This is a genomic window from Nocardioides korecus (assembly GCF_054778395.1).
In genome coordinates this window covers 1-111,052 of sequence record NZ_BAAGZO010000007.1, presented here as the reverse complement: position 1 = coordinate 111,052, position 111,052 = coordinate 1, and the positions used below count along the sequence as shown (strand labels likewise).

At 74.1% G+C, this 111,052-nt stretch carries 114 protein-coding genes and 1 riboswitch (1 of these 115 cut by a window edge); of the genes, 54 read left to right on the top strand and 60 right to left on the bottom strand.

Annotated elements, in window-relative coordinates:
* A protein-coding gene (locus ACYVDA_RS14965; RefSeq protein ID WP_460819211.1) for an FxsA family protein crosses the window boundary here: on the top strand, positions 1 to 276 show its end. The gene continues 285 nt to the left of window position 1, outside the view; 276 of the gene's 561 nt are visible here — the last part of the coding sequence; the start codon falls outside the window, past its left edge; the stop codon is at positions 274 to 276.
* A 10-nt stretch (positions 277 to 286) separates the two neighbouring features.
* Here ACYVDA_RS14965 and ACYVDA_RS14960 read toward each other — a convergent pair whose 3' ends face one another.
* From ACYVDA_RS14960 to ACYVDA_RS14950, 3 genes are all read right to left on the bottom strand, one after another.
* Positions 287 to 673 (bottom strand): RNA polymerase-binding protein RbpA, encoded by a 387-nt coding sequence (locus tag ACYVDA_RS14960; RefSeq protein WP_460819210.1) that lies wholly within the window; start codon positions 671 to 673, stop codon positions 287 to 289.
* A 132-nt stretch (positions 674 to 805) separates the two neighbouring features.
* A complete protein-coding gene (locus ACYVDA_RS14955) occupies positions 806 to 2,335 on the bottom strand; it encodes an MFS transporter (RefSeq protein ID WP_460819208.1) in 1,530 nt (509 codons plus the stop codon).
* Complete coding sequence (locus tag ACYVDA_RS14950) at positions 2,332 to 3,150, bottom strand: glycerophosphodiester phosphodiesterase (protein WP_460819207.1); 819 nt, start codon at positions 3,148 to 3,150, stop codon at positions 2,332 to 2,334. Before ACYVDA_RS14950 ends, ACYVDA_RS14955 begins: the two co-directional genes overlap by 4 nt.
* 135 nt (positions 3,151 to 3,285) lie before the next feature.
* On the opposite strand from ACYVDA_RS14950, the gene ACYVDA_RS14945 reads away from it, so the two are divergent.
* From ACYVDA_RS14945 to ACYVDA_RS14935, 3 genes are all read left to right on the top strand, one after another.
* Positions 3,286 to 4,707, top strand: a complete 1,422-nt coding sequence (locus tag ACYVDA_RS14945; RefSeq protein ID WP_460819206.1) for a hypothetical protein — start codon at positions 3,286 to 3,288, stop codon at positions 4,705 to 4,707.
* A 139-nt stretch (positions 4,708 to 4,846) separates the two neighbouring features.
* Entirely contained in the window at positions 4,847 to 5,629 is a 783-nt protein-coding gene (locus ACYVDA_RS14940) for a DinB family protein (RefSeq protein WP_460819205.1), read from the top strand.
* Between the two features lie 9 nt (positions 5,630 to 5,638).
* Positions 5,639 to 5,929, top strand: a complete 291-nt coding sequence (locus ACYVDA_RS14935) for a putative quinol monooxygenase (protein ID WP_460819204.1) — start codon at positions 5,639 to 5,641, stop codon at positions 5,927 to 5,929.
* Positions 5,930 to 5,959: 30 nt separating this feature from the next.
* Here ACYVDA_RS14935 and ACYVDA_RS14930 read toward each other — a convergent pair whose 3' ends face one another.
* Positions 5,960 to 7,486 (bottom strand): helix-turn-helix domain-containing protein, encoded by a 1,527-nt coding sequence (locus tag ACYVDA_RS14930; RefSeq protein ID WP_460819203.1) that lies wholly within the window; start codon positions 7,484 to 7,486, stop codon positions 5,960 to 5,962.
* 55 nt (positions 7,487 to 7,541) lie between these two features.
* On the opposite strand from ACYVDA_RS14930, the gene ACYVDA_RS14925 reads away from it, so the two are divergent.
* Positions 7,542 to 8,579 carry a zinc-dependent alcohol dehydrogenase family protein gene (locus ACYVDA_RS14925; RefSeq protein ID WP_460819202.1) on the top strand — a complete coding sequence of 346 codons (1,038 nt, stop codon included), beginning with the start codon at positions 7,542 to 7,544 and terminating at the stop codon, positions 8,577 to 8,579.
* Positions 8,572 to 10,305 (top strand): alkaline phosphatase D family protein, encoded by a 1,734-nt coding sequence (locus ACYVDA_RS14920; RefSeq protein ID WP_460819201.1) that lies wholly within the window; start codon positions 8,572 to 8,574, stop codon positions 10,303 to 10,305. The genes ACYVDA_RS14925 and ACYVDA_RS14920 overlap by 8 nt, the downstream gene beginning before the upstream one ends.
* On the opposite strand, the gene ACYVDA_RS14915 is transcribed toward ACYVDA_RS14920, so the two are convergent.
* Positions 10,302 to 10,817 (bottom strand): GNAT family N-acetyltransferase, encoded by a 516-nt coding sequence (locus ACYVDA_RS14915; RefSeq protein WP_460819200.1) that lies wholly within the window; start codon positions 10,815 to 10,817, stop codon positions 10,302 to 10,304. The two genes, ACYVDA_RS14920 and ACYVDA_RS14915, sit on opposite strands and share 4 nt — an antisense overlap.
* Before the next feature lie 100 nt (positions 10,818 to 10,917).
* On the opposite strand from ACYVDA_RS14915, the gene ACYVDA_RS14910 reads away from it, so the two are divergent.
* The 3 genes from ACYVDA_RS14910 (at position 10,918) to ACYVDA_RS14900 (ending at position 12,611) form a co-directional block, all read left to right on the top strand.
* Positions 10,918 to 11,310, top strand: coding sequence for a DUF5709 domain-containing protein (locus ACYVDA_RS14910; RefSeq protein WP_460819199.1), 393 nt, complete (start codon positions 10,918 to 10,920; stop codon positions 11,308 to 11,310).
* A gap of 102 nt (positions 11,311 to 11,412) precedes the next feature.
* The gene (locus ACYVDA_RS14905) at positions 11,413 to 11,700 is read left to right on the top strand and encodes a YiaA/YiaB family inner membrane protein (RefSeq protein ID WP_460819198.1); all 288 of its coding nucleotides are present in this window, start codon (positions 11,413 to 11,415) and stop codon (positions 11,698 to 11,700) included.
* A 29-nt stretch (positions 11,701 to 11,729) separates the two neighbouring features.
* Positions 11,730 to 12,611 carry an aldo/keto reductase gene (locus ACYVDA_RS14900; RefSeq protein WP_460819197.1) on the top strand — a complete coding sequence of 294 codons (882 nt, stop codon included), beginning with the start codon at positions 11,730 to 11,732 and terminating at the stop codon, positions 12,609 to 12,611.
* Between the two features lie 7 nt (positions 12,612 to 12,618).
* Here ACYVDA_RS14900 and ACYVDA_RS14895 read toward each other — a convergent pair whose 3' ends face one another.
* Both ACYVDA_RS14895 and ACYVDA_RS14890 read right to left on the bottom strand, forming a co-directional pair.
* Positions 12,619 to 13,746 (bottom strand): alpha/beta fold hydrolase, encoded by a 1,128-nt coding sequence (locus ACYVDA_RS14895; protein WP_460819196.1) that lies wholly within the window; start codon positions 13,744 to 13,746, stop codon positions 12,619 to 12,621.
* 22 nt (positions 13,747 to 13,768) lie between these two features.
* Positions 13,769 to 14,158, bottom strand: coding sequence for an SRPBCC family protein (locus tag ACYVDA_RS14890; protein WP_460819195.1), 390 nt, complete (start codon positions 14,156 to 14,158; stop codon positions 13,769 to 13,771).
* Between the two features lie 332 nt (positions 14,159 to 14,490).
* Here ACYVDA_RS14890 and ACYVDA_RS14885 point away from each other — a divergent pair, with 332 nt between their 5' ends.
* On the top strand, positions 14,491 to 14,997 hold the full coding sequence (locus ACYVDA_RS14885) for a DUF4145 domain-containing protein (protein WP_460819194.1): 507 nt from the start codon (positions 14,491 to 14,493) through the stop codon (positions 14,995 to 14,997).
* Between the two features lie 139 nt (positions 14,998 to 15,136).
* Here ACYVDA_RS14885 and ACYVDA_RS14880 read toward each other — a convergent pair whose 3' ends face one another.
* The 3 genes from ACYVDA_RS14880 to ACYVDA_RS14870 form a co-directional block, all read right to left on the bottom strand.
* A complete protein-coding gene (locus ACYVDA_RS14880) occupies positions 15,137 to 15,952 on the bottom strand; it encodes a M14 family zinc carboxypeptidase (RefSeq protein ID WP_460819193.1) in 816 nt (271 codons plus the stop codon).
* A gap of 31 nt (positions 15,953 to 15,983) precedes the next feature.
* Positions 15,984 to 17,153, bottom strand: a complete 1,170-nt coding sequence (locus ACYVDA_RS14875) for a GNAT family N-acetyltransferase (RefSeq protein ID WP_460819192.1) — start codon at positions 17,151 to 17,153, stop codon at positions 15,984 to 15,986.
* A gap of 62 nt (positions 17,154 to 17,215) precedes the next feature.
* Entirely contained in the window at positions 17,216 to 18,391 is a 1,176-nt protein-coding gene (locus ACYVDA_RS14870; protein ID WP_460819191.1) for a DUF2695 domain-containing protein, read from the bottom strand.
* Positions 18,392 to 18,494: 103 nt separating this feature from the next.
* Here ACYVDA_RS14870 and ACYVDA_RS14865 point away from each other — a divergent pair, with 103 nt between their 5' ends.
* Genes ACYVDA_RS14865 through ACYVDA_RS14850 form a run of 4 tightly spaced genes read left to right on the top strand, consistent with a single transcriptional unit; the run spans position 18,495 to position 21,950 of the window.
* The gene (locus ACYVDA_RS14865; RefSeq protein ID WP_460819190.1) at positions 18,495 to 19,091 is read left to right on the top strand and encodes a hypothetical protein; all 597 of its coding nucleotides are present in this window, start codon (positions 18,495 to 18,497) and stop codon (positions 19,089 to 19,091) included.
* The gene (locus ACYVDA_RS14860; protein ID WP_460819189.1) at positions 19,088 to 19,543 is read left to right on the top strand and encodes an MOSC domain-containing protein; all 456 of its coding nucleotides are present in this window, start codon (positions 19,088 to 19,090) and stop codon (positions 19,541 to 19,543) included. Before ACYVDA_RS14865 ends, ACYVDA_RS14860 begins: the two co-directional genes overlap by 4 nt.
* Before the next feature lie 24 nt (positions 19,544 to 19,567).
* Positions 19,568 to 20,632, top strand: a complete 1,065-nt coding sequence (locus ACYVDA_RS14855) for a hypothetical protein (protein ID WP_460819188.1) — start codon at positions 19,568 to 19,570, stop codon at positions 20,630 to 20,632.
* Between the two features lie 46 nt (positions 20,633 to 20,678).
* On the top strand, positions 20,679 to 21,950 hold the full coding sequence (locus ACYVDA_RS14850; RefSeq protein ID WP_460819187.1) for a competence/damage-inducible protein A: 1,272 nt from the start codon (positions 20,679 to 20,681) through the stop codon (positions 21,948 to 21,950).
* Between the two features lie 34 nt (positions 21,951 to 21,984).
* On the opposite strand, the gene ACYVDA_RS14845 is transcribed toward ACYVDA_RS14850, so the two are convergent.
* From ACYVDA_RS14845 to ACYVDA_RS14835, 3 genes are all read right to left on the bottom strand, one after another.
* Positions 21,985 to 22,317 carry a TraR/DksA family transcriptional regulator gene (locus ACYVDA_RS14845; protein ID WP_460819186.1) on the bottom strand — a complete coding sequence of 111 codons (333 nt, stop codon included), beginning with the start codon at positions 22,315 to 22,317 and terminating at the stop codon, positions 21,985 to 21,987.
* 216 nt (positions 22,318 to 22,533) lie between these two features.
* Complete coding sequence (gene fdhA / locus ACYVDA_RS14840) at positions 22,534 to 23,745, bottom strand: formaldehyde dehydrogenase, glutathione-independent (RefSeq protein ID WP_460819185.1); 1,212 nt, start codon at positions 23,743 to 23,745, stop codon at positions 22,534 to 22,536.
* Between the two features lie 139 nt (positions 23,746 to 23,884).
* On the bottom strand, positions 23,885 to 24,565 hold the full coding sequence (locus ACYVDA_RS14835) for an ANTAR domain-containing protein (RefSeq protein ID WP_460819184.1): 681 nt from the start codon (positions 24,563 to 24,565) through the stop codon (positions 23,885 to 23,887).
* Between the two features lie 204 nt (positions 24,566 to 24,769).
* Here ACYVDA_RS14835 and ACYVDA_RS14830 point away from each other — a divergent pair, with 204 nt between their 5' ends.
* Positions 24,770 to 25,462, top strand: a complete 693-nt coding sequence (locus ACYVDA_RS14830; RefSeq protein ID WP_460819183.1) for an NADPH-dependent F420 reductase — start codon at positions 24,770 to 24,772, stop codon at positions 25,460 to 25,462.
* A 14-nt stretch (positions 25,463 to 25,476) separates the two neighbouring features.
* Here the strand turns inward: ACYVDA_RS14830 and ACYVDA_RS14825 are convergent, their stop codons facing one another.
* Entirely contained in the window at positions 25,477 to 25,866 is a 390-nt protein-coding gene (locus tag ACYVDA_RS14825; protein ID WP_460819182.1) for a hypothetical protein, read from the bottom strand.
* An 86-nt stretch (positions 25,867 to 25,952) separates the two neighbouring features.
* On the opposite strand from ACYVDA_RS14825, the gene ACYVDA_RS14820 reads away from it, so the two are divergent.
* Entirely contained in the window at positions 25,953 to 26,306 is a 354-nt protein-coding gene (locus ACYVDA_RS14820) for a hypothetical protein (protein WP_460819181.1), read from the top strand.
* Between the two features lie 112 nt (positions 26,307 to 26,418).
* Here ACYVDA_RS14820 and ACYVDA_RS14815 read toward each other — a convergent pair whose 3' ends face one another.
* On the bottom strand, positions 26,419 to 27,345 hold the full coding sequence (locus tag ACYVDA_RS14815; protein WP_460819179.1) for a hypothetical protein: 927 nt from the start codon (positions 27,343 to 27,345) through the stop codon (positions 26,419 to 26,421).
* Between the two features lie 102 nt (positions 27,346 to 27,447).
* Positions 27,448 to 27,804, bottom strand: a complete 357-nt coding sequence (locus ACYVDA_RS14810; RefSeq protein ID WP_460819178.1) for a hypothetical protein — start codon at positions 27,802 to 27,804, stop codon at positions 27,448 to 27,450.
* A gap of 137 nt (positions 27,805 to 27,941) precedes the next feature.
* On the opposite strand from ACYVDA_RS14810, the gene ACYVDA_RS14805 reads away from it, so the two are divergent.
* The 5 genes from ACYVDA_RS14805 (at position 27,942) to ACYVDA_RS14785 (ending at position 32,922) form a co-directional block, all read left to right on the top strand.
* Positions 27,942 to 28,625 (top strand): response regulator transcription factor, encoded by a 684-nt coding sequence (locus ACYVDA_RS14805; protein ID WP_460819177.1) that lies wholly within the window; start codon positions 27,942 to 27,944, stop codon positions 28,623 to 28,625.
* Complete coding sequence (locus tag ACYVDA_RS14800; RefSeq protein ID WP_460819176.1) at positions 28,622 to 30,154, top strand: HAMP domain-containing sensor histidine kinase; 1,533 nt, start codon at positions 28,622 to 28,624, stop codon at positions 30,152 to 30,154. The genes ACYVDA_RS14805 and ACYVDA_RS14800 overlap by 4 nt, the downstream gene beginning before the upstream one ends.
* Positions 30,151 to 31,029, top strand: a complete 879-nt coding sequence (locus ACYVDA_RS14795) for an SDR family oxidoreductase (RefSeq protein ID WP_460819175.1) — start codon at positions 30,151 to 30,153, stop codon at positions 31,027 to 31,029. The genes ACYVDA_RS14800 and ACYVDA_RS14795 overlap by 4 nt, the downstream gene beginning before the upstream one ends.
* A gap of 76 nt (positions 31,030 to 31,105) precedes the next feature.
* On the top strand, positions 31,106 to 31,873 hold the full coding sequence (locus tag ACYVDA_RS14790; RefSeq protein WP_460819174.1) for a peptidylprolyl isomerase: 768 nt from the start codon (positions 31,106 to 31,108) through the stop codon (positions 31,871 to 31,873).
* A gap of 38 nt (positions 31,874 to 31,911) precedes the next feature.
* Entirely contained in the window at positions 31,912 to 32,922 is a 1,011-nt protein-coding gene (locus ACYVDA_RS14785) for an aldo/keto reductase family protein (protein ID WP_460819173.1), read from the top strand.
* 29 nt (positions 32,923 to 32,951) lie between these two features.
* Here the strand turns inward: ACYVDA_RS14785 and ACYVDA_RS14780 are convergent, their stop codons facing one another.
* Positions 32,952 to 33,788, bottom strand: coding sequence for a hypothetical protein (locus ACYVDA_RS14780; protein WP_460819172.1), 837 nt, complete (start codon positions 33,786 to 33,788; stop codon positions 32,952 to 32,954).
* 49 nt (positions 33,789 to 33,837) lie between these two features.
* Here ACYVDA_RS14780 and ACYVDA_RS14775 point away from each other — a divergent pair, with 49 nt between their 5' ends.
* Positions 33,838 to 34,917: a zinc-binding dehydrogenase gene (locus ACYVDA_RS14775; RefSeq protein ID WP_460819171.1), complete on the top strand. Its 1,080-nt coding sequence runs from the start codon at positions 33,838 to 33,840 to the stop codon at positions 34,915 to 34,917.
* A 25-nt stretch (positions 34,918 to 34,942) separates the two neighbouring features.
* Here ACYVDA_RS14775 and ACYVDA_RS14770 read toward each other — a convergent pair whose 3' ends face one another.
* From ACYVDA_RS14770 to ACYVDA_RS14755, 4 genes are all read right to left on the bottom strand, one after another.
* Positions 34,943 to 35,686: a polyprenol monophosphomannose synthase gene (locus ACYVDA_RS14770; protein ID WP_460819170.1), complete on the bottom strand. Its 744-nt coding sequence runs from the start codon at positions 35,684 to 35,686 to the stop codon at positions 34,943 to 34,945.
* A complete protein-coding gene (locus tag ACYVDA_RS14765) occupies positions 35,683 to 37,269 on the bottom strand; it encodes a hypothetical protein (RefSeq protein WP_460819169.1) in 1,587 nt (528 codons plus the stop codon). The genes ACYVDA_RS14770 and ACYVDA_RS14765 overlap by 4 nt, the downstream gene beginning before the upstream one ends.
* Before the next feature lie 120 nt (positions 37,270 to 37,389).
* Positions 37,390 to 38,748 carry a sensor histidine kinase gene (locus ACYVDA_RS14760; protein ID WP_460819168.1) on the bottom strand — a complete coding sequence of 453 codons (1,359 nt, stop codon included), beginning with the start codon at positions 38,746 to 38,748 and terminating at the stop codon, positions 37,390 to 37,392.
* Positions 38,745 to 39,494 carry a response regulator transcription factor gene (locus ACYVDA_RS14755; protein WP_460819167.1) on the bottom strand — a complete coding sequence of 250 codons (750 nt, stop codon included), beginning with the start codon at positions 39,492 to 39,494 and terminating at the stop codon, positions 38,745 to 38,747. The genes ACYVDA_RS14760 and ACYVDA_RS14755 overlap by 4 nt, the downstream gene beginning before the upstream one ends.
* 77 nt (positions 39,495 to 39,571) lie before the next feature.
* Here ACYVDA_RS14755 and ACYVDA_RS14750 point away from each other — a divergent pair, with 77 nt between their 5' ends.
* The 6 genes from ACYVDA_RS14750 (at position 39,572) to ACYVDA_RS14725 (ending at position 48,226) form a co-directional block, all read left to right on the top strand.
* The gene (locus ACYVDA_RS14750; protein ID WP_460819166.1) at positions 39,572 to 40,123 is read left to right on the top strand and encodes a GtrA family protein; all 552 of its coding nucleotides are present in this window, start codon (positions 39,572 to 39,574) and stop codon (positions 40,121 to 40,123) included.
* Positions 40,120 to 40,950 carry a formate dehydrogenase accessory sulfurtransferase FdhD gene (locus ACYVDA_RS14745; protein ID WP_460819165.1) on the top strand — a complete coding sequence of 277 codons (831 nt, stop codon included), beginning with the start codon at positions 40,120 to 40,122 and terminating at the stop codon, positions 40,948 to 40,950. The genes ACYVDA_RS14750 and ACYVDA_RS14745 overlap by 4 nt, the downstream gene beginning before the upstream one ends.
* Positions 40,951 to 41,033: 83 nt before the next feature.
* Entirely contained in the window at positions 41,034 to 42,209 is a 1,176-nt protein-coding gene (locus tag ACYVDA_RS14740) for an exonuclease SbcCD subunit D (RefSeq protein ID WP_460819164.1), read from the top strand.
* Positions 42,206 to 45,292, top strand: coding sequence for an AAA family ATPase (locus tag ACYVDA_RS14735; RefSeq protein WP_460819163.1), 3,087 nt, complete (start codon positions 42,206 to 42,208; stop codon positions 45,290 to 45,292). Before ACYVDA_RS14740 ends, ACYVDA_RS14735 begins: the two co-directional genes overlap by 4 nt.
* Before the next feature lie 34 nt (positions 45,293 to 45,326).
* Positions 45,327 to 46,850: a TldD/PmbA family protein gene (locus ACYVDA_RS14730; protein ID WP_460819162.1), complete on the top strand. Its 1,524-nt coding sequence runs from the start codon at positions 45,327 to 45,329 to the stop codon at positions 46,848 to 46,850.
* Entirely contained in the window at positions 46,850 to 48,226 is a 1,377-nt protein-coding gene (locus ACYVDA_RS14725) for a metallopeptidase TldD-related protein (RefSeq protein ID WP_460819161.1), read from the top strand. Before ACYVDA_RS14730 ends, ACYVDA_RS14725 begins: the two co-directional genes overlap by 1 nt.
* A 168-nt stretch (positions 48,227 to 48,394) precedes the next feature.
* Here the strand turns inward: ACYVDA_RS14725 and ACYVDA_RS14720 are convergent, their stop codons facing one another.
* The 6 genes from ACYVDA_RS14720 to ACYVDA_RS14695 all read right to left on the bottom strand — a co-directional run bounded on the left by ACYVDA_RS14720 (position 48,395) and on the right by ACYVDA_RS14695 (position 55,221).
* Positions 48,395 to 48,850 (bottom strand): DUF3817 domain-containing protein, encoded by a 456-nt coding sequence (locus ACYVDA_RS14720; protein ID WP_460819159.1) that lies wholly within the window; start codon positions 48,848 to 48,850, stop codon positions 48,395 to 48,397.
* Complete coding sequence (locus ACYVDA_RS14715) at positions 48,850 to 50,160, bottom strand: serine hydrolase domain-containing protein (protein ID WP_460819158.1); 1,311 nt, start codon at positions 50,158 to 50,160, stop codon at positions 48,850 to 48,852. The genes ACYVDA_RS14720 and ACYVDA_RS14715 overlap by 1 nt, the downstream gene beginning before the upstream one ends.
* Positions 50,157 to 53,018 (bottom strand): aminomethyl-transferring glycine dehydrogenase, encoded by a 2,862-nt coding sequence (gcvP, locus tag ACYVDA_RS14710; RefSeq protein ID WP_460819157.1) that lies wholly within the window; start codon positions 53,016 to 53,018, stop codon positions 50,157 to 50,159. Before gcvP ends, ACYVDA_RS14715 begins: the two co-directional genes overlap by 4 nt.
* Positions 53,019 to 53,115: 97 nt before the next feature.
* Positions 53,116 to 53,221: riboswitch (glycine riboswitch) on the bottom strand.
* Between the two features lie 91 nt (positions 53,222 to 53,312).
* A complete protein-coding gene (locus ACYVDA_RS14705; protein WP_460819412.1) occupies positions 53,313 to 53,852 on the bottom strand; it encodes a MerR family transcriptional regulator in 540 nt (179 codons plus the stop codon).
* A gap of 295 nt (positions 53,853 to 54,147) precedes the next feature.
* Positions 54,148 to 54,621, bottom strand: a complete 474-nt coding sequence (locus tag ACYVDA_RS14700; RefSeq protein WP_460819156.1) for a bifunctional nuclease family protein — start codon at positions 54,619 to 54,621, stop codon at positions 54,148 to 54,150.
* Positions 54,622 to 54,630: 9 nt separating this feature from the next.
* Positions 54,631 to 55,221: a TetR/AcrR family transcriptional regulator gene (locus ACYVDA_RS14695; RefSeq protein ID WP_460819154.1), complete on the bottom strand. Its 591-nt coding sequence runs from the start codon at positions 55,219 to 55,221 to the stop codon at positions 54,631 to 54,633.
* A gap of 99 nt (positions 55,222 to 55,320) precedes the next feature.
* On the opposite strand from ACYVDA_RS14695, the gene ACYVDA_RS14690 reads away from it, so the two are divergent.
* Positions 55,321 to 55,647 (top strand): DMT family transporter, encoded by a 327-nt coding sequence (locus ACYVDA_RS14690; RefSeq protein ID WP_460819153.1) that lies wholly within the window; start codon positions 55,321 to 55,323, stop codon positions 55,645 to 55,647.
* Positions 55,648 to 55,675: 28 nt separating this feature from the next.
* Here ACYVDA_RS14690 and ftsR read toward each other — a convergent pair whose 3' ends face one another.
* The 10 genes from ftsR to ACYVDA_RS14640 form a co-directional block, all read right to left on the bottom strand.
* Entirely contained in the window at positions 55,676 to 56,410 is a 735-nt protein-coding gene (ftsR, locus tag ACYVDA_RS14685) for a transcriptional regulator FtsR (protein WP_460819152.1), read from the bottom strand.
* 4 nt (positions 56,411 to 56,414) lie between these two features.
* Complete coding sequence (locus ACYVDA_RS14680) at positions 56,415 to 56,975, bottom strand: FHA domain-containing protein (protein WP_460819151.1); 561 nt, start codon at positions 56,973 to 56,975, stop codon at positions 56,415 to 56,417.
* Positions 56,976 to 57,144: 169 nt separating this feature from the next.
* The gene (gene gcvH / locus ACYVDA_RS14675) at positions 57,145 to 57,528 is read right to left on the bottom strand and encodes a glycine cleavage system protein GcvH (RefSeq protein ID WP_460819150.1); all 384 of its coding nucleotides are present in this window, start codon (positions 57,526 to 57,528) and stop codon (positions 57,145 to 57,147) included.
* 75 nt (positions 57,529 to 57,603) lie between these two features.
* On the bottom strand, positions 57,604 to 58,392 hold the full coding sequence (locus tag ACYVDA_RS14670; RefSeq protein WP_460819148.1) for a DUF881 domain-containing protein: 789 nt from the start codon (positions 58,390 to 58,392) through the stop codon (positions 57,604 to 57,606).
* Positions 58,389 to 58,721, bottom strand: a complete 333-nt coding sequence (locus ACYVDA_RS14665) for a small basic family protein (protein WP_460819147.1) — start codon at positions 58,719 to 58,721, stop codon at positions 58,389 to 58,391. Before ACYVDA_RS14665 ends, ACYVDA_RS14670 begins: the two co-directional genes overlap by 4 nt.
* Positions 58,718 to 59,683: a DUF881 domain-containing protein gene (locus tag ACYVDA_RS14660; protein WP_460819146.1), complete on the bottom strand. Its 966-nt coding sequence runs from the start codon at positions 59,681 to 59,683 to the stop codon at positions 58,718 to 58,720. Before ACYVDA_RS14660 ends, ACYVDA_RS14665 begins: the two co-directional genes overlap by 4 nt.
* Positions 59,676 to 60,368, bottom strand: a complete 693-nt coding sequence (locus tag ACYVDA_RS14655) for a CDP-alcohol phosphatidyltransferase family protein (RefSeq protein WP_460819145.1) — start codon at positions 60,366 to 60,368, stop codon at positions 59,676 to 59,678. Before ACYVDA_RS14655 ends, ACYVDA_RS14660 begins: the two co-directional genes overlap by 8 nt.
* 48 nt (positions 60,369 to 60,416) lie before the next feature.
* On the bottom strand, positions 60,417 to 60,581 hold the full coding sequence (locus ACYVDA_RS14650; RefSeq protein ID WP_460819144.1) for a hypothetical protein: 165 nt from the start codon (positions 60,579 to 60,581) through the stop codon (positions 60,417 to 60,419).
* A gap of 204 nt (positions 60,582 to 60,785) precedes the next feature.
* Positions 60,786 to 61,985, bottom strand: coding sequence for a 4-hydroxybenzoate 3-monooxygenase (locus tag ACYVDA_RS14645; RefSeq protein ID WP_460819142.1), 1,200 nt, complete (start codon positions 61,983 to 61,985; stop codon positions 60,786 to 60,788).
* Positions 61,986 to 62,048: 63 nt separating this feature from the next.
* Positions 62,049 to 62,810: an IclR family transcriptional regulator gene (locus ACYVDA_RS14640; RefSeq protein ID WP_460819141.1), complete on the bottom strand. Its 762-nt coding sequence runs from the start codon at positions 62,808 to 62,810 to the stop codon at positions 62,049 to 62,051.
* Between the two features lie 154 nt (positions 62,811 to 62,964).
* Between ACYVDA_RS14640 and ACYVDA_RS14635 the strand changes: the two genes are divergently transcribed.
* From ACYVDA_RS14635 to ACYVDA_RS14600, 8 genes are all read left to right on the top strand, one after another.
* Positions 62,965 to 63,552: an LOG family protein gene (locus tag ACYVDA_RS14635; protein ID WP_460819140.1), complete on the top strand. Its 588-nt coding sequence runs from the start codon at positions 62,965 to 62,967 to the stop codon at positions 63,550 to 63,552.
* An 81-nt stretch (positions 63,553 to 63,633) separates the two neighbouring features.
* The gene (gene pcaH / locus ACYVDA_RS14630; RefSeq protein WP_460819139.1) at positions 63,634 to 64,416 is read left to right on the top strand and encodes a protocatechuate 3,4-dioxygenase subunit beta; all 783 of its coding nucleotides are present in this window, start codon (positions 63,634 to 63,636) and stop codon (positions 64,414 to 64,416) included.
* Positions 64,417 to 64,426: 10 nt separating this feature from the next.
* Positions 64,427 to 64,981 (top strand): protocatechuate 3,4-dioxygenase subunit alpha, encoded by a 555-nt coding sequence (gene pcaG / locus ACYVDA_RS14625; RefSeq protein WP_460819138.1) that lies wholly within the window; start codon positions 64,427 to 64,429, stop codon positions 64,979 to 64,981.
* Between the two features lie 40 nt (positions 64,982 to 65,021).
* Positions 65,022 to 66,284: a lyase family protein gene (locus ACYVDA_RS14620; RefSeq protein WP_460819137.1), complete on the top strand. Its 1,263-nt coding sequence runs from the start codon at positions 65,022 to 65,024 to the stop codon at positions 66,282 to 66,284.
* Complete coding sequence (gene pcaDC, locus ACYVDA_RS14615) at positions 66,281 to 67,513, top strand: bifunctional 3-oxoadipate enol-lactonase/4-carboxymuconolactone decarboxylase PcaDC (protein WP_460819136.1); 1,233 nt, start codon at positions 66,281 to 66,283, stop codon at positions 67,511 to 67,513. Before ACYVDA_RS14620 ends, pcaDC begins: the two co-directional genes overlap by 4 nt.
* A complete protein-coding gene (locus ACYVDA_RS14610) occupies positions 67,510 to 68,700 on the top strand; it encodes a thiolase family protein (protein WP_460819134.1) in 1,191 nt (396 codons plus the stop codon). Before pcaDC ends, ACYVDA_RS14610 begins: the two co-directional genes overlap by 4 nt.
* Positions 68,697 to 69,389 (top strand): 3-oxoacid CoA-transferase subunit A, encoded by a 693-nt coding sequence (locus ACYVDA_RS14605; RefSeq protein ID WP_460819133.1) that lies wholly within the window; start codon positions 68,697 to 68,699, stop codon positions 69,387 to 69,389. Before ACYVDA_RS14610 ends, ACYVDA_RS14605 begins: the two co-directional genes overlap by 4 nt.
* On the top strand, positions 69,386 to 70,021 hold the full coding sequence (locus tag ACYVDA_RS14600) for a 3-oxoacid CoA-transferase subunit B (RefSeq protein WP_460819132.1): 636 nt from the start codon (positions 69,386 to 69,388) through the stop codon (positions 70,019 to 70,021). The genes ACYVDA_RS14605 and ACYVDA_RS14600 overlap by 4 nt, the downstream gene beginning before the upstream one ends.
* Before the next feature lie 35 nt (positions 70,022 to 70,056).
* Here the strand turns inward: ACYVDA_RS14600 and ACYVDA_RS14595 are convergent, their stop codons facing one another.
* Both ACYVDA_RS14595 and ACYVDA_RS14590 read right to left on the bottom strand, forming a co-directional pair.
* Positions 70,057 to 71,211, bottom strand: coding sequence for a glycosyltransferase family 4 protein (locus ACYVDA_RS14595; RefSeq protein ID WP_460819131.1), 1,155 nt, complete (start codon positions 71,209 to 71,211; stop codon positions 70,057 to 70,059).
* Complete coding sequence (locus ACYVDA_RS14590; RefSeq protein WP_460819130.1) at positions 71,208 to 72,320, bottom strand: lysylphosphatidylglycerol synthase transmembrane domain-containing protein; 1,113 nt, start codon at positions 72,318 to 72,320, stop codon at positions 71,208 to 71,210. Before ACYVDA_RS14590 ends, ACYVDA_RS14595 begins: the two co-directional genes overlap by 4 nt.
* Between ACYVDA_RS14590 and ACYVDA_RS14585 the strand changes: the two genes are divergently transcribed.
* Together ACYVDA_RS14585 and ACYVDA_RS14580 are read left to right on the top strand one after the other, a co-directional pair.
* Positions 72,310 to 73,125 (top strand): PIG-L deacetylase family protein, encoded by an 816-nt coding sequence (locus ACYVDA_RS14585; RefSeq protein WP_460819128.1) that lies wholly within the window; start codon positions 72,310 to 72,312, stop codon positions 73,123 to 73,125. The genes ACYVDA_RS14590 and ACYVDA_RS14585 overlap by 11 nt on opposite strands.
* A gap of 199 nt (positions 73,126 to 73,324) precedes the next feature.
* On the top strand, positions 73,325 to 74,455 hold the full coding sequence (locus ACYVDA_RS14580; RefSeq protein WP_460819127.1) for a phosphatase PAP2 family protein: 1,131 nt from the start codon (positions 73,325 to 73,327) through the stop codon (positions 74,453 to 74,455).
* A 37-nt stretch (positions 74,456 to 74,492) separates the two neighbouring features.
* On the opposite strand, the gene ACYVDA_RS14575 is transcribed toward ACYVDA_RS14580, so the two are convergent.
* The 3 genes from ACYVDA_RS14575 to ACYVDA_RS14565 form a co-directional block, all read right to left on the bottom strand.
* The gene (locus ACYVDA_RS14575) at positions 74,493 to 75,371 is read right to left on the bottom strand and encodes an NAD(P)-dependent oxidoreductase (RefSeq protein ID WP_460819126.1); all 879 of its coding nucleotides are present in this window, start codon (positions 75,369 to 75,371) and stop codon (positions 74,493 to 74,495) included.
* The gene (locus ACYVDA_RS14570) at positions 75,364 to 77,484 is read right to left on the bottom strand and encodes a PAS domain-containing sensor histidine kinase (protein ID WP_460819125.1); all 2,121 of its coding nucleotides are present in this window, start codon (positions 77,482 to 77,484) and stop codon (positions 75,364 to 75,366) included. The genes ACYVDA_RS14575 and ACYVDA_RS14570 overlap by 8 nt, the downstream gene beginning before the upstream one ends.
* A 131-nt stretch (positions 77,485 to 77,615) precedes the next feature.
* The gene (locus ACYVDA_RS14565) at positions 77,616 to 79,301 is read right to left on the bottom strand and encodes a phytoene desaturase family protein (RefSeq protein WP_460819124.1); all 1,686 of its coding nucleotides are present in this window, start codon (positions 79,299 to 79,301) and stop codon (positions 77,616 to 77,618) included.
* A gap of 87 nt (positions 79,302 to 79,388) precedes the next feature.
* Here ACYVDA_RS14565 and ACYVDA_RS14560 point away from each other — a divergent pair, with 87 nt between their 5' ends.
* Complete coding sequence (locus ACYVDA_RS14560) at positions 79,389 to 79,679, top strand: DUF1330 domain-containing protein (protein ID WP_460819123.1); 291 nt, start codon at positions 79,389 to 79,391, stop codon at positions 79,677 to 79,679.
* Between the two features lie 6 nt (positions 79,680 to 79,685).
* On the opposite strand, the gene ACYVDA_RS14555 is transcribed toward ACYVDA_RS14560, so the two are convergent.
* Positions 79,686 to 80,699, bottom strand: a complete 1,014-nt coding sequence (locus ACYVDA_RS14555; protein WP_460819122.1) for a LacI family DNA-binding transcriptional regulator — start codon at positions 80,697 to 80,699, stop codon at positions 79,686 to 79,688.
* Positions 80,700 to 80,927: 228 nt separating this feature from the next.
* Here ACYVDA_RS14555 and ACYVDA_RS14550 point away from each other — a divergent pair, with 228 nt between their 5' ends.
* From ACYVDA_RS14550 to ACYVDA_RS14535, 4 genes are all read left to right on the top strand, one after another.
* A complete protein-coding gene (locus tag ACYVDA_RS14550) occupies positions 80,928 to 82,001 on the top strand; it encodes a substrate-binding domain-containing protein (RefSeq protein ID WP_460819121.1) in 1,074 nt (357 codons plus the stop codon).
* Positions 82,002 to 82,107: 106 nt separating this feature from the next.
* A complete protein-coding gene (locus tag ACYVDA_RS14545; protein ID WP_460819120.1) occupies positions 82,108 to 83,163 on the top strand; it encodes an ABC transporter permease in 1,056 nt (351 codons plus the stop codon).
* Positions 83,160 to 83,993: an ATP-binding cassette domain-containing protein gene (locus ACYVDA_RS14540; RefSeq protein WP_460819119.1), complete on the top strand. Its 834-nt coding sequence runs from the start codon at positions 83,160 to 83,162 to the stop codon at positions 83,991 to 83,993. The genes ACYVDA_RS14545 and ACYVDA_RS14540 overlap by 4 nt, the downstream gene beginning before the upstream one ends.
* A 220-nt stretch (positions 83,994 to 84,213) precedes the next feature.
* Positions 84,214 to 86,121, top strand: a complete 1,908-nt coding sequence (locus ACYVDA_RS14535; protein WP_460819118.1) for a 5-oxoprolinase subunit B/C family protein — start codon at positions 84,214 to 84,216, stop codon at positions 86,119 to 86,121.
* On the opposite strand, the gene ACYVDA_RS14530 is transcribed toward ACYVDA_RS14535, so the two are convergent.
* Positions 86,096 to 86,854 carry a LamB/YcsF family protein gene (locus ACYVDA_RS14530; protein WP_460819117.1) on the bottom strand — a complete coding sequence of 253 codons (759 nt, stop codon included), beginning with the start codon at positions 86,852 to 86,854 and terminating at the stop codon, positions 86,096 to 86,098. The genes ACYVDA_RS14535 and ACYVDA_RS14530 overlap by 26 nt on opposite strands.
* Before the next feature lie 179 nt (positions 86,855 to 87,033).
* Between ACYVDA_RS14530 and ACYVDA_RS14525 the strand changes: the two genes are divergently transcribed.
* From ACYVDA_RS14525 to ACYVDA_RS14510, 4 genes are read left to right on the top strand one after another with little or no spacing between them, the layout of a single operon-like run.
* A complete protein-coding gene (locus ACYVDA_RS14525; protein WP_460819116.1) occupies positions 87,034 to 88,446 on the top strand; it encodes a glutamate decarboxylase in 1,413 nt (470 codons plus the stop codon).
* 9 nt (positions 88,447 to 88,455) lie between these two features.
* Complete coding sequence (locus tag ACYVDA_RS14520) at positions 88,456 to 89,169, top strand: rhomboid family intramembrane serine protease (RefSeq protein WP_460819115.1); 714 nt, start codon at positions 88,456 to 88,458, stop codon at positions 89,167 to 89,169.
* A complete protein-coding gene (locus ACYVDA_RS14515) occupies positions 89,132 to 89,665 on the top strand; it encodes a cupin domain-containing protein (protein WP_460819114.1) in 534 nt (177 codons plus the stop codon). The genes ACYVDA_RS14520 and ACYVDA_RS14515 overlap by 38 nt, the downstream gene beginning before the upstream one ends.
* A gap of 4 nt (positions 89,666 to 89,669) precedes the next feature.
* Positions 89,670 to 90,632, top strand: a complete 963-nt coding sequence (locus ACYVDA_RS14510; protein ID WP_460819113.1) for a WcbI family polysaccharide biosynthesis putative acetyltransferase — start codon at positions 89,670 to 89,672, stop codon at positions 90,630 to 90,632.
* Between the two features lie 15 nt (positions 90,633 to 90,647).
* Here ACYVDA_RS14510 and ACYVDA_RS14505 read toward each other — a convergent pair whose 3' ends face one another.
* Positions 90,648 to 91,238 carry a peroxidase-related enzyme gene (locus ACYVDA_RS14505; protein ID WP_460819112.1) on the bottom strand — a complete coding sequence of 197 codons (591 nt, stop codon included), beginning with the start codon at positions 91,236 to 91,238 and terminating at the stop codon, positions 90,648 to 90,650.
* Positions 91,239 to 91,274: 36 nt separating this feature from the next.
* Positions 91,275 to 93,074, bottom strand: a complete 1,800-nt coding sequence (locus ACYVDA_RS14500; RefSeq protein WP_460819111.1) for a sulfatase family protein — start codon at positions 93,072 to 93,074, stop codon at positions 91,275 to 91,277.
* A 158-nt stretch (positions 93,075 to 93,232) separates the two neighbouring features.
* Between ACYVDA_RS14500 and ACYVDA_RS14495 the strand changes: the two genes are divergently transcribed.
* Positions 93,233 to 93,691: a hypothetical protein gene (locus tag ACYVDA_RS14495; protein ID WP_460819110.1), complete on the top strand. Its 459-nt coding sequence runs from the start codon at positions 93,233 to 93,235 to the stop codon at positions 93,689 to 93,691.
* Between the two features lie 73 nt (positions 93,692 to 93,764).
* Positions 93,765 to 94,256, top strand: coding sequence for a nucleoside deaminase (locus ACYVDA_RS14490; protein ID WP_460819109.1), 492 nt, complete (start codon positions 93,765 to 93,767; stop codon positions 94,254 to 94,256).
* A gap of 35 nt (positions 94,257 to 94,291) precedes the next feature.
* Here ACYVDA_RS14490 and ACYVDA_RS14485 read toward each other — a convergent pair whose 3' ends face one another.
* Positions 94,292 to 95,446 carry a DUF3500 domain-containing protein gene (locus tag ACYVDA_RS14485; RefSeq protein ID WP_460819108.1) on the bottom strand — a complete coding sequence of 385 codons (1,155 nt, stop codon included), beginning with the start codon at positions 95,444 to 95,446 and terminating at the stop codon, positions 94,292 to 94,294.
* Between the two features lie 148 nt (positions 95,447 to 95,594).
* Between ACYVDA_RS14485 and ACYVDA_RS14480 the strand changes: the two genes are divergently transcribed.
* A complete protein-coding gene (locus ACYVDA_RS14480; protein WP_460819107.1) occupies positions 95,595 to 95,915 on the top strand; it encodes a putative quinol monooxygenase in 321 nt (106 codons plus the stop codon).
* A gap of 3 nt (positions 95,916 to 95,918) precedes the next feature.
* On the opposite strand, the gene ACYVDA_RS14475 is transcribed toward ACYVDA_RS14480, so the two are convergent.
* From ACYVDA_RS14475 to ACYVDA_RS14460, 4 genes are all read right to left on the bottom strand, one after another.
* On the bottom strand, positions 95,919 to 96,233 hold the full coding sequence (locus ACYVDA_RS14475) for a hypothetical protein (RefSeq protein ID WP_460819106.1): 315 nt from the start codon (positions 96,231 to 96,233) through the stop codon (positions 95,919 to 95,921).
* 83 nt (positions 96,234 to 96,316) lie between these two features.
* Positions 96,317 to 97,303: an NUDIX domain-containing protein gene (locus tag ACYVDA_RS14470; protein WP_460819105.1), complete on the bottom strand. Its 987-nt coding sequence runs from the start codon at positions 97,301 to 97,303 to the stop codon at positions 96,317 to 96,319.
* A gap of 21 nt (positions 97,304 to 97,324) precedes the next feature.
* On the bottom strand, positions 97,325 to 98,005 hold the full coding sequence (locus tag ACYVDA_RS14465; protein WP_460819104.1) for a hypothetical protein: 681 nt from the start codon (positions 98,003 to 98,005) through the stop codon (positions 97,325 to 97,327).
* A gap of 244 nt (positions 98,006 to 98,249) precedes the next feature.
* Positions 98,250 to 100,976: a chorismate-binding protein gene (locus ACYVDA_RS14460; protein ID WP_460819103.1), complete on the bottom strand. Its 2,727-nt coding sequence runs from the start codon at positions 100,974 to 100,976 to the stop codon at positions 98,250 to 98,252.
* Between the two features lie 121 nt (positions 100,977 to 101,097).
* Here ACYVDA_RS14460 and ACYVDA_RS14455 point away from each other — a divergent pair, with 121 nt between their 5' ends.
* Complete coding sequence (locus ACYVDA_RS14455; protein WP_460819102.1) at positions 101,098 to 102,483, top strand: peptidoglycan-binding domain-containing protein; 1,386 nt, start codon at positions 101,098 to 101,100, stop codon at positions 102,481 to 102,483.
* A gap of 43 nt (positions 102,484 to 102,526) precedes the next feature.
* On the opposite strand, the gene ACYVDA_RS14450 is transcribed toward ACYVDA_RS14455, so the two are convergent.
* The 3 genes from ACYVDA_RS14450 to ACYVDA_RS14440 form a co-directional block, all read right to left on the bottom strand.
* Positions 102,527 to 102,721, bottom strand: coding sequence for a hypothetical protein (locus ACYVDA_RS14450; protein WP_460819101.1), 195 nt, complete (start codon positions 102,719 to 102,721; stop codon positions 102,527 to 102,529).
* Complete coding sequence (locus ACYVDA_RS14445; protein WP_460819100.1) at positions 102,718 to 103,089, bottom strand: hypothetical protein; 372 nt, start codon at positions 103,087 to 103,089, stop codon at positions 102,718 to 102,720. Before ACYVDA_RS14445 ends, ACYVDA_RS14450 begins: the two co-directional genes overlap by 4 nt.
* 134 nt (positions 103,090 to 103,223) lie before the next feature.
* On the bottom strand, positions 103,224 to 103,598 hold the full coding sequence (locus tag ACYVDA_RS14440) for a hypothetical protein (protein ID WP_460819099.1): 375 nt from the start codon (positions 103,596 to 103,598) through the stop codon (positions 103,224 to 103,226).
* Positions 103,599 to 103,735: 137 nt separating this feature from the next.
* Between ACYVDA_RS14440 and ACYVDA_RS14435 the strand changes: the two genes are divergently transcribed.
* Positions 103,736 to 104,107, top strand: a complete 372-nt coding sequence (locus ACYVDA_RS14435) for a DoxX family protein (RefSeq protein WP_460819098.1) — start codon at positions 103,736 to 103,738, stop codon at positions 104,105 to 104,107.
* 9 nt (positions 104,108 to 104,116) lie between these two features.
* Here ACYVDA_RS14435 and ACYVDA_RS14430 read toward each other — a convergent pair whose 3' ends face one another.
* The 6 genes from ACYVDA_RS14430 to ACYVDA_RS14405 form a co-directional block, all read right to left on the bottom strand.
* Positions 104,117 to 105,082 carry a cytochrome c oxidase assembly protein gene (locus ACYVDA_RS14430; RefSeq protein ID WP_460819097.1) on the bottom strand — a complete coding sequence of 322 codons (966 nt, stop codon included), beginning with the start codon at positions 105,080 to 105,082 and terminating at the stop codon, positions 104,117 to 104,119.
* Between the two features lie 327 nt (positions 105,083 to 105,409).
* Positions 105,410 to 106,117 (bottom strand): dienelactone hydrolase family protein, encoded by a 708-nt coding sequence (locus tag ACYVDA_RS14425; protein ID WP_460819096.1) that lies wholly within the window; start codon positions 106,115 to 106,117, stop codon positions 105,410 to 105,412.
* Between the two features lie 65 nt (positions 106,118 to 106,182).
* Positions 106,183 to 108,528 (bottom strand): transketolase-like TK C-terminal-containing protein, encoded by a 2,346-nt coding sequence (locus ACYVDA_RS14420; protein ID WP_460819095.1) that lies wholly within the window; start codon positions 108,526 to 108,528, stop codon positions 106,183 to 106,185.
* A gap of 191 nt (positions 108,529 to 108,719) precedes the next feature.
* The gene (locus ACYVDA_RS14415; RefSeq protein ID WP_460819094.1) at positions 108,720 to 109,181 is read right to left on the bottom strand and encodes an arsenate-mycothiol transferase ArsC; all 462 of its coding nucleotides are present in this window, start codon (positions 109,179 to 109,181) and stop codon (positions 108,720 to 108,722) included.
* A complete protein-coding gene (gene arsB / locus ACYVDA_RS14410) occupies positions 109,178 to 110,284 on the bottom strand; it encodes an ACR3 family arsenite efflux transporter (protein WP_460819093.1) in 1,107 nt (368 codons plus the stop codon). The genes ACYVDA_RS14415 and arsB overlap by 4 nt, the downstream gene beginning before the upstream one ends.
* Entirely contained in the window at positions 110,281 to 110,679 is a 399-nt protein-coding gene (locus ACYVDA_RS14405) for a metalloregulator ArsR/SmtB family transcription factor (protein WP_460819092.1), read from the bottom strand. Before ACYVDA_RS14405 ends, arsB begins: the two co-directional genes overlap by 4 nt.
* 135 nt (positions 110,680 to 110,814) lie before the next feature.
* Between ACYVDA_RS14405 and ACYVDA_RS14400 the strand changes: the two genes are divergently transcribed.
* Positions 110,815 to 111,052, top strand: a 238-nt coding sequence (locus ACYVDA_RS14400; RefSeq protein WP_460819091.1) for a permease, incomplete at its 3' end; no start/stop codon positions are given.

The following is a 111,052-nucleotide window of genomic DNA, read 5'->3' as shown; positions in this document are numbered from 1 at the left end:
GTGCTCGACCTGGTCGGCATCCTGTGCATCCTGCCCGTGACCCGGCCCCTGGCGCGTCGCCTGCTGGCCGGCGTGATCGGCCGACGCCTGGCCGGCGCGACGTCCGGCGTGGGCGGACCGGCGGCGTTCGGCGGCGCCGGTCCCTTCGGCGGCTCGGGGCCCTTCGGCGGCCGCGGGAGCGCGGCGTACGACCCCCGGACGCACCGACGCCCCGGCACCGACGCCGATGACGGCGTGGTCCGGGGCGAGGTGGTCGACGAGGGCCGGCAGCCCTAGCGCCAGGGCCTCAGAGAGCGGCCTTCTTCTTGCGGGCGCTGGGACGGTGCAGGTGCGCCGGGCCGATCTCGCCGCCGCGCAGCAGCTCCAGGCGCTCGGTGAGGATGTCCTCGAGCTCCTTCTCCGAGCGACGCTCGAGCAGCATGTCCCAGTGGGTGCGGGCCGGCTTCTCGGCCTTCAGCTCCGGCTCGATGCCGGAGGTGGCGCGGGCCTCGGCGCCGCAGCGCGGGCACTCCCACAACGCCGGGACGTCGGCCTCGACCGACATCGTGATCTCGAACAGGTGGTCCTGCTTGCAGCGGTAGCCGACCTGCTGACGGGCGGCGAACTCGATGCCGCGCTCGTCCTCGAAGCTCTGGCCTCCCAGCCGTGCTCCACGAAGCGTGCGGTCTCCCATGAGCTACCTCCAAACTATGCACACCGCCGCGGGCTCGGGCGGGTGACTGACGTGTTCATGCGTACCGCCCGGGTCGCGGATCGGCAAGTCGGGTGCGTGGGTGGACTTCTCGTGCGGTGCCCACTCGTCCCATCATGACGCGGGACACCTGTCCAACGGCTGACGCCGACGCATCATTCCCCCTGGCACCGTCGTCCCACACCTGGGACGGGGGTGACCTGGGTCCCACCCGGCCCTCACACGGGCGCCGCAGGACCCTCGCGCGCCTCCTGAGGCGGAGGTGGGGACGACGTTGCCCGCCTCGCGGATGCCGCGCTGCGGGTCCAGCCGCAGGAGGAAGAAGGCCCCGAGCACGAAGAAGACGACCAGGGCCGCGATCGCGGGCCGGTAGGAGCCGGTCACCTGGAACACGACGCCGAACAGCAGCGTGCCGAACCACGAGGTGCCGCGCTCGGCGGCGTTGTAGAGGCTGAAGTACTCGCCCTCGCGACCCCGGGGGATCAGCAGGCTGAAGAAGGACCGCGACAGCGCCTGGGTGCCGCCGAGCACGATGCCGATGGCCGTGGCGACCAGGTAGAACAGCAGCGCGTTGCGCTCGGGCAGGAACATCGCCACCAGCACGATCACCATCCAGGCGAAGGTGCCGTACAGGATCGAGCGGTAGGCGCCGAAGCGGCCCGCCAGCCGACCGAAGAGCAGCGCCCCGCCGAAGGCCACGAACTGGATCAGCAGGATCGTGGCGATCAGGACCGTCTTGTCGAACTTGAGCTGCTTCTCGCCGTACGTCGAGGCCGCGTAGATCACCGTCTGGATGCCGTCGTTGTAGAAGAGGTAGGCCAGCAGGAAGGTCGACGTCATGGGGTACTTCCGCAGGTCGCGCAGGGTGGAGAAGAGCTGGCCGAAGCTGCGCTGGAAGAGCGAGCCGTCGTCGGCCACCACGTCGACCGGTGGGTGGTCGCGCAGCCGGACCAGCGGGATGATCGTGAACCCGGCCCACCACACCGCCGCGGAGAGCAGCGAGAACCGCACCGCCATCGACTCGCTGAGACCGATCCCGTCGTGGCCCAGGTACATCCCCAGGTTGATCGCCAGCAGCAGCCCGCCCCCGAGGTACCCGAAGGCCCAGCCACGGGAGGAGGCCGCGTCCCGCTCCTCCTCGGTCGAGATGTCCACGAGGATCGCGTAGTAGGCGACGAGGGAGCAGCCGCCCAGGATGCTCGCGGCCACGACCGCGAAGGCCGCGAGCTGCCAGTGGTCACCCTCGAGGAAGAACAGCAGCGCCGCGAAGAAGGACCCCGCGAACGCGAAGCCGGCCATGTTCCACTTCTTGCTCGCCGAACGGTCCACGAAGGCTCCGACGACCGGGAGCACGAAGGCGCTGGCGATGGTCGCGAAGCTGGTGAGGTAGAAGGGCAGGGAGCCGGCGGCGACGTGCAGTCCGAGCACGCTCACGGTCCTGCTGCACACGTCGGTGGCGTCCGTGCAGCCTGCCGCCTTGCCGGCGACGGTGCTCATGTACGGCGCGAACAGGACGCTCAGCACGGTCGTGTAGAAGGCCGAGTTGGCCCAGTCGTACCAGTTCCAGGCCTTCTGCTGGCGCCGCCGGTCGACGGGGGACAGGTCGGCGACGGGCCGTGGTGCGGTGGGGTCGGTGGCGGTCATGCGGGGTCCTCCCAGGCTCCGCGCCGCACCAGGACGTCGCGCAGGACGTCGGTGCGGTCGGTGATCAGTCCGTCGACCCCGAGGTCGAGCAGCTCCTCCATCTCGGACGGGTCGTCCACGGTCCACACGTGGACGTGCGCGCGGGCGGCGTGGGCCCGGCGCACGAGCTCCCGGGTGACCACGGGCACCGGACCGCGCCGGTGGGGGACCTGGAGCGCCGCGACGCGCCCGCGGGTGAGCAGGCGGGCGAGCCGGCCCGAGGGGGAGGCGACGAAGGCACCGACCTCCTGGGGCGAGGCCGACGTGGCCACGCGGTCGCCGCTGGCCCGGCGGAACGCGTCGAGCCGGCGCTGGGAGAAGGACCCGATGCAGACCCGCGACTCGCTGCCGGTGCTCTCCAGCAGGCGGGCCAGGGGCTCGACCGCCTCGGCGGACTTGAGGTCGATGTTGAACCGGGCCTCGGGGAGCTCCTCGAGGAGGTCGGCCATCAGCGGCACCGGGTGCTCCTCGCGGATGCGCGCCAGGCTCACCTGCTCGGCCGTCAGGTCGCGCACCAGGCCGCGGGTGTCGGTGACGCGGTCGAGGACGTCGTCGTGGAAGGCGACCAGGACCCCGTCACTGGTGGTGTGCACGTCGGTCTCGAGGTAGCGGTAGCCCAGCGAGACCGCGTGCTGGAAGGCGAAGAGGGTGTTCTCGGCCCCGACGAGGTCGGGGTGGCCGGCCCCGCCCCGGTGGGCCATCGCGATCACGGCGTCGCCGCGGCGACCGTCGTCGAGGTAGGGGTGCCCCGTGTGCAGCGACGGCGGGTGGCTCACGCGGCAAGTATGGGTCGGCACGCGTCGATCATCCTCGGCGCAACGCCGCCCGCGCATCCGGCGGCGTACTCAGGTCGCTCGGCCCTCGCCCCGCGGTAGCGTGGTGCCCGGCACACGGGGGACCTGGGGGGATCGATGGCACGAGCACTGCTGGCCGCTGCCGCTCTCGCCGTGGCCGTCGGCGTCCCGGCCTCGCAGCTCGACGCCGTGGCGGCCCCGACGGCCCCGGTGGCCCCGCCTGCCGAGTCGGCTGCGACGCGCTCCTCGTCCGACGTCCCGGCACCACGGTGGCGGGTGGCGGAGTCCGAGGACTTCAGCACCCCGCTGACGGTGGACCGGGCCGCCTGGCGCAAGGACCCGATGACCGCCACCAGCCCGTGGGCCGTCGACCAGTTCGACGACAACGGCAAGGTCTGGCACCGGATCAGCGACCCGGCGATGACCCGTCAGGTGCGGACGCTGACCGTGTTCCGCAAGCGGGTGCGCTTCGGGACCGGCGGCTGGCTGACCGCCGAGATCGCCGCGGTCGACAAGAACCACGACGGCCGCCCCGACTCCCGGCCCGGCCTGGCGACCACGACGCTGCCCGACGGTCAGCGGGCGGCCAAGCTGTCGGAGCCCTCGTGGGACGGCGGGGTGCTGATCCGGCCGACGCGGCCGCTGCCGGCGGCGTACCGCGTGGAGATGACCCTGCGCGGCATCGACTTCGGAGGGATGCGCCACGGCACGCTCAGCTACGACGGCAAGACCAACGGCTACCGCAACGGCAGCTGCAAGACGGCGTACCCGTGGACGTTCCGGGGGGCCCTGCCGGGCCGGTCGCGCTGCCGCTACCCGAGCGTGACCCAGGAGAACGGCTTCTACTTCCTGACCATCCTCGACCACGCCAACCCCGCGCCCCACGGCAACGCCGGCATCCACTACCGCCGCAAGGTCGTCCTGGACGCCTACAACAGCCAGGCGCCGTGGTCCTCGAGCAACGCGATCTGCAACCCCGCCACCGGGCAGCTCTACAGCGTCGAGGACGGCACCTACAACGGCGTCAACGCGGCGTTCGTGCGCGGCGACGAGTTCCGCGCCGAGAACAACAACGCGGGCAACCAGTACTTCTTCCGCACCCCGTGCGGCGACTTCGACGGCGCCGGCACGTGGGGCCCGAGCGGCCGCTACCGGGACCTGGTCTCCAGCGTCGAGCTCCAGCCCGAGCTGCTGCCGAAGGCCAGCTACCGGTTCGCCGTCGAGCGCGACACCAGCGGCTACACGATCGAGCTCCAGGGCCCGTTCCGGCACGTCGGGCAGGCGACGTACCGCCTGCACCACGACTTCGTCGAGGACGGCCGACCGATCTGGCACTACAACCAGACCGCTGCGGAGTACGACGGCCGCTTCGACCGCTCGCTGACCCACACCGGTCCGAGCGGCACGTGGACCACCCGCCACACCTGGCCGCGCGGGTCGGCGTACCCCGACAGCTTCATCATCGGGGACCCCCACCTGAACTTCTACGAGGGCTCGGCCGTCGTCGACGACATCCGGCTGCTGGTCCCGGCGACCTGACCCGACGCGCCCGTCACCGTGCGGCAGGCTCCCAGGTCACCGCGACCTGCTGGAGGTGCAGCTCGACCTCGGGGACCCCGCTGCGCACGGGAGCGGCGCACCCCTGGGAAGTGTCGGCGGTCGCGGTGATGATGGGGCGATGACGACCTTCCACGACACCCGCGAGTTCGAGGGCGCGGCGTTCGTCCGCGCCAGGTTCACCGGCGCCACCTTCCGGTTCTCCGACCTGAGCGGGGCCACGATGCGCGGCGTCGACGTCGACGGTCTCGACATCGACAGCCACGACCTCCTCCTCGGCCGGCTGCTCGTCAACGGGGTCGACGTGGTGCCGCTGGTCGAGGCCGAGCTGGACCGGCGGTTCCCGGGACGCGAGCTGCAGCGGGCCCGGACGCCCGAGGGGCTGCGCGAGGGCTGGGTCGCCGTCCAGGCCGCGTGGCGGGAGACGGTCGAGGCGACGCCGCCGGAGCTGGTCGACGCCCACGTCGAGGACGAGTGGTCCCTGGCCCAGACCCTGCGTCACCTGGTGCTGGCCACCGACGCGTGGCTGGGCGGCGGGATCCTGCGACGGGAGCAGCCGTTCCACGAGGTCGGCATGATCTTCACCGGGGCGCGCGAGATGGGCTTCGACGTGTCGATGTTCCGCACCCACCCCCCGGCGTACGACGAGGTGCTGGCGGTGCGGGCCGAGCGCCAGCAGATGGTGAGCGACTTCCTGGCCACGGCCACCCCGGAGCTGCTCGCCGAGGAGCGCGACAACCCGTGGGGCGGGGGCGACTGGCACCCCACGGTGGGGGACTGCGTGCGCGTGGTCCTGGAGGAGGAGTGGGCGCACCTGCGCTACGTGCGGCGCGACCTCGCGATCATCGACCCCCGCACGGGGTCGAGGACTAGCGTGACGGGGAGCACACCACCCACCCCCTGAGGAGCCCCCGTGACCAACCTCCGAGTCGTCGCCCAGATCCCCGCCCGAGCGGGCTCCGAGGAGGTCCTGCGCGAGGCGCTCACCACCCTCGCCGCGGCCACCCAGTCCCACCGCGGTTGCGTGGACTACGAGCTGTTCGAGTCCGCGGCGGCACCGGGCACGTTCGTGACCATCGAGACCTGGGAGAGCCAGGAGGACCTGGACGCCCACATGCAGACCCCCGACATCGCCACGGCGCTCGCCGCGGCGGAGGGCCACCTGGCCGGCGACATCGCGATCCACCCGCTCCGACCCGTGTGACGGCCCCGGCCCCGGCCGTGCGGCCAGGGCCTAGAGGTCGTGGAAGGTCTCGATCTGGGCGCCCAGCTCGTTGAGCCGGTCGGCGAGGCCCTCGTACCCCCGGTGGATGACGTACGTCGACCGCAGCACCGACGTGCCCTTGGAGGCCAGCATGGCCAGCAGGATCACCACGGCCGGCCGCAGCGCCGGGGGGCACACGACCTCGGTGCCCGACCAGCGGGTGGGGCCCTCGATCATCACGCGGTGCGGGTCCATCAGCGTGACCCGGCCGCCGAGCTTGTTGAGCTCGGTGAGGTAGATCGCGCGGTTCTCGTAGACCCAGTCGTGCAGCATCGTCTTGCCCTCGGCCACTGCGGCGATCACGGCGAAGAACGGCAGGTTGTCGATGTTGAGGCCCGGGAAAGGCATCGGGTGGATCTTGTCGATGGGGGAGTGCAGCGTGGAGTGGTGGGTGGTCAGGTCGGCCAGCCGGGTGTGGCCGTTGGCCGCGAGGTACTCCTCCGAGAGCGAGTAGCGGAAGCCCATCTCCTCCAGCACCGCGAGCTCGATCTCGAGGAACTCGATCGGGGCGCGGGTGATGGTGATCTCGGAGTCGGTGACGATCGCGGCCGCCAGCAGCGACATCGCCTCGATCGGGTCCTCGCTGGGGGAGTAGTCGACGTCGACGTCGATGTGGCTGCGGCCCGTGACGGTCAGGGTCGTGGTGCCGATGCCCTCGACGCCCACGCCGAGCTTCTGGAGGAAGAAGCAGAGGTCCTGGACCATGTAGTTGCTGCTGGCGTTGCGGATCACGGTGGTGGAGTCGCACAGGGCCGCGGCCATGAGGGCGTTCTCGGTGACCGTGTCGCCGCGCTCGGTGAGGATGATCGGCTTGGCGGGGAGGACGTCGGGGGAGACCGTCGCGTGGTAGCTGCCCTCGGTGGCCTTGACCTGCAGGCCGAAGGGGCGCAGGGCGGTCATGTGCGGCTCGACGGTGCGGGTGCCGAGGTCGCAGCCGCCGGCGTACGGCAGCTCGAAGTCGCCCATGCGGTGCATCAGCGGACCCAGGAACATGATGATCGAGCGGGTGCGCCGCGCGGCCACCTGGTCGATCGTGGCGAGGTCGAGGTTCGGCGGCGGGACCAGCTCGAGGTCGTTCTCGGCGTTGAGCCAGCGCGACTTGACCCCGATGCTGTCGAGGACCTCCAGGAGGCGGTTGACCTCCTCGATCCGCGCGACCCGGCGCAGCGTGGTGCGACCGCGGTTGAGCAGGGCCGCGCACAGCAGCGCGACGCCGGCGTTCTTGGAGGTCTTGACCTCGATCGAGCCGCTCAGCGTGGTGGGACCGGTGACGCGCAGGTGCGTCGGGCCGGTGCCGATGCTGACCAGCGGGGAGTCCAGCGCCTCGCCGATGCGGGCCAGCATCTCCAGCGAGAGGTTCTGGTGCCCGCGCTCGATGCGGTTGATGGCGCTCTGGCTGGTGCCGAGCGTCTCCGCGAGCTGCTGCTGGGTCCAGCCGCGGTGCTTGCGGGCGTCACGGATCAGGTTGCCGATGCGGCGCAGGTAGTCCTCGGTCACGTGCGGGACTGTATCTCAGATATGAGATAAATCCGCCTCTGACATGCTGCGTGTCATGCGTGTCACGACGATCCACGGTCCCCGCGACATCCGCCTGGAGGACCGCCCCAGCCCCACCATCGACGCCCCCACCGACGCCCTCGTGGCGGTCACCGCCGGGTGCATCTGCGGCTCGGACCTGTGGCCCTACCGCGGCGAGAACGAGGTGAAGCCGGGGCAGACGATCGGCCACGAGATGATCGGGGTCGTGGCCGAGGTCGGCAGCGCGGTGACCTCCTTCGCCCCCGGCGACTTCGTCGTCGTGCCGTTCTGCCACAGCTGCGGTACCTGCGCGCACTGCCGCGCCGGGATGACCTCGGCCTGCGCGGTCGGCGGCGTGACCACCGGCGGGCAGGGTGAGGTCGCGAAGGTCACCCAGGCCGAGGGCACGCTCTTCAAGCTCCCCGATCTGTCCGGGCGACCCGACCCCGCGATGCTGCCCTCGCTGCTGACGCTCTCCGACGTCTTCCCGACCGGGTGGCACTGCGCCGTCGCGGCCGGTGTGGAGGCCGGGGACACCGTCGTGGTCGTCGGTGACGGCGCCGTCGGCCTGTGCGCGGTGCTCGCGGCCGCGCAGATGGGTGCCGAGCGCGTGGTGGCGATGTCGCGCCACGAGACCCGCCAGGAGATCGCCCGCCGGTTCGGCGCCACCCACGTCGTGGCCGAGCGCGGCGACGAGGGCGTCGCCCGGATCATGGAGCTCACCGACGGGGTCGGCGCCGACGCCGTCCTGGAGTGCGTGGGCACCGGCGCGTCGATGGACCAGGCGTTCGCCTCCGCCCGGCCCGGCTCCACGGTCGGCTTCGTGGGCGTGCCCCACGGCGTCGAGCTGCCGATCCGCCGGATGTTCTCCAAGAACATCGGGCTGGCGGGCGGGGTCGCCCCGGTGCGTCACTACCTGCCCGAGCTGACCGAGCTGGTCACCTCCGGGGCGGTCGACCCGGGGCTGGTCTTCGACCTGACCCTGCCGCTGGACCAGGTGGCCGAGGGCTACCGCGCCATGGACGAGCGGCGCGCGACCAAGGTGTTCCTGGAGGTCGACGCGCATGGGTGAGGACCTGGTGCTCGGCCCGCTGCTGAGGTACGTCGACCGGGACTCGGCCACGATCTGGGTCGAGACGGCCGCGGCCGCGACGGTCACGGTCACGGCCGGGCCGCGGGAGTGGTCGGCGCGGACCTTCCGCGTGCACGGTCACCACTTCGCGCTGGTCGAGGTGACCGGCCTCGAGCCCGGCACCGTCACGCCGTACGCCGTGCACCTCGGCGACCCCGACCACCCGGTCTGGCCGCCGCAGGAGTCCGGGACCGGCGCCGACCCGGTGCTGCCGCCCTCGGTGATCAGCACCTTCAAGCCCGGCAAGCACCCCCGGCTCGCCTTCGGGTCGTGCCGCACGAGCGTGGACCACGACCACGACGGCAACAGCACCCACGGCGTCGACTCCATGCGCGCCTACGCGCTGGCCATGGCCGGGGTGACCCGTGACGAGCAGCTGGCCTGGCCCGACCTCGTGGTGTTCCTCGGCGACCAGGTGTACGCCGACGAGACCACCCGCGCCATGCAGGAGTTCATCTCCTCGCGCCGCGACATCGAGCAGCCTCCCGGCAAGGAGCTGCGCGACTTCGAGGAGTACGCCCACCTCTACGCCCTTGCCTGGAGCGACCCGGCGAACCGCTGGCTGCTCTCGACCCTGCCCAGCGCGATGATCTTCGACGACCACGACATCCGCGACGACTGGAACACCTCCTTCGCCTGGCGCCAGCAGATGGCGCAGACGTCGTGGTGGCACGGTCGGATCGTGGCCGGGCTGGCGTCGTACTGGGTCTACCAGCACCTGGGCAACCTCTCGGCCGAGCAGCGCGCTCAGGACGAGATCTGGCAGCGCGTGGTCGCCCACCGGGACTCCGACGCGCGCGACGAGCTCGACCTGAGCGAGGTGCTGGACGCCTTCGCCGAGCGCGTCGACGCGGACCCCACGGCGTACCGCTGGAGCTACGTCCGCGAGCTGGAGGGCAGCCGGCTGGTGGTCGTGGACTCCCGCGCCGCCCGCGTGCTCGAGGCCGACCGCCGCCAGCTCCTCGACGACGGCGAGATGGCCTGGCTCGACCAGCAGCTGCGCGGCGACGTCGACCACCTGTTCGTCGGCACGTCGCTGCCGTTCCTGCTGCCCCCGGGCCTGCAGCACCTGGAGGCCTTCAGCGAGGCCCTGGCCGACGGCGCCTGGGGGCGTCGCGGAGCCGGCGTCGCGGAGAAGCTGCGTCAGGCCGTCGACCTGGAGCACTGGGGTGCCTTCCAGGAGTCGTTCCGCAAGGTCGCCGAGATGGTCGTCCAGGTCGCCGCGGGGGAGCGGGGGAGGGCGCCGCGCACGTTGACGTTCCTGTCCGGCGACGTGCACCACAGCTACGTCTCGGAGGTCACCCGGCTGCACCGCGACGACCACCGGCGGCTGCAGTCGCGGCTGCTGCAGGTGGTCTGCTCGCCGATCCGCAACCCGCTGCCGACCTCGATGCGCTACGCCACGGCCGTGCTGTCCTACGGCGTCGCCGGGGTGCTCGGGCGCGCCGCCTCGCGGTCGGCCCACGTGCACCAGCCGCCGTTCCGGTGGAAGCGCGTGGAGGGACCGTGGTTCGACAACAACCTGGCCACCGCCGAGGTGCGCGACGGCGGTCTGCGGCTGTGGTGGGGCAGCGGCCAGGTCGGTGACGGCGGCGACGAGCGGCCCGACCTGGTGACCGTGTGCGACGTCACCCTGGACGACCCGGGCCGCAGGGTGCGTCGCTAGCCGGGCGCGTGGTCGTCGAGGCTGCGCTCCATCCAGAGCACGTCGTGCCAGGCGCCGTGCTTGTGGCCGACCCGGTGCAGGGTGCCGACCTCGGTGAAGCCCAGGTGGCGGTGGAAGCCCTCGCTGGCGGGGTTCGGCAGGGTCATCGCCGCCAGCGCGGTCCGGAAGCCCCGTGCGGACAGGCGCGCCAGCAGGTCGGCGTACAGCGTCCGTCCGGCGCCGGCCCGGTGCCGACCGGCCTCGAGGTAGATGCTGGTCTCGCACGACCAGCGGTAGGCCGCGCGCGAGCGGAACGGCCCTCCGTAGGCGTAGCCCACGACGCTCCCGTCCTCCTCCAGCACCAGCCACGCGTGGTCGACCAGGGCGGCGGAGATCCGCCCGGCCATCTCCGCCACGCTCGGCGGCTCCTCCTCGAAGGAGACCGCGGTGTCCACGACGTACGGCGCGTAGACCTCGCGGCACCCGGCCGCGTCGGCGGGGGTCGCGGGACGCAGGGCCAGGGAGCCGTCCACCCGAGGCAGGGTAGCCCCAGCGCGGCCCGATCCAGCGGTGCGGACACCAGAGCAGGCGCCGGGCGTGCCGACCGACCGGGCACCCACTAGCGTCGAGGGCATGAGCGGAGACCAGCTGCAGCCCGAGGACACCCTGGACGACCGGGGTGTCGACGACGTGCTCGACGAGGGGTACTCCCCGCCCGAGCGCGAGCCCGACCACCTCAAGCACCCCGAGGGGGGCGAGGACCTCGAGACCCGCCTCGACGAGGAGGAGCCCGAGGTCTGGGACCAGGTCGAGTCCGAGCGCGACGCCGACGTCGTCGACGGTGACGTCGGGGGAGAGGTCGGCGAGGAGCGCACCGGCCGGCTCGGCAGCCAGGGTGACGTGGGTGCCGACGGCGCCATCGAGCAGGACGCGTTCGCGGTGGACGAGGGCATCGACGGGGCCGGCGCCAGTGCCGAGGAGGCCGCGATGCACACCATCGACGACTCCGGGGACACCCCCGTCTGAGACCGTCTGCGACCGACGACCACCGACGCGCGGGCGGGTACTCAGGACGATCTGAGTACCCGCCCGCTGTCGTCGTACGACGCGGTCGAACAGGCTCTTCCCATGAGCCGCAACGTCACCGCCCCGTCCACCACCACCGCCTTCTTCGCCCAGTCCGGGATCGCCTTCGCGGTCGCCCTGGCTGCGGTCCTGCTCGGGATCTGGAACCTGCCCGCGGGCCCGTGGGAGCGCTCCTTCCTCGCCGTCGGCACGCTGTTCCTGGTCACCTCGACCTTCACGCTGGCCAAGTGCGTCCGCGACGCCCAGGAGACCTCGCAGGTCGTCCACCGCCTCGACCAGGCGCGAGTCGACAAGATCCTGGCCGAGCACGACCCGTTCGCCAGCGTCTGAACCTCGCGCCGGGGGGAACGAGCATCCTCGTGAAGACACGAGAGATCGGCAACGACACCGTCGGGCGCTCAGTCGTCGGGGCGGTCGGCCTGGGCCTGATGACCTTCGACCAGTCCGGCCAGCCGCCGCGCGAGCAGCTGCTCGACACGGTGCGCGCCGCCCTGGACGCCGGGGTCACCCTGTTCGACACCGCCGACGCCTACGGGCACGGCGACAGCCCCGAGAACCCCCAGGGCCAGAACGAGCGCCTGGTCGCGAGCCTGCTCGACGAGCTCGGCGTGCGCGACCAGGTCCTGCTGGCCACCAAGGGCGGCCACGTCCGCACCGACTCCGGCGACTGGGAGACCGACAGCTCGCAGGCGCACCTGCTCACGGCCGTCGACGACAGCCTCGGACGACTGGGGGTCGAGCAGATCGCGCTGTGGCAGCACCACCGTCCCGACCCGGCCGTGCCGTACGCCGACGTGCTGGGCACCCTGAAGCAGATCGCCGACTCGGGCAAGGTGCGGATGATCGGCCTCTCCAACGCCGACCCCGACCAGATCCGCCAGGCGCACGAGGTGCTGGGTGACTCCCTGGTCAGCGTGCAGAACCAGTTCTCGCCCAAGTTCCGCTCCAGCCGCCCCGAGATCGACGTGTGCGAGGAGCTCGGCCTGGCCTTCCTGCCCTGGAGTCCCCTCGGTGGTCTCAACGACGCCAAGGGCCTGGCCGAGCAGCACCCCGCCTTCGCCGAGATCGCCGACGCCCGCGGCGTCAGCGCCCAGCAGGTGGCGCTGGCCTGGGAGATCGCCCAGTCGCCGGTCGTGATCCCGATCCCCGGCGCCAAGCGTCCGCAGTCGGTCACCGACTCGGCCGCGGCCGCCGACCTCGAGCTGACGACCGAGGAGCTGGCGCGGCTCGACCAGGACTGACCCGGGCTCAGGCCGGGGAGTCCAGCAGCTCGCGCAGGTGCTGGTCGACCGCGTCGAGGTAGGTCTGCTCGAAGCCGAACAGGCCCCAGTGCCCCGCGATGGTCGGCAGCACGCGCAGCTCGCTGCCCGGGGTCAGGCGCTGCTCGGCCTCGCAGTCGCGCGGCGGGAAGAACATGTCGGTCTCGATCGGCATCACGAAGGTCTTCGCGGTGACCCGGCCGAGCGCGGCGGCCAGGTCACCGTCGGTGTGCCGCGCGACGTCGCCGCGCTGCCACTTCCAGCCCATCGTGAGCAGCGCGTTGGGGTCCATCATCGTGAACAGCAGGCGCGAGAAGTTCTGCTGGAACTCCTCGAAGGTGCTCCACCCGAGGCCCTCGACGACCGGGTCGATCCCGCGCCAGAACTCGCTCTTCCAGAAGTCGGTGGTCAGGCCCATCACGGCCCAGATGTCGGCGTGGCGGGCGAGGCCGGCCGCGACGTCGGTGTGGGCGGCGTACTCCCCACCGGCCCAGCCGGGGTCGGAGGTGATGGCCTCCATCAGCGCGTGCACGAAGAGGAAGTCGTGCGGGGTGGTCTGGGCCGTCCCGGCGATCGGGGCGGCGCGCAGCACCTTGTCGGGGAAACGCACGGCCCACTCCCAGGTCTGCTGGGCGCCCATCGACGCACCCACGACCAGGGCCAGCCGCTCGACGCCGAAGTGCTCGCGGAGCAGCTGCTCCTGGGCCCGGACGTCGTCGCCGATGCGCACGTGGGGGAACCGCGACATCGCGATCGAGGCGTCCGAGGTGGTGTGCGGCGACGTCGACATCCCGTTGCCGATCTGGTTGACCACGACGATGAAGTAGCGCGACGGGTCCAGCGCCCGGCCCTCGCCGATGTAGACCTGCCACCAGGTGGCGTGGGTGCCGGAGAACCACGTCGGCACCAGGACCACGTTGTCCTTGGCCTCGTTCAGCGTGCCGTACGTCGCCACCGCCAGCTGGAGGTCCTCGATCACGCCGCCCTCCTCGAGCTCGAACCGGCCGAGGCCGACCAGCTCGTGGTCGCCCTGCATCTCGGCGGTGTAGAAGGGGTTCTGCAGCGGCATGATCGGTCCTCCCGGGTCGTGGACGTGCCCGTGTGTGATCGGGGTCACGTCCCTCAACCTAGGTGACGGTTCAACCCTTTACCAGGTCGCGCAGCCGCCGGAGGTCGGCCAGCACGGTGGCGCAGTCGGTCTCGAAGGCCTCGTCGGTGAGGTCGAGCTGACGCACGGTGAAGACGATCTCCGCGCCGTCGGGGTGGGCCAGGACCCGCACCGGGTTGGTCACCACCGACCCGTCCGGGAGCGTGACGTCGTGGTCGAGCACGCCCAGGTCGTTGCGCGGCACGAACGCCACGCGCACCCGACCCATCGGGGAGTCGACCACCAGGACGCCGTCCTGGACCTCGACGTCGCCCTCGGCCAGGCCCTGCGCCCACAGCGGCAGGTGGGCGGGATCGGCGGCGTAGTCGTAGACGTCGGGTGCGCTGCGGCGTACGACGACGGAGAGGTGACGGCTTATCATTGGGCCCCTAGATCTGCGTTGTTCCTGACTATCAAGCCCATTCCCGGCAGCCAACCTTTTATTTGCACGCCTTCGTGGCGCGGCGGGCATCGCGACATGACGCATTTGAGCGCGAGACTGAGAGCTCTGGATTCTACGACCACCATTCCAGATCTGCTCTGACCGTGGCAGAGTGGGTTTTCGTGACCAGCCTCCAGGAGACAAGGTTCCGCGATTGCCCTCACTGTGGCACCCGCAACGTAGCGATGATCATTGAGTGGTCGCGGACACTCGGGACATCAAGTGGAGTGCCGCGACTGTGGGCTGTTATGTCGTGTCCGAGGTGTGCAGGCGTGCTCGCGTTAGATTTGCAGAGTTACTCCAATCATGTAGTCGGCAACGAGATTGCCCCGATGCAACAGGTGCAAATCAGGGCGCAGCTGCCCGAGGATCATCAGAGTCGCTACCAGATTAGACACCTGCCTGACGATGTCAGCGGATACTTCAGCGACGCCCAGCGGGTTATCGATGCCGGAGTTCCCGACGCTGCGGCGGTGCAGTTGCGTCGAACCCTCGAAGCAGCTGCCGCTCATCGAGGCGTTACCGAAAGAACCCTAGTTAAAAGCGTTGAGAAACTGATCGAGAAAGGCCTCATCACTCAAGACTTCGGCGGAGTTCTGCACCATGTTCGCAAGGTGGGAAACCAGGGGGCACACGCCACAGATGAGCGCCTCGAAGAGGCTGAGGTCGAGAGGGCACTGCGATTTACTGCACAGGTGCTCCGGAATCTGTTTGAAGTACCGGGTGAGCTCGCCGCGCTTGAATCGGAAGCGCCCGGTCCCAGCGAGGACGGGTCATAGACTCAACGTCGCTCGGCAGCATTGAAGAATCTTCCGCCAAATCTGTGGGCCTGTCCGAGAGGGGTCGCGAACACTGCCACGAAGTGCCGATAATGTGCATTATGTCAATTGACGTCGAGAGGGCCCTCTCCCGGGCCGTTCACCAGGATGCTCCGCTGGCGCGCAGGATCCCGTTGCCGGCGCGCACGGTGGTGAAGTACGTCGACGGGTGCGCGGTGTACTCCACGGTCACGGCGCCGCCGGCGAACCCGTGGTTGTACCAGCTGGTCATCGTCGGTGCGGTCAGGCCCGACGGCGTCCCGACGGTGATGCTGCGGGTCGGCAGCCCGAGCTCTCGCGCCAGCCGAACGGCGTACGCCCGGGCCTTGCCACTGGTGTCGACCGAGCCGAACGGCTGGTGCAGCGAGGCGATCAGGTCGGGACGCACCGAGCGCAGGAACGCCGCCACGGCGCGCACCTCGGGCTCGCTGGCCGGCGACGGCCCGCGGTAGGCGCTCGACCGGCGGCTCCGGTCGGCTGTCCGCCACCCGTCGGTGGGCCAGTTGCGGTTCAGGTCCACGCCGCGGGCGTTCTTGCGGGTGTGCCGGGCCGCGCCGTCCGGGTTCATCGTGGGCACCACCCAGAGCCGGACGTCGCTGTCCACGGCCAGGCGGCGTACGACGTAGCGCGCCGTCACCGGGCCGGCCGACTCGTTGCCGTGCATCTGACCCATCAGCAGCACCGTGCGCGAGGCCGCCGGGTTGCCCTTCTCGTAGGCCACGATCGGCCGTCCCCGCACCGAGCGGCCGATCACGCGGGTCGCCACGACCTGCTTCGCACGGGTGAGCGAGTACGCGTGCGGCAGGTCCGGCGTCGCCGGCGCGGCCACGACCGCGCCGGACGACGCGGCGAGCCCCGTCAGCCCGGTGCCGACGACGATCAGGGAGGCGGCGAGTGCACCCGAGCGCAGCGTCATCCCCCGATGCTCCCACGCCGGACGCGCCCGGTCAGCGACTCGCGGCGCCCGGCTCCCCGGCGGACTCCCTGGTCAGGCGCTCGTAGCGGTCCTCCCCCTCGGGCCCGGGGTCGCGCCCGACGTGGCGGAACCCGGCGCGCTCCAGGGTGCGGCGCGAGGCCGCGTTGTCCGGGTGCGTCGCGGCGACCACCACCTCCACCCCGTGCTCGGCGGCGAGGCCGACGACGGCCGCCAGTGCCTCCGCCGCGTAGCCGTGCCCCCGGGCCGAGGGCGCGAGGCCGTAGCCGACCTCCACCCGGCCCTCGACGGGGTCGCCCTTGAACCCGATGCCTCCCACGGCGAGGCCGCCGGCTGCTCGCTCGACGCGGTAGAACCCGAACGGACCCACGCGCCCACCGTCCGCGAGCCGGCGCAGCAGGGCCGTCGTCGCCCGGACCTCGCCGTCGCTCGGGAAGTCCGCGGCCCAGCGGTCCTCGCCGGTGGGACGCCGCTCGGCGACGCGCCCGGCCTCGGCCGCGTCGACCCGGTGCAGCACCAGGCGGGCCGTGCGTACCGATGACGTACGCCGCTCCCGGTCGCGGCGGACCCGCGAGGCGTGCCGGGCCGCGTGGTCGGCCGTGCTGTTCTCGTGCGGGAACGGACGGTCCGGCACCGGCAGGTCGAGGGCATCGCACAGCGGGCCCCACCCGTCCTCGGGCTGCCACTCCACGAGCCGCGCGGACGGCACCTCGGCCCGCACCTCGCGCAGCCGCCGCTCGTAGCCCGCGACCAGGGCGCCGCGGTCCTCGAGGTCGGTGACGACGTCGCGGAACAGCACGCGGAACAGCGGCACCATCGGGTCCGCGTCGTCGCCGGCCAGCATCTCGCGCGTCCGCGGCAGGACCGTCGCCTCCATGCTCCGCAGCCACACCTCCGGGTCACCGCGGTGCGACAGCAGCACCGGTGCGTCGGGGTACGCCGCCGCCAGGTCCCGCCAGCAGTTCGAGAACGGCGCGTCGACCCCGGCGGCGTACCCGGCCAGGAACTCCTCCCAGACCGGCGGCTCTCCCCCGGTGGCGCGCACCCAGATCGCTGCCTGTTCGGGGTGGGCGAACGCCTCGCTCATGTGGTGCACCGGCGCGCCCAGGAGGTGGCGCAACGCCTCGCGCAACGACGACGTCCCGGTGCGGGGCAGGCCGGCACCCACCAGCTGGATGACCACGAGGACGACCCTAGGGCGGGGGGCAACCGGTTTCGCCGGTCACGACGGCGACCCGGACGGGGTCAGCGCTGCGCCACGACCTGCCAGGCGAAACCGATGTCGCGGAAGGGCGGCCGGTCGCGCAGCTCGCGCTCCAGGGCCAGCAGCTGCGCGAAGTACGCCGGGTCGTGCTTGGCCCGGTCGTCGGTGAGCAGGTCGTTGGCGATCCGGTGCCCGTGGCGGCTCACGACCCGGAGACCGGCGGCCTCGACCTCGGCCCGCACCTGCTCCACCTCGACCTTGCGGGCGGCGGTGGCGAACGTCTCGACCGCGACCTCGACCGCGTGCAGCTCCTCGGCTGCGTGGGTCGGGCCCCCGGCCACCAGCCGGCGCAGCACCCGTGCCGCCGGGTTGACGTCCACCAGGGACAACCGACCTCCCGGGCGCACGCGCGAGGCCAGCGCGGCCACGTCCTGCGTCGAGTCCGGGCGGTAGCGGAGCACGAAGTGGCACAGCACGAGGTCCCACTCGCCCGTGGGGAGGTCGTCGAGACCGGCTTCGACCGTGGTGAGCCTGACGCCGGCGTCGGCCGCCCTCCGGTCGGCCTCGGCCAGCCACGAGCGGGACGGGTCCAGGACGGTGACGTCGTGCCCGGCCAGTGCCAGCGGCAGCGCGTCGCGACCGTCCCCACCCCCCACGTCCAGGACGCGCACCCGCGGCCCCAGCTCGGCGGCGTGCCGCTGCAGGACGTTGCCCACCGTGGCGTAGCGGATCCGGGCCCACGGCGTCGCGGCGTACTCCTGCCAGGCCGTCAGGTTCTCGCTGAACACGTCGCCCACGGTTCGATCCTGCGGCAGCACCCCCTCCGGGCCGGAGCCGCCGCGCGGACGCCGCTCCCAGTTGCGGCAGTGCCGCGCCGAGGTCCGTCGTACGCCGGAGCAGGTCGGCCGCACCGCCGGGAGCATCAGCTCGTCGGTATGCACGTCGCGCTCGAGGCACTCGCGCACCAGCCGGTAGCCCCGCTCGAGGACGGCGCAGTCGCACGTCCCACCCGCCGCGGTCAGCCGCGGCACCAGGGCGATCGCCCCGGGCACCCGCACCCCCTGGAAGCGCGCCGCCCACCCCAGCGTGCCGTCGCACCCCCGCTCGTCGACGGCGCGGGAGACGAAGCACAGCACGCACTCCCCCACCTGCGGCTCCAGCGCCGGGAGGGACCCGTCGGGGTCGGTCGGCGGGGGTCTGGGCTGGTCGTGGTCCACGGGTCGTGTCTAGCCCTGGGCACCGACAGAACGCCGCGGCGGCAACCCGCCGTCGCGGACGGTCCCGGCTCGCCGACCGCAGCCGGGCACTAGTTTTCCCCTCATGGACGCCGACCCCGCCGCCAGTCCCCCGGGTCCGACGACCCCGTCGCGGGAGCCGGTCGGCTCCCGCGACCCGGAGCTGGCCCGGCTGGAGCGCCAGGTCCGCGAGCTGCGACTGCTGGTGCTGCGCGCGGCGTGCCTGGTCGCCGTCGCCCTGATCGCGCTCGGTCTGGTGCTGCCTGCCTGGACGGTCCGGCAGGGCGCCGACCACGAGCGGGTGGTCTACCGGATCGCCACGGCCGGCTTCGAGGTGCTCGGGGAGGACGACGGGGGCGCGATCGTCGGGACCGGCTTCCTCGGGCTGCTGCTCGTGGCGGTCCTCGAGGTGGGCATCCTGGTCAACTCCGTCGTGGCCGGCGGCGGACGCTCGAAGAACCGCTGGGCCCGGACCACGATCGCCTCCCTGGCCGTCGTCGGCACCCTGGTCCCCCTGCTCTTCTCGGTGATGGGCGTCGCGAGCCACGAGAGCGGTGACAGCGGCGGGTGGGGGCCGCTGCTGCTGCTCGTGGGACTCGTCGTGGCCGCGGTCCTCCAGGCCCAGCGCAGCTGGCGTGACCTGTGGCTCGACCGACCCGGCGTGGCCGGGTCCCGGACGTGAGCACGGACGCCCCGGCGCCCCGCGTCACGGCGCTGCACGTGGCCCCGGCACGCAAGGCGGGGATCGAGCCGGTGGACGCGATCGAGGTCGAGGCCGGCGCGGGGATCGTGGGTGACCGCTACCACGGCACCCGCCACCGCCACGTCAGCGTGCAGTCCGCCACGGCGCTCGCCGAGGCGGCCGCCGACCTCGACGCACCCGTGGACGCGGGGTCGACGCGTCGCAACGTGACGCTGTCCCACGGCGAGGTCCCCACCGATCCGGGCGCGCGCCTGCGCATCGGACCGGTGCTGCTCGAGGTGGTCCGCGTCGCCGCACCGTGCGCGGTCATGGAGGTCTCGGTCGGCCCCGGGGCCCGGGCCGCGCTGCGCCGGCGCGGTGGGTCGATCTGCCGGGTCCTGGAGGGCGGGTCCGTCCGGGTCGGCGACGTGGCCGTCCTGCCCACCGGGTGACCGCGCGCCCACTAGCGTGAGCGGGTGCCCTCCCCCACGCGCGACGACCACTCCCCCGAATCGCCCGGCTCCCCCGATCTGGCGGCGCGCCTGCTCGACGCCCAGGTCACCTGGGTCCTCGACGAGCTGACCGGCGAGGCGCTCGCGGAGACCGTCGCTGCCGACGTGGGTCGCGTGCTCGAGGTCGCCTCGCAGCTCAGGCTCGGCGACGTGGTCGCGGTCGAGGACGTGCAGGAGATCGCGCGGCGGCTGGTGATCGAGGTGACCGGCAGCGAGGTGGTCGAGTCGATCGCGGTGCCCGAGGCCCTCGCCGTACGCCGCACCCTGGCCGCCGACCGCACCCCGCTCGGCGACGTCGTGGACCGCGACGACGTCGAGGCGCTCGTGGCGCGGGTGGTGGCGATGCACACCGTGCGGGACCACGTGCTCGACCAGCTCACCGAGAGTCCCGCCGCCGTCCAACTGACCTCGCGCCTGGTCGGACGGATCGTGGCCGACGTGCTCACTCAGAACCGCGCCCGCGCCGAGAAGCTGCCCGGGATGTCGTCGCTGCTGTCCTTCGGGACCGGCGCGGTCTCCCGCGTGGGCAAGGTCGGCGTCGGCGACTTCCAGCTCGACCGCCTGGTCGGCGACGCGATGGGGGCCGGCGCGCAGTACACGATGCGTCGCACCACCGCCATCGTGCGCGAGCTGGTCACCGACGAGGCACTCCAGCAGGCCGCCATGGAGCTGTGGGACCTGCAGGCCGCCGAGCCGGTGGGGCAGCTGGCCCGCGTCGTGACCGAGGAGGACCTCACCGACCTCGTCGGCCGGGTGCGCGACCTCGTCGCCGGTGTGCGCGACACCGAGACCGCCGCGCGGGTCGTCGAGGCCTGCGTGGCGACCTTCTTCGCGACCCACGCCGAGACCGACCTGGCCGCGCTCCTGGCCGGCCTCGGGCTCACCGAGGAGCGCCTCACCCAGGACGTGCGCCGACTCGCCGGCCCGGTCCTCGAGGCGGCCCGGGCCGACGGGGTGCTCGAGCGGGTCGTGCGCGCCCGTCTGGCGCCGTTCTGGGAGTCCGCCGAGGTCGCGGCGCTGCTGGCCTGACGCCTCGTCGGACCCGGTGTCACCGGGTCTGCCTACGATCGCTGCCATGAGTGCGCGCGCAGGGATCGTCGTCACGGGCACCGAGGTGCTCACCGGTCGGGTCGCCGACGCCAACGGGCCCTGGCTGGCCGAGCAGCTGCGGCGCCACGGCGTCGACGTCGGGCAGGTCGTCGTCGTGGGCGACCGCCCCGACGACCTCACCAGCGCGCTGGGCATGCTCGCCGCCGGGCACGACCTGGTGATCACCTCGGGCGGGCTCGGCCCCACGGCGGACGACCTCACCGCCGAGGTCGTCGCGAGGTTCCAGGGACGCCCCGGCACGCTGCGCCCCGAGCTGGCCGAGGAGATCGCCGAGATCGTCGAGCGGCTCTCGGCCGGGAAGGGGTGGCGCCGCGACCCCGAGGCCACGGCCGCCGGGGTGCGCAAGCAGGCCGTCGTCCCCGAGGGCGCGACCGTGCTGGCCCCGGTCGGCACCGCCCCGGGCCTGGTGGTGCCCGTCGCCGAGGGCCGCCAGGGCCCGCCGGTCGTCGTGCTGCCCGGCCCCCCGCCCGAGCTCCAGGGGATGTGGGACGACGCGCTGGCCGACCCGTCGGTGCAGGCCGCGCTGGCCGGCCGCGAGGAGCTGCGCCAGTCCACGCTGCGGCTGTGGGGCACCCCGGAGTCCGAGCTCGCGGCCACGCTGGCCCGGCACGAGGCCGACCTGAACGGGCTCGAGATCACCACCTGCCTGGCCCAGGGCGAGCTGGAGATCGTCACGCGCTACTCCCCCGCCGCCGAGGACGCCTACGACCGGCTGGTCGGGGCGATCCGGTCGGACTTCGCCGAGACGCTCTTCTCCGAGGGGCCGGGGGTCGAGGAGCTCGTCGCCCTCGAGCTGCTGGACCGCGGCTGGACGATCGCGACCGCCGAGTCGTGCACGGCCGGGCTGCTGGCCGGGCGGTTGGCCGACCGGCCCGGTTCCTCGGCGTACCTGCTGGGCGGGCTGGTGACCTACGCCAACGAGGCCAAGCGCGACTTGCTGGGCGTGCCGCAGGAGCTCCTCGACACCGTCGGGGCGGTCAGCGCCGAGGTCGCCCGGGCGATGGCCGACGGGGCGCGCGAGCGGCTCGGCACCGACGTCGGCGTCGGGATCACCGGCGTGGCCGGGCCCGGCGGCGGCACGGCCGAGAAGCCGGTGGGCCTGGTGCACCTGTGCGCCACCTCCGGCGACGGTCGCGTCGTGGCGCGCGAGGTGCGCCTCGGCGGTGACCGGGCCGGCGTACGTGCGCGCTCGGTGGTGGTGGCCCTCCACCTGGTGCGCGAGCTGCTCGGCCGCTGACCCCGCACCGCACGAAAGGCGCGGCGCACGTCGACTACGCGTGCGCGATGCAGGTGCGGGCGGTGGGGCGGGCCTCGAGGCGGGCCGGGGCGATCGGCTCGCCGCAGACCTCGCAGAGGCCCCACGTGCCCTCCGCCACCCGGTCCACGGCGGCGTCGATCTCGGTCAGGTGACGCTCGGCCTGACGCACGAGCGCTCCGGTCTGCGAGCGCTCGAAGGCGATCGTGTGGCCCTCGGGGTCGTGCTCGTCGTCGGCGTTGGTGTCACGGCTGGCATCGACCACCCCGGCGTAGTCCTCACGCAGCGCCGCCAGCCGCGCCAGCGTGTCCGCCCGCTCGGCGGCGAGCAAGGTGAGCGGTTCCTCCACCTGCCCGAGGCTACTGCCGACGTACAGCGGACCGGGCGTCCGGTTTCCCAGGTGATGAACCCGAACTGCCTCTCTGCACACGATGCGTCGTGTGCAGAGAGGAAGTTTCGTGGGTGAGGTCGAGCGGTACGCCGCCAGACGAGCCTCCTGGAGGACCAGACGAGCCTCCTGGAGGACCAGACAAGCCCCCTCGGCGGGCACGGGAGCCTCCTTGCGTCAGGCGACCATGCCGTGGGGGTCGATCACGAACTTCTGGGCCGACCCGGCGTCGAACTCCTGGTAGCCGCGGGGGGCGTCGTCGAGCCCGATCGTGGTGGCGTTGACGGCCTTCGCGATCTGCGCCTTGTCCGACAGGATCATGTTCATCAGCTGGCGGTTGTACTTCTTGACCGGGCACTGACCGGTGACGAAGGCGTGGGACTTGGCCCAGCCCAGACCCAGCTTGACGCCGATCTGGCCCTCCTTGGCCGCGTCGTCCACGGCACCGGGGTCGCCGGTGACGTAGAGGCCCGGGATGCCCAGGGAGGCACCGGCGCGCGAGATGGTCATGATGTCGTTGAGCACCGTGGCCGGGGCCTCGGCAGCGCCCTCGCCGTGGCCTCGGGCCTCGAAGCCCACCGCGTCGACGGCGGCGTCCACCTCGGGCTCGCCCAGGATGCCCTCGATCAGCGAGGCCAGGTCGTCGCCCTTGCTCAGGTCGACGGTCTCGCAGCCGAAGCTGCGCGCCTGGGCGAGGCGGTCGGCGTTCATGTCGCCGACGATCACGACCGAGGCGCCGAGCAGCTGCGCGGCGTGGGCCGCGGCCAGGCCGACCGGCCCGGCCCCCGCGACGTACGCCGTGGAGCCGGTCGTCACGCCGGCGGTGTAGGCGCCGTGGTAGCCGGTCGGGAAGATGTCGGAGAGCATCGTCAGGTCGAGGATCTTCTCCAGGGCCTGGTCGCGGTCGGGGAAGCGAAGCAGGTTGAAGTCGGCGAACGGGATCAGGACGTACTCCGCCTGACCGCCGACCCAGCCACCCATGTCGACGTACCCGTACGCCGCCCCGGCGCGCGCCGGGTTCACGTTGAGGCAGATGCCGGTCTTGCCCTCGTTGCACATCCGGCAGCGGCCGCACGCGATGTTGAAGGGCACCGAGCAGATGTCGCCCTCCTTCACGAACAGGACGTCGTCGCCGACCTCGACCACCTCGCCGGTGATCTCGTGGCCCAGCGACTGGCCGACGGGGGCGGTGGTGCGTCCGCGGACCATGTGCTGGTCGGAGCCGCAGATGTTGGTGGTGACCAGCTTCAGGATCACCGCGTGGGGGGCGGCCTGCTTGATCCCGAAGTGCTGGGCGACCTCCTTGGGGATCTCGAGCTTGGGGTAGTCGACCGTCTCGACGGCGACCTCCCCGGGACCCTTGTAGACGACGACGCGGTTGCCGGACATGGGCACATCCCTCCGCCCCGAGGACCGGGGAGGTCGGTGGGTGACGCCGGTGTGGCCGGCGTCACATGACTCCACCGACACAACCACCCCGGAGGTCGCGGGACAACCCCGGGAGGGGCGGATCGGACCGCGAGCGGGCCTACTGGGCCTCGGGCAGACCCTCCTCCAGAGCGGGTACGGCGCCGCGCGCGCTGCGGGCCGGGCGCAGCTTGAGGGCGACCGCGGCGAGGATCTCCATCATCGGCGTGGCCCCACCGCCGGGGCGCGGGACGCCGCCGCTCATCGCGCGGCTGACGTGCTCGGCGAGCTCGTGGATCTTGACGTTGCTCTCGTTGGACTGCTTGCGCAGGATCGCGAAGGCGGTCACCTCGTCGACGCGGTAGGTCACCATCAGGGCGCCCTTGACCTGCTCGATCGCGCGACGGTGCCGCGTGGCGGAGTCGACGGCCTCGCGGGTGGCCAGGCGGACCTCCTCGGTCACGTCGAGGGAGTAGCCCTCCAGGCGCAGCGGGGTCCCGTCGTCGTCGTGGATGACGTCGCCGAGGAAGGAGAAGATCCGCTCACCGCGGCTGTCGGTGACCAGACGGGCCTGGCCGCTGAGCACCACGGCGTCGTCCACCGAGTGGGTCACCCGGCGGGTGATCTCGACCCGGTCGTCCTCGTGGACGCGGCTGATGATGTCGGCGACGGCGGACTCCGTGGCCATGGCGATGTCCCACATCCGGATGATCTCGGGAGACCAGGACCAGTCCTTCGTGACGTAGTCGTAGCTCCAACGGCCGAACGTGGGCATGGGGGTCGCGGTGGTGTCGTCGGTCAACGCGTGCCTTCCTCTTCACAGCTGGGAGGTCGGCCACGCTGCAGGACCTGGGCCGTCGTCACCTCGACGCCGGCTCCTCGGCAGACATTCTGCACGGTCGCGCCCAGTCGCGCCTCCCCCGGACCGGTGTCGAGAGCCACGTATCCGTCGGTTCGCCCTGGGCGAACGGAGGAATCGGACAGCCGCACCCCTGGTTGACCGATCATGACCACCATCGGACTCATCGGCAGCGGCAACATCGGCAGCACCGTCGCGAAGCTGGCGCTCGACGCCGGCTACGACGTCGTGCTCAGCAACAGCAGAGGCCCCGAGACCCTGCAGGACCTCGTCAGCGAGCTGGGGCCGCGCGCCCGGGCCGCCACCGCCCAGGAGGCGGCCGAGGCCGGCGACCTCGTCGTCGTGACCGTGCCCCTCGTCAACTACCGCCAGGTGCCCGTGGAGCCCCTGGCCGGCAAGGTCGTGATCGACACCAACAACTACTACCCCGAGCGCGACGGGCAGTTCCCCGAGCTGGACGCCGAGACCACGACGACCAGCGAGCTGCTGGCCGAGCACCTGCCGACCTCGAAGGTCGTCAAGGGCTTCAACAACATCTTTTTCGGCCACCTCGCCAAGCTGGCCAGGCCGGCCGGCGACGCCGACCGCTCGGTGATCGCGATCGCCGGTGACGACGACGGTGCCAAGCGCGAGGTCACCGAGTTCCTGGACCGGATCGGCTACGACACGGTCGACGCCGGTGCGCTGGCCGAGGGCTGGCGGTTCCAGCGCGACACCGCGGCGTACGGCGCGCCGTACGTCGTGCAGGGTGAGGAGTTCCCCGGCACCGGCAAGGCCGCCACGCGCGAGGAGATGACGCAGGCCCTCGCCGCCGCGAAGCGGTACGCCGAGATGTCCTGACCGACTCCCCCGACCTACTCCTGGCCGGCTCCGAGCGCCTCTCGCAGGCCCTCGGGGTCGGCCACGGTCATGGTCGCGCCCGGGTGCAGGATCCGCTTGAACGGGTCGATCGCCGGGACCGGGGTGTGCAGCTGCACGCACAGCGCGCGGTCGCCGTTGGTGGCGAAGGTGACGCCCTTGTCGGAGAAGGACAGGTGCGGCGGCCCGGCCGTCTTGAGGAAGGCGAACCCGCCGGTGACCTCGCTCGAGGCGACGTTGGTCAGCGGGGTGCGCATCCGCCAGGGGCCGAACCGCACCCGCAGCTCGGCCTGGTCCACCTCCACCCAGGCCGTGCCCGGGGTGATGCCGAACGGCAGGGCGGCGAGGCGGTAGGAGGACGCGAAGGCGAAGGGGAAGCGGGTCACGTGGCCACTGTGCCCCGGGGCACCTGGTCCCACCCCCACCCGGACGGGTGGGGGCCGGGCGTGCGGGGCCGACCTAGGTTGAGCCCATGACCTACTCCCGGATCCTCTCCGCCCTGACCGCCGTCTACGGCGTCTTCGCCCTTGTGCGTCCCCGTCACCTCGCCGACGGGCTCGAGGCCCCGGCGGCCCAGGCTCCGGCGTACGACCAGGTGGCGCGGACCTACGGCGGTCGCGACCTGGCCATCTCGGCCCTCGCCCTCTCGCGCAACCCCCAGGTGGTGAGCGCCGCGATGGCGCTGCGGATCGTCGGCGACCTCTCCGACGCGACCGTCCTGGGCACCGCGACCAGCGGCAAGGTGCGGGCCAAGGTGCTCGCCGTGACGCTCGGCTGGGCCGCGCTCAACACCGCGGCGTACGCCGCCGACCGCAAGGCCCGCTGACCCCGCTCCCACCGCGCCGCAGGCCGGCCGGGGGTCGCGAGGGTCTCCCCCGCTCCTCCCGGCCGGCCTGCCGTGCTTCCTGGCGGCGGTCCTGTGTTCCGTCCGCCTCGCGTCAGCCCTGGCGGCTGGGCGCCGGGGTCGCGGCGGGTCCGCCGGCGGGCGCCTTGGGGGCCTTCGGGGCTCCCGGGGCCTTCGGGGCCTTGGGGGCCTTGGGCGCCGGGCCGCTCTTGTCGCCCTGCGGGGCCGGGGCCGCCGGACGCGGATGGTCTCCCTTCGGGCCCTGCGGTGCGGCCGGCGCGGGAGCCCCCTGCCCGGCGCCGGGAGCGCAGGGTGTGGTCGGGGCGTCGCCCTTCGCGGGGGCCTTCGGCGGGGTCGGCTTCGCACCGGCCTTCGGCGGGGTCGGCTTCGCGCCGGCCTTGGGCGGGGTCGGGGCGTCACCCTTCGCGGGGGCCTTGGGCGGGGTGGGCTTCGCGCCCGCCTTCGGCGGGGTCGGCTTCGTGCCGCTCTTGGGAGGCGTGGGCGCCGGGCCCGCGTTCCCGCCCGTGCCGGGGGCCGGCGGAGTGGCGCAGGTGGCAGCAGTGCCGCTGCCGCCGGTGCTGCTCGACCCGCCTGCGCTGCCGGTGCTGCCCGTGCTGCCGGAGCCTCCCGAGCCGCCCGAGCCCCCGGTGGAGCTCGAGCCGCCGGTGCTGCCCGAGCCTCCCGTGCTGCCGCCGGCCCCTGCCTGGCTCGCGGAGGTCTGCACGGCGTCCGTCGTGCCCCAGCCGCTGGCGAGGGCGGGCACGGTCAGGGCGGCGGCGATGCCGACCACGGCCCCGGCGGCGACGCCGGCCACGGCCAGGCGGCGGCCCCCGCGTCGGGCCGGGGAGGCCGACCCGGCCGGGTTCCGGAAGACCCCGAGAGGCTGCGTGTCGTCGGGGCGGTACGCCGGGTCCGTGGGCCCGGTGGGTCCGATGGGGACGGTGGCGTCCTGCTGGTCGCGCTGGGCGGCGCGGCGCCGACGGGCCGCGCGGAGCTGCTCGGCGGGGGTGGGCTTGTCCATGGTGTTCCTCTTCTCAGGTGGTGGGCCGGTCGGGGTGACCGGCGCTGGGGTGCTGGTGCTGGGGCGCTGCTAGGGGGCGCTGGTCGCGGCGGGTCAGCCGGGTCAGCGCGCTCCGTGGATCAGACGGTCGGCCTGGAGCAGGGCGTGGGTGGGGGCCGGGGCGACGCCCAGCAGGGCGCTCCCCCGGGCGGCCGAGGCGACCGGGCCGGTGGCGAAGGTGGCCAGCGCGCCGACCACGAGCCAGGCGACGAGGCCGGTCGTGACCACGGTCGCGAGGGCGCCCAGGAGGCCACGCCCCCGGCGTACGGCGCCCGCGGCCGCCAGGACGACCACGACCGCGACGACGAGGTCGACCGAGGACCAGCTGCTGGTGTCGGGGCGGAGCAGGTCCAGGACCTGGGTGACGTGGGCCTGGTCCGCCAGGTCGCGCAGGGCGGGGGCGAGGGTGGGATCGGGCATCGGGGACTTCCTCTCGAGGGACGTCGGGTGGTGATGTCCCCGACGTTGGCCCGCCCACCTGAAGACGACCTCAAGAACGGCCCCGGGCACGGCGACCTTGAGGTGTTCTTCAGCCGCGACTCGGCAGACTGGTCGGCGTGAGCACCCGACCCCGCCTCCTCGTCGTGGAGGACGACGACGCCATCCGCGAGTCGCTCGAGCGGACCCTGGCCGCCTCCGGGTTTGAGGTCCGTGCCCTGGTCGACGGGGAGGAGCTCGAGCGCGAGGTGGAGGCGTTCTCCCCCGACCTCGTCGTCCTGGACTGGATGCTGCCCGGTCGGCAGGGCCCCGACCTGGTCCGGGTCGTGCGCTCGCGCAGCCGGGCCGCGGTGGTCATGCTGACCGCCCGGGACGCGGTGTCGGACCGGTTGACGGGGTTCGACGTGGGCGCCGACGACTACCTGACCAAGCCGTTCGCGACCGACGAGCTGGTGGCCCGGGTGCGGGCCGTCCTGCGCCGCAGCGGGGTCCTGACCGGCCGCGTCGAGGTCGACGACCTGGTCGTCGACGAGGGTGCGGGCGTGGCCACCCGCGACGGCACCCGGCTGCCGCTGACGGCCACGGAGTTCCGGCTGCTCTGCTTCCTGGCCGCGCACCGCGACCGGGTGCTGTCGCCGGTGCAGATCCTGAGCCAGGTGTGGGGCTACGACCAGTACGCCGACAACCTGGTCCAGGTCCACGTCAGCGCGCTGCGCCGCAAGCTCGAGGCCCACGGGCCCCGGTTGCTGCACACCGAGCGCGGGCTGGGCTACGTCCTGCGCGCCCCCCGGACCACCCCGTGACGGCCGCTGCAGGCCGGAGCCTGCGCACCCCCTCGCTGCGTCGGCGGGTCACCCTCGCCGTGCTCGCCGTGCTGGCGGTGATGCTGCTGGCGGTCGGCGTGACCACCGACCTCGTCCTGGAGAACCGCCTCGACGGACAGCTGCGCCAGCGCCTGGTCGACCGGGCTGGCATCGCCTCCGCGCTGGTCGACCGGGTCGACGCCCGCGACCTCGCCCGCCGGCTCGAGGGGGACGGCGTCTCGGCGGTGCTCACCACCGCCAGCGGGGCGGTGTACGCCGAGGGCCCGCTCGCGGGCGCCGCCACCGCGGGGGGCACCGGCACCACCGACGCGACCCCGGCCGCCGAGCCTCCCGCCACCGGACCGGGCAAGCCCGGGAAGGCCGGCAAGGGCCCCGCCGTGCCCACCCCGGCCGGACCGGCCGCGAAGACCCCGGTGACCCAGCAGGGCGACGTGCTCTCGGTGACCCGGACGCTGAGCGACGGCAGCTCCGTCGTGCTGCTCGCCGACGCCCGCGACGTCCGCTCCACCCTCGACCAGGTGCGGGTGGCCCTGGTGCTGGCCGCCCTGCTGGTGCTGCTGCTCGGGGCCGCCGTGGTGCCGCTGGTGGTCGGCCGGGCGGTGCGCCCGCTGCGCACCATCACCGAGGTCGCCCGCTCCATCACCGACGGCGACCGCGGTCGTCGCCTGGACCCCACCGACGCCCGCACCGACCTGGGCGCCACCGCGTCGGCCTTCGACGCGATGCTCGACGAGGTCGTCGGCGCCGAGCAGCGGGCGGTGGCCTCCGAGGCGCGGGTGCGGGCCTTCCTGGGCGACGCCGCCCACGACCTGCGCACCCCCCTCACCGGGGTGCTGGCGGCCACCGAGCACGTGCTGCGCGAGGACCCACCGCGTGCCGAGCGGGAGCAGACCCTGCTGACCGCCATCCGCGAGACCCGCCGGGCCGCGCGTCTGGTGGAGGACATGCTGCTGTCGGCGACCATCGACCAGGGCCTGCGGCTCGACCTGGCACCGGTCGACCTGGGCGCGCTCGCCGACCAGGTGGCCGGGGCCGAGCGGGTGGCCAGCCCCGACGTGGTCGTGGACGTCCGCGTCCCCGATCGGCCCAGCGTCGTCGTCACCGGCGACTCCGACCGGCTGCACCGCGTGTTGTCCAACCTGGTCCACAACGCCGTGCAGGCCGGCGCGACCGCGGTCACCCTCGACCTGCACGGCCGGCGGGACGGTCGGGTGGTGGTCGACGTGCGCGACGACGGACCCGGCGTACCCCCCGACCAGCGGCAGCGGATCTTCGAGCGGCTGGTCCGCCTCGACGCGGCCAGGTCGACCGGCCCCGGCACCAGCACCGGCACCGGGGCCGGGTCGGGCTCCGGCCTGGGCCTCTCGATCGCCCGGGGCCTGGCCCGCGCGCACGGCGGCGACCTGGTCTGCTTGGAGCCGTCCGGCCCCGGCGCGCTGTTCCGGCTCAGCCTGCCGGCGGCGGAGGGTCCCGGTCCGTCGGACCCGGTCGCTACGGTGACCCGGTGACCGACGCGACCCCGCCCGAGAGCCCCCACACCCCCGCCGGCCCCGGCGCGGTCCGCCGCACGGCTCTGGTGACGGGGGCGTCGTCCGGGATCGGGCGGGCGACCGCGCAGATGCTGCTGGAGCGCGGCTACCGCGTGGTCGGCACCAGCCGCTCGCCTGAGGCCGTCCCGGAGACCGAGCGCCTGTCCGGCCTGGTCTACCGGGCGCTGGACCTGCGTGACAGCCACTCGATCGAGGGGTTCCTGGCCGCGCTGGCGGCGGAGGGCCTGCTGCCCGACGTGCTCGTCAACAACGCGGGCGAGTCGCAGAGCGGCCCGCTGGAGGACCTCCCGCTGGGGGCCCTGGAGCGGCTGTTCCAGGTCAACGTGCTGGGTCCCGTCCACCTGACCCAGCTGCTGCTGCCGGGCATGCGCGCCCGCGGCTACGGCCGCGTCGTCATGGTGGGCTCGATGCTGGCCAGCTTCCCGCTGGCCTACCGCTCCTCCTACGTCGCCTCGAAGGCGGCCCTGCGTGGCTTCGCCGACGCGGCGCGCTTCGAGATGTCGCCGTACGGCGTGTGGCTGACCACCGTGGAGCCCGGCTCGATCAACACCGGCATCAGCCAGCGCCGCACGAAGTACGTCGCCGACGACTCCCCGCACGCCGACCGCTTCCGCCGGATGCTGAAGACACTCGACGCCAACGAGCGCGACGGCATCTCCCCACTCCGGGTCGCCCGCACGATCTGCGACGCCATCGAGGAGGACGCCCCCGCCCCGCTCCACGCCGTCGGCAGCGCCGCCCCGGCCGTGTTCGCCCTCAAGCGCGCGCTCCCCGCGGCGGTCGTGGAGCGGTTCGTGGGACGCAGGTTCGGGATCTCCCCCACCCGTCGCTGAGACGTCGGCGTCGGTTCACGCAGGGCGCCGGGGCGGCGTCGGCTCCCGGTCAGGATCGGTGGCTAGCATCGCCGCCGTGACTTCCCCCCACCGTCTCCAGGTCCTCCTCGCCGTCCCGGCCCTGCTGCTCGCCGCCGCGTGCGGCTCCTCGTCGGGATCGTCCTCGGACGCCGCGTCCTCCGGGTCGAGCCCGTCCACGAGCCCGTCGGCCTCGGCCAGCGCCTCGACCGGCGCCTCGGCCTCCGCGGCGCCCGCGGGGACCTGCACCTACACCAGGTCCTCCCAGCCGGTCGCCCGCAAGGCCTCGCTGCCGGCCCAGGGCAAGCCCAGCGGCCTGCCCGCCTCGATCACGGTCGCCACCGACCGGGGTGACGTGAAGATCGCGCTGGACGCCGCCAAGGCCCCCTGCACCGTCAACTCCTTCGTCTCGCTGGCCAAGCAGGGTTACTTCGACAAGACCAAGTGCCACCGCCTGGTCACCCAGGGCCTCTACGTGCTCCAGTGCGGCGACCCGTCGGGCACCGGCAGCGGCGGACCGGGCTACACCTTCCCCGACGAGCTGATCCCGAACGACACCCGGATCCAGCCCTGCCAGGACGACCCCTCGTCCGGCCAGGTGTGCACCTACGGCGCCGGCACCGTCGCGATGGCCAACGCCGGGCCGAACACCAACGGCTCGCAGTTCTTCCTGGTCTACGCCGACTCGCCGCTGCCGAACTCCTACACCGTCTTCGGCCGGATGAACGCCGCCGGCGTCAAGGTCGTCCGGGACGTCGCCAAGGCCGGCAACGCCTCCGACGGCGTGGCCCCGAAGACCTCGGTCACCATCGAGTCGGTGAAGTAGGCCGCGGGGCCGCTGGTCCCGCTGGCTAGGTTGTCGGCATGGAATTCCGCCACCTCGGCCGCTCCGGCCTGAAGATCTCCGAGATCACCTACGGCAACTGGCTCACCCACGGCTCCCAGGTCGAGAACGACGTCGCCACGCAGTGCGTGCGCGCCGCCCTCGACGCCGGGATCAGCACCTTCGACACCGCCGACGTCTACGCCAACACCGCGGCGGAGACCGTGCTGGGCGAGGCACTCAAGGGCGAGCGGCGCGAGTCGCTCGAGATCTTCACCAAGGTCTACTTCCCGACCGGTCCGCGCGGCAAGAACGACACCGGGCTGTCGCGCAAGCACGTGATGGAGTCGATCGAGGGCTCGCTGCGTCGGCTCCAGACCGACCACGTCGACCTCTACCAGGCCCACCGCTACGACGTGGCGACGCCGCTGGAGGAGACGATGCAGGCCTTCGCCGACATCGTCCGGCAGGGCAAGGCGCTCTACATCGGCGTCAGCGAGTGGACCGCCGAGCAGATCCGCGAGGGCGTCACCCTGGCCCGCGAGCTGGGCTTCCAGCTGATCTCCTCCCAGCCGCAGTACTCCATGCTCTGGCGCGTCATCGAGGACGAGGTCGTCCCCACCTCCGCCGAGCTCGGGGTCTCCCAGATCGTCTGGTCCCCGATCGCGCAGGGCGTGCTGTCGGGCAAGTACCAGCCCGGTCAGGCCCCGCCGGCCGGCTCCCGCGCCACCGACGAGAAGGGCGGCGCGGACATGATCAAGCGGTTCATGAACGACGACACCCTGACCCGGGTGCAGGACCTCCGCCCGGTCGCCGACGAGCTCGGCCTGACCATGGCCCAGCTCGCGATCGCGTGGGTGCTCCAGAACGACAACGTCGCCGCGGCCCTGGTCGGCGCGTCGCGTCCCGAGCAGGTCAGCGAAAACGTCAAGGCCGCCGGCGTACGCATCCCCGAGGAGCTGATGGCCCGCATCGACGAGGCCGTGGGCGGCATCGCCGAGCGCGACCCGGCCAAGACGGCCGAGAGCATGCCGAAGAAGCGCCTGGCCTAGCCGCGCGGGGTGGGCTGAGGCGAGCGGCCTCAGCCCACCCGGCAGCCCTTGAACGCGTCGTGGCGCACCAGGCCGCCCCAGTCCCGGCGCAGCGCGGCGGGCAGGACGTTGTCCGCGATCTCGCGGGTGCGCCCGGGCGTGAGGCTCGCCCCGTCCCCGAGGGCGTACGCCGTCCGGCGCACGTCCCAGGCCGCCAGCACCCCGGCCGGCTCGTGGGCCACGGCCTCGGTCACGACCAGCGAGTCCCGACCACAGGTGACGGCGTACGGGTGCTCCTGGACGTCGGTGGCCACGAACGGCAGCAGGGGCTCGGTGCCGCGGCGCAGCTCGACCAGGTGCGATCCCTGCGCGGCGTACACCCGGAGCTGGAAGCCGCCCCGGGGGTGGGTCGCCCTGGTCACCACCAGCTCGCTCGCGCGGCCGGGGACGTGCACGCCGTACAGCTCCCGGACCGGGGGCGCGTCCGTGGCGAGGGCGGCGTCCCACGTGCGCGAGCCCGCGACCGCCGCGAGACCGGAGCCGCACGGGGACGTCAGCACGGTCACGTCCTCGCGCGTGCCGTTGCCGTCGAGGTCCACCCGGGCGGTCGCGAAGGGCCCCGCCTCCGGGGTCCCGGCGCAGCTGCCGCCCGTCGGCAACGGGGTCGAGGACGGGCTGGACGACGTGCCGCCCGACGGGCTGGCCGACGGGCTGCTCGACGGGCTGGAGGAGACGGCTCCGGAGCCCGACGTGGGCGCGGCCGAACCACAGGCGGTCAACGCCGCGGCGCCCAGCAGGGCGCCGGCGGCGACGGTCAGGGGACGACGGGCGCGCGACATGGTGCTGGGACGCAGCGGGTGGTGCGACGGTTCCGCGCCGAGGCTCATGACCCGACACCGTAGGCCCCCGGGCGGGACCTCTGGGAGGGTGGCCGTCATGGCCCACGACGACGACGACGCTCCCGCCGGCCGGGACGAGCTCCCCCGCACGATGCGGGCGGCCGTCACCACCCGCCACGGGGGCCCCGAGGTCGTCGAGGTGCAGCGCGTCCCGGTCCCGGTCCCCGGCCCCGGCGAGGTGCTCGTCCGGGTGGGCGCAGCGGGGTGCAACAACACCGACCTCTGGACGCGGGAGGGCTCCTACGGCCCTCCCGGCGAGCCGGGCGGCTGGCTCGGCCCCCTCGACTTCCCCCGGGTCCAGGGCGGCGACGTCGCGGGGACCGTCCTGGCCGTCGGGGGCGACGTGGACGCGTCCCTCATCGGGGCCCGGGTGCTCGTCGACCCCGCGGAGTACGACGGCCCCGGTCGCGACGCCCGGCCCGCCACCGTGCTCGGCAGCGAGCGCGACGGCGGGTTCGCCGAGCACGTCCTCGTCCGGGCCGGGCGGGCGCACCGGGTCGACGGGTCGCCCCTGTCCGACCGCGAGCTCGCCGCCCTGCCGATCGCCTACGGCACGGCGCTCGGCCTCCTCGAGCGGGGCGGGGTGGACGCCGGTTCGACGGTGCTGGTCACGGGCGCGTCGGGCGGCGTGGGCCTGGCCGCCGTCCAGCTCGCCCGGGCCCGTGGCGCGCGGGTCGTGGCGGTCTGCAGCGGCAGCAAGGCCGAGGCCGTGCTGGCCGCGGGCGCCCACGCCGTCGTGGACCGCGCCCGGGGCGAGGTGGTGGCCGACGCCCACGCGGCGGCCCCGGAGGGGTACGACGCGGTGGTCGACGTGGTCGCCGGACCGTTCCTCGCCCGGGGGTTGGGCCTGCTGCGTCCCGGCGGTCGGTGGGCGGTGGCGGGCGCGCTCGACGGGTGGGCGGTCGAGCTGGACGTCCGGTCGATCTACCTGGCCAATGTGTCGCTGGTGGGCTCGACCATGCACACCCCGGACATCTTCGAGGAGCTCGTGCGGCTCGCCCGCGCCGGGACGGTCCGCCCGGTCGTCGCGGCGACGTACGCCCTGGAGGACCTCGCCGAGGCCCACCGCGTCCTGGGCCGCCGCGAGCACGTCGGCAAGATCGTGGTCGTCCCCTGAGCAGGAGCCGACCCGAGGAGGCCGGTCAGACCGCGGCCGTGGCCGTGCGCCTGCTGCGGTCGTGCACCGACGGCCGCAGGCGCCACACCAGCACCCGCAGGATGGCCTCGAGGACGATGGTGCTCGACATCTTCGACTGACCCAGGGTGCGGTCGGTGAAGGTGATCGGGACCTCCACGACCTGCAGGCCGCGGCGTACCGCCTGCCAGGTGTTCTCGATCTGGAAGCAGTAGCCGTTGGAGTGCGAGGTCACCGCGCCGATCTCGCGCAGCGCGTCGGCCCGGTAGGCCTTGAAGCCGGCCGTGGCGTCGCGCACCGGCAGGTGCAGCACGAGCCGCACGTAGACGTTGCCGAGCCAGGAGATCAGTCGGCGCGACCACGACCAGTTCTCGACCCCGCCCCCGCGGCAGTAGCGCGACCCCACGCTCATGTCGGCGTGCTCGAGGGCCTCGACCAGGGCCGGCACCCGCTCGGGCGGGTGGGAGAGGTCGGCGTCCATCTGGACGACGACGTCGTAGTCGTGGTCCAGCGCCCAGGCGAACCCCGCGCGGTACGCCGCCCCCAGACCGGCCTTGCCCGGCCGGCGCAGCAGGTGGACGGTCGTGCCGTACGCCGGGTGCGCGGCGACCCGGTCGCCGGTGCCGTCGGGGCTGTTGTCGTCGACGACCAGCACGTGCGCCTCGGGCGAGGCGGCCTGGACGCGGGCGATGGCGGTCTCGACGTTCTCGATCTCGTCGTAGGTGGGGACGACCACCAGGGTGCGGGTCACGGGCTCACTCCGTTCGTCGGGGACGCGGACGCGTCCAGGAAGGGTGCTCGGCACGAGGCCGGCGGGGTCAGGGCGGGACGGCGCACGTCGTCGCGCAGGAAGACCGGGTGGTCGCAGACGACGGCCACCCGTCGGTAGTGGCTCTCGAGGCCCACGTGGGCCTCGCGGAGGGTGGTCAGCGTCTTCGACCCGCGCACGACCACCCAGGTGGGGCGGTCGGCGGCGGACAGGACGCGGTCCAGGCGGTGGAACCCTGGGTCCAGGGTGCGGGCGGGCAGGCTCCACAGGTAGGGGTACGCCGAGAGCCGCAGCCCCGACGCGCGCACGACGTCGGCGTCCCCGAGCAGGCTGGCCACCGAGTCGCCCGGCCGGGCGGCCCGCGCGAGGGCACCGCCGATGCTGTCGCCGGCCGCCGGCGCGGTGGAGGTCAGTCCCAGACCCCACCCGACCATCCCGGCCAGGACCACCACGACGGCCAGGGCCCGGCCGACGACGCGCAGGCGGCCCACGAGCAGGGCGGCGGCCAGGCCGGTCGGGACGACCAGCTGCACGACGTAGTGCAGCCAGAAGCTGCCGCCCGCGGCGATCGAGACGACGTCGAAGAGCAGCAGCGCCAGCAGGGCCAGCACCCGGGGGTCGCGCAGCCCGCGCCACGCGGCCCAGGCGACGAACCCCACGAGCAGCAGGGGTGCCCCGGTGGTCACCCAGGTCAGCACCATCGACACGCCGTGGGCGAGGCGCTCGTCGGCGTTGACGTTCATCACCGAGGTGGCCTTGAGCCGGAACGGGTACATCGCGTCGAAGACGCCCCACGGGGTGGTGCCGGCCGCCCAGGCGGGCAGCAGCACGGCGGCCGTGCCGACCACGCCTCCGGCGACCGCGAGGCCGGCCAGGCGAGCGGAGCGGGCCCAGGCGCGGTCGCGCAGGGCCGTCGCCAGCAGGAGGACGACCACGAAGACCGCCACGTCGAGCATGTTCTGCTTGACCAGGATGGCCGCGGCCCCCGAGGCGCCCGCGAGGAGCGCCCACCGGCCGGCCGCGGGTCCGGTGCGCGCCGCGTGCAGGGCGGCCAGCACGCCGAGGGCGACGAAGGGGGCGGCGAGGAGCTCGCCGTTGACCACGGTGCCGCCCCCGGGGACGGTCACGAGGAGGACGGCCGCCACGACCGCGGCCCACACCGGGGCCCACCTGCCGTCGGTGAGCAGGCGCGCGGCGAGGCCGACGGCCGCCACGGTCAGGGCCGCGGCCAGGCAGCCGAGCAGGCGCAGGACGGTCAGGGCGTGGGCCTGCCCGCCGAGCAGTTCGGCCACGCGGAAGACGGCCAGCAGGAGCGGGGGGCGGTCGACCCAGAGGTCGCCGTACAGCGAGGTGCCCCGGTGCCAGCCGCCGGCGACGACCAGGAACCCGCCCTCGTCGGGCGACATCGGCGCCCCCAGGAACGGCAGGCGCAGCAGCACCGTGAGGCCGGCCACCAGCCACACCCAGCGCGTGCCGGAGGTCGCGACCTGCGGGCGGGTCGGCTCCGGGAGGGACCCGGCGGGACCGCCCTCCCGCTCCCGACGCGAGACCGTCTGCACACTCACGGGTCTACAGTGCCCGCACCGCCATGAACGCAACCTGACGCGTGCACCACATCCGGGTGACGGGAGTCCGCCGGTGCCGCGCCCGTCGGAGGCCCCGTCGGAGGTCCGGTCGGGAGCCGGTCAGACCGCCGGGAGGGTGACCCGGAACAGGGCTCCCCCGGCGGCGGCGTCGCCGACCTCGACGGAGCCCCCGAGGTCCTCCACGACCTTGCGCACGATGGCCAGGCCGAGCCCCGAGCCCCCGGCGTCGCGGGCCCGCGACTCGTCCAGGCGCACGAACCGCTCGAAGATCCGGTCGCGCTCCTGGACGGGGATGCCGTGGCCGTCGTCCTCGACGGTGAGGACGACCTGCTCGTCCTCCTCCCGCAGGGCCAGCCGGACCTCGCTGGTGGCATGGCGCAGGGCGTTGCCGAGCAGGTTGGTCACCACCTGGCGCACCAGGACCGGCTCCGCGAGCACCTGACCGCCGCTGACCTCCGAGACGTCGATGCGGGGACCACCCTCGCGGCGCTGGCGGCGCACCTCCCCCAGGACGACGTCGTCGAGGTCGACCTCGACCCGGGCGGCGGAGCGCTCGGAGTCCTCGACCCGCGAGAGCAGCAGCAGCGACTCCACCAGGCCCTCCATCCGCTGCTCCTCGGCCAGGACGTCCTGGGCGAGGTGCCGGTGGGCGTCGTTCTCGGGGTAGTCCCGGGCGACCTCGGCCAGCTGCCGCAGCGCGGCGAGCGGCGAGCGCAGCTCGTGGGAGGCGTCGGAGACGAACTGGCGCTGGAGGGTGCTGGCCACGTCGATGCGGTCCAGCATCCCGTTCAGGGTGGTGGCCAGGCGCGGGATCTCGTCGTCGCCGGGGGTCACCGCGAGGCGACGGTTCAGGTGGGCGGAGGTGATCGTGGCCGCCTCCCGACGCATCTCCTCGACCGGCCGCAGGGCGCGGCTGACGCTCAGCCAGACCGCCAGGGCGAGGGCCGCCAGCGCCAGCGGCACCGCGACGGCCAGCAGCAGCGAGGCCGAGCTGGTGACCTTCATGACCTGCTCGGTCGAGTGGCCCACCACGATCAGGACGTGGCCGGACCGCGCCATGCCGGCGACCACCACGAAGCGGTCGGCGAACGGCCGCAGGGGCACGTCGGTGGAGGTGCCGGGTCGGGTGCGCAGCGGCGTGAGCACGCCCGGGTGGTCCGAGGCCACGACCCGACCGCTGCGGTCGACCAGCTGGATGACCACGTCGTTCTTGCCGGTGATCACCGCCTCGGAGCGGGTGGCCCCTCCCGCGAGCTGCGCCCGCACCGTCTCCACCTGCTGGGTCCCGGTGGTCTCGAGCTCGTTGGTGAGGCTGTGGCGCAGCAGCAGCACGAACAGCGCCGAGCCGATCAGGGCCACCACCAGGGCGGCGAGGGTGGCGGCGGCGGTGACCCGCAGGCGGACGCTGCTGAACGGGCCGGTCCAGGTGCGCCCGCCGGCCGGTGCGCTCGGCGTCACGACCCCGCGGAGCCCTCTGCGGGGGCTGCCGGGGCTGCCGGGGCTGCCGGATCCGCGGGCGGCGAGGCCTGCGAGCCGTCGGCCTTGAGCCGGTAGCCGGTGCCGCGCAGGGTCTCGATGTCGTTGCGGTCGAAGGGCCGGTCCACCTTGCGCCGCAGGCGGGCGATGTAGACCTCGACGATGTTGGGGTCGCCCTCGAAGTCGTAGTCCCAGACGTTGGCCAGGATCTGCTGCTTGTTGACCACCACGCCGGGTCGGCGCATCAGGAACTCCAGCAGCGCCAGCTCCCGGGCGCTCAGGCGGATCACCTGCCCGCCCCGGCTGACGTCCTTGGTGGCGGGGTCGAGCACGAGGTCGCCGACCTCGATGGTGACCGGCCGCTCGGTGACGCCGCGGCGGAGCAGCGAGCGGATCCGGGCCAGGACCACCTGGAAGGAGAACGGCTTGGTGACGTAGTCGTCGGCCCCGGTGTCGAGCGCCTCCACCTGGTCCCACTCGCCGTCCTTGGCGCTGAGCATCAGGATCGGGGTCCAGTTGCCCTCGGCGCGCAGGGTCTCGCACACCTTGTAGCCGTTGAGGACCGGCAGCATGATGTCGAGCAGGATCACGTCGTACGGGTTCTCGCGGGCGTACCAGAGCGCCTCGCCACCGTCGGGCGCCACGTCCACGGCGAACCCCTCGCGCTGCAGGCCGCTGCGCAGGGCCCCGGCCAGGCGCGGCTCGTCCTCGACCACGAGCACTCTCATGACTCCTCCTCCGAGCTCCACCCCGTTGGGTCGGCCGCGTCAGGTGCGGGACAGGTGGTGGCCGCGATTCTGGCACGGTGACCTCGTCCTCCCCCGCCACGACCGCGCCCGCGCCCGTCGGACGCCCCTCGCTCCTGAGCCGCGTCCTGACCCCCGAGGTCGCGAGCTTCCTGCTCGTGGGCGGCGCCGGGTACGTCGTCGACGTCGCGGTGTTCAACGCGCTGCTGGGGACCGCCCCGTTCGACCGCTGGGACCCCTCGGCGGCCCGGGTGGCGGCCGTCGCGGTCGCCACCGCCGTGACTTTCGCCGGCAACCGGCTGCTCACCTGGCGGGGCCAGAGCCGTCACGGACGACGCCGCGAGGTGGCCCTGTTCGTCCTGTTCAACGCCGTGGGCCTGGGCATCTCGGTGCTCACCCTCGTGGTCTCCCACGACCTGGTGGGGCTGACCAGCCGCCTGGCCGACAACGTCTCGGCCAACGTGGTCGGTCTGGCGCTCGGCACCGCCTTCCGGTTCTGGAGCTACCGGACGTTCGTGTTCCCGCCGGCCGAGGGCGCCGTTCCCTCCTCCGCCGACGCCCGCACCGCCGAGCCGGACCCGGGGGTGGGACGCCTAGAGTCGGTGGCGTGAGCCAGACCCGATCCCGACGCCCCGGCCCCTCGGTCCGCACCCGCGTGGTGGAGTTCCGCGACGGGGTCCGCACCGAGCACGAGGACCGGGTCGCCACCGAGGAGCCGCTGGAGATCCGGGTCACCGAGCCCGGTGCCCCGGCCCGTCGGGTCGCGGTCACGATGCGCACCCCCGGCCACGACTTCGAGCTGGCCGCCGGGTGGCTCGTGCACGAGGGCGTCACCACCCACACCGACGTGCGCGCGGTGCGCTACTGCACCGACACCGACCTGAGCGACCTCGAGGAGTTCAACGTCGTCACGGTCGAGCTGGGCGCCCCGGCCCTGGCGATGCCCGCGGCCCGGCTGGTCAACTCGGCCTGCGGCGTGTGCGGCACCGACTCGGTCCAGGACGTGCTGGCCGCCTGCCACCGTCCGGAGGCGGTGACCATCGCCCTGGACGTGCTGCTCGGCCTGCCGGACCGGCTGCGCGAGCAGCAGCCCGGGTTCGGGCGCACCGGCGGCATCCACGCCGCCGGCCTGTTCGAGACCGACGGCACACCGGTGGTGGTCCGCGAGGACGTCGGGCGTCACAACGCCGTGGACAAGGTCGTGGGCTCGCGGATCCTGGCCGGCCTGCCGGTGCCACCCGTGCTGGTGCTGAGCGGCCGGATCGGCTTCGAGCTCGTGCAGAAGGCCGTGGTCTCCGGGGTCTCCGTGGTCGTCGCCGTCGGGGCCCCCACCTCGCTCGCGCGCACCCTGGCCGAGGACGCCGGCCTGCTGATGGTCGGCTTCACCCGCGGCGGTCGCTGCGTGGCCTACACCGGGGCCGAGCGCCTGATCGCCTGATCGGGGCCCCGTCGACCCACTGCTGGGGCTCCCCCGGCGTGGGCGGAGCCGTTCTGTCGGTGCTCGCTCCTAGCGTGATCGGCATGCGCATCCTGCACACCTCCGACTGGCACCTGGGCCGCGCCTTCCACGGCGAGAGCCTGCTGCCGGCGCAGGCGGCGTTCCTGGACCACCTGGTCGCGACCGTGGTGGCCGAGGGCGTCGACCTGGTGGTGGTGGCCGGTGACGTCTACGACCGCGCGCTGCCCCCGGTGGACGCCGTGGAGCTGGCCGACGAGGCGCTGCACCGCCTGGCCACCACCGGCGCCCGGGTCGTGGTGACCAGCGGCAACCACGACTCCGCCCGCCGGCTCGGCGTCAACTCGCGCCTCGTCGACGCCGCCGGCGTCCACCTGCGCACCGACCCCGACCGGGTCGGCGACCCGGTCCTGCTCGAGCACCCCGAGGGCGGCGTGGCCGTCTACGGGCTGCCCTACCTCGACCCCGACGTCCTGCGCGAGCGCTGGGGCCTGGCCACCCGCTCCCACCACGCCGCGGCGGCCCACGCGCTCGAGCTGGTCCGGGCCGACCTGGCGACCCGACCGGCAGGCACCCGCTCGGTCGTCCTGGCCCACGCCTTCGTCGCCGGCGGCCTGGCCTCGGACAGCGAGCGCGACATCGCGGTGGGTGGGGTCTCCCTGGTCCCGCTGGAGCTCTTCGACGGCTTCGACTACGTCGCCCTGGGTCACCTGCACGGTCGGGCCCGGCTCAGCGACGCCGTGCGCTACAGCGGGTCCCCGCTGGCCTACTCGTTCTCCGAGGCGACCCACGTCAAGGGCTCCTGGCTCGTCGACCTCGGCCCCGCGGGGCACGCGCCGACCGCCGCGCGGTTCGTCGAGGCCCCCGTCCCCCGCCCGCTCGCGTGCCTCGACGGCACCCTGGAGGAGCTGCTGACCGACGACCGGTACGCCGACCACACCGGGTCCTGGGTCCAGGCCACCCTCACCGACGCCGTCCGCCCGGCCCGGGCGATGGACCGGCTGCGCACGCGCTTCCCCCACACCGCGGCCCTCCGGTTCGCCCCGGAGGGGGGCACCGAGCCCGCGGCCCCGCGCACCCCGGCCGGACGCTCGGCGCTCGACGTGACGCTGGGGTTCGTCGAGCACGTCCGCGGCCAGGCCGCCGACGACTCCGAGACCGCCCTCCTCACCGAGGCGCTGGCCTGCTGCCCGGAGGACCGCGACCAGGTCGCCGAGCTGATGCTGGAGCGGAGCCGGTGAGGCTGCACGAGCTCGAGGTCACCGCGTTCGGCCCGTTCGCGGGCACGGTCTCCGTCGACCTCGACGAGCTCGGCGCCAACGGCCTGTTCCTGCTCACCGGTGACACCGGGGCCGGCAAGTCGAGCATCCTCGACGCGGTCTGCTTCGCGCTCTACGGCGAGGTCCCCGGCGACCGCGCCTCCGCCCGCCACCTGCGCAGCGACCACGCCGCCCCGGACGCCGAGCCGCGGGTGGTCCTGCGCTTCACCGTCGGCACGCGCACCTTCCGGATCACCCGCTCGCCGGCCTGGGACCGACCGCGGCGCCGGGGCGAGGGCACCCGGCGGATCCAGGCCCACGTGGTCGCCGAGGAGCTGCGCGACCAGCAGTGGCACGCGTTGACCACCCGCCTCGACGAGGTGGGACACCTCGTCGTCGACCTGCTGGGGATGACCTGCGCGCAGTTCACCCAGGTCGTGCTCCTGCCCCAGGGTCGCTTCCAGGCCTTCCTCCGGGCCGGCTCCAGCGAGCGGCACGCGGTGCTGCAGCGGCTGTTCCGCACCAGTCGCTACGAGGACGTCGAGCGGTGGCTCGTCGATCGTCGGCTGGACCTCTCCCGCCGCAGCCGGACCCACCTCGACCGGTGCGCCGACGTCGTCTCCCGGGTCACCGAGGTGTCCGGGGCGAGAGCGCCGGCCGGTGGCGACGGGACCGACACCACGGGCGTGCCGGTCGACCTGGAGGCCCGGGTGGCCGACGGCGCGTTGTCGACCTGGGCCCGGGGTCTGCAGGACCGCGCCGGGCTGGCCGAGCGCGACTCCGCGGCCGACCTCGAGCGGGCCGACGCGGACCTCGCGGCGCGGCTGCACGACCTCGAGACCGCGACCACCCGCGAGCGCGACCGCGGCCGGGGTGCGGCCGCGCACGCCGTCCTGGCCGACCTGGACCGCACCTGTGAGGAGGCCCGCGCTCGCGCCGCGGGCCTCGAGCGGCACCGGCGGGCGGTCACCCTCGTTCCCGCAGCGGCACGGGCCGACCGGGCCCGGGTCGCCGTCGTCGCGACCCGTCACGAGGTCGACGACCGCCTGGCCGAGCTCGCCGGGCGGGCTGCGTCGCTGGGGGCCCCCGACCTGCCGGGCGACCTCGACCACGCACGCTCGTCCTCCCCCCACCCGGTCGGCTCCGACACCGAGGTGATCGACCGGTGGCACCGCCGCACGGTCGAGGACCTCGCCGTGGCCCGGTCGTGGCTCCCGCGCGAGGAGGAGGTCCGGGCGGAGGAGCAGCGCGCCCTCGCCCTGGAGCACCAGGTCGTGACCGCGCGCGGCCGGCTCACCCGCACGGGGGAACGGGCCGAGGAGCTCCGCGCCCTGCTCGCGTCGGCGAGCGCCGAGGTGGACGACCTCGAGGTCGTCGCCGCCGGGCTGGTGGCCGACCGGGAGGCCCTGGCCGGGGCCGTGGCCGGGCTCACCGCAGCGCGCCGGGCACGGTCGCTGCGGGCCGAGGTGACCGAGCTGCGGCGCCAGCTGAGCGAGGCGACCACCCGCAGCCAGGACCTGCGCGAGCGCTGGCTCGACCTGCGTGAGCAGCGGGTCAGCGGCATGGCCGGCGAGCTCGCCTCCAGCCTGGTCGTCGGCTGCTCGTGCCCGGTCTGCGGCAGCGCGGAGCACCCCTCCCCCGCCACCTCGGGATCGCAGGTGGGGCGCGTCGAGGAGGACGCCGCCCGCGAGCAGCACGAGGCGGCCGACTTCGAGCGCCAGGCGGTGCAGGAGATGGTGACGACCCGCGGGGCCGAGCTCACCCAGGCCGAGGCGGACGCCGCGGGGCGGCCGGTCGCGGCGTGGGCCGCGGCCCACGAGCAGGCCGCCCGTGCTTGCGAGCGGACGACGTCCGCCGCGCGGGACCTGCCGCGCCACCGCACCCGCCTGGGCGCGCTGCGCGAGGAGGAGCGCTCGGTGGGCGAGGACCTGGGCACCGGGCGCACGGTGCTGGCCGAGCGGCAGCGCGAGCACGCCGACAGCCGCGGGCGCGCCGAGCGACTCCGGGCCGGTCTCACCGAGCTGCTCGGCCCCGACTCCGAGGTGCGCACGGTCGCCGACCTGGTGAGGTGTCGCGCGACCCTGCTCGACCTCCTCGACCGCGCGCGTGCGGCCGTGTCGGAGCACGACCGGGCCCGGCGCGAGGAGCTCACCTGCCGCGAGTCGCTGGTCCAGGACGCCCGGGAGGTCGGGTTCGCCGACGTCGAGGAGGCGCTGTCCGCGGTGCTCCCCGCAGCCGAGTCCGACGCCCGCCGCGACGAGGCCGAGCGCCGCCGCGACGCGGAGGTGGCCAGCCGCGGCGTGCTCGAGGACCCGGCCGTGGTGGCGGCCCTGGAGGCCCCCGGGGCCGACCTGGACGCGCTGACGGCGCTGACCGCCGAGGCCACGAGGGCGCGCGACGAGAGCCAGGTGCGCCACCGGCGGGCCGTGGACCGGTCCCGTCGGCTGACCGAGCTGGGCACCGAGCTGGACCGGGTGCTGGCCGCCTGGGAGCCGGTGCGCGCCGAGCACGAGGTGGTCGCGGGGCTGGCGGCCCTGGTCGAGGGAAAGAGCGCCGACAACCAGTGGCGGATGCGGCTGTCGGCGTACGTCCTGGGCGAGCGGCTGCGGCAGGTCGTGGCCGCGGCCAACGAGCGGCTGGTGGGGATGACCGACCAGCGCTACACCCTGGAGCAGGAGGACGAGAAGGGAGCCGGCGAGCGACGCGGGGGGCTGAGCCTGCGCGTGCTCGACGAGTGGAGCGGCACCCGCCGCGACCCCGCCACGCTCTCGGGCGGGGAGACCTTCGTGGTCTCGCTCGCCCTGGCCCTGGGGCTGGCCGACACCGTCAGCCACGAGGCCGGCGGCACCCAGCTCGACACCCTGTTCATCGACGAGGGTTTCGGCACGCTCGACGCCGCCACCCTCGACCACGTCATGGACACCCTGGACACCCTGCGCGACGGCGGGCGCGTGGTCGGGCTGGTCAGCCACGTGGCCGAGCTCCGCACCCGGGTCACCTCCCAGCTGGAGGTGCGCAAGGGCCGGTCCGGCTCGACGGTGCGCCTCGCCCTGGCGCGTGGCTGAGCCAGGCCGGCGACCGGCCACTAGGGTCGGGAGCATGGCCGACGCCGACATCGATCCCAGCTTCCTGGCCCTGCCCCACCGCCGCCTCGGCGAGGTGGCCCTGGGCCGTGCCCGCGACTTCGGGGTCACCCACGCCGACTTCCGCTTCGAGCGCAACCGCTACCAGCACTTCTCGGTGCGCGACGGGTCGCTCGAGGGCGCCCAGGACAGCGAGGACCTCGGCTTCGCGGTCCGGGTCCTGCTCGACGGGGCGTGGGGCTTCGCCTCCGGGGTCGCCCTGACCGAGTCCGAGGCCGTGGCGGTGACCGAGACGGCGATCGCGGTGGCGCAGGTCGCGGCCCGGATGACCCGGCGTCGGGTGGAGCTGGCTCCCGAGCCGGTCCACGCCGACGTCACCTGGGCCGGCCCGGCCGTCCTCAACCCGCTCGAGGTGCCGCTGGCGGAGAAGGCCGGGCTGTTCTGCGACTGGACGCGCGAGCTGGTCGGTGCGGCCGGCGTCGACCACGCCACCGGCAGCCTCCAGCAGGTGCAGGAGAACAAGTACTACGCCGACCTGGCCGGCTCCTCGATCACCCAGCAGCGGGTCCGCGTCGAGCCGCACGTGGAGGTCCACGGCGCCGACGAGCGGACCGGCGCGTTCGACTCGATGCGCACGATCGCCCCGCCGGTCGCGCGCGGCTGGGAGTACCTCACCGGTGACACCTTCGACTTCGCCGCCGAGCGCGCCCGGCTGCCCGAGCTGCTGCGCGAGAAGCTCGCCGCCCCCAGCGTCGAGGCCGGCACCTACGACCTGGTCATCCACCCCTCCAACCTGTGGCTGACCATCCACGAGTCCGTCGGCCACGCCACCGAGCTCGACCGGGCGCTCGGCTACGAGGCGAGCTACGCGGGCACCTCGTTCGCGACGTACGACAAGCTCGGCACGCTGCAGTACGGCTCACCGGCCATGCACGTCACCGGCGACCGCACGACCGAGCACGGCCTGGCCACCGTCGGCTACGACGACGAGGGCGTCCAGACCCAGGCCTGGGACATCATCCGCGACGGTGTGCTGGTCGGCTACCAGCTCGACCGGCCGATGGCCCACACCTACGGCGCCGAGCTCAACGGCGGTCGCTCCAACGGCTGCGCGTACGCCGACTCCCCCGGCCACATCCCGATCCAGCGGATGGCCAACGTCTCGCTGCAGCCGGCCGCCGACGGGCCGGACACGGACGAGCTGATCAGCCGCGTCGAGCGCGGCATCTACGTCGTCGGGGACCGGTCCTGGTCGATCGACATGCAGCGCTACAACTTCCAGTTCACCGGCCAGCGGTTCTACGCGATCCGCGACGGACAGCTCCAGGGTCAGCTGCGCGACGTGGCCTACCAGGCCACCACCACCGACTTCTGGGGCTCGATGGAGGCGGTCGGCGGACCGCAGACCTACGAGCTCGGCGGCGCGATGAACTGCGGCAAGGCCCAGCCCGGGCAGGTGGCCTCGGTCAGCCACGGGTGCCCGTCCGCGCTGTTCCGCGGCGTGAACATCCTCAACACCACCCAGGAAGGGGCCGCGTGATGCGTCCGCACCCGCAGCAGCTCGTCGAGCACGCCCTGGCGACCTCCACCGCCGACCAGTGCGTCGTCGTGGTCGAGGACAGCACCAGCGCCAACCTGCGCTGGGCCAACAACACCCTGACCACCAACGGGGTGATGCGCTCGGTCGAGGTCACCGTGATCTCCTTCGTCGGGGCGGGCAACGCCTCGGTCAGCGGCACCGCCGCCTCCCCCGAGCAGGTCTCCGCGCTGGTCGAGCGCGCCGACGCGGCCGCCCGGCTGGCCGCTCCCGCCGAGGACCGGGCCGAGCTGATCACCGGCGGCTCCGCGGGCGATTGGGACGACCCGGCCGGGGAGACCTCGATCGCGGTGTTCACCGACTTCGCCGCGCGTCTCGGGGAGGCCTTCGACCGCGCCGAGCGCGAGCAGCGGATCTTCTACGGCTTCGTCTTCCACGAGGTCACCACCACCTACCTCGGCACCTCCACCGGCGTGCGCCTCCGGCACGAGCAGCCCACCGGCCACTACGGCTGCACCGGCAAGGACGCCGCGCTCACGAACAGCGCCTGGGTCGGCGGATCGACCCGCGACTTCCGCGACGTCGAAGCCTCGCGGGTCACCGACGAGCTGGTCGACCGGCTCTCGTGGGGCACGCGTCGCCTCGAGCTGCCCGCCGGCCGCTACGACACGGTCCTGCCCCCGACCGCGATGGCCGACCTGGTCGTCGACGCCTACTGGTCCTTCGGTGCGCGCGACGCCGCCGACGGCCAGAGCGTCTTCTCGGCCCCCGGCGGCGGCACCCGCATCGGCGAGCGGGTCGCGCGGCCCGGCGTACGGCTGTGGTCGGACCCGTCCGCCGACGGGGTGCAGTGCCAGCCGTTCGTCGTGGCGGGCTCGTCCTCGGGCGCGACCAGCGTCTACGACAACGCCCAGCCGCTCGGTGCCACCGACTGGCTGGCCGACGGCACGCTCACCTCGCTGGTCCAGACCCGGCGCACGGCCACCGAGCTCGGCCAGCCCCTCACGCCGTACGTCGACAACGTGGGGCTGACCGTCGACGGCGGCGTCGGCAGCGCACGCGACCTCGCGGCCGAGGTGCAGGACGGGCTGCTGCTGACCTGCCTGTGGTACATCCGCGAGGTCGATCCCCAGACCATGCTGCTCACCGGCCTGACCCGCGACGGCGTCTACCGCGTCGAGGGCGGCGAGATCACGGGGGCGGTGAACAACTTCCGCTTCAACGAGAGCCCGGTCGACCTGCTCAAGCGCTTCACCCACGCCGGCGAGACCGTGCCCAGCTTCTCCCGCGAGTGGGGCGAGGACATGTTCTCCCGCACGGCCACCCCGGCCCTGCGCGTCCCCGACTTCAACATGAGCTCGGTCTCCCAGGCCCTCTAGTCGCGGCGCCGGCCCCCCGCCGAGGAGGCTCGTCCGGCGGCCGAGGAGACTCGCGTGGCGGACGAGGAGGCTCGTCTGGCGGGCGAGGAGGCTCGTCTGGCGGGCGAGGAGGCTCGTCTGGCGGGCGAGGAGGCGCGTCTGGTCACCGGGGTCGGGAGCACCCTGCGGTCAGCGACCCCAGGAGGTGGGCGGCCCGAGGGCCAGGAGACCGGTGAACACCACGGCGACCCCGACGACCGCGACGACGGCGGCGACGAGCGGAGCGCGCAGGCACGCCGACACGACCCGCTCGAGGGCGGACCCACCCTGCTCCTCCCGCAGCCTCCACCGGTCGGGGAGGCCGCCCGCCGCCTCGACCCGACGCTCGAAAGGCCAGCTCAGGTAGGGCACGAACGCCGACGCCAGGCCGAGCACGGTGCGGCCCGGGCGCCACCGGGCGTCGACGCCCACCAGCAGGGTGACCAGGCAGTAGGCGAGGAACACGAACCCGTGCAGCCCGCCGCCGACCCGCACGAGCACCTCGGTGCCGTCCAGGAGGTACTTGACGACCATGCCGAGGAGCAGCAGCGTCCAGGTCACCAGCTCGGCGCGGGCCAGCGCGCGGAACAGCCGGAGCGGCGTCATCAGGCGCCGTCCGGGTACGGCGTGCGGGTGTAGACGAAGGTCGCGCACTCGAGGTGGTCGACCGCCCCGTCCCCCCGGCGTACGACGTGCAACTCCTCGCCCCGGTGGTAGCCCGCCACCCCGACGACCCGCCGACCGGCGTGCGCGGGCGTCCCCTCGGCGAAGCGCTCGGCGACCACGGCACCGCGGGCCAGGTCGCGCAGCTCCAGGTGGCCGTCGCTCCAGCGGGCCTCGAAGGCCGAGTTGCCCCAGAACCACGTGCCGAGGAGCTCCTCGGCCCAGGCGGAGACCCCGCCGGCCGGGGTGGGTGTCCACGCACGGGTGGGGCCCGGGGTGTGGGTGCCGAGCAGGGCCAGGGCGAGCTCGTCGCCGGAGAAGCCGGTGGTGGCGTTGGTCAGGGCGACCACGCCGACGCCGCTGAGGGCGTCGACCAGGCAGACGGCCTGGAAGCCGGGCATCGAGCCGGTGTGGCCGACCAGGACGCCGTCGGACCACGGCACCAGCCGCACGCCGAGGCCGTAGTCGAGCGCGGGCTCGACCGGCTGGCGCATCTCGCGCAGCGTGGCGGCGGGCAGCACGGCCGGGTCGCCCTGCACCAGGAAGGCGGCGAGCTGCGCGAGGTCACCGAGCGTGCTCCACAGCTGACCGGCGGGTGCCATCGCGCCGGTGTCGTGGGCCGGCTCGCTGGTCAGCGTGCCGCGCAGGTGGTCCACCGACCACCCGGCGGCGGCGGGCGCGGTCGGCGTGCACGAGGTCTGCGTCATCCCGAGCGGGTCCAGCACCCGGGTCTGCACCAGGGAGCGCCAGGACTCGCCACGGAGCCGAGCGACCACCTCGCCGAGCAGCCCGTAGGCCAGGTTGCTGTAGTGCCAGAACTCGCCTGGCCCGGCGACCGCGAGCGACCCGTCGTTGCCCGCCAGCAGGTCCTCGACGCCGCCGCCCGGCGAGCGCTCCCACCACGGCCCGGCGGGCTCGCTCTGCAGGCCCCCGACGTGGGCGAGCAGCGAGCGCAGCGTGCGGTCGGCGTACCCGGTCTCGGGCAGGAAGCGGCCCACGGGGTCCTCCAGCGACAGCAGGCCCTCGTCGCGGCACTGCAGCACCAGCACGGCCGTGACGGTCTTGGTGATCGAGCCGATCCGGAACCGGGTGTCGGGGTCGACCTGCTCGCCCGCCGCGCCGGCCCACGTCAGGCGGCCGGCGTCCAGGACGCCGGCCGCCAGCGTCGGCAGCCGCCGCTCGGCCTGGTAGCGGTCCAGGACGGCCTGGAAGTGGTGGCCCCGCCCGGTCACCCGGGCCGAGGCACCGCTCACGCGAAGGCCTCCGGCGGCGGGCACGAGCACACCAGGTGGCGGTCGCCGTAGGCCTGGTCGATGCGGCCGACCGGCGGCCAGTACTTGTCGGGGTCCGGGCCCTGGGGGAAGGCCGCGACCTCGGCGGAGTAGGCCCGCTCACCCTGCTCGAGCAGCACCGCGGTGGTGTGCGGGGCCCCACGCAGCGGCGAGGACTCCGGGGTCCACTCCCCCGCCTCGACCTGTGCGATCTCGCCGCGGATGGCGATCATCGCCTCGCAGAACCGGTCGAGCTCGGCGAGGTCCTCGGACTCCGTCGGCTCCACCATCAAGGTGCCGGCCACGGGGAAGCTCATCGTCGGAGCGTGGAAGCCGTAGTCCACGAGCCGCTTGGCCACGTCGTCGATGGTCACGCCGCTGGTCTTGGTGATCCCGCGGACGTCGATGATGCACTCGTGGGCGACGTGGTCGTTGTGCCCGCGGTAGAGCACCGGGAAGTGCTCGTCGAGGCGCGCGGCGACGTAGTTGGCGGCCAGGACCGCGGTCGCCGTCGCCCGGGTGAGGCCCTCGGCGCCCATCATCCGCACGTAGGCCCAGGAGATCGGCAGGATCCCGGCCGAGCCGTACGGCGCTGAGCTGATCGGACCGATGCCCTCGCGACGGGTCTCGTCGGGGTGCCCCGGGTGGCTGGGGAGGTACGCCGCGAGGTGCTCGCGCACGCCGACGGGACCCACGCCCGGGCCGCCCCCGCCGTGGGGGATGCAGAACGTCTTGTGCAGGTTCAGGTGCGACACGTCGCCCCCGAACTCACCGGGCTTGGCGTAGCCGAGCAGGGCGTTGAGGTTGGCGCCGTCGACGTACACCTGCCCGCCGGCCTCGTGGACCACCTCGCACAGCTCGGAGATGGTGTCCTCGTAGGCGCCGTGGGTGGAGGGGTAGGTGACCATGATCGCGGCGAGGTCGTCGCGGTGGGTCTCGCACTGGGCGCGCAGGTCGTCCATGTCGACCGAGCCGTCGGTCGCCGACTTCACGACGACGACGCGCATGCCGGCCATCACCGCGGAGGCGGCATTGGTGCCGTGCGCCGAGGACGGGATCAGGCAGACGTCGCGCTCGCCGTGGCCGTTGGCCCGGTGGAAGCCGCGGATGGCCATCAGCCCGGCCAGCTCGCCCTGCGACCCGGCGTTGGGCTGCAGCGAGACCCGGTCGTAGCCGGTGACCGCGCACAGCCAGGACTCCAGCTGGTCGACCAGCACTCGGTAGCCCTGGGCGTCCTCGGCGGGGGCGAAGGGGTGCAGGTCGGCGAAGCCCGGCAGCGACACCGGCTCCATCTCGGTGGTGGCGTTGAGCTTCATCGTGCACGAGCCCAGCGGGATCATGCCCCGGTCGAGCGCGTAGTCGCGCGCCGAGAGCCGCCGCAGGTAGCGCAGCATCGAGGTCTCGGACCGGTGGGTGTTGAAGACCTCGTGGGTCAGGAACTCGGTCTCGCGGCGCAGCTCGACCGGGAGCGCGGTCCCGACGGTGGCGTCGGCCAGGGAGCCCGCCGGCACGCCGAACGCCCCCAGCACACGCTCGAGCACGGTCACGTCGGTGACCTCCGAGGTGGACAGCCCGACGTGGTCGGCGTCGACGTGGCGCACGTGCACCCCGGCCTCGCGGGCGGCGGCCACGACCTCGGCCGCCCGACCGGGCACGCGGGCCAGGACGGTGTCGAAGAAGGCGTCGTGGACGACCTCGACGCCGCCGTCGCGCAGGGCGTCGGCCAGCGCCACGGCCTGGGCGTGGGTGGCGCGGGCGATCGCGGTCAGGCCGTCGGGGCCGTGGAAGACGGCGTACATCGAGGCGACGACGGCGAGCAGCACCTGCGCGGTGCAGATGTTGGAGGTCGCCCGGTCACGGCGGATGTGCTGCTCGCGGGTCTGCAGCGAGAGGCGGTACGCCGGTCGGCCGGCCGAGTCGACGGAGACCCCGACCAGGCGGCCGGGCAGGTGCCGCTCGAGACCGGAGCGGACGGCCATGAACCCGGCGTGCGGGCCGCCGTAGAACAGCGGCACGCCGAAGCGCTGGGAGGAGCCGACCGCCACGTCGGCGCCGAGCTCGCCCGGCGACTCCAGCAGCGTCAGCGCGAGCAGGTCGGCCGCGACCACGGCGAGGCCGCCGCGCTCGTGGGTCTGCTCGATCACGGTGCGGGGGTCGAGCACGCGCCCGGAGGCCCCGGGGTACTGCACAAGGCTGCCCGAGACCCGCTCGAGGTCGGCCGGCAGGCCGTCGACCAGGTCGGCCACGACCACCTCGAGGCCCATCGCGGCGGCGCGGGTGCGCACGACCTCGATGGTCTGGGGCAGCGCGTCGGCGTCGACCACGAACGGACCGGTCGACTTCTTGTCCGCCCGGCGCACGAGCGTCATGGCCTCGGCGGCCGCGGTGCCCTCGTCGAGCAGCGAGGCGTTGGAGGTCGGGAGACCGGTGAGGTCGGCGACCATGGTCTGGAAGTTGATCAGCGCCTCGAGCCGGCCCTGGCTGATCTCCGGCTGGTACGGCGTGTAGGCGGTGTACCAGCTGGGGTCCTCCAGCACGTTGCGCCGCACGACCGGCGGCGTGATCGTGCCGTGGTAGCCCAGGCCGATCATCGGCACCAGCGGGTTGTTGCGGGCGGCCAGCTCGCGCAGCTCCAGCGCCGTGGCCTGCTCGGTGGCCGCCGGAGGCAGGTCGAGGGCGCCGGCGCGGATCCGGCCGGGGACGGCGTCGTCCATCAGCGCCTCGAGGCTGCTCACCCCGATGGCCTTGAGCATCTCGGTGACCTGGGCGTCGTCGGGACCGATGTGGCGCTCCGCGAACGGGCGGGACGTGAGCAGGTCGGACAGGCGTGCGTCGGACATGGGACTCCAGGTGGGAGAGGGGGTCTGAGGCGGGCTCAACGGTCGATCGGTGAGTGCGCCTCCCCTCAGCCAGGACGCGTCGCGTCCCTCCTGAGTGCCAGCCCGTGCGGTCCTGGTGCCTGAGAGGTTGGTGGGAGGAGTTGCCCCTTCGGCGCCGCCGTCCCGGCCGGGGCCAGGACTGCGGACTCTCCCGCACGGGATTTGTCAGCAGGGTGAAATTTACCAGCCCCGAGGTCGCTGACGCGAAACCTCGGGGCTGGTGGAGCTGTGGAGGGCCGGCCGGGCCGGACGCGGTCAGCCGGTGAGGCGGGCCTTGCGGCGACGGGACAGCTCGTCGTCGGCCGCCTCGGCGGCCTCGGTGGTGCGCTCGGAGGGCAGGTCGGACAACGACCCCTCGATCTCGCGCCACACGCCGCCGATGGCGATGCCGAACACGCCCTGACCGCCCTGGAGCAGGTCGATCACCTCGTCGTTGCTGGTGCACTCGTAGACGCTGGCGCCGTCGCTCATCAGGGTGACGCGGGTGAGGTCGTCGGTGCCGCGGGTGCGCAGGTGCGAGACGGCGGTGCGGATCTGCTGGAGCGAGATGCCGGCGTCCAGCAGTCGCTTGATGATCTTGAGGATCAGGATGTCGCGGAAGCTGTAGAGCCGCTGGGTGCCGGAGCCGGTGGCCCCGCGCACGGTCGGCTCGACCAGGCCGGTGCGGGCCCAGTAGTCGAGCTGGCGGTAGGTGATGCCGGCGGCCGTGCACGCGGTGGGGCCGCGGTAGCCCAGGTCGCGCGGCAGCGTGGAGACGTCGTCGTCGAACAGGAGGCCCTGCGCGTCGGCGTCCATGGCCGCGTCGAGCGCGGCCTGCTCGGCCTGCGCGTCACGGTCGGCCGTGCCTGCGCCGTTGTCGCCTGATCTGGTGCCCACTGCTACCTCCGAAGTCCGGCTCCACTCAGCGTAACCCCTGGATCGGGGGGAAGGAGGGCTCGTGAGTGGTGGACCACCGCGGAATGCCAGCCTTGGAGTTACAGCGAAGACATCTCGAAACCTAGACCTCGACCTGAAGGTTGGCAAAGATGTGCGCGGCGTGTCGCGGACAACCTTCACGTTGAACTTGAAGGTCAGGGTTGAGGGTCGAGCCTCAGGCCTGACCCTTGTCGAAGTCCTCGGGGGAGACGTGGTCGAGGAACTCGCGGAACTTCTCCACCTCGTCCTCCTGCTCGTCGGGGACCAGGATGCCGGCGTCGTCCAGGAGCTGCTCGGAGCACACGATCCGCGACCCGGTGCGCAGCGCCAGGGCGATCGAGTCCGAGGGCCGGGCGCTGATCTCGACCCCGGAGGCGAGCACGAGCAGGGCGTAGAAGACGTTGTCCTTCATCTCGGTGATCCGGATCTCCGAGACCTCGTTGCCGGTCGCGGTGAGCACCTCCTTGAGGAGGTCGTGGGTCAGCGGCCGCGGCGGCACGACGCCCTGCTGGGCGAAGGCGATCGCGGTGGCCTCGACGGCACCGATCCAGATCGGCAGGTAGCGCTCCCCCGCCGCCTCGCGCAGCAGCACGATGGGCTGGTTGGACGGCATCTCAACCCTGACTCCGACGACCTCGACCTCGCGCACCCGGTCAGCCTACCCACGTGGGTCCACGCCCTCGCCGCCGCCGCTCCGGGGTCCCCACAGCACGGCGACGGCGTCGGCCAGGTCGGACACACTGCGGCGCACGTCGTCGGGGTCCTCGAGCGGCTCGTCGAGCTGGAGACCCATGAAGGTCGCCTCGACCAGGCGCGCCGCCCGCCGGGCCGGCCCGGGCTCGAGCCCCGAGCCCACCAGGTGGCCGGTCAGCGCCTGCAGCCAGACCTCGTTGGCGGCCGCGACCACCGAGGCGTACGGCTCGGCACCGAGCACCCCGAGCGCCGCGGCCTCGACGTAGAGGCGCAGGCACCGGGCCTGCTCCGGCGTGCTGAGCACCGCCCAGAGGTCGAGCACGGCCTGGCGCTGGTCGGGCGAGGACGGCAGGTCGCGGATGCCGCGCACCGACCGGTCGTTGGAGACGCGCAGGACGGTCGCGAGCAGGTCGGCCTTGTCGCGGAAGTGGTAGAGCAGCATCCGGTCGCTGGTGCCGATCTCGGCGGCGAGCGGCCGCAGGCTCAGCCCGATCAGGCCATGGGCGAGCACGTAGTCGGTCGCGGCCTGCGCGAGCTCCTCACGACGGTCGCCCACCTCACACCTCCTGCACCGGTTCGGCCGCCCGACGGGGCGTAGCAGTCGCTACACTAGTGGATGTAGCGACTGCTACATGGCTGGGAAGGACGGAACGTCATGGGCCTGGGGCTCGGACTGCTGATGCTGGCGATCACCGCGGAGGTCGGGGCGACCGCCGCGCTCCCCCGCACCCTGGGGTTCCGCGACCCCGGGTGGACCGCCCTGGTGCTGGGCGGCTACGTGTTCTCGATCTGGCTGCTGACGCTGGTGGTGCGCCAGATGCCGGTCTCGGTGGCCTACGCCATCTGGGCCGGGGTGGGCACGGCCGCGATCGCGGTCATCGGCGTGCTGGTCCTGGGCGAGACCTGGGACCTGACCAAGGTCACCGCGCTCACCCTGATCATCGCCGGCGTCGTGATGCTCAACCTCAACGGCGCCCACTGAAGGAGCCGTACGCCGGTCGGGCGCCAGATCAGCGCAGGGAGCGCAGGCCGGTCTTGACCAGGGCGGCGTGCAGACGCACCGAGAGCACGGCCATCTCGTCCATCGTCTGGGCCGCGCGCCCCTCGGCGCCGTCCTCGCGGCTGCGGCGGATCGGCGAGACGACCTGCTCGACCAGGCCGACCTCGCGGTCGGCGGCGGTCTTGAACTGGCGCAGGTGCCGCGGCTCGATGCCGTACGCCGACAGCTCGCCGGCGACCTTGGCCACCACGAGGGCGTCACCGTCGTAGTGCTGGGAGCCGGTGCGCGTGCGCACCAGACCGTAGTTCTCCAGCTGCACCAGCAGCTCGTCGTCGATGCCGGCGGTCTTGACCAGCTCGCGCCGGGAGATCCGCACGTCGGAGTGGCCGCTGAGCAGCTGCTCGACCCCGGGGGCCGGGTTGACCAGCGCCGCGCCGGGGATGCTGGGCGCGCCCTGGGTCGCGGGGACCTCCAGACCGCGGTCGAGGGCCTCGAGGTGCTCCTTGATGACCTTGAGCGGGAGGTACTGCTCGCGCTGCGCCCGGATGATGTAGCGCAGCTTCTCCATGTCGTCGGTGGAGTACTTGCGGTAGCCCGACGGGGTGCGCTCGGGCTCGACCAGACCCTCGTTCTCGAGGTGCCGGATCTTCGACTCCTTGATGTCGACGTCCGGGAACTCCGCCTTGAGGTCGGCGACCGCCTGCCCGATGGTGATCCGCCCGACCCTCGCGGCCGACTGGGCCATCGGCTCAGTTGCCCTTCGCGTCGCTGCTGAAGAAGCGGAGTCGGAACTTGCCGATCCGGACCTCGTCGCCACCGGCCAGCTCGACGTCGTCGACCCGGTCGCCGTTGACGTAGGTGCCGTTGAGGCTGCCCACGTCGTGGACCCGGAAGGACCGGCCCTCGCGGCGGAACTCGACGTGGCGGCGCGAGACCGTGATGTCGTCGAGGAAGATGTCGCTCTCGGGGTGGCGACCCACGGTCGAGAGGTCCTGGTCGAGCAGGTAGCGGCTGCCGGCACCCGGGCCGCGCTGGACCACCAGGAGCGCGCTGCCGGAGGGCAGGGCGTCCACGGCGGCGGCGTCGGAGTCGTTGAGCCCCGTCTTGTCCTCGCCGCCGTCGGCCTTGACCGGTCCCCCGAAGGTGATCGTGGCCGTGGCGTCGTTGGGCGCCGGCGTGGAGCCGGGCTGACCGGCGGGGCCTGCCTGGCCGCCGGGGCGCTGGGCGCCCGCGGCCAGCGGCGTGCCGCACTGGGAGCAGAACCGCGCGTTGTCGGAGTTCTGGCTGCCGCACTGCGAGCAATAGGGCATCGGGTTCTCCAGTCCTCGTGGGGGGTCCTGCACGGTCGGACCGGGTGGCGTCGGCCACCCGGAGACCTACCGACCCTGAACCCTCAGGTTGAGGGTCAGGGTTGTGGGGTCACGCTACCAGCGCGGCACGGTCCCGTGTGACACCGGCGAGCGGTCTCACAGGAGACGCTCAGGACTCCAGGCCGGCCTGGTAGTCGGCCGGGTCGAGCAGGTCAGCGGAGCCCGAGCCGTCGGCCTTGATCTCGAAGAGCCAGCCGTCGCCGTACGGGTCGGAGTTGACCAGCTCGGGGGTGGCGTCGAGAGCCTCGTTGCGGGCGACGACCTCGCCGCCGACGGGGGCGTAGATCTCGCTGACGGACTTGGTCGACTCCAGCTCGCCGACGACGGCCCCGGCGGCGACGGTGTCGCCGATCTCGGGCAGCTGGACGAACACGATGTCGCCGAGGGCGTCCTGGGCGAACTCCGTGATGCCGACGCGGACGGAGCCCTCGGCCTGACCGGGGTCCCGCAGCCACTCGTGCTCGGAGGTGTACTTCAGGTCTTCAGGGAACATGCCGCTCCTCGTGGGGTGGGGGCGCCCTCCCGGCGCCCGGACGCGGCGCCGGCTGGCCGGCACCGCCGCAGCAGGCTACTGCCCGGGGACGGACCGGGCGTAGCGGGGCGCGGCCGGGGTCACGGTGACGCTGACCGTGACCTTGCGGGGCTTCGACACCGAGACCGAGCCACCGTCGGCGGAGACGTCGTCGTCGAAGCCCCCGGAGAAGTTCAGGGCGCCGGTGAGGGTGGCCGGGTCGCCGATGGCGTCGATGACGTACGGCGCCTTCAGCAGCGTGCCGTCGACGCTGATCCCGCCGCGGGCGTCCTCGAAGGAGGTCTGGGCCACCACGCGCACGCGGTCGTTGATCTCGATCGCCTCGACGCCGGCGTTGCGCAGCTCCTCGATGCCGTCGAGGAGGTGGTTGAGGCTGAGCTGGCCGCGGGGGTCCTGCACGGTGATCCGGATGCCCGGACCGGTGGCCGGCACGGTGCCGGCGAGGACACCGAGGGTGGAGAGCTCCTTGCGGGCCTGCTCCAGCGCCGCCGCGCGGCTCTGGCTGCTGTTCTGGAGGCGGGAGCGCGTGGTCTCGAGGTCGGCGACGTCGCGCTCGGCGGTGCGCGAGGCGGCCTGGAGGCCGTTGAGGGTCTGGATCAGCTCGGCGGGTCGCAGCGCGGCGTACGAGTCGTCCTTGCCGGTGAGCCGCGCCTGGGTGACCGCGGCGAAGGCCAGCACGCCGACGAGCACGGCCACCACCGCCTGGCCGCGGCTGGGTCGCAGCAGGGAGTGACGGAGTCGCTCGAGCCCGGTCGTGGGACCCGTCGGGGTGCCCGGCCGCGGGGCCGGGGTGTCGGGTACGTCGGGCGGGTCGGGGGTGCTCATGCGTGGAAGAGGTGGCGACGGATGGCGGCCACGTTGGAGAAGATCCGGATGCCGAGCACGACCACGACGCCCGTGGAGAGCTGGGCCCCGACGCCGAGCTTGTCGCCGAGGAAGACCACCAGGGCGGCGACCAGGACGTTGCTGATGAACGAGATCACGAAGACCTTGTCATCGAAGATGCCGTCGAGGAACGCGCGGAAGGCGCCGAACACGGCGTCGAGCGCCGCGACGACCGCGATCGGGAGGTAGGGCTCGAGCGGCAGCGGCACGTCCGGGGTGAGCCAGAGACCGAGGACCACGCCGACGACGAGTCCGAGCACCGCGATCACGGGGTTCCTCCTGAGGACGGCTGACGGGACGGGGTGCTGCCGGGACTGCTGGACCTGCTGGACGTGGCACCGGCCGGGGCCTGCCGCGCGTAGCGGAGGGAGACCGCGAGCCCGGGCAGCGAGACCCGGTCCTGCGCGGTGATCGTGAGTCGCAGACCGACCTGGCGCTGGAGGTCCAACCATGCCTGACCGCTGGAGGTTTCCGCGAACCGCGCGGGCAGCGTGTTGCGGTCCCCCACCACGGTCACGACGTAGGGCCGGCGCAGCGAGTGGGCGTTGACGGTGATCGCGCCCCCGGCCAGGCGGATGGTGCACAGCGTGGTCAGCCGCTGGCCGTCGACGGCGATCGCCTCCGCACCGGCCTCCCAGAACCCGTTGACCAGCTTCTGCAGGTCGCTGTCGAGGACCTCGTTGCGCGAGCTGGTCGCCCCCGGGGCGTTGTCGGCGACCACGACGACGCCGGGCCCGGTCACCGCCACCGTGCCGGTGAGGGTGCGCAGGCGCGTCAGGGTGCGCCGCAGACCGGCGGAGGAGGAGTCGCTGCTGAGCTGGTCGCGCTGGATCTGCGCGGTCTCCTGGCGCAGTGCCGCGACCCGGGCGCGGTCGGAGGCGAGCTGGGCGCGTGCGGCGGCCACCTGTCGGGCCAGCTGACGGCGCTCGGCGCGGTCGTCGGTCGAGCCGCGCTGGGTCTGCAGCCCCGCGACGACCAGCAGGGCGACGAACGCGGCGACGGCCACGGCGCCCCACGGCCCGATCCGGCGCGAGCGGTCGCGGCCCGGCCGGCGCTCCTGGCCCGCCGGGTCCTGCGGGGCGCGCTCGGCGCGCCGCGACGACACGAAGGCGTAGTCCTCGTCGACGGCGTGGGAGGAGAGGTACTCCAGCAGTCCGGTGGTCGCGTGCGGGGGCAGCCGCTGCGGGATCGGCCGGTCCCCCGGCGTGGGGCCGGGGCGCCCCTCAGGCATCGGCCCGGTCCGCCCGGTCCGCCCGGCCGGCCGGGTCGGGACGCGTGGCGGGCTGCGGGGTGTCGGCGGGTCGCGCGGCCCGCTCGCCCCGCGGCGTGCGCCGGGCCTGGGTGGTCATCAGGATCCGCACCTGCCAGGCGTACAGCAGCCCGGCCCACCAGTAGAGGCCGATGCCCCAGATCGCGAAGGCCCAGCCGACGACGCGTGCCACGGTCGCGGTGGTGCCGTCGCCGTCACCGAGGAAGAGCAGCGGGAAGGCGTAGAGGAGAGCCGCGGTGGCGGCCTTGCCGAGGTAGTGCACCGGCAGCGCGGAGTAGCCGCGCGTGCGCAGGAAGGGCACCAGGCACCACAGGAACGCGTCGCGCAGGGGCAGCGCGATCGCCACCCACCACGGGATGATGTCGCGGTAGAGGAGGCCGACGACGGCGGCCAGGATGTAGAGGCGGTCGGCGACGGGGTCGAGGATCTCGCCCAGTCGCGAGGTCTGGTCGAGGCGCCGCGCGAGGTAGCCGTCGAGCCAGTCGCTGAAGCCCGCGACCATCAGGACGACGAGGGCCCAGACGTCGGCCTTCGGGCCGATCACCAGCCAGAGGAACAGGGGGACGCCGGCCAGCCTCGCCATGCTGATGAGGTTGGGCACCGTCCACACCGCGGTGGTGCGTGGTGCTGCGTCCTGCGGGGCCACCGATGTCCCTCCTCGGGGTCGTCGGGGTCACCCTACTGGCGCTGGACCTCAGGTCAGGCAGCAGCCGCACCGCGGGCAGTGCTCGCGTCGCAGGCCGCCGACCTCCTGGCCGCAGCTGCAGACCTGCAGCGTGGTGACGCGGGGGCCCGAGGACCCGGACGTGGGGTACGTGGTGGTGGAGGAGCCGTAGAGAGCGGCTTCGGTGGCGATCATGATTCTCCCTTTGATCTCGTCCCCCCATGAGACGCCGTGTCCGCTTTGTCCAGACACCCAACACGCCGAGAATAGCCCGAACGGACTACCAAATGTGAGTCGCACGGGCGTGTCCGGGGCTCGGTGGTCTACTCCGGTGGACACCTCGACCGCGGGTCGTGCCGTGGCGGTGCCGGGTCGGGGCCGTGGCGGTGCCGGGTCGGGTCATCCCCGGGCGGGCCACCCCGTGTAGGCCTCGGCCAGGTAGGTCGAGCCGGCGGTCGAGGAGGTCACCAGCGCGAGCTCACCCTGCTGCCGGCGTACGTCGAACGCGGAGGCGCCCTCGGCCCGGTGCAGCATCGTGGTCATCCAGTAGGAGAAGTGCTGGGCCTTCCAGACCCGGTCCAGGGCGCGCTGCTCGTAGGCGTCCAGTGTCGCGCCGTCGCCGGCCCGCACGGCCCGCTCGAGCTCCTCGGCCAGGACGCGCACGTCGGCCAGCGCGAGGTTGAGGCCCTTGGCGCCCGTGGGCGGCACGGTGTGGGCCGCGTCGCCCGCGAGCAGCAGGTTGCCGTGACGCATCGGCTCCTGGACGAAGCTGCGGAACGGCAGCACGCTGCGCGAGGTGATCGGCCCCTCCTTCAACGTGTAGCCGTTGGCGCCCACGCGGGTCTGGAGCTCCTCCCAGATCCGGTCGTCGCTCCAGTCGGCGACGTCCTCGCCCGGGTCGCACTGGAAGTACATCCGCTGCAGGGTGTCGGTGCGCTGGCTGATCAGCGCGAAGCCGCGCTCGGAGTGGCTGTAGATCAGCTCGGGGGCGCTGGGCGGGGCCTCGCACAGGATGCCGAACCAGGCGAAGGGGTACTCCCGGAAGAACTGCCGGCGCACGGCCTCGGGGAACGACGAGCGGCAGATCCCCCGGGAACCGTCGGCACCCACCAGGTAGTCGCACCGCACCTCCACGTGCGTCCCGTCGGCCTCGGTGAAGGTGAGGCGGGGCTGGTCACCGGTGAGGTCGTGGACCGCCACCTCCCCCACCCCGAAGCGGACGTCGCCGCCGTCGCGCTCGCGGGCGGCCGCGAGGTCGAGGAAGACGTCGGTCTGCGGGTAGAGCTGGGCGGCGGCGCCGACCAGGGCCTGGAAGTCGATGCGGTGCCCGGCGCCGGCGAAGGCCAGCTCGATGCCCTCGTGGCGGTAGCCCTCGCGCAGCACGCGGTCCGAGACACCGGTGTCGACCAGCAGCCGCACGCTGTCGTGCTCGAGGATGCCCGCGCGCACGGTCTCCTCGATCTCGCGGTGGGTGCGCACGTCGACCACCACCGAGTCGATGTCGCAGAGCGCGAGCAGGTGGGACAGCATCAGCCCGGCGGGGCCACCGCCGACGATGCCGACAGTGGTGCGCGAGCTGGTCCGGGTCGAGGTCACCATGGCCGCAGTGTGACCGGCAGCACGTGCCGTCCCCCAGGCACGGGTTCTGTCCAGCAGAACCGGTCAGTCCGCGGAGGCGACCTCGGTGCGCGCCCGGTCGGCCAGGGCGCGCCCGATCCCGCGGGCCGCGACCTGGGTCGCCGCGACCAGCTTGTCCTGGTCGCGGCGCAGGCTCGGCACCACCACCCCGAGCGCCGCCACGACGTCGCTGCCCGGGCCGCCCGAGCGGATCGGCACCCCGACCGAGCAGGCGCCCAGGCTCATCTCCTCGGTGGTGGTGGCGTGGTCCTCGGCCAGCACGCGTCGCAGCTGGCGCCGCAGCACGCCGGGCTGGGCGACGGTGTACGGCGTGATCCGCGTCAGGTGGGCGAGCACCTCGTCCTGCACCGCCGAGGGCGCGTGGGCCAGCAGCACCTTCCCGACCCCGGTCGCGTGCAGGGGCAGGCGGGACCCGATCGTGCTGACCACGGGGACGCTCGCGTGGCCCGACAGGCGGTCGACGTACAGCACCTGGAGGCCGTCGCGCACGGCGAGGTGGACCGTGGCCAGGGTGGCGCCGTACAGGTCGTGCAGGTACGGCGACGCCAGCTGGCGCAGGCCGGTCTGCACGGGCGCGAGCAACCCGAGGTCCCAGAGCCGCCGGCCCACGACGTACTCCCCCGACTGCGTGCGGCTCAGCGCCCCCCACGCCACCAGCTCCCCCACCAGCCGGTGGGCGGTCGGCACCGGCATCTCCGCCCGCGCGGCCAGGTCGCTGAGGGACAAGCGGCGGTGCCGCGTGTCGAAGGCGCCCAGCAGCGCCAGCGCGCGGCTCGTCACCGACACCCCCGCCGTCCTGCTGCCACCTGCCACCGGCCCATGGTTCCACTGGCTGGAACGCCCGTCCAGGGACCGTCCCTCCCGCCCGGGAGCGGGGTCGTCGGGGCCCTGCCCGACCGCCGGGGCCCGAGCGCGCCTCGCGCTTCCTAGACTCAGCCGGGTGAGTCGAGAGATCCGGCGGGTGGCCGTCTTCTGCGGGTCGAGCCCGGGGCACGACCCGGCGCTGGCGGGGGCGGTGCGCGACGTGGGTCGCGGGCTGGCCGAGCGCGGCATCGGTCTGGTGTACGGCGGGGGCGGCTTCGGGCTGATGCACGAGGTCTCCCAAGGCGCGCTGGACGCCGGCGGCGAGGTGGTCGGGGTGATCCCGCGGGCGATGGTCGAGCTCGAGTGGGGGCGCGAGGACCTGACGGCGCTGCACGTCGTGGACACCATGCACGAGCGCAAGGCCCGGATGGCCGACCTGGCCGACGCCTTCCTCTGCCTGCCCGGCGGGCTCGGCACGCTGGAGGAGGTGATCGAGGTGTGGAGCTGGCGCTCGATCGGCTTCAACGACGACCCGGTGGCGTTCCTCGACCTCGGTGGGGTGTGGACGCCCCTGCTCGCGGCGCTCGACGGGCTGGTCGAGGCCGGGTTCATCCGCCGCGAGGTCCTCGACGACGTCGTCGTGGCGGACGACCTCGACGCCGCGCTGGAGGGGCTGCGCGAGCGCCTGGAGGTCGTGCCGACCCTGAAGCGCACCGCGCCGTGACCAGACGTGCCGAACCGGGCCGGTTCCGGTGAGTGAAATGCGAGGGGTGCCGGCGGGGCGAGCACCCCGTACGTTCGGCGCGTGACCTCCACCACGTCTCCCCCCGCCTTGGCCAGCCAGGCCGACATCGACGCCGAGATCGCCGCGGCCCGCACCGCGTTCGAGGCGGCGGGCGTCCCCGAGGACCGCGTGCGGCTCGACTACGCGCCGTACCGCAGCAGCGCCCTGCGCCACCCCACCAAGGACCTGCACCAGGCCGACCCCGAGCAGGTCGAGCTGCTGGCGCCGGTCTTCGGCCACCACGACGTCGGGGCCGCGGAGTCCGACCTCACCATCCAGCACTCCGGGGAGCCGGTCGGCGAGCGCATCGTCGTGGCCGGCCGCGTGCTCGACGGCGACGGGCGCCCGGTGCGCCACCAGCTGGTCGAGATCTGGCAGGCCAACGCGGCGGGCCGCTACCTGCACCAGCGCGACCAGCACCCCGCTCCCCTGGACCCGCACTTCACCGGCGTCGGGCGCGTGCTCACCGACGCCGACGGCGGCTACCGGTTCACCACGATCAAGCCGGGTCCCTACCCGTGGAAGAACCACTACAACGCGTGGCGGCCGGCCCACATCCACTTCTCGCTGTTCGGCCACGCGTTCACCCAGCGGCTGATCACCCAGATGTACTTCCCCGGCGACCCCCTCTTCGGGCTCGACCCGATCTTCCAGTCCATCGTCGACCCGGCCGCCCGCGAGCGCCTCGTGGCGGCGTACGACCACGACCTGACGCAGGCCGAGTGGGCCACCGGCTACCGCTGGGACATCGTCCTGACCGGCAGCGGCCGCACGCCCCTCGACGACGACCACGACCAGGACTGAGGCAGACCGCATGAGCCACCTCCCTCCCACGCCCGGGCAGACCATCGGCCCGTTCTACGGCTACGCCCTGCCGTACGCCGGTGACGCCGAGCTGGTCCCGCCCGGCCACGCCGACGCGGTCCGGCTGCACGGCACCGTGCTCGACGGCGCCGGCGACCCCGTGCCGGACGCGCTGGTCGAGATCTGGCAGACCGACCCCACCGGGACGGTGCCGCGGGCCGAGGGGTCGCTGCGTCGCGACGGGTGGACGTTCACCGGGTTCGGCCGCGCCGCGGTGGACCCGCTCGGCCACTACTCGTTCACGACCCTGCGCCCCGGTGCCACCGAGCCCGGTCGGGCGCCGTTCTTCGCGGTGACCGTGTTCGCGCGGGGGCTGCTGGACCGCCTGCTGACCCGGGCCTACCTGCCGGGCGACCCGGCGCTGGAGACCGACCCGCTCCTGGCCGGCCTCGCCGCCGACCGCCGCGCCACCCTGGTCGCGGTCGCCGACGAGCAGGGCTACCGCTTCGACGTGCGCCTCCAGGGCGAGGGCGAGACGGTCTTCCTCGACCACGGACGCGCATGAGCCGGCCCGAACCGGGCAGCGCCCGCACGGGGAGCCGCCCGTGAGCGCGCTGCTCTGGCCCGGTGACGACCGGGCGGGACGGCACTTCACCGACGAGTCCGTGGCGCGGGCGATGGTGCGGGTGGAGGCGGCCTGGCTCGCCGGGCTGGTCGACGCCGGGGTCGCGCCGGCGTCGGCGCGCCACGACCTGGACCGGCTCGTGACCGCTCGCGACCTCGCGCCGCTGGCCGCCGAAGCGGAGGCCTCCGGCAACCCGGTGGTGCCGCTGCTGACGCTGCTGCGTGCGCGCCTGCGGGACCGCCACGCCGACGCCGCCCGGTGGCTCCACCGGGGCCTGACCAGCCAGGACGTCCTCGACACCGCCCTCGTGCTCTGCGCCCGCGACACCGCCGCCACGCTGACGGCGACGCTGGACCGCCAGGTCGCCGCCCTCGTGGCGCTGGTGCACCGCCACCGCGACGACGTCATGGCCGGGCGCACCCTGACCCAGCACGCCGTCCCGATCACCTTCGGGCTCAAGGCCGCCCACTGGCTCCAGGGGGTCCTCGACGCGCGCGACGCCGTCGCGGCCCTGCGGTTCCCGGCCCAGGTCGGCGGTGCGGCCGGGACGCTCTCCGCCGTCGTGGAGCTCGTCGCGCTGACCACGGACGCGACCGACCCGGCCGCCACCGTGGCCCTGGTCGACGACGTCGCCCGGCGCCTCGACCTCGAGCCGGCGGTCCCCTGGCACACCGTCCGCACCCCCGTGACGGCGTACGCCGACGCGCTGGTCCGCGCCCACGACGCCTGGGGCCACCTCGCCGGCGACGTGCTCGTGCTGGCCCGCCCCGAGATCGCCGAGCTGGCCGAGCCGGCCGTCGAGGGGCGCGGCGGGTCCTCGACCATGCCGCAGAAGTCCAACCCGGTGCTCTCGGTGCTCGTGCGCCGCGCGGCGGCCACCGCTCCCGCGCTCGCGGCCCAGCTGCACCTGGCCGCGGCCGGCGCGGTCGACGAGCGCCCCGACGGCGCCTGGCACACCGAGTGGTCCACCCTGGCCACGCTGTCGCGCCGCACCCTGGTCGCCGGCGACCAGGTGGCAGAGCTGCTCGAAGGCCTGCACGTCGACACCGGCGCGATGGCCGGCGTCGTGCGCTCGCGCACCTCGGCCCTGCTCGCCGAGCAGCGCAGCATCCGCGCCGTGGTCGAGCAGGACTCCGCCACGTCGTCCGAGCCCGACTTCGACCCGACCCACTACCTCGGCGCCACCGGCGCGCTGATCGACCGCGTCCTGGCCCGTGCCGGGGCGCAGCAGGAGGACTCGTGACCGTCCCGTCCATCACCGCCACCCGGATGACCGGCGCCGCCCACCGCGCCGAGATGCCGCTGCTGGTGCTCGGTCCCTCGCTGGGGACCTCGGCGGCCACGCTGTGGGCCACCTGCGCGCGCGGGCTCAGCGACGTCTTCGACGTGGTCGCCTGGGACCTGCCCGGCCACGGCCACAACCACGCCGTGCCGGCCGACGGCTTCACCATGGCCGAGCTGGCCGAGGGCGTGCTGCGCACCGTCGACGACGTGCTCGAGCAGCGTGAGCAGCGCGGCGGGCCGTTCGCCTACGCCGGCGACTCCGTCGGGGGCGCGGTCGGGCTCCAGCTGCTCCTGGACCACCCCGACCGGGTCACCGACGCCATCCTGCTCTGCACCGGCGCCAAGATCGGCGACCCGGACATGTGGCAGGGCCGCGTCGACCAGGTCGGCGCCTCCGGCACGCCCGTGATGGTGGCCGGCTCGGCGGAGCGCTGGTTCGCCCCCGGGTTCCTCGAGGCCCACCCCGAGGTCGCCTCACCGCTGCTGCACGCGCTGTCGGACGCCGACGACCTCGGCTACGCCCAGGTCTGCCGGGCGCTGGCCGGCTTCGACGTGCGCGACCGCCTCGGCGAGGTCACCGCCCCGGTGCTCGCCGTCGCCGGCGAGACCGACGCCGCCACGCCGCCGGCCACGCTGCGCGAGATCGCCGACGGCGTCCCGTCGGGCCGCTACGTCGAGCTGCCCGGCGTCGGGCACCTGGCCCCGGCCGAGGCCCCCGCGACGGTCGCCCGGCTGCTGCGCGAGCACGTGCTCGGCGAGGCCCCGCCGGCGGAGACGACCGCCCCCTCCCCGTCGTACGCCGCCGGGATGGTGGTACGCCGCGAGGTGCTCGGCGACGCCCACGTCGACCGCGCCACCGCCGGCGCCACCGACCTGACCCGGGAGTTCCAGGAGTTCATCACCACCTACGCCTGGGGCGGCATCTGGACCCGGCCCGGCCTGGACCGGCGCAGCCGCTCGATGATCACCCTGACCGCCCTGATCGCCCGCGGCCACCACGAGGAGCTGGCCATGCACGTGCGCGCGGCCCGCACCAACGGGCTGAGCGTCGAGGAGATCAAGGAGGTCATCCTGCAGAGTGCGATCTACTGCGGGGTGCCCGACGCCAACACCGCCTTCCGGATCGCCCAGCAGGCCCTGCAGGACACCCCCGACCCGACCGCCGACCAGTCAGGAGCCACCTCGTGAGCACCCCCGCGTTCGTCTACGACGCCGTCCGCACCCCGTTCGGCCGCTTCGGTGGGGCGTACGCCGCCACCCGTCCCGACGACCTCGCCGCCACCGTGCTGCGGGCCGTGCGCGAGCGCACCGGCCTGGACCCCGAGACCCTCGACGAGGTGCTGCTCGGCAACGCCAACGGAGCCGGGGAGGAGAACCGCAACGTCGCGCGGATGGCCGCGCTGCTGGCCGACCTCGGCACGACCGTCCCCGGCGCCACGGTGAACCGGCTGTGCGGGTCCTCGCTGGACGCCGCCATGATCGGCTCGCGCCAGATCGAGACCGGCGACGCCGACCTGGTCCTGACCGGCGGCGTGGAGTCGATGACCCGGGCGCCGTGGGTGCTGCCCAAGCCCAGCCGCGCGTTCCCCGCGGGCAACCTCGAGGCCGTCTCGACCGCGCTCGGCTGGCGCCTGGTCAACCCGGCCATGCCGCCGGAGTGGACGGTGTCGCTCGGCGAGGCCAACGAGCAGCTCAGCGAGGAGTTCGGGATCGGCCGGGAGCGCCAGGACGAGTTCGCCGTGCGCTCCCACACCCTCGCCCACCGGGCCTGGGAGGACGGCTTCTACGACGACCTCACCGTCACCGTCGAGGGCAGCGGCCTGTCCCGGGACGAGGGGATCCGCCCCACCGCCACGACCGACTCCCTGAGCGGCCTCAAGCCCTCCTTCCGCACGGACGGCACGATCACCGCGGGCAACGCCTCGCCGCTCTCCGACGGGGCCTCGGCGGTGCTGCTCGGCTCCGAGGCGGCCGGCTCGCGCCTGGGCCGGGACCCCCTGGCCCGGGTGGCCGGCCGAGCCGCCCACGCCCTGGAGCCCCAGCGCTTCGGCTACGCGCCGGTCGCGGCCGCCGAGAAGGCGCTGGAGCGGGCCGGCATCGGCTGGGGCGACGTCGGCGCGGTCGAGCTCAACGAGGCCTTCGCCGTGCAGTCGCTGGCCTGCCTGGACGCGTGGGGGCGCTCGGGTCTCGACCCCGAGATCGTCAACACCCGGGGCGGCGCCATCGCGATCGGGCACCCCCTGGGTGCCTCGGGCGGCCGGGTGCTCGGCACCCTGGCCAAGGTGATGCGCGAGGGCGGGCACCGCTGGGGCGTGGCCGCGATCTGCATCGGCGTCGGCCAGGGCCTCGCCGTCGTCCTGGAGGGCACCGCGTGACCGACGTCCTCGAGGGTCCCGACGCCGCGGACGCCGCCGTCGCCGACGTCCCCGACGGCTCGACCGTGCTGATCGGCGGCTTCGGTCCGGCCGGGCAGCCGGTGGAGCTCATCGACGCGCTGCTGCGGCAGGGGGCGGGTGACCTCACCGTGGTCAACAACAACGCCGGCAACGGCGACACCGGCCTCGCCGCCCTCCTGGCCGCCGGTCGGGTGCGCAAGATCATCTGCTCCTTCCCGCGCCAGAGCGACTCCTGGGTCTTCGACGACCTCTACCGCAGCGGGCGCATCGAGCTGGAGGTCGTCCCGCAGGGCAACCTGGCCGAGCGCCTGCGCGCGGCCGGGGCGGGGATCGGGGCGTTCTTCACCCCCACGGGCGTGGGCACGCCGCTGGCCGAGGGCAAGGAGCAGCGCACCTTCGAGGGACGCGACTACGTCCTCGAGCTGCCCATCCGCGGCGACCTCGCCCTGGTCAAGGCCCACGTCGCCGACCGGGTGGGCAACCTGGTCTACCGCAAGACCGCCCGCAACTTCGGGCCCGTCATGGCCACCGCGGCCACCACCACGATCGTGCAGGTGGGCGAGGTCGTCGACACCGGCGGCCTGGACCCCGAGCACGTCGTGACCCCCGGCATCTACGTCGACCGCGTCGTGCGGGTCGACCCCCACGGCACGGAGGCGGGCGCATGAGCGCGACCCTGACCAAGGACCAGATCGCCAAGCTGATCGCCGACGACATCCCCACGGGTGCCTTCGTCAACCTCGGCATTGGCCAGCCCACGCTGGTGGCCGACCACCTCGACCTCGAGCGGGGGGTGGTCCTGCACACCGAGAACGGCATGCTCGGGATGGGCCGCGCGGCTCGCGAGGACGAGGTGGACCCCGACCTGATCAACGCCGGCAAGATCCCGGTCGTGGAGACGCCCGGGGCGTCGTACTTCCACCACGCCGACTCCTTCGCCATGATGCGCGGCGGCCACCTCGACGTGTGCGTCCTGGGCGCCTTCCAGGTCTCGGTGCGCGGCGACCTGGCCAACTGGCACACCGGCGAGCCCGACGCGATCCCCGCCGTCGGCGGCGCGATGGACCTGGCGATCGGGGCCAAGGACGTCTTCGTGATGATGACGCTCTTCGCCCGCGACGGCTCCTCCAAGCTCGTGCCGGAGTGCACCTACCCGCTCACGGGGGTGGCCTGCGTGAGCCGGGTCTACACCGACCACGGCGTCTTCGAGGTGACCCCCGACGGGCTGCGGATCCGGGCGGCGTACGGCGCCTCGCCCGACGAGCTGCGCGAGCGCACCGGCCTGGCCCTGCTCGACTGACCTGCTCGACGGGCCTGCTCGACCGACCTGCTCGACTAGGACAGCCGGGAGGCCGGCGAGGTGCGGGAGCGCGCCACCCCGGCGCCGGCGTGCGCGTAGGCGTCCTCGAAGCCGGCCAGCGTGCGCGCCCAGTCGTGGGTCGGGGCGTGCCGCCGGTTGTGCTCGGTGAGCGAGCGGCGCAGGGCGTGGTCGCCGACCAGCCGGGCCAGGTCGCGCGCCAGGGCGTCGTCGTCCTCGCACAGCAGGCCCTCGACGCCGTCGCGGACGAACTCCCCCACGCCCCCGTGGGTCATCGCGACGACCGGGAGGCCGGTGGCGCGGGCCTCGAGCGCGGCGAGCCCGAAGGACTCCTGCAGGCAGGGGGCGGCGTAGACGTCGGCGTGCCGGTATGCCTCGCGGATCTCCGCCCGGGTGCGGGCGCCGGCCAGCTCCACCCAGTCGCCGATCCCCAGCGCCCGGACGCGCTCGCGCAGGCGCTCCTCCAGGGGGCCGGTGCCGATCACGAGCAGGCGCAGCGCGACGTCGCGGGGCACCGCCAGGCGGGCCTCGGCCATCGCGTCGAGCAGCTGCAGCGGGCGCTTGCGCCCGGCCAGGCGCATCACCGAGACCACGGTCACCGGGCGCGACGCGTCGTCGACCGGGCCGGTCAGGGGCCCGGAGTCGCGCCACCAGTCGACCTCGACGCCGTTGGGCACCACCAGGACCGGGGTGTCGTGGCCGAGCACCTCGCGCATGGTCGCGGCGGCGGCGGAGCTGACGGCCGTCCAGGTCGCGGGCCAGCGCGCCCACCCGGCGATCAGCCCCACGGTGCGCACCCAGCCCTCGCGGCCGTCCCACATCGAGTGCACGGTCAGGATCACCGGGACGCCGCGCCGGCTCGCCGCCTGGGTGACCCGGGTGCTGAACGGCGAGACCACCGAGAGGTGGGCGTGGACCCGGTCGAAGGAGGTCAGGTCGACCCCGTCGCCGGCGGGCAGGAACGGCATCGGCCAGGGCGCCCGTGAGGGTGCGCGCACGATCCGCACGCCTCCGGCCGTGGTCTCCACGCCGGGGACCGCGCCGTCGGTGGCCAGGCTCAGGACGGTGACGTCGTGGCCCGCCAGCGCCTGGCGCTCGGCCAGCTCCTCGACGAACATCTCGATGCCGCCCAGGCGGGGGCGGTAGACGTCGGTCACGTGCAGCAGCCTCATCGGCCCGGCACCTCCTCGAGCTCGGACGTGGGTGCGGGCTCGGTGACGCCCGCCGCGCGCTGGGCGCGTCGACGGCGCCAGAACCAGGCCGCCGTCCAGATCCCGCCGACGGGGATCTCCAGGGCGAAGGTGAAGCCGCGGTAGAGCAGCACGGCGGCCGCGGTCGCCGCCGGCGCGCCACCGAGGGCGACCAGCGCGGCCGCGGAGCCCGCCTCGGCGAACCCGGTGCCGCCGGGGGTCAGGACGACCATCGAGAGCACCCGGTCCACGGCGTACGCCGCGAGGACGATGACCGGGGACAGGTCGGCCCCGACCGCCTGGAGGCAGGCCCACAGCAGCACGGCCTGCAGCACGGAGTAGCCGATCTGGCCGAGCGTGAGCTGGGCCCAGCGGTTCCCCACCACCTCGACCACGCGGTCGCGGAACTCCATCAGGTGACCGGTGACCACGTCGGCGTCGGCCGGTCGGCGCACCAGGCGCGACCCGGCCGCGAACAGGCGGGCCAGCGGCGGCACGACCCGGTGGGCGACGTCGTCGCGCGCCAGCACGCCGGCGCACAGCGCGAGCACCAGCACGAGCACCCCGGCCGCCCCCAGCGCCGACCACCGCAGGGTGGCGTCGACGGGTCCCCCGGTGACGACCAGCGCGACCAGCGCGACCGCCGGCAGCGCGAGCTTGGACAGGATGCCCCAGACGTTGGTGACCACCGCGAAGGCGGAGAACTCCTGGGCGGAGAAGCCCCACGACCGGATCATCACGAAGTTCAGCGAGACCCCGGCCGCGCCGCCGAAGGGCAGCACGTTGGACACCGCGCTCCCGGTCAGGTTCAGGGTCAGGGCGCGCCGGTGCGACAGCCCGCGCAGCGCCGCGACCAGGACCACGCTGTAGGTCAGCAGCCCCACGGCCCACAGCACGGTGAGGCCGATGCTCTCGGGCAGCGTGACGAGCCGCAGCGAGGTCAGGACGTCACCGAACGTGGCGCTGACCACGCGCGGCAGCACCACGACGATCAGGGCGACGGCGAGGGCGAGGGAGAGCAGCATCCGGACGGCACGACGGCCGCTGAGCTCACGACGCAGGCCGTGCCACACTGCGGGCGTGTCGCTCACGCTGGTCTCCTTCCACGCACATCCTGACGACGAGGCCCTGCTGACCGGGGGGACGCTGGCCCGGGCCGCTGCCGAGGGACACCGGGTGGTGCTGGTGACCGCGACGGCGGGCGAGGCCGGCCTCTCCGACGAGACTAGGCAACCGGGGGCCGATCTCGCTGCACGACGCCTGGCCGAACTGGACCAGTCTGCGCGATCGCTGGGCTGCGCCCGCTGGGAGGTCCTGGGGTACGCCGACTCCGGATCGGCCGTGGGCGCCCCGGAAGCGGGCGGTTTCGCCACCCTGGACCCGGCGGGGCCCGACGGTCCGGCCGAGCGCCTGGCCGCGATCCTGCGCGAGGAGCGGGCCGACGTGCTGACCACCTACGACCCCCGTGGCGGCTACGGCCACCCCGACCACGTGCAGGTCCACCGGGTCGGTGCGCTCGCGGCCCGGCTGGCCGGCACGCCCGTGGTGCTCGAGGCCACCGTCGACCGGACGCTGCTGCGACGGGCCGGGGCGCTGCTGCGCCGGGTGCCGGGTGCTCGGGGTCTGGTGCCGCAGGACGGGTTCGCCTCGGCGTACCTCCCGCGCGAGGAGCTCACCCACCGGGTCGACGTGCGGGCCCACCTGGGCGCCAAGCGCGCCGCGCTGGCCGCGCACCACTCCCAGACCACGGGAGGCACCGGCGTGCGGACGGTGTCGCTGCTGCTGAGGCTGCCGGCCCCGCTGCTCGGCACGGTCCTGGGACGCGAGTGGTTCCGCGAGGTCGGACGCACGCCCGGGCCCCGCCTGCTGGACGACGTGTTCGCCTCGGCGCGCTGAGCCCGTCGCTGAGCCCGTCCTCCGGGGCGTCACCGGCTGCGGTCCCACCCTCACGTCTGTCCCACCTCACCATGATGGCGATCCCGGCTGAACAGAAGATGACGTGTCCCGCGCCGGGCACGCGGTCGGCGCCGGGCCGGACCGGGGGCGGGTCGGGGCTGGGTCGGGCGGGGAGCCCGCGGCGCTTAGGCTGCTCGGTGTGACGACCTCCGAGCTGACCCGGCACGGGTCCGGCGATCCCGAGGGCGCGGCTCCCTCCACGGGACGCGGGAGGCTCGGGGGCCTGGGCTACCTGGTCCCGTTCTGGTCGGTGGTGGTGGTCTTCGGTGCCGTCATGCTGACCTGGTCGGCCCACGTCGGCATCCCGCCCCGCGACCCCCGCGGGTCGATCTTCGTCTCTCGCATCGCGATCTCCCTGGGGCTCCTGGTCCCGCTCTCCGCGATCGAGGCCGCCTGGCGGGTGGCCCGGCGCGACGGGCGTGCCGGCCTCTCGCGCGCCGCGACCGCCCGGGCCTGGCGCGAGCGCTGGACCGGCCGGCGGCTGCTGCTCACGGTCCTGGCCCTGCTGGGCTACCACCTCGTCTACTTCAGCTACCACAACCTGAAGAGCTGGGACGTCCTGCGCGCCCCCGAGGACGCGATGCTGCTGCGCTGGGACCGTTGGCTGTTCCTCGGCCACAGCCCGGCTGTCCTGCTCCACGACCTCCTCGGCCAGGGGGTGGCCCACTACGTGCTGATGGTCGTCTACGAGTCGTTCTCCACGATCGTGATGATCGCCACGGTGGCCGCCCTGGTGTTCGCCCCCCGCCTGCGCGACGGCTACGCCGCGATCGCCTCGGGTCTGTGGATCTGGGTGCTCGGGGTCGGCAGCTACTACCTGATCCCCACCCTGGGTCCGTTCCACTCGGCGCCGCAGGAGTTCGCCGGGCTGCCCCACACGATGATCCAGGACACCCAGGCCCGCTACCTGGCCCAGCGCGCGCACCTGCTGGCCGACCCCGCCGCTCACGACGCCTTCGCGCAGATCTCGGCCTTCGCCAGCCTGCACGTCGGGGTGACGACCGTGGTGCTGCTGATGGCCCGGTGGTACGGCTTGCGGCGGCTGAGCCGGGCCATGGCCGTCTACCTGGCCGGCGTGGTCGTGGCGACCGTCTACCTGGGCTGGCACTTCTTCGTCGACGACGTCGCCGGGCTGGCGATCGGCTGGCTGAGCGTCTTCCTCGGCACCCGGATGATCTACTTCCCCACCGGTCGACGCCCGGGGCGCCCGGACCGCTCGGGCCGCTCGGGCCCGGCGGTGACCGAGGCCCCCGAGGGCGCTCGGCCCTGAGGGGACCCCGGTCCCACCGGTCTCGGGGGGCTCCCGCTCAGTGCTCCCGGTAGGTCGCCGAGAGGTCCTGGTCACCGTGCCCGGCGTCCTCGGCCCGCTTGAGGTGCTCGCGGATCCCGGACATCGGACCGAGCTCGAGGCCGGCGGAGGCGGCCGCGGCCAGGATCAGCTCGGTGTCCTTGAGGGCCCCGGACAGCGCGAAGGACGGCTCGAACTCGCCGGCCAGCATCGCCTTGCCCTTGAGCTGCACGTACGGCGCGTCCATCGCGCCACCCTGCACCGCCTCGAGGAACAGGGCGGGGTCCAGGCCGAGCTCGCGGGCCAGCGCCAGGGAGTCGGCGATGCCCTCGACCACGGTCACGACCCAGGCGTTGCAGGCCAGCTTCAACCGGCTGCCCGCGCCGGCCTCCCCCACCCACATGGTGCGGCTGCCGACGGCCTCGAGGACCGGGTCGACGAGCGCCCGGGCGGACTCCGGCCCGGAGGCGAGCACGACCAGCGCGCCGTCCTCGGCCGGCTTGCGGGTGCCGAGCACGGGGGCGTCGACCAGCACGACGCCGAGGTCGTCGGCCAGGGCCACGAGGCGGTCGCTGCCCTCGACGCCGACGGTGCTTTGCTGGAGCCAGACGGTGTCGGTGCCCAGGTGACCGCGGGCCTGCTCGAGGGTCTCGGCGACGCTGTCGGCGTCGTACAGCATGGTCAGGACGACGTCGGCGCCCTCGACGGCCTCGGCGACGGAGCCGGCGACCGTGGCGACGTCGGCCAGCGGCTGGGCCTTCTCGGCGCTGCGGTTCCACACGCGCAGGTCGAGCCCGGCGGCGGCGATGTTGCGGGCCATGCCGGCGCCCATCGTGCCGGTGCCCAGCAGGGCGACGACGGGGCTCGGAGAACCAGGGGCGGTCGGGGCGTCAGTCACGGGGGGTGTCCTCTCGGGGGGTGGCGTCGGGGTGCTCCTCGACGCTAGCGGGCGACCCGTAGGGCAACCACAGCCGCACCGTCGTACCCCCCTCGGGCCTCGGCCCCACCTCGACCCGTCCGCCGGCCACCGAGGCCCGGTCGCGCATGCCCGACAGGCCCAGGTGACCGGGTCGCTCGACGTCGGCGCCGGGCCCGACCCCCTGTCCGTCGTCGGCGACCACGACCTCCACCCCGCCCTCGACGCGCGCCAACCGGATCTCGACCTGCCGCGCGCCGGCGTGCTTGCGCACGTTGGTCAGGGCCTCCTTCGCCACGCGGTACGCCGTGACCCGCACCGCCTGCGGGAGGTCGACGGACCGGTCGCCGAGCAGCGACCAACGCACGCCGGTGTCCTCGAGCACGAAGTCGGCCGCCTCGGCCAGCGCCGTGGCCAGGTCGGCCCGCAGCGCGGGCGACTCCAGGTCGAAGAGCAGGTGGCGCAGCCGGGCGGTCGCCTCGGTGACCGAGCGGTGGGCCTTGCCCACCGCCTCCTGCAGCGCCGGGTCGGCCTCGTCGAGCTGGCGTCGCAGCAGGCCCAGCCTCAGCTCGACCGCGGCCAGGGCCTGGACGGAGTCGTCGTGCACGTCGGCCGCGATCCGGTGACGCTCGTCCTCCTGGGCCTCCACCAGTCGCTCCAGCAGGTCGCGCCGCTGGTCGGCGAGCTCGCGCAGCGCCTGCTCGTTCTCGTGGCGCTCGGTGACGTCGCGCTGCACCGTGGCCAGCGCGAACGGCTCACCGGTCTCCAGGTCCCGGACCAGGAAGCTGGCGATGGCCACCGGGATCGGCGGGCCCCCGCGGCGGTCGCGCAGGGTCGACTCCCCCTCCCAGTGCCCGACGGCCGTGACCGCGGGCTGCTCCTCGACCAGGGACGCCTCGATCCCCTCCGGGGTCAGGTAGTCGACGATCGAGGTCGTCGAGACGTCGAGGTCGAGGGGCAGGCCGACCAGGTCACGGCCCGCCGGGTTGACGTAGAACACCTGGCCGTCCAGGTGGGCCAGGGCGATGAAGTCCTTGGACGCCTCGACCAGGGCCTGGAAGCGCATGGCCTCCTCGGTGCGCGAGGCGATCACCCGCTCGGCGTCGGAGCGGTCCACGGTGACGGTCAGCAGACCGCGGACGATCATCACCAGCACCGACCCCACCAGCAGCACCACGGCCAGCGGGCCCAGCCCGGCGGAGGTGTAGGGCACCACGATCAGGGTGAGCAGGCAGACCACCGACAGGCTCACCGGCACCAGCAGCGGTGGGCGGGGGGCGAGCTCGGACCGCGCGGGCGGGACCCGCGCGGGCGGCGGCGCGTTGGCGACCCACGCGCCCAGCGCGAGCAGCGCCGTGCCCACGTAGGACAGCGCCGAGAGGTAGGTCCCGGGGCGGAACGTGCCGGCCGCGAGCTCGTAGAGGTAGACCGACTCGACGACCGCGAAGATCCCCACGCCCGCCATCACCAGGACCTCGGAGTGCCGGGGACGGAAGCCGGTCGCGAACAGTCCCGCGATCAGCACCAGCGCCATCACGTCGAGGATCGGGTAGGCCAGGTTGACCACCAGCGCGCGCTCGGGCACCCCGGGGGCGGTCAGCGTGAGCAGGGTCGGGCGGAGCAGCACCAGCCCGAGGGCCGCCACGGTCAGGGCGGCGACGACGCCGTCCAGGACGAGCAGGCGCGGCAGGTGGCGGCCCCGGCGGCGGGCCCGCTCGGCCAGGGCCACGAGCAGCAGGAGCGAGGCCAGGGCCCAGAACGGGTCCGAGACCGAGGGGTACGGCTGGGGCTGCTGGAGCCGCACCACGCTGAAGTAGAGCAGGTAGCCGATCGTGCGGGCGGTGACCGCGACCGCCACCAGCGACCAGATCCCGCGGTGCTCGCGCACCAGCACCGGGCGCGCCAGGGCCAGCAGCGACATCAGCACGTAGCCGGCGCCCTGGAGCCAGCCGTCGACGGGCACCCAGAACGTCGGGCGGGACCGGACGCCGGGCACGGTGCTCAGCGAGAACGCGATCCCGACGACGACGACCAGGACCACCAGGACGGCGACCGGGCGCGGCGCCGCAGCGCGCAGGACCCGCCACCGCGCCATCGCACCCCCCAGGCCCGGCCCGGGACCCGGACCCCGTGCACCGAACGACCACCGTACCGTCCGCGGACGTCGGCGTCGCCACCCTTCGGGACCTCGCTGACCTGCAGGGGCAGGGTGGAGGACCGGACGGGTCAGGACCGGCGCAGCCGCCCCGGGACGGCCAGCCGGCTCAGGCGGCCCGAGCGCCGGTGCGCCAGGGCGTCGCGCGCCGCGTTGCTGCCGGCCGCCCCGTGCACGCCACCACCGGGATGGGCCGAGGCCGAGCCGAGGAAGAGGCCGCCCACGCCCGTGCCCGCCCGCCCCGACCCGGGCACCGGGCGCAGCACGAGCTGCTGGCGCAGCCGGGCCGTCCCGCCGCCGATCGCGCCGCCGAGGAGGTTGGCGTCGCGCGCCTCCAGCTCGTGCGGACCCAGGACCCGTCGCCCCACGACCAGGGACCCGAACCCCGGCGCGAGGCGCTCGAGGCGCCGTTGTACGCGGTCGGCGAAGCGCTCGTTCTGGTCGTGGTCCCAGGTGCCGTCGAGCCCGTCGTCCCCGGCGTCCTGGCGCACGCGCTGCGGGACGTGGGTGTAGGCCCAGAACGACTCGGTCCCGGCCGGCGAGCGGCTGGCGTCGCTCGTGGTCATCTGCCCGGCGAGCAGGAAGGGGCGGTCCGGGACCACGCCCCGCTCCACCATCCGGGTGGCGCGCTGCATGTCGTCGAGGTCGTCGGCGACGTGCACCGTGCCCGGTGCCAGAGCGGGCGCGACGGCCCACGGCGCCGGTCCCGACAGGGCCCAGTCGACCTTGACCGTGCCCGGGTCCATGGTGAACAGCCTCATCCCGAAGCGCACCCGCGTCGGGACGTCATCCTCGTCGAGCAGCGCGCGCCGGTCCCCCGCCGCCGGTCCCCCGAACAGGCCGGGAGCACTGACGCACGCGACGACCACGGGGGCGGCGTACGACGTGGACGCGGTGCGCACGCCGGTGACGTGCCCGGACTCCACGTCGACCTGGTCGGCGCGCTCACCGACGACGATCGTCCCGCCGGCCGCCTCGAACCGGCGGGCCAGGGCGCGCGAGAGCTCGCGGGCACCGCCCGCGGGCACCGGGAACCCCACGTCCTGGGCGAGCATCGACATCAGGAACCCCATGAACCCCGACCCCGGCGAGCCCAGCGGGATGTCGGCGTGGCCCGCGTTGCCGGCCACCAGGGCCCGCATCCCGACCCCGCCGAAGCGCCGGGAGAACCGGTCGGCGGGCTGGAGCAGCAGCGGGGCGACCGTCGGGCCCCCGGGGCCGAGCAGGTGCGCCAGCGCCCGGGAGCCGGCCCGCACCGGGGGGAACGGGCTGAGCAGCCCCGAGACCAGGTCGTCGCCGAGGTGGTCCCAGGCACGGCACAGCCGCAGCCACCGGTCCCCGTCGCCGGCGTGGGCGGCGTCGGCCGCGGCGGCGGTGTCGTCGCGGTCGGGGTGCAGCAGGCCCCACCCGCCGGGAAAGGCATGACCCAGGGGCGCGGGGGCGTGCGACCACGTCAGGCCGTGCCGGTCGAGGTCGAGGGCCCGGAGGACCGGGGACGCCGCGCCGAGCGGGTAGAACGCGCTGAAGGTGTCGTGCAGGAAGCCCGGGTGCACCTCCTCGTCGCTGCGCACCGCGCCACCGACCTCGTCCTGCTCCTCCAGCACCACCACCGACCAGCCCGCGTCGGCGAGCAGGTTCGCGGCCACGAGGCCGTTGGGGCCGGCGCCGACCACGATCGCGTCCCAGCTCCCGCCCGCGGGACCGGCGGCCACGCGGTGCGGGTCGGTGACGTCGGGGACCCGGGAAGCAGCACTCATGCCCGGCCCGTACCCGACCGGCGCGGGCCCACCCCCACCCCAGGGGGCCCGGGACACGCGGTGGCAGGGCCCGGCATAGTGGTGGGCATGAGCGCCTACTGGATCAGCATCTACGCCGACATCCTCGACGAGACCAAGGTCGCGGCGTACGCCGAGCTGGCCGGGCCCGCCCTGCGCGGTGCCGGCGGGACTTTCGTGGCCCGCGGCATGCCCGAGGTGACCTACGAGTCCGGTCGCGAGACCCGCACCGTGGTGATCCGCTTCGAGTCCGTCGAGGCCGCCCGGGCGGCCCACGACTCCCCGGCCTACCAGGAGGCGCTGGCCGCGCTCGACGGCGGCGCCGTGCGCGACATGCGGATCGTGCCCGGGGTCGAGTAACCCCGTTCAGCCGGCCTCGGCGGCCGGCGCCGGGGCCGGGATCTCCCCCGACCCCCGGGCCACCAGCGTGGTCGGGACGATCTCGACCCGGACCGGCGAGGTGTCCCCGTCGAGGCGGCGCAGCAGCAGGTCCACCGCCCGTCGCCCGATCTCGCGGGTGTCCTGCCGCACGACCGTCAACCGCGGGACGACGACGTCGGCCAGGGCCAGGTCGTCGAACCCGACCAGCGCGACGTCGTGGCCCCGTCCCCGCGACTGGAGCGCGCGGACGGCGCCGTCGCAGGCGGTGTCGCGCGCCGCGAACAGGGCCGTCGGCGGGTCGGGGAGGTCCAGCAGGTCCAGCGTCGCCTGGAAGGCCTGCGCGCGCGTGCGCAACCCCGTGCGGACGAGCTCGGGGTCCGGGGTGATCCCGCCCGACCGGAGGGCCGCGGTGTAGCCGGCGTGGCGGTCGCGGGCCGTGGGGATGGACTGCTCGTCACCCAGCAGCGCGATCCGGCGGTGCCCGTGGGCCATCAGGTGCCCGACCGCCTCGGCGGAGCCCCCCTGGTTGTCGACCACCACCGCGTCGACCGGCGGGAAGGCGGGCAGCCGGTCGAGCGCGACGACCACCAGACCGGCCCCGATGTCGGCCGCCAGCCACGACAGGTCTAGATCAGTGGGCATCAGGATCAGGCCGTCGATGCGCCGCGCGATCAGCCCGTGGACGATCTCGCGCTCCCGTGCCGGGTCCTCGTCGGTGCTCGCGGCCATCACCACGACGCCCCGCTCACGGGCGTGGTCCTCGACCACACGCAGGGTCTCCCCGCAGTAGCCGTTGGACAGGTCCTGCACCAGCATGCCGATCGACTCGGTGCGCTGACCCCGACGCAGGAAGCTGGCGGCGAGATTGTGCCGGTATCCCAGTTTTTGCACCGCCGTCTCGACCCGTTCCACGAGCGCGTCGGAGACGCCGGCCTCCCGGTTCACGACCCGTGAGACCGACTTCAGGGACACCCCGGCCGCCGCCGCCACGTCCTGCATGGTCGCACGTTGTCGAGGGCGGTCGGCCCCCTTGAAATCGACTGGTCCGGACACGACCCGGCCACCTCCTCCGCTGCTCACAGCGTCTGACATCGTTGTCGACCTTACGGCATGTGACGCTTGACACATGCCGTTCGACCCCGCAAAGTTACCCGTCAAGACAACGCTGTCAACGGATGTCTTCGGAAATCGGCCGGGGCGAACAGAGTTGGGTGAAAGGACACCGGAATGAGGATCTACACACGCAGCAAGCGTGCCGCCGTGCTCGCGGCGACCGGAGCGGCGGCCATGCTGCTCGCGGCGTGCGGCAGCAGCAGCGGGGGCTCGGGGGGCGGCGTCGCCGTCACGTTGATCACCAAGGACTCGGTCAACCCGTTCTTCGTGGCGATGCAGCAGGGCGCCAAGAAGGCCGCGAAGGCCGACGGCGTCAAGCTGTCGCTGGCCTCGGGCAAGCAGGACGGTGACGAGGAGGGCCAGATCAAGGCCATCGAGGACGCCATCGCCAACGGGGACAAGGGCATCCTGATCACCCCCAACGGCCCCGGCGTCAACGCCTCGATCAAGAAGGCCCGCGACCAAGGCCTCTACGTGATCGCGCTCGACACCCCGCCCGACCCGGCGAACACGGTCGACATCACCTTCGCGACCGACAACTTCAAGGCCGGCGAGCTGATCGGCAAGTGGACCAAGGCCCAGCTCAAGGGCAAGAAGGCCACGATCGCGATGCTCGACCTGTTCAACGACAAGATCGTGTCGGTCGACTACAACCGCGACCAGGGCTTCCTGACCGGCATGGGCATCGACACCAAGGACAAGAAGAAGAACGGCGACGAGGCCAAGACCGGGAAGTACGACGGCGGCGACTACGAGATCGTCTGCAACGAGCCCACCCAGGGCTCCGAGGACGGCGGCCGCACCGCCATGGAGAACTGCCTCCAGAAGAACAAGAACATCAACGTCGTCTACACGATCAACGAGCCGGCGGCCGTCGGCGCCAACGGCGCGCTCAAGCAGGCCGGCGTCACCAACGCGCTGATCTCCTCGATCGACGGCGGCTGCAACGGCGTCAACCAGGTCAAGAACGGCGTCATCGGCGCCACCTCGCAGCAGTACCCGGTCCGGATGGCCGAGCTGGGCGTCAAGGCGATCAAGAAGATCGCCGACGGCGGGGCCAAGCCCAAGCCGACCGCGGGCCTGGACTTCTACGACACCGGTGTCGCGCTGGTCACCGACAAGGCGGTCACGGGGGTGCCCTCGATCGACACCACCAAGGGCGCCTCGATCTGCTGGGGCACCAAGTAGGCAGTTCCGCCCCGACCTGTTCAGCATCATCCCAAGCGTGGGTCCGGGGCCCGGTGTCCCTCGAGGACCCGGTTCCCGGACCCGCGCTGACGGCAAGGAGGAAGCCGTGACCACCACCGCTACAGAACCCACGTCGCCCACACCGGGCGCACCGTCCACCGCTGCCGAGCAGTTCGCGCAGCGCCGCCAGTCCCCGCTCCAGAAGATCCAGCACACCCTGCACGCCCACCCGGCCATCAGCCCGCTGATGGTGCTGGTGCTGAGCTGGATCGTCTTCACCCTGATCAACCCGAACTTCGGCACGTTGCGCACGACGTCGCTGATCCTGCAGCAGGTGGCCGTGGTCGGGGCCCTGGCGATCGGCCAGACCCTGATCATCCTCACCGCCGGCATCGACCTCTCGGTCGGCGCGGTCTCGATCCTCGCGATGCTCTTCTCGGCCAAGATCGCGACCGAGAACGGTGTCCCCGGCGTGCTGGCCATCGTGCTCGGCATCGTCGCCGGCGTGGCGGCCGGAGCGGTCAACGGCCTGCTGGTCACCCGGCTGAAGCTGCCGCCCTTCATCGTCACGCTGGGCACGCTCAGCATCTTCACCGCGATGGCGCTGCTCTACTCCAGCGGCGCGAGCATCCAGGCCACCGACATGCCCTCGATCATGAGCTGGACCGGCAACGTGATCCCGTTCGGCGACTTCCGCGTCACCACGGGCGTCATCCTGGTCCTGGTGATGTACGTCGTCGTGGCCTTCATCCTCAACCAGACCACCTGGGGCCGCCACGTGTACGCCGTGGGCAACGACCCCGAGGCCGCCCGCCTGGTCGGCATCTCGGTCAACCGGGTGCTGTTCTCGGTCTACACCGTGGCCGGCCTGATCTACGGCATCACCGCCTGGATCCTGATCGGTCGCGCCGGCGCCGCCAGCCCCAACGCCGCGGCGGACGCCAACCTGGAGTCCATCACCGCGGTCGTGATCGGCGGCACCAGCCTCTTCGGCGGCCGCGGCGCGGTCTTCGGCACGTTGCTCGGCGCGCTCATCGTCGGCTTCTTCCGCACCGGCCTGTCGCTGGCCGGCGTGGACGACCAGTGGCGGGTCCTGACGATCGGCCTGCTGGTCATCATCGCGGTCTCCGTCGACCAGTGGATCAGGAAGGTGCGGGCATGACCACCACCAACACCACCAGCACGTCGGGCCGCCAAGCCGACGCCCACGCCGCGGGGCGCGAGCCCGTGCTCTCGGCCCGGGGCCTGGTCAAGACCTTCGGCCGCGTCGTCGGCCTGGACGGGGTCGACTTCGACCTCTACCCCGGCGAGGTGCTCGCGATCATCGGCGACAACGGCGCCGGCAAGTCGACGCTGATCAAGGCGGCGACCGGGGCCATCGTCCCGGACGCCGGCGAGGTCCGCCTCGAGGGCCAGGTCGTGAACTTCAAGAAGCCGCAGGAGGCCCGCGAGGCCGGCATCGAGACGGTCTACCAGACCCTCGCCGTCGCCCCCGCGCTCGACATCGCGGCCAACATGTTCCTGGGGCGCGAGCGTCGCCGGCCCGGCCCCCTGGGCTCGGTGCTGCGGATGCTCGACCACAACGGCATGAAGAAGTCGGCCGGGCAGGCGATGGCCGACCTCGGCATCGGCACCCTGCAGAACATGTCGCAGGCGGTCGAGACCCTCTCGGGTGGCCAGCGCCAGGCGGTGGCCGTGGCCCGGGCGGCGGCCTTCGCGACCAAGCTGATCGTGCTCGACGAGCCGACGGCCGCGCTGGGCGTCAAGGAGACCAACCAGGTCCTCGAGATGATCAAGCGGGTCAAGGACAACGGCCTGCCCGTGATCCTGATCAGCCACAACATGCCCAACGTGTTCGAGATCGCCGACCGGATCCACATCCAGCGGCTCGGGCGCTGCGCGGGCGTGATCACCCCGCAGTCGCACACCCCCAACGAGGCGGTGGCGATCATGACCGGCGCCACCACCCTGGAGGAGACGCCGGGCCGCTGAGCCCGACTCTCGACCCACCAGACCCGCAGCCACCCCCGCGCTCGACCCGGGGGTGGCTGCGGCCGTTCCCGCCGAGGAGGCCCATCTGGTCGCCGAGGAGGCTCATCTGGTCGCCGAGGAGGCTCATCTGGTCGCCGAAGAGGCTCGTGTGGTCGCCGAGGGGGCTCGTCTGGTGGAAGGCTCGGGGCGTGGCCGCACCGTGGAGGAGGGGGTGACGTCCGTGGCGAGCACCCGGGGCCCCGACGCGGGCCCGCCCGGCCTGCGGCTGTCGGCGTACGGCGAGGGCGGGGTGCTGGTCACCGTCCGCGGTCCCGACCCGGACCAGCGGTGGCGCACCACCCAGGCGCTGGCGACCGCGCTGCGGGCGGACCGCGTGCCGGGGCTGGTCGACGTGGTCGCGACCTACGACTCCCTGCTGCTGACCCACGACCCCGGGCAGACCACCGCAGCGGCGCTCGGCGAGCGCGTCCGGACGGCGTACGCCGGCCTCCCCGCGGCCGCCGCCTCGCCCCCCGCCGCGCCCCGGGTCGTCGAGGTGCCGGTGCTGTTCGGCGGCGACGCCGGACCCGACCTCGTCGAGGTCGCGGCCGAGCTCGGCACCACCGCGGGCGAGCTCGTCGACCGGCTCGCCGACGGCCCGTGGACGGTGCGGTTCGTCGCCTCACCGGTCGGGTCGCCCTTCGCCGAGCGCGACGACTGGGAGGTCTCGGTGCCGCGCCTGGGGTCGCCGCGCGCGGCGGTCCCTCCGGGGTCGGTGGCCCTCAGCGGCGCTCAGGCGATGGTCTACCCGGTCGCCTCCCCCGGCGGCTGGCGCCTGGTCGGGCGTACGCCGGTCCCGCTGGTCGCCCTCTCCCCCGCGGGCCCCCGGGTCCCGTACGCCGCGGGCGACCTGCTGCGCCTCGTCCCCGTCGACCGCACGGCGTACGTCGACCTGGCGCCTGCCCGTCGGCCGACCGTCGCCGACGCGACCCCGACCGACGCGACCCCGACCCCGCACGTCCGCCGGGCCAGCACCTGCCGTCACGACGGCCCGCCCGTGCTGCGCGTGCGCGAGGCCGGGCGGGCCACGCTCCAGGACCTCGGCCGTCCGGGCCTGGGCCACCTCGGGGTGGCGGTGCACGGCGCGTCGGACCGCGGGTCGGCGGTGCTGGCCAACCTGCTGGTCGGCAACCCGCCGGGCGCACCGCTCCTGGAGGTCACCGCCTCGGGGGTCCGGCTGCGGGCCGGGGCCGACCTGCTGGTGGCCGGGACCGGCGCGCCCCTGGCCGGCGCGCCCCCGACCGGCCGCGCGTCCGGCGCACCCCCCTCGCCCGCGCCGAGGGTGGACGGCGTGCCGGTCCCGGTGGCGGAACCCGTCGTGCTCCGGGCCGGGTCGGTCCTCGAGCTGCCGGCACCGACGACCGGGCTGCGCACCTACCTGGCGGTCGCGGGCGGCCTGGGCGACCCGGGAGGCGCCGGGTCTGCCGGGACCCTCGGCGCCGTCGCCGGCAGCGTCTCGCCCGACGCCGGGCTCGGGGTCGGCGGCCTGCTGGGTCGCGGGGACGCCCTGGTGGCCGGGGCCTGCGTGTGCGGCTGGCGGCAGCCGCACGGCGTGGAGCCACCCTTCCGGTTCGACGGCGCCCGGCTCGGCGGTGCGGGCACCGTCGCCCCCGGCGCGGCCCGGTGGGTCACGGTCACCGCCGGCCCCGAGCGGGACCGCTTCGACGCCGCCACCCTCCTCGGCCCCTGGACCGTGGGTGCGGCCTCGAACCACGTCGGCCTGCGGCTCGAGGGCCCCGTGCCCCGGCGGGTGGGGGCACCGGACGGCGAGGCCCGCTCGCGCGGGGTGCCCGTCGGGGCGGTCGAGGTGCCGCCGCACGGCGGGCTGCTGGCGCTGCTGCCGGGTCGGCTCGTGACCGCCGGCTACCCCGTGCCGCTCGTCGCCACCTCCCTGGCCCTCGACGTGCTCGGCCAGGCCCGGCCCGGCGACCGGCTGCTGCTGCGCGAGGTCACGCTCGAGGAGGCGCTGGAGGCCCGCCGGCGCCGCGCCACGGCGTACGCCGACCTGGCCCGGCGGGTCCGCACGGCCCTGACCGCCGGCGGGCTCGCGCACCTGGTGGGGGTCAGCGACCCCGAGCCGCGATGGTGACGCCGGCGTCCTCGAGCGCGCGCCGCACCAGGCGGGCGGCCTCGACCGCGCCCGGGCTGTCGCCGTGGAGCAGGATCGCGTCGACACCGACCTCGACGCGGTGCCCGTCGCGCGAGGTGACCGCGCCGTCGGTCACCATCGCGACGGCACGCTCGGCGACCAGCGCCGGGTCGTGCACCAGCGCGTCGGGCTCGCGCCGCGAGACCAGCGCGCCGTCGGCCTCGTAGCCGCGGTCGGGGAAGCCCAGCCGGCCGCTGCGCAGGCCGCGCCGCTCCGCCAGGTCGTGCACGACCCCGGGCTGGCCCAGCACCACCAGCTGGTCGTCGAAGGCCGCGACGGCGTCGAGCACCCCGCCGGCGTACACCTCGTCGGTGACCGTGAGGTTGCCCAGCCGCCCGTGCGGCGAGACGTGCTCGAGGCGGCCGCCGGCCGCGCGGACGAAGGCGTCGAGGGCGCCGAGCTGGTAGAGCACGTCGGTGCGCACCTCCGCGCGCGACATCTCGATCGCGCGCCGGCCGAAGCCGACCAGGTCCGGGAAGCCGGGGTGGGCGCCGATCGCGACGCCGGCCTCGCGGCACCGGGCCACGGTGCGCTCCATCGTGCGCGGGTCGCCGGCGTGGAAGCCGCAGGCGACGTTGGCCGAGGTGAGCGTCGGGAGCAGCAGCTCGTCCTGCCCCATGACGTGGGGGCCGAAGCTCTCGCCGATGTCGGCGTTCAGGTCGATCGTGGGCACGGGGCCTCCTCGGCGGCGGTGGTCCAGCGGTGGTTCAGCGGTGGTTCAGTGGGCTCACGGTACGCACGGGTCACGGCAGGTCGGCGTACGCGCCCGCACCGCTCGGGCCATCCTGGCCCGAGACCCCCACGACGGCAGGAGCCCCCGATGAGCCCGCACCCGACCCAGGCAGGAACCCGATGAGCCTCCACCGCGGCACGTCACGTCAGGCGCAGGAGGACGAGGAGGGCGGTCGCCCGCAGCGTGGCTCCAACCCGTTCCTGACCACGGCCAACCCGGCGGTCGCCGGCGTCCTGAGCCCGCCGCGGCACCGCCTGGCGGCCGACCCGGTGCCGGCCGACGTCGCCTACCAGCTCGTCCACGACGAGCTGCTGCTCGACGGCGACGCCCGGCTCAACCTGGCCACGTTCGTCACCACCTGGATGGAGCCCCAGGCCCGCACGCTGATCGCGGACACCCTGGACAAGAACATGATCGACAAGGACGAGTACCCGCAGACCGCGGAGCTCGAGCGGCGCTGCGTCGCGATCCTGGCCGACCTGTGGAACGCCGAGGACCCCGCCCACGCCACCGGCTGCTCCACCACCGGATCCAGCGAGGCCTGCATGCTGGCCGGGCTCGCGCTGCTGCGTCGCTGGCGGGCGCGCGTGCCGGACCGCTCGCGCCGCCCCAACCTGGTGATGGGCGCCGACGTGCAGGTGTGCTGGGAGAAGTTCTGCCGCTACTGGGACGTCGAGCCCCGCGTGGTGCCGATGCAGGGCGACCGGCTGCACCTGACCGCCGAGCCCGCGGCGGCGGAGTGCGACGAGGACACCATCGGCGTGGTCGCGATCCTGGGCTCGACCTTCGACGGCAGCTACGAGCCGGTGCAGGAGATCTGCGCGGCGCTCGACGACCTGGCCACGTCCGGCGGGCCCGACGTGCAGGTCCACGTCGACGGCGCCTCGGGCGCGATGGTGGCGCCGTTCCTGGACCCCGACCTGGTCTGGGACTTCCGGCTGCCGCGGGTGGCCTCGATCAACACCTCGGGCCACAAGTTCGGCCTCGTCTACCCGGGCGTGGGCTGGGTGCTGTGGCGCGACGCCGACGCCCTGCCCGAGGAGCTGGTCTTCAAGGTCAACTACCTCGGCGGCGACATGCCCACCTTCGCGCTGAACTTCTCCCGGCCCGGCGCCCAGGTGATCGCGCAGTACTACACCTTCTTCCGGCTCGGCCACGCCGGCTTCACCGCCGTCCAGCAGGCCTCGCGCGACGTGGCGGTGCACCTGGCCGAGCAGATCGGCGCGATGGAGCAGTTCGAGCTGGTCACCCGGGGCGACCAGCTGCCGGTCTTCGCCTTCACCACCAGCGCCTCGGTCACCGCGTGGGACGTGTTCGCGGTGTCCAAGGCCCTGCGGGCGCGCGGCTGGCAGGTGCCGGCGTACACCTTCCCGGCCGACCGCGAGGACCTCTCGGTCCTGCGCGTGGTGTGCCGCAACGGTTTCGGCGTCGACCTCGCCGACCTGCTGCTGGAGGACCTGCGCACGGCCGTGGAGCACCTGGAGGAGGAACAGACCGGGCCGCGCACGGGTCCCTCGGGCTTCCACCACTAGCGGCGCGCGGTGGCCGGGGTCGTCCGGGGGACGCTCGGGCGGGTCGTCGCGGCCGTCGTCCGGTGGGTGCGGGCGGCGCCCGTGGCCACGGCGTACGCCGCGCTGCTGCTGGCCACGACCGTCCTGCTGCGACTGGCGCCGGTCGACCTCGACGACCAGGTGCTGATCGGCTCGAGCACCGACGTCACCCACCTGCTCCGCGACCCGGCCCTGGTCATGGTCGCCTCGGCGCTGTTCCTGCCCGGGGCGACCTGGCTGCCCGACGGCCTCGTCCTGCTCACCATCGGACGGTCCCTGGAGCGCCGCGTCGGGTCGGGTCGCACCGTCCTGGTGATGATCGCCGGGCACGTGGTCGGGACGGTCCTGACCGAGGGGCCGATCGCCGTCGGCGTGGCCCTGCACCGGCTGCCCGCCTCGTGGGCGAACCGGCTCGACGTGGGGGCGTCGTACGCCCTGGTGGCGGTGGTGGCCGCCCTGGTCGGCCTGCTCCCCCGGCTCGCGCGGGTCCCCGTCTTCGTGGTGGGGGCCGTCCTGGTGGCCGGTGTGCCGGAGCTCCCCCCGGACATGACGGCCTGGGGCCACCTGATCGCGGCCGCGACGGGGGTGTGCTGGTGGCACCACCTGCGCCGCTGCGGGTCTCCCCCGTCGGCCGCTGCGGCTAGGTTGGCGGGCGAGGAGGCCCCCGATGCCCGTGACGCACCTGCCCGCCGACCCGCCCGCTGAGGAGCCCGACGGCTTCGTCCGCTCCCCCAGCGGCGTCCTGGTCCCCGAGTCCGTCGACGCCTTCCACCGCCGCCTGCACCACGTCGCGCCGGACGGCCTGGTCACGCAGACCGGCCAGTCCGCGGGCATGCAGCGGCGCGAGGCGATCAGCGGCCGCACCGTCGGCTCGCGGTCGCTGTGGATGGGCCAGACCCACGTGCCGCCTACGACCCGGTCGGCCGACCACCACCACGGCGACTCCGAGACCGCGATCTACGTCGTCGCGGGCCACCCGGTCTTCGTCTTCCTCGACGTCGAGGGCGAGGAGCCCGTGGAACGGCGCGTGGAGACCGGCCCCGGTGACTACGTCTTCGTGCCGCCCTGGGTCCCGCACCGCGAGGAGAACCCCGACCCGTCGGTGGAGGCCGTGGTCGTGATCGCCCGCACCACCCAGGAGGCGATCGTGGTCAACCTGGACCGCCTCGACTGGACCGCCCGCGCCACGCAGAACGGCTGAGTCCGTGCCCGACGAGCTGCCACCCCGCTCGGCCGCCGAGTCGCAGCACTACCGGCACTTCCTGGCGGGACCGCAGGACGACGCCGGGGCCGGGCTCGGGGCAGCGCCGCTGCTGCTCGCCGTGGGCAACTGCCAGGCCGAGTCGCTGCGCCTGCTGCTGGACGCGGGCGACGTGCGCACCGTCCAGGTGCCCCCGCTGCACGACCTGCGGCCCGCGGAGGTGCCGGTCCTCCAGCAGTGGCTGGGACGCACCGACCTGCTCGTCGCTCCTCCGGTGGCCCCGGACTACCGCGGCCTGCCGCTGGGCACCGAGCAGCTGGTCGCGCTCCTGCCGGGGAGCGCCCGGACCTGCCGCGTCCCCCTGGTGAGGTACGCCGGGCTGCACCCCTGGCACCTCGTGGTCCACCCACCCGGACTGCCCGACCCCCAGCCGCCGGTGGTCGCCTACCACGACGTGCGGACCGTGGCCCGAGCCGCCTGGACGAGGGTCGGCCGCCCCGCCCCGGGCTCCACCCCGGCCACCACGGCGGGGGTGCTGGCCGTCGCGCGCGCCTCCGTCGCCGAGCTCGCCCGCCGGGAGCGGGCCGCCGGCACGGTCGTGCTGAGCGACCTGCTCGGCCACCCCGCGGCCGACGCGATGCGCACGGTCAACCACCCGGGCAACCACCTGCTGGCCCCGCTCGCGGCCCGGGTCCGGGCCGACCTGGACCTCCCGGCGCTCGGCCCGGCCGTCACCCGTCCGCTGCTGACCTCGGTGCTGGCCCCGCTCGAGGACGTGGTGCTCGCGGCCCACGGTCTCGACGCGCCCCCAAGGCCCGACTGGGTCCTGGACGGCGACCCGGTGGCGACGGCGGTCGTCGAAGAGGCCCAGCTGGCGTTCTACGGCGCGCGCCCCGACGTGCTCGACGTCTGCCTCGACCGCGCACGCGAGCCGGCCGCGGCCCTCGGCGTCGCCCTCCCGGACTAGCAGCGGCGAGCGGCGTCAGCGTCCCAGGGCGAAGAACTCCGCGTTCGGCTGGAGCGCGGTCAGGTGCGCCAGCCGGTTGGAGGCCGCGAACAGCGCGGTGATCGACCCGACGTCCCAGATCTCCTCGTCGTCCAGCCCGGCGTCGCGCGCGGACCGCACGTCGGCCTCGCCGAACGCACCCGGGTCCCCGGCGAGCGCCAGCGCCAGGTCGACGATCGCGCGCTGCCGCGGCTCGAGGTCGCACCCGCGGGGATGGGTGGCGACGTGGTCGGCGAGCTGCGGGTCCTTCGACCGCAGGCGCAGCACGGCGCCGTGCGCGACCACGCAGTAGGGGCAGTCGTTGAGCCCCGAGGTGGCCACCACGACCAGCTCGCGCTCGGCCCGGGACAGACCGGGCTGCGCGTCGTCGTGGTCCATCAGCGCGTCGTGGTAGTCCAGGAACGCACGCAGCTCCGCGGGCCGTCGCCCCAGGGCCCGGAAGATGTTGGGGGTGAACCCGGTCCGCTCCACGACCGGTCGCAGTCGCTCGCGCAGGTCCTCGGGGAGGTCCCCGACCTCCACCGTGCCGAACCGGCTGACCGGGGTGTCGCTGCGTCGCATCGCCATCCGCCGACCCTAGACCGCGAGGGTGGCCCGCACGCGTCAGTCACCGGAGTGCTGGAAGTAGCGGTCGGTCACGGCGGCCTCGTGGCGGGTCAGCCGCGCCGACTGCGCGGGCGTCAGCCGCCACCGGTCGGGGAGCACCGTGCGGCAGCCGTCGCCCCGGCAGGCGTGGTAGCGGTCGTAGAGCGCGAGCATGGCGCGCATCGTCGCGGCGTGGGCCGGGTCGCGGTCCAGGCTGTGCAGCTCGAGGGGGTCGCGCAGCAGGTCGTAGAGCTCGTTCTCCCCGGTGCTGTAGCGGGTCAGCTTCCACCGCCCCAGGCGCAGTCCGCGCGTGTCGAGCGGGGTCCGGCCCAGGCCCTGGGCGTCGGCGTACGCCCCGAAGCCCATCATCCCCTCGGTGACCACCGCCCGGTCCCACCCGCGGTCCCCGCCGTGGACCACCGGCAGCAGCGAGGTGCCGTCGGCACCGCTCATCGTGGTGCCGGCCCACGCCGCGATGGTGGGCGCCAGGTCGACGGTGGTGGCCGGGTCGTAGCGCCGCCCGTGCGGAACCCCGGGGCCGGCGACCAGCAGCGGCACCCGCAGCGACGGCTCGTGGAGGGTGACCTTGCCCAGGCGCTTGCGGTGCTCGCCGAGGTAGAAGCCGTTGTCGGAGGTGAACACGATGACCGTCCGCCTCAGCTGGCCGAGCGCGCGCAGCCGCTGGAGCGTGCGGCGGACCTGCACGTCGAGGGCGTAGAGCGCCTCGGCCCGCTGCCGGGTCACGACGGTCTCGGCCCTCTTCTCGGCGGCGGTCAGCTCGGGCAGGCGTCGCACCCAGTCGGGCTTGTCCCGCACGTCGGCCTCGGCCGAGTGGGTCAGCGGCGTCCCCGAGCCGTGGGTGATCTGGGCGTCGAAGCGGCCCTTGACCCAATCAGGCCGACCCGGGGTGTCCCACTCGGTGAAGTCGCCGTCACGCCGCCGGGTCGGCGCCGGGTCGTCCTCCTCGACCGGGAGGCCGTGGTGCGGCGCGGTCGGCGTCCACCACACGAACCAGGGGCGGTCCTGACGGGCGAAGCCGCCGATGACGCTGCGGGTCTGCTCGGCGGTGACGTCGGTGGAGTAGCGGCCCGGGTAGGACCGGATCGCCCCGTTCACGTTCTGCACCAGGTGGAAGTAGGAGTAGGTGCCACCGCCGTAGTGCGGGTCCCCGTAGTCCCAGAGGTGGTCGCTGCCGGCGTACCACTGGTCCCAGCCGGGCGGCTCGTAATGCAGCGAGGGCCGGCCCGAGCGCAGGAACTGCTCGCCGTAGCCGTTGAGGTACTTGCCCACCAGGGCGGTGCGGTAGCCGACCCCCTGGAGCACCGTCGCGATCGTGTGCCGGTCGTGGAACGCGGTGAAGCCGTAGGGGTCGAGGTGGGTGTAGACGTGGTGGTTGTGGGTGTACTTCCCGGTCATGAAGCTGGAGCGCGAGGGGCAGCACAGGGGGTAGGGCGCAAAGGAGTTCTCGAACGTGAGCCCGCGGTCCTGGACCAGCCGGCGCACGCTGGGCATCCAGCGCAGGTCGTCGACCCGCATGTCGTCGGTCTCGACGACCAGGACGTTGGGGCGACGGGCGGGGGCACGCGAGGTGCCCGAGGCTGCCGTCCCGGTCCCACCGGTGGACTCCGCGGCCACCACGGCCGCCGCCTCCTCCGAGGCCGTGCCGGGTCCGGGCGCGACCCGGTCAGCCCGGTCGGGGGCTCCTCCCGACCCGCAGCCGGCCGCGACGCACCCCAGGACCGCCACCAGCACGACGGCGGTGAGCCGGCGACGTCGGGAGCGCGACAGGGACGACAACATGGGGCGGGGCGTCTTCACCCTGTAACTGTACTGAATTACTAGTTTTAACAGGTGCGGTGTCCGCCGTGTCGTCCGACGAGCTCGGCACACCCTGCTGGACGGCGCGCGGTCCGTGGGAGCATCCCAGCGCGGACGTCGGCACCCGACGCACCCGACGCAGGGACGAGGTGGGACCGGTGGGACACGACTGGCGCAGGATCGAGCTCACCCGGGGAGCGGTGGGGGTGAGCCTCCTCCTGGCCCCGCGCGCCTGGCTGCGCACCGGCTACCGCACCGAGCCGGACCACCGGGCCGTCGTGGTGGCCCGGGTCCTGGGTGCCCGGCACCTGACCCAGGCCGTGCTGTCCGGGGTGGACCCCAGCCCCGAGGTCCTGGCCACCGGGGTGTGGACCGACGCCGCCCACGCCCTCACCGCCCTCGTGATGGCCGGGGCCGACCGGCGTCGTGCGGCCGCCGGCGCGGTGAACGCCGCCGCGGCCCTGGTCTGGGGGGCCTGGGGCCACCACGACCTCACCCACGGGCCGGTCCCGCGGTCCTCCCACGACCGCCGACGCGACGCGATGGCGCGCTGGACCCTGTCGCGGCTCCCGGGCGGCGCGCCCCTGCTGCGCCGTGCCGGTGCGCGGCGAGGCTGACTCCTTCGCGCGCCTGCCTACCCTGGCGACCTCACCCACCGCTGGACTCCCAGCCCGACTCCCGAGGTCGCCCGTGCCCGAGCAGGACCCCCACACCACCCACGTCGAGCGTGCCGTCGAGCTCGCCCGCGAGAACGTCGCCGACGGCGGGAAGCCGTTCGGCTGCGTGGTCGTCGACCAGGCCTCCGGCGAGGTCCTGACCGAGGCGACCAACCAGGTCAGCCAGTCCGGCGACGTCAGCGCCCACGCCGAGATCGTGGCGATCCGCGAGCTGGCGGCGGGCGGGCGCACCGACCTGACCGGCTGCGACGTCTACATCACGGCGTACCCCTGCCCGATGTGCCTGGGGGCGCTCTACTACGCCGCCCCCGAGCACGTGTACTTCGCGGCGAGCCGCGAGCAGGAGGGCGAGCACTACGAGGACGGTGGGCGCTACATGAGCCTGGGGACCTTCTACGACGAGTACGCCAAGCCCGTCGCCGAGCAGCGGCTGCCGTTCACCCACGTCGACACCGAGGACCCGACCGAGCCGTTCCGGCGCTGGACCGCCCAGCACGAGGGCTGACCACCGCGACTGAGCCCGGTCCCCGGCGACCGGGCTCAGTCGTGGTGACGGGCCCGGTGCCGGGCCAGGACGTCGAGCCCGAAGTCGGAGCTCGGGTCGCGCCACACCGAGTGGGCGTGGTTGGCGCCGCGCTGGGTGTTGTCCCACTCGATCAGCAGCCGCGGGCCCTGCACGCGGTAGTAGTGCGGCGCCCCGGGCTCGGTCGGGCCGGCCCAGGCGAAGTGGACCTGGTCCAGCGCCGCCCCGTCGTACGCCGACAGCGGCGACAGCGCCTCGGGCACCCGGCCGAAGTAGGTGCCGAGCAGGTCGGTGAGCACGCCGCGCTGGTCGACCCCCAGCTCGTGGCCGGCGACCCCCCGCGGCTCGGCGGTGAGCTCGGTCGCCGCGTGGTCGGCCTCGTCGAAGTCGGCGGCGTCGTCGATCCGGTCGCTGAGGGCCTGGAGCTTGGCCTGCTCCTCGTCGTCGGGGAACCGCTCGTCGCGCCAGATCGCGGCCAGGGGCAGCACCCGGTCGCCCGCGGAGACGGTCGTGCGGTTGGCGGTGACGAAGTCCGAGGGGGCCTTGGGCAGCAGGACCGCCCGGGACGCCTGGGCCGGGGTCAGCGAGCGCACCAGGTCGCGGGCGAGGTCCTCCACCCGGGCCAGCGGGCGGTTGACGGCCCCGCCCAGCAGGGGTGAAGACGCCGGGTCGGCGCCCATGAAGCACGGCGTCGTCGAGACCAGCACGCCGTCGACGACCAGGTTGTTCAGCGAGACGTGGTGGCCGCCGAATCGCCAGCCCCAGGGGCCCGCGCCGCCGGGCTCGCCGAAGACGCGCAGGTAGTACAGCCCCGGGTCGCGTCCGCGCTCGCGGTCGAAGCGGGCGGTGAAGCCCTCGACCTGGTCGAGCACGTTCTCCAGGCCCATCGTGGTGGCCACGGTGACGTAGCCGGCCGCCGACAGCCCGGTCGAGACCAAGCGCATCGCGGCCCGCTGCTGCGCCGGGCGCTGCTGGTGCACGGTGAGACCGCCGTGGTCGGTCGGGGTGTAGAACCAGCGCCGACGCTCGGCGTCGTCGGCACCGTCGACCGGCACGGCCCCCCGGGCGAGGGCCAGCTGCTGCTCGTCGAGGCCGGCCAGCCAGTCGGCCGCCGCCCGCGCCATCGTCGCTGCGGCCTCGCGGGCAGCCGCCTCCGTCACCCCGGTCGTCATGCGCCGAAGTCAACCAACCACCCACTGGCGCCCACAACCGGTCGTGCCCTACCGTCTGCGTGACCCACGCCACACCACCCGACATCAGGCGACACCACGCCGAGCCGGCCCCCACCGGTCCGCGCCCGGCCCGACCACAGGAGACCCCGTGACCACACCCACCGACGACCGCCGCGACCTGCTGACCGTGATCGCCTTCATGAAGGCGGCCCCCGGCAAGGAGGACGAGCTGCGCCGCGAGCTCGAGGCGCTCATCGCACCGACCGCGGCCGAGGACGGGTTCGTCAACTACGACCTGCACGAGAGCGTGGAGGAGCCCGGGAAGTTCTTCTTCTACGAGAACTGGGAGTCGGCCGAGAAGCTCGACGCCCACCTGGCCACCCCGCACCTGGTGCGCTTCGCCGGGATGATCGGCGACCTGCTCGACGAGGACGGCCTGAACATCAACCGGCTGCGCCGGATCGCCTGAGGCTCAGGCGTCGCGGACCCGGCCCGGGGCCGTCGCGACCGGCGTCACCACCGACGTCGCGGCGGCCCGGGTCGGGACCTCCGCCACGGCCGGTCCGCTGGCCTCGCCGTCGCCGGCGGCCAGGCGTACGACGTCCTCGGCCGGCACGGTGCGCATGTAGGCGGTCTCGGGCGTGACGAAGTAGCAGACGACCGCGCACCACCCGCTCTCCCGCAGGCGCCACAGCGCGATCTCGCCGACGAACCACCGGGAGTCGACCCGGACGGTGCACGCGGGTCGGCGGTCGGCGGGGTAGACGATCTCCGTGGTCGGACGCACCACCGGTGACCACCCCCTCTTCCCGAGACGTCATCGGCAGGTCTGGCCTCTGTATACCCCACCGCCCGTGACGCGGGGACGGCTCAGGCCTCGCGGTCCACCGCTCGGGCGGCCACGCCGTCGTCGGTGCAGAACCCGGCCCCGCTGCGCTTGAGGCAGAGCAGGCCCACGAGGCGGCCGCCGGCGTCGACCACGGCCCGACGACGCGCGCCCTCGGCGGCCATCGCGCGCTGCACCTGCTCCAGCGGCGCCTCCGCCGGGACGGTGCGACCCTCGAGCCGGGAGGACGGGAGCGCCCGCGCGTCGAGGCCCGGAGCGACGGGCCCCTGCGCGAGGTCGTCGCGGGTCAGCGTGCCCCGCAGCAGCCCGTCCTCCACGAGCAGGAGCAGGTGGACGTGGGAGTCGTCCAGGGCCGCGCGGGCGTCCGCCAGCGTGAGGGTGACGGGGTGCAGGTGCGGGCGGGTGATCATGACCTCGGCCACGGTGCGGGCGTGGGCGGTGCTGGTCACGCCGGCCCCCGCAGGTCGGGCCGGTCGGTCGGGCCTCCAGTCGACGGGGTGAAGCGGGCGGCGACCTCGTCGGTGAGAGCCGCCTCGACCCGCGCGCATCGCCGGGAGCATCGGGGGCTCGAGGGCGTCGAGCTCCGCCGGCGTGCACCAGCGGACCTCCGTGGACTCGTCGTCGGCGACGTGGGCCTCGCCCGAGCGCCACGTGCAGGCGAAGGTCAGGTCGAGGTAGACGCTGCGGTCGCCGTTGGGGTAGACGACCTCGTCGGTCACCCCCACCCGGGCGAGCCGGTCGACGGTGATGGTCACGCCGGTCTCCTCGAGGGCCTCGCGGGCCGCCGCGACGGCCGGCTCCTCCCCCGGGTCGACGATGCCGGTCACCGGCGTCCAGGTGCCGTCGTCGCTGCGGCGCACGAGCAGGACCTCGGGGTCGGTCCCGGGGTTGCTGCCGGGGTTGGCCTCGACGCGCGGGCCCCGGCGTACGACGGCCGTGACGCCGGGCAGCCAGAGCAGGTCGTGGCCCACGCCGCGACGCAGCTCGAGGATGAAGTCCGGGACCGCCACGTCCTCGAGGCTAGCGGGCCCTCACCGGCGCAGGTGCGCCCGTGGGCTGGTCCGGGTCGGGTCGTGGGCCAGCCACGCCTCGAAGCCCCGCGGGTCGCGACGCTGCAGCGCGTCGAGGACGGCGGCGCGCACCCCCACCAGCACCGCCGTGCGGACCGGACCGGGGTGCGTCGCCAGCTCCCGGGTGGAGGTCGACCACAGCCGGACCAGCTCCCGGGTGGGCGTGTCGGCGTCCACGACCGACGTGGTCGGCGGAGCTGCCTGCCCGGCCAGGCCGGCCTGGCCGGGCGGGCTCGTCGCGCCCGCCGTGCTGGGGGCCACGGGCGTGCCCGGCACGGCCGGCCGGTCCAGGGACCTCACGCCCCACGCCACCACCGGGGGGGCCGTCAGCGCCAGGACCACCCACAGCACTGCCGCGCTCGGCCCGAGCAGGGCGACCGCCCCCGGCAGCACCGGGACCAGGCCACCGACCGCCAGCGACGGCAGCACCGTCGGCAGGGGCGACCGGCCCTCCGCCCAGACGGTGGTGCCCGCCAAGAACTGGACCACGAGCCAGGTCGACCCGGCCGTGGCCACGACCACCACCGGGGCCATGGTCAGGGCCGCACCGGCGGCGCCGACGGCACCCATCGCGGTGGCGACCACCGACCAGGTCCGCCGGTAGCCCGCCCGCGCGCTGACGTCCAGGACCAGGATGCTCACCGACCTGACCACCCCCGCCAGCCCAGCCACCCCTGCCACGCCAGCCACCCCGGCCACCTCCGTCTCCACCTCGATCGGGCCGGGCGCCTCCGGGCCCACCCGCCGGGTCCGGACCGCCCGTCGGTGCCAGTCCAGCGTGTGCTGGCCGCGACCGGCAGCGGTCCTGGTCCCGTGGGGACGGGACCAACAGCCCGACCTCCACCCGCAGTCACGGGTGCCAGGGCCACCCGGCCCGGGCAGGTCGTCAGCCCGGGGTCTCCGACGGGCCCGGCATGCGCAGGAACCGCGCCAGGACGTCGCCGCCGGCCGGCGTCAGCACCGACTCGGGGTGCCACTGCACCCCCTCCACGGGGTGACGGCGGTGCCGCAGGCCCATCACCAGCCCGGACGGGCTGCGGGCGGTGACGACGAGGTCGGGCGGGAGGGTGGTCTCGTCGACCACGAGGGAGTGGTACCTCCCCACGACCAGCGGGTCCTCGATCCCGCTCAGGACGCCGGCCCCGTCGTGGTGGACCAGGCACGGCTTGCCGTGGGCCGGGCGCGGCGACCTGACGACGCGGGCGCCGTACGCCACCGCGATGGCCTGGTGCCCCAGGCAGACGCCGAGGAGCGGCGTACGCACCCCCAGCCGGCGTACGACGTCGATGCTGGTCCCGGCCTCCTCCGGGGTGCCGGGACCCGGCGAGACCACCACGTGGGTGGTGCCGGTGTCGGCGCACAGCCGCTCGAGCTCGTCGAGCGTGAGCTCGTCGTTGCGCACCACCTCGGCCCGCGCGCCGGCGGCCGTGGCGTGCTGGACCAGGTTGTGCACGAACGAGTCGTAGTTGTCGACGAACAGCACCCGCGCGCGATCGGCCAGGTGGCTGCGGCGCGGCGTGACCGAGCCGCGGGCGCGGGGCCCGGGAGCACCGGCAGCTCCCGGTGCGCCGGGACCGCGGCCGAGCTCCCTGCGCAGCCAGCCGGCGACCGGTCCGACGGGCCACGTCCCGACGCCGTCCACCTCGGTCACCGGGACGACCGAGCGCAGCGCGTTGACGGTCATCACCTCGCTGGCCCGGGCGAGGTCCTCGACCCCGAGGGCCCGCTCGACCAGCGGGAGGCCGACGCGGTCCAGGAGGGCTCGGACGCGCTCGCGGCCGGTCCCGGGCAGCTGACGGCCGTCCAGGACGGGGGCGCAGACCTGGTCGTCGACGACCGCCAGCAGGGCGGCGCGGCCGGTCTCCAGGACGGACCCGTCGCGGTCCACCACCAGCTGGTCGCGCTCCACCGGCAGCGTCCCGTCCAGCTCCGGCCGCGTCCCCCACTTGTGCCGCCCCAGGCCTCCGACCACCACGAGCGGGACCAGGGTGGAGGTCGCCGGGGACGGGCCCAGCGGGGAGGTGCGCACCGACGTCCGCACCTCGCCCGCGGCGTCCACGTCGAGGTCCAGACGCAGCCGGTGGCGGCCGACGAGACCGGCGGCGTGCCGGACCAGGAGCTCCGGCAGGTCGTCCCCCGGGGCCACCCCCCACAGCGCCCGGGTGCTCGCCGTCAGGCGGGCCAGGTGCGGGGCCGGGTCGACCAGCAGACCGTCGTGCACCAGCAGGGTCTCGAAGACCGCGCGTGCCTCCTCGCGGGCCGGGCCGTGACCGACCCGACCGGGCGGGGCGGGGTCGACGGCCTCGAGCAGCCCCGGCTCGAGCCGCGACCCGAGCGCGTCCAGCAGCGGCACCGCCTTGGCGAAGCACTCCGCCAGCTCGGCGCGGGGGTCGGAGTCGTGCACGATGCCGCCGCCGACCCCCAGCCAGACCCGCCCGCGGGCGATCTCGAAGGTGCGGATGGCGACGTTCAGCTCGGTCCCGGAGTGCGGCCCGACGTGGCCCACGGCCCCGGTGTAGGCCTCGCGCGCGGTCGTCTCCAGCTCCGCGATCACCTCGGTCGCGGCGATCTTCGGGGCGCCGGTCACCGATCCCGGTGGGAAGGACGCCCGAAGCAGGTCGCCGTCGGTGACACCGTCGGCCAGCCGGGCGGCCACGTCGGAGACCAGGTGCCACACGGCGTGCCGCTCGAGCCGGTTGACCGCCAGCACCTCCACGCTCCCGGGCTCGGCGACCCGGCCCAGGTCGTTGCGCACGAGGTCGACGATCATCACGTTCTCGGCCCGGTCCTTGCCGGACCCGACCAGGTGGCGCGGGTCGGTGGTCAGCGGCGCGGTGCCCTTGATCGGGCTGGAGACGACGTCGCGGCCCTCCCGGCGCAGGAACAGCTCGGGCGAGAGGCTGGCCACCGCGCCGTCCGGGCCGGCGACGAAGGCGGCGTACGCCGGGGCGAGGGCGTCGACCCCGCGGCAGAACAGCGCGAGCGGGTCGCCGGCGAAGGACGCCTCGAGCCGCGCGGTGAGGTTGACCTGGAAGACCTCGCCCGCGGTGATCCGGCGCACGACCTCGGCCACCGCCTCGACGTGCTCCTGCGGCGACGGCGTCATCGCGAAGGGGCCGGTCGAGAAGCCGGCGCCCGCGGACCAGCGCGGCGGGGCGACCCGCGCCCGATCGAGGGTGGCGAGGAAGTCCTCGGCGCGTCGACGCTCCTCCTCGGGCGGCCCCAGCCCGGTCAGCTGCTCGAACCACCACTGCCCGTCCACCAGGCGCAGCACCCGGTCGTGGAACCCGATCCGGTGGCTCGGCTGCGGGACCGGGCGCGGCGGGCTGGCGACGGCCGTCCCGACCTCGGCGCCGAGCCGGTAGCCCCACACCCCGATCCAGCCGCCCCCGAACGCGTCCGGGTCCGCCGTCCCCTGGGCCGGGACCGGCAGGTCGAAGGCGGACTCCGCCTCGAGGAGGGGGTCCCAGGTCACCAGGGCCCGGCCGAGGTGCCAGCTCCCGACCAGGGCGGCGAGGCGGTCCACCGGGGGCAGCCGTGCCAGCAGCTCGGTGGGCCGACCGAGGTCGTCGAGCGGTCGGCGTACGACGCCCGTGGGCAGGGGGTGCTGCACCGGCCGATCATCGCAGCGTCGAACCCGCGCCGACCAGTTCACCGAACCCGCTCCGCCCGGGCGTCCCTTATGTCCTAATTGAAGGACCGCCTCGTCCGCACCGCTCCCCCGGAGTCAGCCCATGTCCGTGCCCCAGCTCCGCCCGCACCTCCGGACCGCCGGGCGCACCGGCCTCCTGGGCGTCGTGGCCCTGACCGCGACCCTGGCCACCGCCACCGGCGCGGTCGCCAGCTCGTCCCCGGTGGACGTCACGGAGGCCGGGTCGACGGGAGGTGCGGGCACGACCGTCCTGCTGCGCACGCTGTCGGTGGTCGCGCCGACCGCGCCCGCCCCGGTGGCGGTCCCGAAGGCCGCGGTCGACACCAGCGCCAGCGGGCTGGAGGGGTTGGCCGCCTACGTCCCGGCCGACTCCTGCGACCCGACGGCCAAGCCCGGGACCGCCCGGCTCGGCGAGCTCCTGGAGGCGACGTACGCCGGCTCCAGCTACGGCATCGACCGGACCTGCGGGACCGACCCCCTGCCGACCAGCGAGCACTACGACGGTCGCGCGGTGGACTTCTTCCGCAACGCCCGGGTGGCCGGGCAGAAGGCGCAGATCGACGGGCTGATCTCGTGGATGCTGGCGCCCGACGCGGCCGGGCGGCCCTACGCCAACGCCCGCCGGCTCGGGGTGATGTACCTGATCTGGAACAACCGGATCTGGGGCTCCTACCGGCCCTCCGACGGGTGGCGTCCCTACTCCTCCTGCGCGTCGCACCCCGAGGCGGCGTACGACACCACCTGCCACCGCAACCACCTCCACGTCTCGCTGTCGTGGGAGGGCGCGATGGGGCGCACGTCGTTCTGGACCGGCCGCGCCGCCACCCCCGACTTCGGTCCCTGCCGGGCCGCGGACCTGAACTGGGCTGCGCCCTACCGGGCCGCCAACCCCACGCGCTGCCCGTCGTACGCCAAGGTCAGCCCCGAGGCCGGGTCCTCGGCCCTGCACCGGACCCTGGTCACCTACTCCGGGATGCGGCTCGCGAGCGGGTCCACCGGACCGGTCGTCCGCGCGGTCCAGCAGGCGGTCCGCGCGAGCGTCGACGGCTCCTTCGGCGCCGGCACCCGTACGGCGGTCAACGCCTTCCAGACCGCCCACCACGTCCCGGTCAGCGGCGTCGTCGACGAGGCCACCTGGAGGGCCCTGCTCGCCGCCACCGCCCCCGGCACGACCGCCACCCCGACGCCCACCCCGGCACCCGCGCCGGTGACCCCGACCACCCCGACGACGGCACCCACCACCCCGGTCACCCAGCCGGCCAACCCGCTGCGGGCCTACCGCGACGTGGTGCTGCGCCGGGGGTCCCGCGGACCCGCGGTGGTCGCCCTGCAGCGACGGCTGCACCTGACCGCCGACGGCTGGTTCGGCCCCCGGACGGCGACCGCGGTCCGCACCTTCCAGCGACGCCACCACCTGCCCGTCACCGGGGTCGTCAACGCCCGGACGTGGCGCGCGCTGGGCGCCTGAGCAGCGCGCCCACCCCACGGGCGGCGCCGACAGGGGTGCCGGGTCAGTCCGACCGTCGCCCGAGCCAGAGGCAGACGCCCCCGACCGCGAGCAGCGGCAGCATCCACAGGGCGTCCTGCCGGTAGAAGCCGGTGACCGCCTTCAGCCCGACGCCGATGACCAGCACGAGGCCCACCACCGTGAGGACCTTGGACGCGGTGGACTGCGGCGAGCCCACTTCTGGGCCCGGCGTCGTCACAGTCCCCGCCGCAAGGTCTCGGAGAACCGCCTCGCCGGCCCCAGCGCGGGGGCGGACGAGGGTCCCACGGGGATGAACCCGGCCATGGTCGGCCGAGTGGTGAGGAAGTCCCCGACGCTCAGCGCGACCGTGCCGCGAGCGGTGTCGTGGGTCACCGCCAGCTGCATCTGGGTGACCAGTCCCCCGGGCCCGGCGGCCCGCACGGCGATGCGGCCGCCCTGGGCGTCCTTCACCGAGAAGCTGGTGTGCATCATCCGCTTGGAGCCGGTCGCCGCCAGCTGCACCAGGTCGACGAGCTGTTCGAACGTCAGGTCCGACGTCGTCTCGAACTCCACCTCGCGCTCGACGCGCTCCCTCAGCTTCGCCACGTCACGTGACCTCCCCGTCATGGGGCACCGGCTCGTCCGGGCCCTCGGCTGGGTGCAGCCAACCAGCGGGCGGCGCCGGACGGCACTCCCTGGAAACGGGGGCGACCACTCCCCGGGAAGAGGGTGCCCGGGGTCTAGCGGAAGGTGAACCAGGCGCCGAGCAGACCCGGGAGCAGCCCCACGACCAGCCAGACGGTCACCGGGGAGCGCCGGTGGATCATGAACCCGACGGCGACGGCCAGGACGCCGATGACGCCGGCCATGACGTTGGCGCCCACACGGGCGTCGAGCCGGCCGACCGGCGCGAAGTAGCCCACCGCAGCGGCCCCCAGCGCCAGGTGCAGGATCGTGGTGACGGCCAGCACCGACATCACCCAGGTCTGCACGCGGGTCAGCGACTCGCGACTTCCCTGGGACCGCACGTGGTGGGCGTGCAGGTCGGCCGGGTCGAGCAGGTGCCGGGGCCGACGGGGGGCGACGGTCTCGAGTCGAGCATCGTCGCCGGTCATCAGGTCTCCAGGGGCTGGGCGTCGGGTGTCCTCGCCGGGCCCATCGTACGGCGGGTCGGCAGGCCCGCCGTGCAGCGGCCCGCGTGCCTGCCGACGTCCGCCTGTCCGGTCGCGCCCGCGATCGCTAGTCTCGGCCGGTGCCCACCCTCACCCGTGACGTCCGTGCCCTCGCCGTGATCCTCGGTGGGTCCGGTGTGATCCACCTCGTCCGCCCCCAGACCTACGAGCCGATCATGCCCCGATGGGTGCCGGCCCACCGCGAGGTCGTCCTGGCCAGCGGCGTGGTCGAGCTGCTGTGCGCGGCAGGACTGCTGCACCCCCGGACCCGGCGTACGGCGGGCTGGGCCAGCGCCGCGCTGCTCGTCGGCGTCTACCCGGCCAACCTCACGATGGCCGGCGACGCGCTCGCGGGCGACGACCGACGCTTCCAGGCCGTCGCCCTGGGCCGCCTGCCCCTCCAGCTGCCCCTGGTCCGCAGTGCGCTGAGAGCAGCGCGCGCCTCGGGCTGAGGGGCCCGGTCACCCGTCGTCGCGTCCGGGCCAGCCCGGGTTGCGGCGTCCCATGCCCTCGGTCTCCCACCAGGGCCGCTGCAGCGCCGGCTCCGGCGCCGCGGGCCCCGGCACGGGCGCCGCCACCAGGTGGCGCGGTCGGTCGCGGCCGGTCTCCTGCGAGGCCCACCGGAAGAACAGGATGACCACGATCGGCAGGGTCACGACCTCGGTCAGCGCCAGCATCAGGGTCCCGGCGGCGTGCACGGCCCCGTTGGGATCCGTGGAGCCGGCGAGCAGCCCGGTGCCGCCGGACCGGTCGAAGTAGCCACCCGCGAGATGGGTGGTCGTGCTCATCACCGCGATCCCCGGGATGGCGTCGAGCAGTCCGTCGGCCGCGGAGAACAGCAGCGTGAGCGGCTCGGTGCACCACGCCGGCAGGATCTCGGCCCCGAGCACCGGCAGCGCTGCCAGGCACCCCACGACCAGCATCAGCAGGTAGACCAGGTCCAGGACGGTCCCGTCGCGCAACGCGTCGCCCAGGACGCCGGTGAACAGGACCACGAGGGTGACCGTCACCGCCAGCACCGCCGAGACCACCGGGAAGGTGAGCACCCGCACGGGCAGCGACGCCAGCACGCGCTCGAGGCGGGCCCGCCCCCTCCCCGGGAGCGCGGCCCGCGCCAGCCCGACGGGATCACCGAGCGCGATCCCGACGGGGGCCAGCGACAGCAGCAGCGTGAGCTGCGCCAGGAGCGCCCACAGGTAGGTGTGGTCGTACGCCGCCAGCGACGACATCGTGCACAGCGCCACGCCACCCAGACCCACCACGGCGAAGAGGACCGTGCGCGTGCGGGACCAGGTCCCACCCCGGCGGCGCACGGCCAGGACGCCGGCCAGGTAGACCAGCAGCGCCACGACCAGCCCGGCGAGCACCGGCACGTCCAGGCTCCAACGACCCACCGCCGTGGCGAACGTGTACGGCGTGCTCCTCACCACGCCAACGTACCCACGACGCGCCGCTCCGCCGCCTCCTCGGCCGGACGCGCGGTCAGGCCCGCGTCAGGTCGGCGTACCCCACTCGCCGCGGGATGTGCCACCATCGACCGACCAGTCGCCGCACGGGCCCTGGAGCGCACGCCGGAGTCCGGGTGGTGGCACGCCCGCTCGTGGCGGTGAACGCACCGGGGTGACCGGCGGTCGTCACCAGCCGGCAGCGCCTGAGCCCTGGCACGGCAGCGCCGTGCGTGCCGTGCCAGGCCCGGGCGGCGCGCACCTCGCTGGCTCCTCGTCGCCGGGGAGACAGGGGTGCACGCCCAGGAGCTACTTGACCTTCGCGCCGAGGAACTCGACCGTGCGCGACCACGCCGTGGCCGCGTCGTCGGGCGAGTAGGTGCCCATCTTGTCGGCGTCGTTGTTGAAGGCGTGCGCGGCGTCGTAGTAGAAGAACTCGACCTCGGCCCCGGACTCCTCGCGGATCTGGGCCTCCTGCTTCTTGGCGTCCTCCACCGGGTAGAAGTCGTCCTTCTCCCCGTAGTGGCCCTGCACCGCGGCGGTGAGGCCGGTGTAGGTGTCGGGCACAGCCGGGCCGACCCCGTAGAAGGGCACGGCGGCGCTGACCTTGTCGCCCTGCTGCGCGGCGAGCATGAGGACGAAGCCGCCGCCCATGCAGAACCCGACCGCACCGACCGTCTCCGACGTCACGGCGTCGTGCCCGAGCAGGTAGTCGACCGCCCCGGCGAGGTCGCGGGCGGCACGGTCCACGGGCAGCTCCGTCATCATCTGGCCGGCGTCGTCGGTGCCGTGGGCGACCTTGCCCCCGTAGAGGTCGGGGGCCAGGGCGACGAAGCCCTCGGCGGCCAAGCGGTCGCAGATGTCGACGATGTGGTCGTCGAGGCCCCACCACTCCTGGATGACGATGACGCCCGCCCCGGAGCCGGACTCCGGTGTGGCGAGGTAGCCGTGGGCCTGGTCGCCGTTGCTCGGGAAGGAGACGTTCTGACGTGTGTTCTCTTCGTTCTCGTGGGTCATGACGCCGAGCCTAGGGGGCCGGTCGAAGTGTCGCGCGGCGATGTCGACGCTCGGTCCGAGGCAGGTCAGCGGCCGAGCAGGTCCAGGGCCGCCCCGGCCACCGAACCGGCGTCGATGCCGTGCAGGTGGTAGGCGTCGGGCAGGCTCGAGGACTGGCCGAACTCGCTGACGCCCAGGCAGCGGATCCGGTCGCCGCGGGCGCCGGCGAGGAAGGCCAGCGTGTGCGGGTGGCCGTCGAGCACCGTCACCAGCGGCGCCGGGTGCGCCGCCGGCAGCAGCAGGTCCAGCACCCCGCTGCCCCCGGCGGTCCGGGAGCCGCGCTGCTGGAACGACCGGAACACCAGGTCGGGGCTCGTCAGGCAGACCACGCCCGCAGTGACGCCCTGCGCGCCCAGCAGCTCGGCCGCCTCGAGGACCTCGGGCATGATCGCGCCCACCCCGACCAGGGTGACCTGCTCGGTGCCCGGGTCGTGGTCGGTGATCCGGTAGCCCCCGGCCACCACCTGCTGACGTCGCCGCTCGGCCAGCGGCTCGGGCTCGGGCACCCGCGCCAGGGCCGGGTCGACCGGGCGCGTCGAGAGCCGGAAGTACGCCGAGGTGCCCCCGGGCACGCCGACCCGGTCCATCGCGTGCAGGAAGCACCACTCGAGGTCCTGGGCGAACGCCGGCTCCCAGGCCACGCAGCCCGGCTGCTCCAGCCCGATCGACGGTGTCGAGACCGACTGGTGCGCCCCGCCCTCCGGCGCCAGGGTCACCCCGGACGGGGTGCCGACCAGGATCGACTGGCCCCCGGCGTACATCCCGAACGACCAGGGCTCCAGCGCCCGACCCACGAACGGGTCGTAGAACGTCGCCACCGGGATCAACCGCTCACCCCACCGCGACCACGTCGCCCCCAGCTCGCCCAGCAGCCCGACGGTGTTGACCTCCGCGATCCCCAGCTCCACGTGCTGCCCGGTCTGCGACTCCGACCACCGCAGCACGCGCTCGGCGTCGTCGGCGAACCAGTCCCGACGCTCGGTCACCGACCACACGCCGGTCTTGTTGATCCACCCACCCAGGTTGGTCGAGGACGCGACGTCGGGGCTGCAGGTGACCACGCGCGCGGCGACCTCGGGGGCGTCGCGGACCAGGTCCGACAGCAGCCTCCCGAGCACCGCCTGGGTCGACACGGTCTTGCGGTGCGGGTGGCCCAGCGAGGTCGGCACCCGCAAGGGCCCCGTCGTGCTCACCGGCACCCGACGCAGCACCTCGCCCCGCCGTCGCGCCAGCGCGGCCGCGTCGGAGCCCGCCTCCAGCGGCGCCCAGGGGTCGTCCAGGTCCGTCCCGCAGGCCCGGGCCAGCGAGGTCATCTGGGCCTCGTCCAGCAGCGCGGAGTGGTTGTTCGGGTGCCCCTCGGTCGGCAACCCGCGCCCCTTGACCGTGTAGGCGAACACCACCGTCGGCCGGTGGTCGTCCACCGCGCCGAAGGTGTCGACCAGCAGGCCCAGGTCGTGACCGCCCAGGTCGCGCACCGCCTCCACCAGCTCCTGCGTCGACAGGGAGTCCAGCAGGGCGCGCAGCTCCGCGGAGGCACGGGTGCCCAGGACGCGGTCGCGGACCTCCGCCGGGTCCACGCGCAGCATCCGCTGGTACTCCTCGTTGGGCATCGCCTCCAGCCGCCGCCGCAGCTCGGCGCCGCCGGGCCGCTCGAACAGCGCCGAGACCAGCCGGCCCCACTTCAGCGTCACGACCTGCCAGCCGGCGGCCTCGAACATCGCGGCGAGCCGCTGCACGGCGATGTCGGGCACCACCCGGTCCAGCGACTGGCGGTTCATGTCCACGACCCACAGCAGCTCCCCCAGGCTCGCCACCTGCGGGTCGGCCACCGCCTCCCAGATCGCGCCCTCGTCGAGCTCCGCATCGCCCAGGAGGGCGACGAACCGCCCGGCCGGCGGAGCGTCGGGGAACTGCGAGCGCACGTAGCGGTGCGCCATCGCCGCCCACAAGGTCGCCGTGGCCCCGATCCCGACCGAGCCGGTCGAGAAGTCGACCGTGTCGGGGTCCTTCGACCGCGAGGGGTAGGACTGCAGCCCGCCCTTGGCCCGCAACGTCGACAGGTACGCCGGGTCGAGGTCACCCAGCAGGTAGTTGATCGCGTGCAGCACCGGCGAGGCGTGCGGCTTGACCGACACCCGGTCCAGCGCGGTCAGCTCGTGGAGCCACAGCGCCGTGCAGATGTCGACCATCGAGGCCGACGACGCCTGGTGCCCGCCGACCTTGACGCCGGTGTCGTTGGGACGTCCCCGGTTGGCGGCGTCGACGATCGCTGCCGAGAGCCAGAGCACGCGGGTCGAGAGCACCCGGAGGGTCTCCAGGTCGGCGGTGGTCTGCCCCTCGGTGCGTCCGGTGCCGTCGTCCAGGGTGGTCATGGGTCCTCCTCCTCGGTCCTCGGGGCACGCCCCAGGACCTCCTCCGCCGACCAGCGCGGGTCGGCGCCACGGTCGGGCCCCAGGTGCCGGTTCGGCGGTGACGTCTCGCCCAGGAGGGGGACGGCCCCCCGGGGAAGGCGACCGTACGCCGCCCCGCCGTCGTCGTCGACCCGGGGTGCCCGTGGGACGGGTCAGTCCGCGTCCAGGACCGAGGGCGGGAGCTCGAGGTCGGGGACGAGGTCGACCAGCATGCCGCGGACCCGTCCGTCGATGTCGGCGACGATCCGACGCACCGTGGCCTCGTCCTGCCCGCCGGGGTCGGCGACGGGCCAGTCGACGTACGTCACACCGAGGACGTAGGGGCACTCCTCGCCGCAGCCGAGGGTGATGGCCATGGTGCTGGCGGCGATGGTGTCGCGGGTGAGCAGCGTGGGCCGCTCGGCCGAGGTGTCGAGACCGAGCTGCTCGAGGACGTCGGCGACCTCGGCGTGGACGTGCTCACCGGGCTGGGTGCCGGCCGACAGCGCCCGGACACGACCCTGGGCGTAGTGCTCGGTGAGCAGGCGGCCGATGACGGACCGCCCTCCGTTGCGGACGCAGGCGAAGACGACCTGCGGCACGGGCTGCCGGGGGGCGTCGGAGGTAACGGTCATCGCGTGGCTCCTGCGGTCGTGCGGTCGGCGAAGAACCGTCGCGCCCAGAGGCTGACGTAGACCAGGCCGACCAGCGCCGGGACCTCGATCAGGGGCCCGACGACACCGGCCAGCGCCTGGCCGGAGGTGACCCCGAAGACGCCGATCGCCACGGCGATGGCGAGCTCGAAGTTGTTGCCCGCCGCGGTGAAGGAGACGGCGGTGGCGCGCTGGTAGTCGAAGCCGAGCGCCTTGGTCAGCACCATCGACCCGCCCCACATCAGCGCGAAGTAGGCCAGCAGCGGCATCGCGATCCGGGCGACGTCGAGGGGCCTGCTGGTGATGGTGTGCCCCTGGAGGGCGAAGAGGATGACGATGGTGAAGAGCAGGCCGTAGAGCGCCGCGGGCCCGATCCTGGGCAGGAAGGTGGACTCGTACCAGTCGCGTCCCTTCGCCCGCTCACCGAGCGTCCGGGTCAGGAACCCGGCGAGCAGGGGGATGCCGAGGAAGACCAGCACGGACTTGGCGATGCCCCACACCGAGACGTCGAGGTGGGTCTGGGCCAGGCCGAGCCAGCCGGGGAGGACCTGGAGGTAGAAGTAGCCGAGCAGGGCGAAGGCGAGGATCTGGAAGACCGCGTTGATCGCGACCAGGATCGCCGCGGCCTCGCGGTCGCCGCAGGCCAGGTCGTTCCAGATCAGCACCATCGCGATGCACCGGGCCAGGCCGACGATGATCAGCCCGGTGCGGTACGCCGGGAGGTCCGGCAGCAGGAGCCAGGCGAGGCCGAACATCAGCGCCGGGCCCAGCACCCAGTTCAGGAGGATCGAGGTGCCGAGCAGCCGGCGGTCGCTCGTGACGTGCCCGAGCTCGTCGTAGCGGACCTTCGCCAGCACCGGGTACATCATGACCAGCAGCCCGATCGCGATCGGGAGCGACACCGAGCCGACCTCGACCGCGGCCAGCGCACCGTCCAGCCCGGGGACCAGGCGGCCGAGCAGGAGCCCCACGACCATGGCCACCCCGATCCACACCGGCAGGAACCGGTCGAGGGTCGAGAGCCGGCCCAGGACGTCACCCTCGGTGACGTCGGGCGCGCGGGTCTCGTGGACGGTGTCGCTCATGGGGTGACCTCGGCAGTCTCGGGGGCGGTCCGGCTGGGGACGAACAGGTGGGCCAGCGCGGCCATGGCCTCGGGGCGGGCGAGGTAGAAGACCCAGGTGCCGCGCTTCTCCCGGTCCAGCAGCCCGGCCTCGTGGAGCACCTTGAGGTGGTGGCTGATGGTGGGCTGGGAGAGGTCGAAGTGCGGCAGCAGGTCGCACACGCACGCCTCCGCCCCCTGGTGGGACAGCACCAGCGAGAGCAGGCGCAGCCGGGCCGGGTCGGCGATGGCCTTCAGCATCGGCACGACCCGAGCCGCGGCCTCGGCGCCCAGCGGCTCAGAGGCCAGCGGGGTGCAGCAGGCCAGCGCCGCCTCCGCGTCGGGCAGGTCTTGGCCGCGGGAGGTGGTGGCACCCACCCGTCGAGGCGCGGGGGGTGCGATTGAGTTCGACACCCGTCGATCTTGACACACGTCGATACGTGCGGCGTCATCGGTGCGTCATACCCCCTGGGGGTATGCTCGGCGTCGCCCGCACCTCCCGAAGGAGATCCCGTGTTCCTCGTCGACGCCCTGAAGACGACCGGCTCGATGACCTGGCAGATCGCCTGGTCCCTGATCTTCGGCTTCACGCTCTCCGCGGTGGTCCAGGCCGTGGTCCGCCGGGAGACCGTCTCGAGGATGCTCGGCGACGACCGCCCCGCCACCCTGCTCAAGGCCAGCGGTCTGGGCGCGGCGTCCTCGTCCTGCTCCTACGCCGCCGTCGCGCTGGCCCGCTCGCTGTTCCGCAAGG

Coding starts and splice junctions, on each gene's coding strand:
- ACYVDA_RS14960 (WP_460819210.1), bottom strand. CDS start 673: ATGGGAGACCGCACGCTTCGTGGAGCACGGCTGGGAGGCCAGAGCTTC.
- ACYVDA_RS14955 (WP_460819208.1), bottom strand. CDS start 2,335: ATGACCGCCACCGACCCCACCGCACCACGGCCCGTCGCCGACCTGTCC.
- ACYVDA_RS14945 (WP_460819206.1), top strand. CDS start 3,286: ATGGCACGAGCACTGCTGGCCGCTGCCGCTCTCGCCGTGGCCGTCGGC.
- ACYVDA_RS14940 (WP_460819205.1), top strand. CDS start 4,847: ATGACGACCTTCCACGACACCCGCGAGTTCGAGGGCGCGGCGTTCGTC.
- ACYVDA_RS14925 (WP_460819202.1), top strand. CDS start 7,542: ATGCGTGTCACGACGATCCACGGTCCCCGCGACATCCGCCTGGAGGAC.
- ACYVDA_RS14920 (WP_460819201.1), top strand. CDS start 8,572: ATGGGTGAGGACCTGGTGCTCGGCCCGCTGCTGAGGTACGTCGACCGG.
- ACYVDA_RS14910 (WP_460819199.1), top strand. CDS start 10,918: ATGAGCGGAGACCAGCTGCAGCCCGAGGACACCCTGGACGACCGGGGT.
- ACYVDA_RS14905 (WP_460819198.1), top strand. CDS start 11,413: ATGAGCCGCAACGTCACCGCCCCGTCCACCACCACCGCCTTCTTCGCC.
- ACYVDA_RS14890 (WP_460819195.1), bottom strand. CDS start 14,158: ATGATAAGCCGTCACCTCTCCGTCGTCGTACGCCGCAGCGCACCCGAC.
- ACYVDA_RS14880 (WP_460819193.1), bottom strand. CDS start 15,952: ATGACGCTGCGCTCGGGTGCACTCGCCGCCTCCCTGATCGTCGTCGGC.
- ACYVDA_RS14865 (WP_460819190.1), top strand. CDS start 18,495: ATGGACGCCGACCCCGCCGCCAGTCCCCCGGGTCCGACGACCCCGTCG.
- ACYVDA_RS14850 (WP_460819187.1), top strand. CDS start 20,679: ATGAGTGCGCGCGCAGGGATCGTCGTCACGGGCACCGAGGTGCTCACC.
- fdhA (WP_460819185.1), bottom strand. CDS start 23,745: ATGTCCGGCAACCGCGTCGTCGTCTACAAGGGTCCCGGGGAGGTCGCC.
- ACYVDA_RS14830 (WP_460819183.1), top strand. CDS start 24,770: ATGACCACCATCGGACTCATCGGCAGCGGCAACATCGGCAGCACCGTC.
- ACYVDA_RS14820 (WP_460819181.1), top strand. CDS start 25,953: ATGACCTACTCCCGGATCCTCTCCGCCCTGACCGCCGTCTACGGCGTC.
- ACYVDA_RS14815 (WP_460819179.1), bottom strand. CDS start 27,345: ATGGACAAGCCCACCCCCGCCGAGCAGCTCCGCGCGGCCCGTCGGCGC.
- ACYVDA_RS14810 (WP_460819178.1), bottom strand. CDS start 27,804: ATGCCCGATCCCACCCTCGCCCCCGCCCTGCGCGACCTGGCGGACCAG.
- ACYVDA_RS14785 (WP_460819173.1), top strand. CDS start 31,912: ATGGAATTCCGCCACCTCGGCCGCTCCGGCCTGAAGATCTCCGAGATC.
- ACYVDA_RS14780 (WP_460819172.1), bottom strand. CDS start 33,788: ATGAGCCTCGGCGCGGAACCGTCGCACCACCCGCTGCGTCCCAGCACC.
- ACYVDA_RS14775 (WP_460819171.1), top strand. CDS start 33,838: ATGGCCCACGACGACGACGACGCTCCCGCCGGCCGGGACGAGCTCCCC.
- ACYVDA_RS14755 (WP_460819167.1), bottom strand. CDS start 39,494: ATGAGAGTGCTCGTGGTCGAGGACGAGCCGCGCCTGGCCGGGGCCCTG.
- ACYVDA_RS14740 (WP_460819164.1), top strand. CDS start 41,034: ATGCGCATCCTGCACACCTCCGACTGGCACCTGGGCCGCGCCTTCCAC.
- ACYVDA_RS14730 (WP_460819162.1), top strand. CDS start 45,327: ATGGCCGACGCCGACATCGATCCCAGCTTCCTGGCCCTGCCCCACCGC.
- ACYVDA_RS14725 (WP_460819161.1), top strand. CDS start 46,850: ATGCGTCCGCACCCGCAGCAGCTCGTCGAGCACGCCCTGGCGACCTCC.
- ACYVDA_RS14720 (WP_460819159.1), bottom strand. CDS start 48,850: ATGACGCCGCTCCGGCTGTTCCGCGCGCTGGCCCGCGCCGAGCTGGTG.
- gcvP (WP_460819157.1), bottom strand. CDS start 53,018: ATGTCCGACGCACGCCTGTCCGACCTGCTCACGTCCCGCCCGTTCGCG.
- ACYVDA_RS14705 (WP_460819412.1), bottom strand. CDS start 53,852: ATGGACGCCGACGCGCAGGGCCTCCTGTTCGACGACGACGTCTCCACG.
- ACYVDA_RS14690 (WP_460819153.1), top strand. CDS start 55,321: ATGGGCCTGGGGCTCGGACTGCTGATGCTGGCGATCACCGCGGAGGTC.
- ftsR (WP_460819152.1), bottom strand. CDS start 56,410: ATGGCCCAGTCGGCCGCGAGGGTCGGGCGGATCACCATCGGGCAGGCG.
- ACYVDA_RS14680 (WP_460819151.1), bottom strand. CDS start 56,975: ATGCCCTATTGCTCGCAGTGCGGCAGCCAGAACTCCGACAACGCGCGG.
- gcvH (WP_460819150.1), bottom strand. CDS start 57,528: ATGTTCCCTGAAGACCTGAAGTACACCTCCGAGCACGAGTGGCTGCGG.
- ACYVDA_RS14670 (WP_460819148.1), bottom strand. CDS start 58,392: ATGAGCACCCCCGACCCGCCCGACGTACCCGACACCCCGGCCCCGCGG.
- ACYVDA_RS14660 (WP_460819146.1), bottom strand. CDS start 59,683: ATGCCTGAGGGGCGCCCCGGCCCCACGCCGGGGGACCGGCCGATCCCG.
- ACYVDA_RS14650 (WP_460819144.1), bottom strand. CDS start 60,581: ATGATCGCCACCGAAGCCGCTCTCTACGGCTCCTCCACCACCACGTAC.
- ACYVDA_RS14645 (WP_460819142.1), bottom strand. CDS start 61,985: ATGGTGACCTCGACCCGGACCAGCTCGCGCACCACTGTCGGCATCGTC.
- pcaG (WP_460819138.1), top strand. CDS start 64,427: ATGAGCCACCTCCCTCCCACGCCCGGGCAGACCATCGGCCCGTTCTAC.
- ACYVDA_RS14600 (WP_460819132.1), top strand. CDS start 69,386: ATGAGCGCGACCCTGACCAAGGACCAGATCGCCAAGCTGATCGCCGAC.
- ACYVDA_RS14595 (WP_460819131.1), bottom strand. CDS start 71,211: ATGAGGCTGCTGCACGTGACCGACGTCTACCGCCCCCGCCTGGGCGGC.
- ACYVDA_RS14570 (WP_460819125.1), bottom strand. CDS start 77,484: ATGGCGCGGTGGCGGGTCCTGCGCGCTGCGGCGCCGCGCCCGGTCGCC.
- ACYVDA_RS14565 (WP_460819124.1), bottom strand. CDS start 79,301: ATGAGTGCTGCTTCCCGGGTCCCCGACGTCACCGACCCGCACCGCGTG.
- ACYVDA_RS14560 (WP_460819123.1), top strand. CDS start 79,389: ATGAGCGCCTACTGGATCAGCATCTACGCCGACATCCTCGACGAGACC.
- ACYVDA_RS14555 (WP_460819122.1), bottom strand. CDS start 80,699: ATGCAGGACGTGGCGGCGGCGGCCGGGGTGTCCCTGAAGTCGGTCTCA.
- ACYVDA_RS14550 (WP_460819121.1), top strand. CDS start 80,928: ATGAGGATCTACACACGCAGCAAGCGTGCCGCCGTGCTCGCGGCGACC.
- ACYVDA_RS14540 (WP_460819119.1), top strand. CDS start 83,160: ATGACCACCACCAACACCACCAGCACGTCGGGCCGCCAAGCCGACGCC.
- ACYVDA_RS14525 (WP_460819116.1), top strand. CDS start 87,034: ATGAGCCTCCACCGCGGCACGTCACGTCAGGCGCAGGAGGACGAGGAG.
- ACYVDA_RS14515 (WP_460819114.1), top strand. CDS start 89,132: ATGCCCGTGACGCACCTGCCCGCCGACCCGCCCGCTGAGGAGCCCGAC.
- ACYVDA_RS14505 (WP_460819112.1), bottom strand. CDS start 91,238: ATGGCGATGCGACGCAGCGACACCCCGGTCAGCCGGTTCGGCACGGTG.
- ACYVDA_RS14485 (WP_460819108.1), bottom strand. CDS start 95,446: ATGACGACCGGGGTGACGGAGGCGGCTGCCCGCGAGGCCGCAGCGACG.
- ACYVDA_RS14455 (WP_460819102.1), top strand. CDS start 101,098: ATGTCCGTGCCCCAGCTCCGCCCGCACCTCCGGACCGCCGGGCGCACC.
- ACYVDA_RS14440 (WP_460819099.1), bottom strand. CDS start 103,598: ATGACCGGCGACGATGCTCGACTCGAGACCGTCGCCCCCCGTCGGCCC.
- ACYVDA_RS14425 (WP_460819096.1), bottom strand. CDS start 106,117: ATGACCCACGAGAACGAAGAGAACACACGTCAGAACGTCTCCTTCCCG.
- ACYVDA_RS14420 (WP_460819095.1), bottom strand. CDS start 108,528: ATGACCACCCTGGACGACGGCACCGGACGCACCGAGGGGCAGACCACC.
- ACYVDA_RS14415 (WP_460819094.1), bottom strand. CDS start 109,181: ATGACCGTTACCTCCGACGCCCCCCGGCAGCCCGTGCCGCAGGTCGTC.
- arsB (WP_460819093.1), bottom strand. CDS start 110,284: ATGAGCGACACCGTCCACGAGACCCGCGCGCCCGACGTCACCGAGGGT.